Raw genomic sequence first — 82,909 nt, 5'->3', positions numbered from 1 at the left:
GCGCAAAATCGCCGAAAACGACTACGCAACCCTCGGCGACACCTCAACCCTCGCCGACCCATCCGTCGTCGACGACCTCATTCACAACAGAATGAACAAGGGCGAATAGGCTCCATTCCGCCGGCAGAACGCGAATCGTTCTGCCGGCGACCCACGCCATCCGCATTCAGAATGCACCGCGGCACCGGATTTTTTCACCAAGATTGGGAAAACAATCCTAAATCATCTCTCCGACCATTTCAGCCACGGAAACCCCGTTAGGACGCGTTAAGCAGAGATTCCCGATTTGCTTTCAAATTGAGGCATCGCACTGCGAAACTGGCGGAGATGTGATACAACGGACAGGTGGGGGCACGCTGGACGGAGCATGTTATGCAAATTGCAGGCCTCTCTTATTCGAGTGCGCCGCAAACCATGGCACAGACCATCGGTTTACCGGGCGCAGGTGACAACAAACACTCGGTAACCGAGATTCAGCCGATTCTGGATGCGCGCCGACCGGAGACCAAGCTGGGTTCTGCTGACTCACCGCTTGCTTTCTGGAACGCAGTACGGGGGGAACCCGACCCGGAGACACACACGCCGCCCCCGTCGATCATGCAGATCAAGATCAGTCAAATCCTGCAGGATCAAGCGCTTGGTCAAACCGATGAGGCCACCGAAGACGTGGCGACGCACGAAAACACGGGTCAATCTGATGCCATCGACAAAAATGAAGATGCCGCTCGGACGCGCCTATCGGAAGACACCGAGGATGCGCCTGAACCGACGAAGGGAACTCAGAAGGAATATAAAGCAGACGCGACGCCCGAACGTGTCCCGATGATTATGCCCCTGAAGCTTCCGCAGGCATCGCCTTCCGAACAAACCGGCAACGCGACCAATGTACCGGCTGCCTATGAGGAAGCCGCGAATATCTCGCGTAAAGACCTGCTAAGCATTGCTGAACACGCTCAGGGCAACAAAAGATAAACGCGCGCTCAGCCTAGTACCGCGACGAATCAGAGAAATCCAATTAGTGGACCGCACAATGGCGCGTAAAACGACAGATTCGCGCGGTTCTCCGTGTTATTCAAGTCACAGGGTCGCTTTTCACTGCGTCATTCCTCACATATAAGCCCCGCAGACGCGCGAAACAGCGCGAGCGTTTCAGGCTTAGGCACGAGGATGGTATGAGCAAAAACAACCACGACGCAGACGTGGCCTTTATCAAGGCGTTGGCGGAACTCCTGCAGGAGAACGACCTGACCGAGCTAGAGGTCAGCCGCGAATATGGCGAAGATGATGCGCTGAACGTACGCGTGTCCCGTGCCGCTCCACAGCAGGTCACTTACGCAGCGCCCGTCGCAGCACCTGCCCCGGCTGCGGCCGCAGCACCGGCGCCCGCAGCCGCAACAGCGGCCGCAGCACCAGATATGCCCGAAGACCCGGCTGCCCACCCCGGCGCTGTGACCTCGCCCATGGTCGGCACCGTGTATATGCAGGCAGAACCCGGCGCACCGGCGTTCATTTCGGTCGGCGCTCAAGTGTCCGAAGGGGATACACTGCTGATCGTGGAAGCCATGAAAACCATGAACCACATCCCGGCACCGCGCTCCGGCACGGTAAAGCGTATCCTTGTTGAGGATGGCGCCCCGGTCGAATACGGCGCGCCGCTGGTCATCCTCGAATAAGGGGGCGCGCATGTTTGATAAAATCCTGATCGCCAATCGTGGCGAGATCGCCCTGCGGGTCATCCGCGCATGTCGGGAAATGGGCATCCCCTCTGTCGCGGTACATTCCACTGCCGACAGCGACGCTATGCATGTGCGCATGGCCGATGAGACCATTTGCATCGGCCCCGCGCCTTCCCCGGACAGTTATCTATCCATCCCCGCCATCATTTCTGCGTGCGAAGTGACCGGGGCGACGGCTATTCACCCGGGCTATGGCTTTCTGTCGGAAAACGCCAAGTTCGTGCAAATTGTCGAAGATCACGACATCACGTTCATCGGCCCGTCGGCAGAACATATCTCGATGATGGGTGACAAGATCACCGCCAAAGACACGGCGAAGGCGCTTGGCATTCCTTGTGTTCCGGGTTCGGATGGCGGCGTTGCCACGCTGGAAGAGGCGCTGAAGATCGGCGAGGACTTCGGCTATCCCGTTATCATCAAGGCCACCGCCGGCGGCGGCGGGCGCGGGATGAAGGTCGCCACATCCGCACAGGATATGGAAAAGGCCTATCGCACCGCCCGAGCCGAGGGCAAAGCCGCCTTTGGCAACGACGAAGTCTATATCGAAAAGTATCTGCAAAAACCGCGTCACATCGAAATTCAGGTGTTTGGCGACGGCCAAGGCAATGGTGTCCATCTGGGCGAGCGCGACTGTTCGCTGCAGCGTCGCCACCAAAAGGTCTTCGAAGAAGCGCCCGGCCCCTCGATCACCGAGGAAGAACGCGCACGGATCGGCAAGATCTGCGCCGATGCCATCGGCAAGATGGGCTATCGCGGCGCCGGCACCATTGAATTCCTATATGAAGATGGCGAGTTCTACTTCATCGAGATGAACACACGTCTTCAGGTCGAACATCCGGTCACCGAGGCCATTTTCGGCGTCGATCTGGTGCGCGAGCAGATCCGCGTTGCGGCAGGCGAAAAGCTGTCCTTCACGCAGGACGACTTGCAGATCAACGGCCATGCCATCGAAGTGCGCATCAACGCCGAGAAACTGCCAGAATTCCGGCCCTCGCCCGGTACGATCAGCCATTTCCATGCGCCCGGCGGTCTGGGCGTCCGGATGGATTCCGCGCTGTATGACGGGTACCGGATCCCGCCCTACTACGACAGTTTGATTGCCAAGTTGATCGTGCATGGCCGCGATCGGCCCGAAGCACTGGCACGGCTGAACCGTGCACTGGGTGAGCTGATCGTCGACGGGATTGATACCACGGTTCCGCTGTTCCATGCGCTTTTGCAGGAAAAAGATGTCCATACCGGCGAGTACAACATCCACTGGCTGGAGAAATGGCTCGCCGCCGGCAATCTGAAATGACGCTCTGGGGCCGGTACGAAGCGCGTGACCGGCCCCGACACCCGATTCTCTGCCAACGTATGTTTATAACCAAAATCTACGGCGCGCCCTGAATTGCGGTTGCGCAGCCGCTGGCTGTTAGCTACATCTTTACGCTACGTCCGCGAAATGTGGCTTTAGCCCCCCAAGTCTTGCCGCAATGCAGCGGCTGACCCTTGACACATCTCGCAATCGGGCTGTTATAGAGGGGTAGGTAAACGCTCAACATAGGTACCCGCCATGAAACTCGCAAAAATTGCCGCCATCGCATTGCTGGCCTCCGCTCCGATCACTGCTTCCGCTCAGGAAGCTGATCCGTTCACATCCTCCACCGGCTCTGAACTGCTGCCGCTGTTCATCATCGGTGGTGCTGCTTCGATCATCGCAATCACTGCTGGATCGAGCGACAGCGATTCTTCGGACGGCACCGAAGACTAATTTCTGGTTACCACCAGACAGAATCATGAAAACGGCGGCGCGCGAGCCCGCCGTTTTTTCTTTCGGGCCGCCAAGGATCAGCTACAAGGGTTTACAGGCCGCTCTTAACCACAATGATCAATGCCCGTGACGCCCGAACTTCTTCTTCATGCCTACCGTTCCGGCATATTCCCCATGGCAGAACGGCGGGATGATCCGGAAATCTTTTGGGTTGATCCGCGACAGCGGGGCATTCTGCCGATTGACGGGTTTCATGTCTCTCGCAGTTTGGCAAAGCGACTGCGGCGCAGCGATTACACTGTCGCGCTGACGACTGCATTCGGTGATGTCATTGATGGATGCGCAGACCGGTCCGAGACGTGGATAAACGCCGAAATACGCGAGCTGTACCTCGAATTGTCACAGCGCGGCCATGCCCATTCTCTCGAAGTCTGGCAAGGCGACGCACTGGTAGGAGGCGTGTATGGCGTATCTATCGGACGCGCCTTTTGTGGGGAAAGCATGTTCTCCCGCATCACCGACGGCTCAAAAATCGCTCTGTCGTGGCTGATCGCGCATTTGCGACAGTGCGGGTACACTTTGTTTGATACGCAGTTCCTGACCCCGCATTTGGCCAGCCTAGGGGCCATTGAAATTCCGCGTGCGCAGTATCATGCGCGGCTGGCGGAAGCCCTGGAGGGGCACGCGGACGCAGCCAGCCGTCCCCTTCCCCGGGATGGCGTCGAAGTTGTGGACCGCCTGAAACAGGCTCAGTTCACCACGCAGCGCAATACCCAGACGTCATAACGCGCATGGTCCAAAGGGTTGAGCGCCGGTGAAGCGGCGACCATCCATCCCTCGAAAACAGGCGCAGCCACGCCCGCCTCGCGGATCGTGAGGAACGCATAGGCGTTGCCTGATGGATCGCCTGCGGGATAGCGGCATTCCCGCAGCGTGACATCCAACAAGCCCATGGCGTGTGTTTCGCCATTCGACAGCGTCACATCAGACACCTTGGCATTCAGCTTGTCCAAGCTCCGCAGAACCGCGCCCGGCGCGGCATTCACCGCCTCTTGGGCGGAACCCGCGACCGGCATCAGCATCAGCAGTGCGAAAGCGATAAACTTCATGGCACATTGCCTTTGATTCAAAAGGGCCAAAACGACCGGCCGTCAAACGCGCCTATCACCAGACGATCAGGTTTATTCGGGCGTCCAGGCTTCGTAATCCGAGCGAACCGCGGGCTTTGGCGCGCGGATCGATCCAGACGGCGCATAGGCCAAAGCTGTACCGGTCAGGTTTTCCTGATGCGGCTTTTCCCATGCCTTATGGGCCAACGGACGATCGCCGGGCTTTTCGTCAAATGTATGATGCAACCAGCCATGCCAGTCGGGAGACACCCGAGACGCCTCGGACTCGCCGTTGAAAATCACCCAGCGGCGGCCATTGTCGCCCTCGTAATAGGCGTTGCCCTGCTCGTCCTCGCCTACTTTTGTCCCCTTTCTACGGGTGTAAAGCAGCGTGTTCAGCGTAGCCCCATTCCACCAGGTGACCGCGCGCAGCAACGTGTTCAGAATGCCCATGGATGACTCCCTTAGGTTTGAAGACTGTATGGCGAATGTCTTGCCTCACGTCCAGTGGCACCGTTGTCGCAAAACCGGCGCAGTTGCGCCCATTTGAAAAAAACTCTGCGATGCATCGGCAGCATGTGCCACAGTGGTCAGGTCAAGCAAACAGACCGGATGCCGAGCCCTAAGATGAAAGACATAGATCACGCCACCGAATGCATGGGCGTGCGGGTGCCGCACTCTCCCTTTCTTAACGAAACACGCATCAAGCGGATCGAACAGGCCCGCTATGAAGGGGACGAAATCGCAGGCGCGCTGCGTGTTATCAAAGAAGGTGACCGCGTTTTGGAAATGGGGGCCGGTCTGGGGATCGTCGGCGCCGTCATCGCCAAAAATGCCAAACCCGAGGCTGTCCTTTCATTCGAGGCCAACCCGAACCTCATCCCACATATCCGCGCGCTGCACAGCCTCAATGAGCTTGAAGGCATCATGGAGGTGCGCAACGAGGTTGTCCTGACCGGATCTGACCAACCAAAGGCGATGACATTCAATGTCGACAACAGTTTCCTCGCCTCTTCCCTGATCAAGAACGAACGTCGCAAAACAACGCCCGTCTATGTGCCAACCGTGGATTTCGCCAAGCTTGTGGAAGATTTCCGGCCCGATGTCCTTGTGATTGATATCGAAGGGGGCGAACTGGATTTCCTGAACAGCGCAGACCTGACAGGTATTCGTGCCGTCATCATCGAATTCCACCCCGGGGTGTATGGAAAATCTGGCACCACGACCTGCAAAGAACGGTTGAGATCCTTCGGTTTCCGCCGCGTTGATGATGTGTCGACCCGTTTTGTCTGGACCTGCGAGCGTCAGGACACCACGCAAACCAGCCCGTCACCGGATGGCGGCTGGGCCACCGAGATTCAGACCTTTGCAAACCCGGTGATTTGCCCGCCCGCTAAACGATCCTTGGTTTTGGAAACTGGCGTGTTCGATGCGGATGGATCGCCCGTCAGCCAAGCGGTCCATTGGCAAAAGGAACGCTGCATGACGGTCGCGCCCAGCCTTCCGGACACAGCTCCGGACAAGCTGGACGGGACGTGGTTGTGGGGCGGCGTCCTGTGGCAGTATTTTCCGCATTTCATCACGGAAAGCATCACGCGGCTTTGGGCCTTGGGCGCGCCAGAGGCCAAAGACCTCAATGGCATCCTGTTTGTGCCCAAGAACCCCGAAAAAGCGAACGTACTGGATTTCCAGACAGATTTCCTGCGCTTGATGGGCGGCGACCTGCCGGTTCATGTGGCGACCAAGCCGGTGACCCCTGAAAAGCTGTTGATCCCCGGTCAGGGGTTCGGCCTGGGCCAGATCGTCCGTGGGACCGATAGCTTCAAGACTGCGATGCACCAGCGTTTTGGCAAAGATGTCAAATCCGACGGGCCCGAAAAGCTGTATATCAGCCGTTCCCGGCTGAGCCAGAATCGCGGGGCGCTCCTGGGGGAGGCTTTCGTGGAGCTGTACCTTGAGGATCAAGGATATGAGGTTTTCCACCCGCAGGATCACAGCTTGGAAACACAAATCGCGCGCTATCGGGCGGCAAAACAAGTCATCGCCTCGGAAGGGTCCGCCCTGCATTTTTACGCGCACGCCGCGAATGGTGATGCCAAGGTCGCGATGATCACACGTCGGAAATCTCGAGCGACCCGATTTATCGCGGAGCACATCCACAGCTTCACCGGCACGCCGCCCCTTGTGATTGATACAGTGCGGCGGAGCTGGCTACCCGAGGGTACAGATCGCAAGAGACTGGCCATGGGCGAACCCGATTTCCCCGCCATCCAACGCGCTTTGATCGACGGCGGATTTATTGCCGAAGGTGCCACATGGGAGCAGCCCAGCGAAGCTGATATCAAAGCGCAGCTTGGCGCAGGGTTTCGAGAAATCAGCGCCGACGTGGCGCAAACTGCGGGCTCCTGACACCGGAGCCCGCGACCCGATTAAGCTAGGCAGGTCAGTTCGATTTCGATCCGGTATTTGGGATCGATCAGGTTGCATTCCACCATAGTTGCAGCTGGCGGATTGTCCCCGAAAACCTCGGTCAGCACGGGCCAGCATGCCTCAAATTCAGAGGCGTCGGGCAAATAGTAATTGACGCGCACCGCCTTTTCAAAGCCGCTGCCGGCCTCGGCCAAGGCATTCTTGATTGTGTCGAGGGCGGACCGGCACTGTGCCGCCACATCATCCCCCTGCCCCACGGTCCCGGCCACATGCACGAAACCGCCCGCGACAACAGCGCGGCAGTAGCCGATTTTCGCCTCGAACGGGCTGCCTGTGTGAATTCGTTTGATGGTCATAGCGTCTTTCCTTGGCTGACTGCGCATATCTATGGCCAAGAAAAAAGGCGGGGAAAAGCCCCCGCCTTCTATAACGCAACGGTTCGGTTTTAGGCCGAAGCGCCTTCTTTCTTTTGGTCGGCGTAGATCATCAACGGTTTGGCATCGGCATTGACCGATTCCTCGTTTACGACGACCTCTGTCACCTCTTCCATGCCCGGCAGTTCGAACATCGTATCGAGAAGGATCCCTTCGAGGATGGAGCGCAAACCGCGCGCACCCGTCTTGCGTTCGATGGCCTTTTTGGCGATCGCGCTCAACGCATCGTCGGTGAACGTCAGCTCGGTTTCTTCCATCTCGAACAGGCGCTGATACTGTTTCACCAGCGCGTTCTTCGGCTGGGTGAGAATGATGACCAGCGCGTCCTCGTCCAGATCTTCCAGCGTGGCAACGACCGGCAGACGACCCACGAATTCGGGGATCAGACCGAACTTCAACAGATCCTCCGGTTCCAAAGATTGGAACGTCTCGCCAATGCCTGCTTCGCTGTCATCGCGCACATCCGCACCAAAGCCCATGGCAGAGCCTTTGCCGCGCTGCTTGATGATGCGGTCCAGACCCGCGAAGGCGCCGCCACAGATGAACAGGATGTTCGTGGTGTCCACCTGCAGGAATTCCTGCTGCGGGTGCTTGCGCCCGCCCTGCGGCGGAACCGAGGCCACAGTGCCTTCCATCAGCTTCAGAAGCGCCTGCTGCACCCCCTCACCCGACACGTCGCGCGTGATCGAGGGGTTCTCGGACTTGCGCGTGATCTTGTCGACTTCATCAATGTAGACGATGCCGCGCTGCGCGCGTTCGACGTTGTATTCCGACGCCTGCAACAGCTTGAGAATGATGTTTTCCACATCCTCACCCACGTAACCGGCTTCGGTCAGCGTGGTCGCATCGGCCATGGTAAAGGGCACGTCCAGAATACGCGCCAGTGTCTGCGCCAAAAGCGTTTTACCGCAGCCCGTAGGACCGATCAGCAAAATGTTGGATTTCGCCAATTCGATGTCAGAGGATTTCTGCGCGTGGTTCAGGCGCTTGTAGTGGTTGTGGACCGCCACCGACAACACGCGCTTCGCCTTGGCCTGACCGATCACATAATCGTCCAGAACGTCACAGATTTCGCGGGGTGTGGGCACGCCGTCAGCGGATTTCAGACCCGCGCCCTTTGTTTCCTCGCGGATGATGTCCATGCACAGTTCGACACACTCGTCGCAAATGAACACGGTCGGCCCTGCGATCAGCTTGCGCACCTCGTGCTGGCTCTTGCCGCAGAAACTGCAGTAGAGCGTGTTCTTGCTGTCACCACCTGAATTCGTCGCCATGCTCAGCACCTTTCCCGGGTTTCCCGGTGTTCCTTGCCACCTTGCCCGCCGGACTGCGGACGAGGCGGGCCTTGCGCCATGATCCGGACAGCTTAGGCCACCCACCGGAGCGCCACAATCCGAAAATTGGCCCCATCCCTAACGCGGACGGGGCCAGTCTGTTCACTTGTCTGTTTCTTCGCCTTCCGGCGCGCGGCTTGTGACGATCTCGTCGATCAGGCCCCATTCCTTGGCCTTTTCCGCATCCATGAAGTTATCGCGTTCCAGAGCGGATTCGACCGCCTCATAGGTCTGGCCGGTGTGCTTCACGTAGATTTCGTTCAGACGACGCTTCAGCTTCAGGGTTTCTTCGGCGTGGATCATGATATCCGTCGCCTGACCCTGATACCCGCCGGAGGGCTGGTGCACCATGATGCGCGAGTTGGGCAGCGAGAACCGCATGCCCGGCGCACCGGCAGTCAGCAGCAGCGAGCCCATGGACGCCGCTTGCCCGATCACCAGCGTCGACACCTTCGGTTTGATGTACTGCATGGTGTCATAGATCGACAGGCCGGAGGTCACGACACCGCCGGGGCTGTTGATATACATCGAAATTTCTTTCGACGGGTTTTCCGCCTCAAGGTGCAACAGCTGTGCGACGATCAGGGACGACATGCCGTCGTGGACCGGACCGTTGAGGAAAATGATGCGTTCCTTCAGCAGGCGCGAGAAGATGTCGTAGGCCCGCTCCCCGCGCGAGGTCTGTTCGACCACCATAGGGACAAGGTTCATGTAGGTTTCGATGGGGTCGTTCATTGGTATCCTGCCAAACTCTGCTTCAAGAAGCGTTCCTATCGTCTCTGTGTTACCTGAGTCTTAGTATCGGGGCAGAAGGGCTGCAAGGGGAACCGAGGTCACGAGATATCCACCGCCTTGTGCTTGAATGGCGGCCCGCGCCTTCTAGCTGATTGGTCATGACAGGCCCTGACGTGATCCCGACCCGCTCTGCTGCGCTTGAGGCGCTTGCAAAATTCGCCCCCCGTGCCGGCCATCTGTATGCGTTGCAACGTAATTACGATCTGGGCGCGGACCAGCACGACAACGTGTCACAGCTCTCGCCCTATATCCGGCATCGGCTGATCACCGAGCAAGAGGTTCTGGACGCCGTGCTCGCCCATCACAGCCCGCAGGATGCGCAAAAATTCATCGCCGAAGTGTTTTGGCGCACCTATTGGAAAGGCTGGCTGGAAATGCGGCCGGATGTATGGAAGCAGTACCAGAGCGATCTCACCCAGGCATGGAACAATGTGCAGACACAATCGGGGCTGCGCAGCCGGTGGCAGGACGCCTGCATGGGCCAAACCGGCATCGTCTGTTTCGATCATTGGGCGCGGGAACTGGCGCAAACCGGATACCTGCACAACCATGCCCGGATGTGGTTCGCCTCTATCTGGATATTTACCCTGAAACTCCCGTGGGTACTGGGCGCTGATTTCTTTCTCAGGCATCTGCTGGACGGGGATTGCGCGTCGAACACCCTGTCATGGCGCTGGGTGGCGGGGCTGCAAACGCGGGGCAAACACTATCTGGCCGAGCCCGAGAATATCGCGCGCTTCACCAAGGGGCGCTTTCGCCCGCAAGCGGGCGATCTGGACACGGATGCACAGCCGTTGGACGGCCCCATGCCGCCGGATCCCAGCGCCCCGCCGACCGCTCAGGACATCGACCTGACACGCCCCAGCGCGTTGCTGCTGCATATGGATGACCTTGCCCCGGATGATCTGTTGGATCAGGGGCTGCGCCCGATGGTGACCATTATGCTGCCCCCTTCTGAACGGATGACGCCTTTGCGGATGTCGGACAAAGTCCAGACCTTCCGCAGCGCCGCTTTGCTGGACGTGACCAACCGGCTGGCGGACCTTCTGGGCGATGTGGTGACCTGTGCGCCCGGCCAGACCCTTGCTGCCGCAAAGGCCGCCGGAGCCGAACAGATCGTGACCCATTACGCTCCAACGGGGCCTGTGGCCGACAATCTGGCTCAGATTGACGGCCTTCCCCTACATCAGGCGCTACGCCCCTTTGACGCGCGGGCGTGGCCATACGCCACCAAGGGTTTCTTCAAATTCAAGGATAAGATCCCCGCACTGCTGGCGGCGATGCGCGATAAGGCACCCGCCTGAATGCCCGCAGGCGTTAGTCGAAATCACGCAGCCGCGCCACATAGCGCGCTAGGGTGTCGATCTCGAGGTTGATGCGATCCCCGACCGCAGCATCGCCCCAAACCGTCACCTCTTTGGTATGCGGGATGAAGTTGACGCCGAACCGGCAGCCATCGACCTCGTTCACGGTCAAGGACGTACCATTCAGGGCAACCGAGCCTTTGGGCGCGATGTATTTCGCCAAAGCCTCCGGCGCCTCAAAGGTCACGCGGGTGCTTTCGCCCTCATCCACGAGCGACAGGATCGTCGCCACGCCATCCACATGGCCGGACACGATATGCCCGCCGAGTTCATCCCCGACCTTCAGCGCGCGTTCCAGATTGACACGCGTCCCATCGGCCCAGACGTCCAGATTGGTCTTAGAGATCGTCTCCGCGCTGATCACCACATCGAACCAGTCCGGCCCCAGATCGACAACCGTCAGGCAAACGCCGTTGCACGCAATCGACGCGCCAATATCGATCCCGGCCGTGTCGTAAGACGTCCCGATCCGGGCGTGAAGATCACCACGGTTCTCCAACGCCTTGATTTTACCGATGTCTGTCACGATACCCGTGAACATGCGCCCTCCTGACCGGCCCCGTCTACGGGCCTTAATTTCGCCGCCATCTGTTGTTAGAATAGCAACAAACCATTCACATACTGTGCAAGGATGGGCAAGACGGCAGCAGCGTCGCAGCCACAGGCCCACCCCGCGTCTTACGAGTTCGGATTACCAAATGCCCCACAAGACAGGAGAACAGCGGGTCTTTTTGTTCCTTCAGGGACCACATGGGCCGTTCTTTTCACGCTTGGGGCGTATGTTGCGGCGGACCGGCGCGCAGGTCTGGCGGGTCGGCTTCAATGCGGGCGACCGCGCATTCTGGTTCCACCCCCGCAGCTACCTGCCCTATCGCGGCACACAGGATGACTGGCGCGGCTGGTTCTGCGACCTTCTGACTGAAAAAGGTGTCACCGATATTGTGCTGTACGGCGATGTGCGGCGCATCCACGCCGAAGCCGTGACAGAGGCAAAGCTGCGCGGATTGACGGTGCATGTTTTCGAAGAAGGGTACATGCGGCCATACTGGGTGACCTATGAACGCGGCGGGTCCAACGGCAATTCGCGCCTGATGCAAATGTCCGTGTCAGATATGCAGCAAGCGCTCGCCCTGTCGGATATGGAGGCGCCCCTGCCCCCGGCCCATTGGGGCGATATGCGGCACCACGTCTTTTACGGCGCGCTGTACCACTGGTTTGTCATGTTCAGAAATGGCGACTATCGCAATTTCCGACCGCACCGCTCCCTAACGGTTGTGCAGGAATTCTCGCTTTATTTGAAACGGTTGCTTCTGATGCCGGTCAGCGCGATTGACCGGCTGATCGCGACCACCCGCATCCGCATGGGCGGCTTCCCTTATCACCTGTGCCTTATGCAGTTGGAACACGACAGCAGCTTTCAACAGCACAGCCCGTTCAAAACCATGCCGGATTTCGTCGATCTGGTGGTTTCCGGTTTCAAGGAGGGCGCCCCCGGCCACCACCATCTGGTGTTCAAGGCCCACCCGCTTGAAGATGATCGCGCAGGCATCCGCCGTGCAATTCGCCGCGCTGCGCAAAACCACGAGGTTGCTGAGCGTGTCCATTACGTCCGCGGAGGCAAACTGGCGCAATTGCTCAACGACGCGCGGACGGCTGTTACGGTGAATTCCACCGCCGCCCAACAGGTGCTATGGCGCGGGATCCCGCTCAAGGTCTTTGGCGATGCGGTCTATGCCAAGCCGGAATTTGTCTCGACCAAGCCCTTGGCAGAATTCTTTGCCGCCCCGGGTCGGCCGGACAACAAGGCCTACAAGGACTATCGGCGCTATCTTCTTGAAACCTCTCAGCTTTCCGGCGGCTTTTATTCCGCACGCGGGCGCCGCCAGCTGCTGCGTCAAGTGGTCGATATGATGCTGCTGCCAGAGGACCCTTACGACAGTTTCGCCTCCGGCACCGCGGCCCCGCGGCAACAGTTGCGCGCCGTAGAATAAGCATGTGTTTCACAACGCTGGCTTTTTGCGAATTCCAGCGCTAGCCTGACAAAAAAAGACTGAGGCAGAACATAGGTCGAGGAGACCGAGCAGTGAAACACTCCCCCACCCGTTGGGCGCGGAGCATCGCCTTATTGGCTGCGGTGTCAGTACTGGCATCTTGCGGCCTGCCGCGCGTTGGCCCGAACAAACGTGAAATCTTTGCCGGATCGGTACAGCGCGAAGGCGATGCTTTTATCGTCTCTGTCAATGACCGCGTGACCCGATCCACCGCCGTCGTGCCCGCTCTGGGCTTTTCCGACGCATTCCGTAACGCCTCCATCGTGGGGTCCGATACGATCCAGGCGGGCGATACGCTGGGCCTGACGATCTGGGAGAACGTTGATGACGGGCTGCTGGCGGGCGAAGCCGCGAATTCGACCATCCTCGAAGAGGTGCAGGTCGATGGCGCCGGGTTCATCTTTGTGCCCTATGCCGGCCGCATCCGCGCCGCAGGAAACACGCCCGAACGCATACGTCATATCATCACCCAACGGCTGGAAGACCAGACCCCCGATCCGCAGGTGCAGGTGCGCCGCGTGGCCGGGGACGGATCGACCGTCAGCCTTGTGGGCGCTGTAGGTTCGCAAGGCGTCTTTGCCATTGAACGCCCCACCCGCACCCTGTCCGCCATGATCGCACGCGCCGGTGGTGTCACGATCGAACCCGAGATCGCACAGATCAAGATCATCCGCGGCAACCAGACGGAAACCATCTGGTTTCAGGACCTGTTCAAACAGCCCGAATTTGACATTGCCCTGCGCGCCGGTGACCGGATCCTGATCGAGGAAGACACCCGCGCCTTCACCGCCCTTGGCGCAACCGGATCGCAAGCGCGCGTGCCCTTCGAAGCCCAGAGCCTGTCCGCCGTCGAAGCCATTGCGACCGTTGGCGGCCTGCTGTCGGCCACCGCAGATCCCACCGGCGTCTTTGTGTTCCGCAACGAACCTGCAGAGATCGCCAATACGGTTCTGGGGCGGACCGATCTGGTGGGCGCACAGCGCATGGTCTACGTGCTCGACCTGACGCAGCCCAACGGCATGTTCATGGCGCGTGATTTCGTCATCCGCGATCAGGACACGCTGTACGTCACCGAAGCACCCTATGTGCAGTGGGACAAAACAATTGCCTCGCTCACAGGATCTCTGAGCTCCGTGGCGACCGTGACGTCGATTGCGGACACGCTTAGCGGGTCGGAATAATACCGTTGAACAACAACGATGGACAGCATTACGCCGGGGGGGAAACCTCCCGGCGTCTCTATGTCTACTCCGCAGGATTTCTGCGGCAAAAGCGGCTGCGCCGCATTCTGTCCCTTGCCGGATATCAGATCCGCCTTGGCCGCCCCTCGCCGGATGATCACATCGCGGTCTGGGGGCAATCGCCTTATGCCTATCGCGGCGAGGCGATGGCCGCCAAGACCGGTGCGTCTCTGCTGCGCATCGAGGATGCATTCCTGCGGTCACTGTTCCCCGGTCGCGAAGGCGAACCACCGCTTGGCTTGCTGATCGACGGGACCGGCGTCCATTTCGACGGGCGCGCGCCATCTGATCTGGAAACCTTGCTGAAAACACATCCCTTGGACGACAGCGCGCTGTTGGACCGGGCGCGCGGCGTGATCGCCCGCATGCGGGAGGCGCATCTATCCAAATACAGCGCGACCCTTCCCGATGCCCCCTGCCCCGAGCCCGGCTATGTCCTTGTAATAGACCAGACGCGCGGTGACGCGTCGGTGCGTGCGTCGAATGGGGACCGCGCGCGGTTTCTCGAAATGCTGTTCGTCGCACGCGAAGAAAATCCCGGCGCGCGCATCATCCTGAAAACCCACCCGGAGACTACCGCAGGCCATCGGGCGGGCCATTTTACCGCTGAAGATGCCACCGGTCCCGTGTCGATCTACGACGGCAATGCCTCGCCCTGGACGCTGCTCGAAGGGGCGACGCGGGTCTATACGCTGTCTTCCCAGATGGGGTTCGAGGCCATTCTTGCAGGGCATAAACCACGGGTCTTTGGCCAGCCGTTCTACGCGGGATGGGGGCTGACCGATGACGAAGAGATCATCGCGCGCAGGCAACGCAGCCTGACACGGGCCCAACTGGTCGCAGCGGCGATGATCCTGTACCCCCTGTGGTACGACCCCCACCATGATCGCCTGTGCGATGTAGAAGCGGCTCTCGGCGCGCTCGAAGCGCAAAGCCGGGCGTGGCGCGAGGATCGCGCGGGCTGGGTCATCACCGGCGCGCGGCTGTGGAAAAGAAAACCGCTTACGGATTTCTTGGGCAAACACAGTGCGCTGCGGTTTGAGGCGGATGTGGATAAAGCCAAGCAACTGGCGCAGGACACCCGGCGCCCGCTGGTGTCTTGGGCCAGTTTAGGTCTCACGCATGGCGCACGGATGGAGGATGGCTTTCTGCGATCCCGTGGGCTTGGCGCGGAACTGGTTCCGCCACTGTCTTTGGCCATCGATCACAGCGGGATTTACTACGATCCCACGCGCGCTTCCGATCTGGAGACGCTCATCCAAAGCCGCGCCAAAGGCCTCAGACCCGATCAATTCGAACGTATCCACAGGGTTATCCAGAGAATGGGTAACGAAAACTTAACCAAATACAACCTATCGGGAGATTTGCCTGCGATCCCCGAAGGCCACCGGGTTCTGGTGCCCGGTCAGGTCGAGGACGACGCATCAATCCTGCGGGGCAGCCCCCATATTGCCGATAATGAAACCCTGTTGCGCCGCACGCGCGAGGCCAATCCCAACGCAGTGATTATTTGGAAACCACACCCCGACGTCGAAGCGGGGCTGCGCAAGGGTGTGGTCACCGCGCCAGAGCGGTTCGCGGATGTCACGCTCGACCAGGCTGATATGGGTCGTCTGCTGCGCGAGGTGCACGAGGTCTGGACCATGACCTCCGGCACCGGTTTCGAGGCGCTCCTGCGGGGTATTCCCGTGACGACTCTGGGCGCGCCATTCTACGCGGGGTGGGGCCTGACCACCGATATCGGGCCGGTGCCTGCGCGCCGCCTGTCCGGCCCCCGCCCCTCAATCGAGGCATTGGCCTATGCGGCACTGATCGACTATCCGCGCTATTACGATCCGATCAGCGGCCTGCCCTGCACAGTCGAGGTGATCGTTGACCGGTTGGCCCAAGGTACGCGTTTCCGTGCGGGGCTTGCCAATCGGCTGCTGTCAAAAACCCAAGGTTTGTTCGCAAGTTACAGCCATTTGTGGCGGTAGTGACTGCATCATTATCCGGCGAATTAAAATTTTATCAGCAGAGTTATCCACATGGGCGGCTTCCGTCTGACCCGCGCATACCCCTACGTAACCTTATGTTCCTAAATCGTTACGTAGCGGCAGCTTTGCGCCATACGTGCTGAAGGTCGCCGCCTTGCGTTCGAACATCCACAAGCTCAAAGCGCGGCGCCTCTGCCAGACGATCCACGCCCAATGCGCCGATGCCGGGGTGCCCTTCGGCCCCCAAAGCCATGCCCGCGGTGAAAACATGCAGCTCGTCCACCAGATCCTGCGCCAATAAAGACGCCGCAAGCTGGCCGCCGCCCTCACAGAACACCCGCGTCAAACCGCGTTGCCCCAGCGTGGCGAGTAAATCCTGCGCATCCAGTCGACCACCAGCCAAGCGTGTCGGCAACATGGTGGCCCCCAGTTGCTCCCATGTCTTAACCAGATCCGACTGCGCATCCGGCCCGTGCGACAGCCAAACCGGCACGTCTTTTGCTGTGCGGGCCAGATCGCTCAGCAGCGGCAGATCCAGATGGCGGCTGGCCACAATGCGCACCGGCTGGCGGGCGACATCGAAACCGCGCACTGTCAGGCGCGGATTATCCGCCCGTGCTGTTCCGCCGCCAACCAGAACCGCATCATGGGTGGCGCGTAAACCATGCACCGCTCGCCGCGCTTGCGGACCTGTGATCCACTGGCTTTCTCCGGTGGCGGTGGCGATCCGCCCGTCCATCGTCATGGCCAGTTTTAGCGTCAACCATGGCCGCGATTGTTCGACCTTTAGGAAAAAACCCGCATGATCGTGCATCGCCTCAGAGGCCATGATGCCGGTGATGACCTCGATCCCGGCGGCGCGCATCCTGTCAAACCCCTGCCCCGACACGCGCGGATCGCTGTCGGTCAATGGCGCGACAACGCGCGCAACGCCTGCCGCGATCAGCGCATCGCAACACGGTGGCGTGGCCCCGTGATGCGCGCAAGGTTCCAAGGTGACATAGGCCGTGGCGCCGCGCGCCAAGGGACCGGCGGCCTTTAGGGCCACCACCTCCGCATGGGGGCGACCACCCGGCTGGGTCCAACCCCGCCCGACAACACGACCGCCAGCCACCAAAATGCAGCCCACAGCCGGGTTGGGCCAAGTCTGCCCCATGCCACGACGACCCAGCGCAAGCGCCTGCGCCATCCACCTCTTGTGATCGGTCACTTGGGCAGCTGGACGTTTTCTGGCCGCAACTCCGAGACAAATTTGTCGAAATCGTCAGCGGCTTGGAAGTTCTTGTAAACGCTCGCAAAGCGTACGTAGGCCACGGTGTCGATCCGGGCCAGCGTTTCCATAACGATCTCGCCGATCTGCTTGGAGGGGATGTCGGTTTCGCCCATGCTTTCCAAGCGGCGCACAATGCCAGAGATCATCTGATCCACGCGATCAGGCTCGATCGGGCGTTTCTGCAATGCGATCCGGATGGACCGTTCAAGCTTGTCACGGTCGAAATCTTCACGGCGACCGTTCGTTTTGATCACCACGAGATCGCGCAACTGTACACGTTCGTATGTCGTGAACCGACCACCGCAAGACGGGCAAAACCGCCGCCGCCGGATGGACACATGATCCTCGGCTGGTCGTGAATCTTTAACCTGAGTATCGATATTTCCGCAAAACGGGCAGCGCATTGGCTTGTCCCCTCGTTTTATAAATCCCGCCTCGATTGGAGGTTGGCCCCCCTTATCCACAGGCACTATAGGCCATCATCTAAGTTTTGGGTAGGGAAATATTCCAGCCCCTAGATGGGGCACTGCCATCAATGCGGGCAACGATGCTTACAGTAAACTGGCCACAATCTGACGCCGGTGGGGCGCGGTGCGATGTTCCACGACATAGACACCCTGCCACGTTCCCAGACCAAGGCGCCCATCAATCATCGGGATGGTCAACGACACCGGTAAAAGCGCGGATTTGATATGGGCCGGCATGTCATCCGGCCCCTCATACGTATGCTTCAGATAGGACATGCTGGAATGATCGGCTGACGGCACAAGACGCTGAAAGTATTCAATCAAGTCACTGCGAACCTCTGGATCCGCGTTTTCCTGAATCAGCAGTGACGCGGACGTATGTCGTATAAACAAATGGAGCGCCCGCGCCTGTATGTCGGCCCCGACGCTCCAGTCCGTCAATTGATTTGTGATCTCGTAAAGACCGATCCCGTTTGTGCGGACTTCGAAAATTTTCTGCATTTGTGTCCCCTGTTGAGACACGCATACCGCGAAGCAACTCGCCAAACCAGAGGGTCGGTTCAGGCCTCTACAGCGACACAGGCCACACGGGGCAGATCATCGTCGGCCGAAACAGGCAGGGGCGTTCCGCGATCCGTGGTTACCGGCATGGACGCAACCTGCGCCAAGGTTTCCTGACAGCGCGCGAGCTCTTCGGGGGCCACTTCGATGGTAATGACATCGGCACTGCTGCCCATCTCCGGTCCGATCACCTGTGTGGTGGCGGCAACGGCGGTGGTTGCGAGGGTGGCTGCGAAAGCAAACATAAGCGGCTGTTTCATTGATCGTCTCCTTGCACGGACAACCAACTTGGCCGCAAAAGGTTCCCCGATTCTGAAACAACCGCCGGATATGATATCTATTCCGGGCAAAGACCCCGAAAATTCGTCACATATCGAACAGCTTCGCACCCATCTGGTCGATCATCGCCTGCGCTTTGGAAACAGAGGCCTTCGCCGCCTCGTCGCGGTCACGAATAACGTCCGCCCGGATCAGGCTATGCGTTTTCGTCTCGCCATCAATCTCGCCTTCGATCTTGGCGCTGATGCGGAAACCACCATCTTCGGAAATCGGCTGCGGGGTGATGCGGAATCCTTTGTGTTCCACCACGTCCGAGGGCTTCTCCGCCGCTCCGCCGCCGAACAGGCGCGCTAGAAATCCTTTTTTCTCGCTCATGTCTCAAACCTTTGCTGCTGACGCTTTGTGCCAAAGAAAACGCCCCCTCCCGGGGGAAGGGGCGCGAATGAATTACGGGCCAGCGCAGGCTTACTGGTCGAGGAACGACCGCAGCTTGCGGCTGCGCGACGGATGCTTGAGCTTGCGAAGCGCTTTCGCCTCAATCTGGCGGATACGTTCGCGGGTCACGCTGAACTGCTGGCCCACCTCTTCAAGCGTGTGATCAGTGTTCATGCCGATGCCAAAGCGCATCCGCAGGACACGTTCCTCGCGCGGCGTCAGCGACGACAGAACCCGCGTGGTGGTTTCCTTCAGGTTTTCCTGAATAGCGGAATCCAGCGGCAGAACCGCGTTCTTGTCCTCGATGAAATCGCCAAGCTGGCTGTCTTCCTCGTCGCCAATCGGCGTTTCGAGGGAGATCGGCTCCTTGGCGATCTTCATCACCTTGCGAACCTTTTCCAGCGGCATCTGCAGCTTTTCCGCCAGCTCTTCCGGCGTCGGCTCGCGGCCGATCTCGTGCAGCATCTGACGGCCGGTACGCACCAGCTTGTTGATCGTCTCGATCATGTGGACCGGGATACGGATCGTGCGCGCCTGATCGGCAATAGAGCGCGTGATCGCCTGACGGATCCACCACGTCGCATAGGTCGAGAACTTATAGCCGCGACGATATTCGAACTTATCCACCGCCTTCATCAGGCCGATGTTGCCTTCCTGAATGAGGTCAAGGAACTGCAGGCCACGGTTGGTGTATTTCTTGGCGATCGAGATCACGAGACGCAGGTTCGCCTCGACCATTTCCTTCTTGGCCTGACGGGCTTCTTTCTCGCCCTTCTGGACCTGCTGCACGATGCGGCGGAATTCGGAGATGTCCAAACCGACATACTGGCCGACCTGCGCCATATCAGAGCGCAGCTCTTCGACCTTGTCCGACGAGCGTTCGATGAACATCTGCCAGCCGCGACCGGACTTCTCGCCCATACGCTCCAGCCAGTTCGGGTCCAGCTCGTGGCCACGGTAGGCCTCGACAAATTCACGACGGTTGATGCGCGCCTGATCGGCGAGCTTCACCATCGCGCTGTCGATGGACATGATGCGCTTGTTGATGCCGTAGAGCTGGTCGATCAGCGCCTCGATACGGTTGTTGTGCAGGTGAAGCCCGTTCACCAGCTCAACAATTTCCGAACGCAGCTTCTGGTACATCGCTTCGTCGGTGGCATCGAAAGAGCCATCTTCGTTCAGCGTCGCGGAAATCCGGCTGTCCTGCATTTCTGCAAGCGCTTCGTAATCCTGCGCGATCCGGTCGAGCGTCTCCAGAACACGCGGTTTCAGCGCGGTTTCCATCGCGGCCAGCGACATGTTGGCCTGCTCGTCCTCGTCATCGTCGTCATCGTTGCGGATGGGATTGCCGTCCGCGTCATATTCCGGCTCGCTGGATTTCTGCGTGGGCTGATCGGTGGTTCCGGCCGCCGCCGATGGATCGACCACCGGCTCCTCAAGCTCGCCGTCCTCGCCCATCTGGTTGCCAAAAGTGGTCTCCAGATCGATCACATCACGCAGCAGGATGTCCTCGGACAGAAGTTCCTCGCGCCAGATGGTGATCGCCTGAAAGGTCAGCGGGCTTTCGCACAGCCCGAGGATCATCGTGTTGCGACCGGCCTCGATGCGCTTGGCGATGGCGATTTCGCCCTCACGCGACAGCAGCTCGACCGAGCCCATTTCGCGCAGATACATCCGCACCGGGTCGTCAGTGCGATCCAGCTTCTCAGTCGTGCCAGAGCCCAGCGCCACGTCACCGCCGCGCTTTTGCTCCACCAACTGGGTGTTTTTGTTCTCTTCTTCTTCGGCTTCTTCGTCGTCCTCGGTCACCTGAATGCCCATCTCGGAGAGCATCGACATGACGTCCTCGATCTGGTCAGAGGACACCTGATCCGGGGGCAAAACCTGGTTAAGCTGGTCATAGGTGATGTAGCCACGCTCGCGCGCTTCGGCGATCATCTTCTTGACCGCAGCCTGACTCATATCAAGGCTGATCTCTTCGTCCTGGTCCTGGGACTTGGTGTCTTCGTTGTCCTTGGCTGCCATGCGGCTCTCCTGATCGGGGGCGACGAGCTGAGTGATTCGTTAAACCGAGTACTTACCGTGATTCGGCGATTCGGACACCCGTCTAGCCTTATATGTTTACCTTTTTCTCACCATGGTGAGCATTATTTGCGCCCCTTGTCGAAGCGAATCGTCGATAGAAGCGAATCAAACGCGCTTCTTTCGTCTTTGTCGATCAGGGCACCGTTCTCGCCGATGGCGTAATCCATCTCGCTTTCGTCGGTCCGGCGCCCGATATCGGATTTGGCGCGGGCCGCCTGCCCCAACCGCCATGTCAAAGCCTCGTCGGCCTGATCCGCAAAATCCTCTTCGGCCTCTTTCAGTTCGGCCTGCCAGCCACGCAACGTGTCCAGTTTTGCCAGTTCTTCGGACACTGTGATACGCGCGATATCCAGAACACCGGGTGTGCGAATGCAGGGAACCACCACGATATGGCGTGCCCCCATCAGAGATTCAAGACGCCCCTGCCCAATTTCACTCGCCGCCTTGGCCGCCACTTCGTCGGGGCAATCGTGGCAGGCCAACATGATGTCGCGCAGGGCCTGCAGTTGCGGATCGGCAAAGACCAACGCCTCAAGCTGGCTGTCGAACTCCGCGATCAGTGCGGGATGACAATACAGCGTCGCAAGAATGACTTCCTCGCGCAGGCGCACTTCTGGTGCTTCGCCGGGCGAGGCCAGCAGCGATGCTTTCGCCGTCGGGCTGGGCGGTGGTGGTGCGTTCCACGGCCTGCGTTTGCCCCCGCCCTTGGCGCCGGAATAGCCGGTTTTGCGCGGCGTGAAGCTGCCACGATCCTCTGATCTCTGCGGCGCGGGGGCGTCGAAACCGGTGTCATACTCTGGCTGATACCCCGCATCGGGCGGCATATCGAAGCCGGGATCATACCCCATATCCGGCGGAGGCATGTCGGGCATCGGCGCAAAACCACGGTCCGGTCCGCTGTCGAACCCAATATCAAAGCCGCTGCCGCTGCGCCCATAAAGCGCGTCCAAACGGTCCCGCACCGCCAAAGCGTAGTGATGACGCAAGCTGCGGTCGCGGATCAGCTTCACCCGCTCTCGTAGGGATTTGTCCAAGGCTGCACGCCGCTCGGGGCTGTCAAAGCTCTTGTCTTCCGTCTCTTGCCGCCACAGCAGGTCCACCATGGGCATCGCCGCATCCAGCACCGCCTGAACAGCTTCCGGCCCTTCGGCCCGCAGCAGATCATCGGGGTCCTTGCCTTCGGGCATGATGGCAAACCGCAGCGATTTCCCCGCCTCCAGCAGCGGCAACGCCAGATCAATCACACGATAGGCCGCGCGCAGACCGGCCTTGTCCCCATCCAGCGCGATGATCGGCTCTTCGGACACGCGCCACATCATTTGCAGCTGGTTTTCGGTAACAGCCGTGCCCAGTGGCGCGACAGAGGCATGAAATCCCGCCTCGGACAGCGCGATCACATCCATGTAGCCCTCGGCAACGATCAGCGGCTTTCCCCGTCCGGATGCCTCGCGCGCGGGACGCAAGTTGTACAGGTTGCGCGATTTGTCGAACAGCTCCGTCTCGGGAGAGTTCAGATACTTGGCATTGTCATTGGGATCCATCGCACGCCCGCCAAAGGCGATGGCCCGCCCGCGCGCATCACGGATCGGAAACATGATCCGGTTGCGGAACACATCATAGGGGTCGCGCCCCTTGTCGGATTTGCGCGACAGACCGCAGGCCACCAGATCGTCGATGGCAATCCCCTTGCCCGTCAGACCCAGCCGCAGATTGTCCCAGCCAGCGGGCGCAAAGCCGATCTCGAACCGGTCCAGCGCGTCAGCCGTCAATCCGCGCTTTTGAAGATAGGCGCGCGCCTCGCCCGCGGCTTGGGTTTTCAACTGGAACCGGAAGAAGCGCACCGCCTCTTCCATGACTTTTGTCAGCTGTGTCCGTCGGTCGATCTTTTCCTGCGCGCGCGGGTCCTTGGCCGGCATTTCCATTCCCGCCTCGGTGGCGAGAATCTCGACCGCTTCCATGAACCCGACATTGTCGAGCTTCTGGACAAAACTCAGCGCATCGCCTTTTTCATGGCAGCCAAAGCAGTAGTAGAACCCTTTCCGGTCATCCACATGAAAAGACGCGGTTTTTTCGTGGTGAAAGGGGCATGGAGCCCACAGATCGCCCTTGCCCGGCTGGGACTTGCGCTTATCCCACATGACTTTTTTCCCCACCACATCGGAAAGGGTCAGGCGGTTGCGCAGTTCATCTAGGAAACCGGGGGGCAGGCTCATGGCGCGCAGTATCCTCCGAGCGTGGGGCGATTCTCAAGGGGGCGCACACGATAACGTGGCACCCCTCGGACGGACCAGCAATTTCGAACGTTTAGGTTACAGACCTTCGCACTGCGCCCGCGCCATCGCACCCACAGCGGGCGACAACTGTTCTGCTGGCAGGGCAAAGACAAAAGCCGCTAGTTGATCTGCGGCCTCCTCCCCCATGTCCGCGCGCAGGCTGCGGCGTACGGCGCGCTCGGATTTACCGGTTTGGCGGCTTTCCACCGCCTCGTTGAACCACGCTTCGGTCTGTGCGCAGCTGTCGTCTTGTGCCTGTGCAGCCGGTGCGACGGTCAGTAGGATCATGGCAAAGAGCGCGTGACGCATGAGAAGCTCCGATTACATTGGGTCGCTTGGGTTCTAGTGCAGCCCCGGGGTATGGGCAACGGCTGTGCCAGCATCGGCGAAATCATGCACATCCCCCAAGGGGAAACGACGGGGCCGAGGCCCCGTCGTTCATCATCTTGTCGTTCGGATTAGCTGTCCGACCACGAAATCTTGGGCGCGAAACGTGGTCGCGTAAATCCGTAGGTGTAGAAGAGATCCGCCTCATTCAGGACAGGAATAACGAACGGGGGTACGTATTCGGTTCGCGTTTCCACCAGAATGACCCGCTCATTGTTCAACAGATTGGGAAGCTTGTCCGTAAAGGTTTTCAGATCTGCAGTTGTCAGGTCGTCGAAATCACCGCGTGTTTGCGACCATTCCACCTGATATCCCTCTCCGACGGACGCGATAGATCCGTCCGGATTATAGGATGTCCCGTCATAGTTCACCAAAGTCACTCGCAAGGAATATGGTCCCTCGGAGATCGTGAGGAATTCGAGAACATCCTCCATACCGTCGATATAGGCGTTGTCGATAGGATCGGTTTCACGCGAAAGCGCGTCCGAGATCGTATAGGCGGCTTTGGCATTCAGGCTTTTGTAGCGAAAGGCATCAAAGAGCGAGAACATCGACGCGAGAACCGCGAGGATCATGGGAAACCAGATCAGCGCCTCGATGGAAATGCTGCCTTCGGTGTCTTTGGCAAAACGTTTCAGCACACGGTTGAAGCAAGATTTGAAGATCATGGCGATTACCTCGGCTCTTGTACAAATGCGGATGTCACCATCAATTGGGCGTAGCCATCGCTGTCTTTATACAGCTCTTTACCCAAACCGGTCGTTGGCATCATCGGCTTGTATTTCAGACATGCGCGGATCAGCATCAGTGCGTTGTCGGTACCGGGGGTGAAGTTACGCACCGGGCGCGGCTCTTCCTCGGCGTTGCGGCAATCTGGGTTTGGATCAATCGTCCAAAAATTGCGCGGATCAACTTCGACCATCTCCAGGCGAAGGTTGTTTTCACAATCCTCCAGAATGGCGGCCTCCTCGCAAATCTTGTTGCGCGCTTCTGCGAAGGACGGGACATCCCCGGTCGACAAGCGAATGTCACGCACCACCAGATCAACCGATCTTTCCAGCATCGAATGTCGCAAGTTCATATAAGCGATTTCCACACCCGCCGTCAGGATCAGGAAGAAGACGGTAAAGTAGAAGGCAAATTCGATGGTTGCGTTGCCGTCTTCGTCACGACGAAAGCGGGAGGCAAAGGTTTGGATGCTGGACATCATTGGATCAGCCTCAGGTTATTGATCTGACGGGCGATGGTATCGAATGTATCAGCGATTTCATCACCGGTGACATGGAAGGCGTGGCTTGCCGAAGACGCGCAATAGGCGAGAGCGTCCGCTTCAGCGTTCGTCGTCTCAAACGCTACGGTGAATACGGTCACACCGTTCGCGCGCGCCAAATCGCATTGAGCACGATATTCCGCTTGTGCCTGGGATCCTGCCGTCATCGTGTAATACGAACTCGACCCTTGCGTTCTAAGATCTGTGGTCGCGTTCGATGGATTTTCACCATCGTTTGGGCGATATTGCGGCGTGACGGCACCATCCGACATCATAACGATGTATTTTTCCGTCTCGGAATCGCCCCACTGAATTGGCCGACCTTCGAAACGCTCGTCTACCAAGCCTGCTTCGATCAGCGCGCTCAATGCCGACTGGTTCACAGGATCCAAAAGCGCCAAACCGTATTTCATGCCATATTGCAAACCTGTACCATCGTGCAGACGCATTTCATCAATGAAATCAATCAGGGCGCTGCGATCATCCGAATAGTACTGAATGGTCATTTCCTCAGATGGGCACCACCCCCAATCCATATGCGTCTCGTCGATTGGCCAGTACATAAAGTGGGGCACGTAATCTTCGGAAGTTGGCATTGCCGTCGTGTTGAATTCTTCGGGGTATATTTCCACACACGACGAAGGCATGTTCATATTTTGCTGCTTCTTTTCGATTCCGGGGGGCACTTCGCGCCCCTCTTCTTCGGCCAGAGCAGCTTCCGCTGCAGCAGCTGCTTCCGCATTCATCCGAGATTGGTTCGGAGAAACATAGAACTGCTCCCAATATCCCAGATCGATACCCGAATAGTCATGTGTATCGCCTCGGTGATTACCCTTGTTTAGGGTCGGACCAATATCATTGCGCTGGCCGTTTTCATCGCCCTTAACTTGATAGTAATAGATCTTTTTATTCGACGTTTGAACAGAGGCGCCCAAAAACTGCTCTGGCGTCGTCAAGCGGTCGTCGGCGGCAAAGAAGGCTGCGACAAAACCTTTAAAATGATCATCAGGATCACGCGATGCGTCGGACGTATAGTTTTCGACCTTGTGCGTCACATCATAGATACCGTCGTCATCGACATCAAAATAGTAGACCATATCCACGATGTTTTGGTTGCGCATCTTGAAGTATTCGGCATCGTCAATGGCAGCCGCAGTCGCCGTTTCTGAGCTGGAACCGTCGTCATATGCGCATTCTTCAGAGGCTGCGCCTTCATCCGCATTTTCAGCGTTATTGTTGCACAGCGAATTTCCCGGCGCGTCCTGATCACCATTCCCCCATCCGTTGTTTTGATTGATCTTCGGACGTTCGCCACGGAAATAATCAAACAAAATGTCGCCGGGGTTTACCTGCCCCGCAAAGGGCACAAGGTTGAGCGTGGTGACACCATTGGAGTCATCCGTCATGACCTTGTCCACGAACGAGGTCGCAGCTGGTTTCATTTTATTGATGCGGTCATTGTTGCGCATCGATCCGGAGATATCGAGAACCAGACTAATCTCGACGTTGGATATTTTTTCCTCAGCCACGGATTTCGCCGGAGCGATCAACTGATCAACGCCCGACATATGCAGAAAAATTGGGTCCATTGAGGACGTGCCCGTCGCGGAGACCGTTCTGCTGTTTGCCGCCTGAAAGACTTCAACGTTCGGAACGAGTGATCGCACAGGTGAATTCGCAAGATAGTCTTTGACCACCGTTTTGGGGTCTTGCGTCTGGTCCAAGTCTGCGGCCGCCAAAACAGCACGGTCCATTGTGTTCTGCATTACGGTCCGATTGGTTTCGAAACGCATGATATCAACAGAAGCACCCGTGATGGTCAGGATCAGAACCAACATGAATACTGAGTAAATTGTGATATTGCCCGTCTCATCCTGTATCAGATGTCGAAGCATTGCCCGAGGGCGAAGGTGTACGGTCATTTTCTTTCTCCCGCGGTGCAAGGTCTTTGCGGCATGAAGAATGATTGACCGGGCAATCGGGCATCACTGGGACGTATTCAGGATTTCTTTAGACTTTCTTAACCAAGTTTTTCACAACACCTATCTCTTTTGGGTAGGGTTTGCCTTCTTTTCGCCCCCCCGAGGAAACAAGGCGAAACCTATTTAGACCCACACAGCGCCAAACGAACACGGGCATCACGCACCGAACAACGGGCTGCCCGAATCTTAAAACTCCGTGGCAAACCCGGTGCGGCCAACGCCTCAGATCGGTCACTTTCGGCAAGAACACCCGCTCATTGACCCCGCTCCGGAAACGAAAAGGGGGAACGATCCCTATTGGACGCAAAACCCAGCAATTATTGACCAAAAACCATCCAAACACGCCCCAGTTTGGCCATTTTGAAACGACATAAACGAGGCATCCAATCACCGGAGTCGAGTCGCAGACCCGTTTCCAAAGTGTGTCACAAGGTGCCAGTATGATGAACGCAATGTTCAAACCGAAATTCCGCGCCACCGCTTCTGCCAGTGGTGGCTTTCTGGGACGTTTTTGGGCCCAGCAGGACGGTGCGATGTCCTATGTCGCCCTTATCGGATCGCTCATTATGGTGATCTTCGGCGGCATCGGCATTGATATGATGCACGCGGAACTAAAGCGAACCAAAGTCCAGAACACATTGGACCGTGCCGTTCTGGCCGCCGCAAACCTCGAAAACAGTCGCGACCCGAACCTCGTGGTCGAGGATTACTTTCGCGCCATGAACATGAGCGACCATCTCACCGGCGTCGACGTGGACAACGGCTTGGGCTCCAAACGCGTCTCCGCCGACGGCCACGGCCAGATCAGCTCCGACTTCCTCAGCCTGATCGGGGTGAGCGAGCTGGATGTCTATGGCGCGGCCACTGCCGAAAACGCTGTGGCGCCCACGGAAATCAGCCTGGTTCTCGATGTCTCCGGCTCCATGGCCGGGGCGAAGTTGCAGCAGCTCAAGGACGCAGCCAAGGAATTCGTTGATACCGTTCTTGGTGACGGTGGCGATGACAGCCGCATTACCGTGTCCATCGTACCTTATAATGCGACCGTAAACATTGGCCCGGAGTTGGCGGAACGTTTTGCGCTCGACCTTGATCACACGTTCTCGACCTGTGCGACCTTTGCAGACAGTGCCTTTGACACGACGGTTCTGTCGCCTGACACGCCGCTGGAACAGATCGCGCATTTCGACCCCATCAACACCGGTGCTGCTTTTGTTGATACGCCCTGGTGTTCCGAGGGGACGACGTCGAACGTGATCGCCCACAGCGCCGATCCCGACGAGCTAAAAGCCTTCATCGACAGCCTCGAAGCGCAGGGCAACACCGCGATCGACCTTGGTATGAAGTGGGGAACCGCTCTGCTGGATCCGTCCACCCAGGACGCCGTGGCCGACATGGCCGCTGAAGGTGTTGCCGCCGGATCTGCTGCAAACCGTCCCGCTAGCTATGAGGCCGCCGCGCAGAAATTTGTCGTTGTCATGACGGACGGCCAGAACACCACCCAGTTCGACCTGAAAGATTACATGAAGGATCCGCTGAACATGTCGAACGTCTGGGTCGACGACAACGGCACAGAAGATCGAAGCGATGATCGTTTCTCGATCAAGATCCGTGAAAATTCCGGCGATTCAAACGACTGGTACTATTGGCCCCACCGCGAGGGTCGCAGTGACGCCTATCAGCGCGGCCCCTACAGCCGTGCGCTTGGCGGCGCCGCAACGACAGTCAATGGCGTGGCTGTGGTCGGGGGCGTAAGCGAAAATGACGCGCTGCAGTGTTCCAGTTACAAGGGCAGCGGCAGCCATTCGGGTAACACCACGCTTGTGGCCGGGGTTTTGTCCAATGTGTTGGAGAACCTCCAAGACATTCCCGTCATCGCCCAAAGCACAGATGTGCTGAGCAACTTGCTGAACGTCCGCTTCGACGCCACCCCAAGCTGCACCACCGTCCCGCCCATGCGCCTGAACTGGTTGGAGCTGTTCGGCAACGTGAAGACCACCGAATATGGCGCGGATTGGTACTATGACATGTACCGTGACGGGGTTGTATCCTATTCGGATTACTACAACGCCTATTATTCTTTTGAAACGAAGGTCGATGGTGATGACGCCGACGCCCGCCTGCACCGCATTTGCGACGCCGCAAAAGAGGCAGGTGTCGTGGTCTACGCTATCGGGGTCGAGGCGCCGCAGGCAGGTCTGGACGCCATGGGCGACTGCGCGTCTTCGGCGGCACATTTCTACGACGTGACCGGCGACGAGCTGGTCGACACCTTCAGCTCGATCTCGGACATGTTGGTGGAACTCCGCCTGACCGAATGACCTGACGACCACGCCAGAACGGCGTGTCCCGAAAACCAAACCTCTCCCATGTGGGGCCTATGCGGCCACCACGCTGGGCCACTGCAACCCACTTCCTCATGATCGAGGCCGATATGATGACCCGTACTGTTAAGCCCCTGCTGCGCCGGTTTGCGGCTCGTGACGATGGCACTGTCGCGCCGGAAGTGGCGCTTTGGATGCCGCTGTTTCTTTTGCTGATCGTGTCTGCGATCGAGCTGGGGACGATCACCATCCGTCATACCGTATTGGAACGGGCGTTGGATCAAACGGTCCGCGACGTCAAACTGGGAACCGGGCCAACAACTCACGCTGGCATGAAAACCGCCATTTGCGATGCTGCCCGCGTCCTACCCGGCTGCGAAGAGACCCTGCATCTGGAAATGCTGCCGCTCGACATGTCGGAATGGTCCAACCCACCGGCATCCGCAGATTGTGTGGACGTATCCGAGGCGATCAACCCCCAGCGGCAGTTCCAGAACGGCGGCGGCGGGCAGATCATGTTCCTGCGCGCCTGCTACAAATTCCGCCCGGTCACCCCCATCGGTTCGTTGAACGCCAGCCTTGCAAAGGATGACAACGGCTATACCGCGCTTGTCTCGTCCTCGGCCTTTGTGAACGAACCCGGTTAAGCTTCTGCTCAGGAGACAGAATATGCTGCCTGCATTTATACAAAAACGTCTGCGCCGTTTCTCCTCTGCGGAAGAGGGGTATATCTCGGTCGAGGCGGTGATCGTCCTGCCCGTCATGCTTTGGCTGTTCGGCGTGGGCTGGGTCTACTTCGATGCCTTCCGCCAGCAAAGCGTGAACCAGAAAGCCAATTATGTGATCGGTGACATGATCTCGCGCGAGACCGACGGGGTCAGCGGTCAATATATCTCGAACACGTACAATCTTCTGACAATGCTGACCAAGTCGTCGGGAGATTACACAGATCTGCGAGTAGCTGTCGTACAATACGACGAAGACAGCGATACTTGGTCCGTTGTCTGGTCGCGTCAGCGTGGTGGCACCATGTCTGGTCGCGAAAACCGTCTGACCGACGCCGATCTGGCCGATTATGCGGATCGTCTGCCGCCCGCGATGGACAACCAACAGCTGGTCATCGTCGAAACGTGGGAGGACTGGGCCCCGACCTTCAACGTCGGCATCGGGGATTTCGAGATCCGGACCTACAGCTTTACCAGCCCGCGCTACGCACCGCAGATCCCCTTCTCGAACTCGTGAATATCAGGGCAGCCAGACCGGCTGCCCTTTTCCCTTATTCGGGCGCAGCGATCTTGACCGCGATAATGTCAGCCACGGGTTTCGTTGCCGAACCCGCCGTGACGCCACCAATCGCGATGCGCCGCCCCATGCGCCACCACAGGCCCGGACGCCACGCACGCGTCTGCGGCGACTTCAGGATCAACAAAAACCCGTTCGACGGCTTCATTGCAAAGACGGAGCGGTCGACTTTTTCGATCTCGTCCAACCGCGCCAGAACAGTGCCGTCCGTGTCCGTCAGTTCGGTCTCTGTCAGGATCAGCGCGTGCGAGGTGGCTTCCCACATACGGCTGGAAAACCACAGTGACAGCCCCCCGACAGCCAGCAGAAACACCTGCCACAACCGGTTCTGCGGCGGTTCGGCAAATGCGATGTACAGCAACAAAGCACCCAACAGCAGCATGGCCCCCGCGCCGATCACGCGCCGCCCCATCGATGTTTCGATCCGTGCCAATTCCTGTGCCATACCGCCCTCTTGTCTTGTTGGTCGCGCATGTCTAGCGACTTCGCCCCCCGCAGGAAAGCCTGTTGCCTGCAACCCGCAAACCCGCCACGCTAAGGCATGACCGACACGCTCCATTGCTTTGACAGCCCTTTGGGACCGATTTCTGTAACCGCTCGCAATGGGGCGATCACCGGGCTGCATTGGCGTGCACCCACCCCCGACACGGATCCGCCCTGCCCGCTGCTGCAACAGGCCGAGACGCAGATTGGCGAATATTTCTCAGGCCAACGCCGGTCGTTTGATCTGCCACTCGCGCCGCAAGGAAGCGCGTTCCAGATAGCGGTCTGTGACGCCATCGCTGCGATCCCTTTCGGAGAGACCCGCGAATACGGTGCGCTTGCGCGGGATCTCGGGGCCTCGGCTCAGGCCGTGGGACGGGGTTGCGGCGGGAACCCGATCCCCCTGCTCATCCCCTGTCACCGTGTCTTGGGGCGGCAGGGCCTGGGCGGGTTTTCCGGAGCGGGTGGTGTCGAGACGAAGGTCCAGCTTTTGCGGCACGAAGGCGCGGCCAGCTTGCTGATCTGATGTCAATCGCGGCCGGGGTCGCGAGGATACACGCCAAGAATATCAAGCGTATTGGTGAAGTAGCCCAATTCCTCCAGCGCGCGGGCCACGGCCGGATCCTCGGGGTGGCCCTCGATATCGGCGTAGAATTGCGTCGCGGTGAACGATCCGCCAACCATATAGCTTTCAAGCTTGGTCATGTTGACGCCATTGGTCGCAAAACCGCCCATCGCCTTGTACAGCGCGGCGGGGATGTTGCGCACCTGAAAGACAAATGTGGTCATCATGCCATGGCTGCCACGACGCGAATTGTCCGGCTCAGGCGACATCAGCAGGAACCGTGTTGTGTTATGGGCGTGATCTTCCAGATGGCGGGCAAGCACATGCAGCCCGTTGATCTCTGCCGCCAGATCCGACGCCAAAACCCCAAGGGTCCGCGATCCCGTCTGCGCCAGCTCTGCCGCAGCACCCGCGCTGTCGGCCCATGATTCGCCGCGAATGCCGTATTGGCGCAGGAAACTGGCCGCTTGGGGCAGTAGAACCGGGTGGGCCCGCACGGTTTCCAGTTCTTCAATCGCCACGCCGGGCTGTGCCATGAGCGAGATATGAACTCGGACAAAAGCCTCGTCCACGATGCGCAGACCGGAATCCGGCAACAGGCGATGGATGTCTGCCACGCGACCGTAGGTGGTGTTTTCCACTGGCAGCATGGCCAAGTCTGCACGCCCTTCGCGCACGGCGGCAATCACGTCCTCAAAGGTCTGACAGGGCAAAACCTCGGCGTCCGGGCGGGCGTCGACACAGGCCTCGTGCGAGTAAGCGCCAAGCGCCCCCTGAAAGGCAATTCGCTGGGTCATGGGGGTCGTCTCCGGTCAATTCGTGACACACTCGCACAAAATGGGCGATTGGTCGCGGCTTCTACCGCTTGCCACGCGCAATTGGAAGGCGTAGTTACGCGCCCGACGGATATCCAAGACGAACAGGGCTCCCTATGTTTGACACGATGACAATGACGAAGGTTGTGGGCGGCGTCTGCGGCTCCTTGCTGATCTATTTGCTGAGCAAATGGGGTGCCGAAGTTCTGTACCACACCGGCGCGGACTCCCACGGCGAGGAACACGCCGCAGCCTATGTCATCGAGACAAGCAGCGAGCCCGCCGAGGCAGAGCCCGAAATCGATTTTGCCACGCTGATGGCAGATGCGGACGCCGGTGCCGGCGCACGCGTGTTCAACAAGTGTAAGGCCTGCCACCAGCTGAACGGTGCCGACGGCGTTGGCCCGCACCTGAACGGTGTGGTGGAGCGTGAGATCGGCTCTGTTGCCGGCTTCGCCTACTCCGGCGCTCTGAACCAGGTTGGTGACGTCTGGAGCTACGACAACCTCAACGCCTTCCTTGCAAACCCCAAAGGCGCCGCACCCGGCACCTCCATGGGGTTCAACGGCCTGCCCAAGGCTGAGGACCGCGCAAACGTGATCGCCTACATCGAATCTGAAAGCTGATCGGTCCGGTTCTCTGCGAACGATCCGACGAACACGAGGCCGCCCAATGGGCGGCCTTTTGCGTAAAATGCCTCACGTTCCTGTCAACGCCTGCGTGAGGGGCAACAATCTTACCTTGAATGTGGTCCCGCAGAACACTTAGCTTATTTTTAACCAAAATTGCCGAGACATGGAGAGGGCGCACAGCCCCCCGTTCAGGGAGAGCACAGATGACCAAGTCCACGCCGTTCCGTATTGATCGCAGACAGGCGCTTGGCCTGATCGGGGCCAGTGCCGCCTCCAGCGTTCTGCCCCGCACCGGCTGGGGCGCCTCCCACGACGCCACCGAAATGGTGCGCGCGCACGGATATTCCTTCTACGGCGACCTTCAATATCCGGCAGACTATGCGCATTGGGGCTACGTCAATCCCGACGCCCCGCGCGGTGGCGAAATCGTTATCGGCGCGCGTGGCACGTTTGACGGGTTCAACCGCTGGGCATGGCGCGGCAACCCTGAAACGAATTCGGGCGTGGTGGCGGAATCGCTGTTTGGCGAGATGCCGTGGGGCGGTGGCCTGCCCGCCGACAGCATCACCGACAGCTACTGCCTTGTCGCGCGCGAGGTCGAATACCCCGAAGACCAGTCATGGGTCACGTTCCACCTGCGCGACGATGTGACATTCCGAAACGGCGCACAGGTCACGGCAAAAGACGTGGTCTTTACCCATAACCTGTTTCTTGAACAGGGCATCCGGTCCTACGCCCGCAGCGTTGGCGAACGTGTCATCGGGGCAGAGGTCATTGACGAGCTGACCTGCAAATTCACCTTTGCCGAGGGGATTTCGCGCCGGTCGCTGATCTCGCAGGTGGGCGGCTCGCCGATTTTCTCGGAAGATTGGTACAAGGAAACCGGCGAACGGCTGGACGAGCCGTCGGTGCTCTCGCCCATGGCCTCCGGCCCCTATCAGGTGGCTGACTACGAATTTAACCGCTACGTCGTCTACGAACGCAACCCGAACTACTGGGGCTGGGACCATCCCGCCAACAAGGGGCGTTTCAATTTTGACCGTGTCCGGTTTGAATATTTCGCCGATGACACCGCCGAATTCGAGGCGTTCAAGGCAGGCGTGACCAACTTCCGCACCGAAGGGTCAACCAAACGCTGGGCGACGGGATATGATTTCCCCGCGGTCGAACGTGGCGATGTGGTCCGCGAAACGATCCCGGATGAAACGGCGCCGAACAACTCCGGCATCATTTTCAACACCACGCGCGCGCCGCTGGACAACCGCAATATCCGACATGCGCTAAGCCTTGCCTTCAACTTTGAATGGGTTCGGGAATCGCTGCAGTTCAGCCTGACCACGCAGCGCAAATCCTATGTCGAAGGACAGGATTGGGAGGCCAAGGGCATCCCCGAAGGCGCGGAGCTTGAATTCCTGCAATCGCTGGGCGACGTCGTCCCGCCGGAGATGCTGACCGAAGAGGCGGTGCTGCCGCATACCTCGAACCCGCGCAATCCCATCGACCGCCGCAACAAACGCGCAGGCCTTGCCCTGCTGGAGGCAGAAGGCTGGACGCTCGACGCGTCTGGCAAGCTGGTCAACGCGGATGGCGAACAGATGTCGCTGAACTTCCTCGTGATCTCCACATGGGACGACGTGCGCAAGGCCTCGATCGAGACCTATGTGCGCACGCTGCAGGATTGGGGCATCGCGGTGGATGCGGCCACTGTTGACAGCGCGCAAGGGCAGCAGCGGTTCCTCGACAAGGACTACGACGTGATCCACACGCGCATCCTGACCTTCGCTTCGGCGGGCACGGGATTGCAGCAGCTGTTCGGGTCCGAGACGGCCGTGGTGTCGTCCTACAACCCCTCTGCCCTGCAAAGCCCGATGGTCGATGCCATCATCGAGGCAGCGCTGGCCACCACCACCCGCGAGGACGAGATCATAGCCCTGACCGCACTGGACCGCGCCCTGCGTTGGGAACGCATTCAGGTGCCAGAGGGCTTTGTCGCGGAATACTGGACCGCGCAATACGATATGTTTGAACATCCCGCCGATTTGCCGCCCTACGCGCTGGGGGTGCTGGACTTCTGGTGGATGAACGAAGACAAGCACAAGGCGCTGAAGGACCGTGGCGTTCTGAAATGACCGCCGCCGCGCGTCCCTCTGCCCCCACAAGAATCAGGTGAACTGACACGATATGGCCGCCTATATCCTACGCCGCTTTCTGCTCATCATCCCGACGCTGCTCGGGATCATGATCTTCAACTTCGTTCTGGTGCAATTTGTCCCCGGTGGGCCTGTGGAACAGGTTCTGGCTCAAATGCAGGGACAAGGCGATGTCACCGCAGGCTTTACCGGCGGGGGCAATGACGTCGGAGAAGAGACCTTTGGCTCTGACAGCGACTATGTCGGCGCGCGTGGCCTGCCCAAGGAATTCATCGAGGAGCTGGAACGCGAATTCGGCTTCGACAAGCCGCCGCTGGAACGGTTCCTGACAATGATGTGGAACTACGTGCGGCTGGATTTTGGCGAAAGCTATTTCCGGTCCATATCCGTTATTGATCTGGTGCTAGAAAAGATGCCGGTGTCGATCACACTGGGCCTGTGGTCCACACTGATTGCCTATATCGTCTCCATCCCCTTGGGCATCCGCAAGGCGGTCAAGGACGGGTCAAGCTTTGACACATGGACATCGGCCATCATCATCGTGGCCTATGCCATCCCCGCCTTCTTGTTTGCGATTCTGTTGCTGGTGTTGTTCGCCGGTGGCAGCTACTGGCAAATTTTCCCGCTGCGGGGGCTGACATCGGACAACTGGGAAAACCTCAGTCTGCTGGGCAAGATCGCGGATTATTTCTGGCACATCGCGCTGCCGGTCGCGGCCTCGACCATTTCCGCATTTGCCACGCTGACCTTGCTGACGAAAAACAGCTTTCTCGACGAGATCAAGAAGCAGTATGTGATGACCGCTCGCGCCAAAGGGCTGTCGGAAAGCCGCGTTTTGTACGGACATGTGTTCCGCAACGCGATGCTGATCGTGATCGCGGGTTTGCCGGGCGTCTTCATCGGCGTATTCTTTGGCGGCTCGATCATCATTGAAACGATCTTCAGCCTCGATGGTCTTGGTCGGCTGGGGTTCGAGGCTGCGGTGCAGCGCGACTATCCGGTGATCTTCGGGACGCTGTTTCTGTCGTCGTTGATCGGGATGGCCGTCGCGATCCTGTCCGATCTCATGTATGTCTTTGTCGATCCGCGCATCGACTTTGAAAAGCGCGAGGGCTGAGAGATGACCGACATCACCCAGATCCCCGAGGACAAGCGCGGCCTGTTCACCCTGTCCCCGCTGAACAAACGCCGCTGGACCAACTTTACCAAGAACCGCCGCGCCTTTTGGTCGCTGTGGATTTTCCTGATCGTCTTTGGCCTGTCTTTGGTGGCCGAATTTCTTGCCAACGACAAACCGATCCTTGTGACCTATCGCGGGGAACGCTTTGTGCCGGTGTTCAACTTCTATCCGGAAACGGCCTTTGGCGGTGATTTCCGAACAGAGGCCGATTACCGCGCGCCCGAAGTCGCCTGCCTGATCCGGTCGGGCGGGTTGGAAAGCTGCTTTGACGATCCCGAGGGCATCATCGACCAGATCGACGCAGGGACATTCGACGAAGAAGGCTTTGTCGAAGGGCGTCTGGTCTGGCCACTGATCCGCTACAGCTTTGACACGCCGGTGGACCGCATGGGCGCGGCCCCCTTGCCCCCGAATGTCATCGGGTTCTACGAAAACGACGCGGGCGAACGCCAATTCGGCCTGCTGCCCGCCGACATCCGCGGTGACAACCTGCTGGGCACCGATGACACCAAACGCGACGTGCTGGCGCGGATCATCTACGGTTTCCGCCTGTCCATCGTCTTCACCTTGGTGGTGACGTTCTTTGCCTCGATCATCGGCGTGGTCGCCGGTGCGGTGCAGGGCTATTTCGGCGGCTGGCTCGACCTGATCTTTCAACGGGTGATCGAAATCTGGGGCGCGATCCCTTCGTTGTACGTGATCATCATCATGTTCGCGATTTTCGGGCGCAGTTTCTCGTTATTGTTGATCCTGACCGTTCTGTTCAGTTGGACATCCCTGGTGGGCGTGGTGCGTGCGGAGTTCCTGCGCGCCCGCAATCTGGAATACGTCCGCGCGGCGAAGGCCTTGGGCGTGTCGAACCGAACGATCATGTTCCGTCACATGCTGCCCAACGCCATGGTGGCCACGCTGACCTTTTTGCCGTTCATCGTGACCGGCACCATTTCGACGCTGGCTGGGCTGGATTTTCTGGGCTTCGGCCTGCCGTCCTCGGCCCCCTCGCTGGGTGAGCTGACCTTGCAGGCGAAACAGAACCTGCAGGCGCCGTGGCTGGCATTCACTGCGTTCTTCGTCTTCGCAGTCATGCTGTCGCTTCTGGTGTTTATCTTCGAAGGCGTCCGCGACGCATTCGACCCGCGAAAGACCTTCTCATGAGCAAGATCCTTGATGTCAAAGACCTGAAGGTCGCATTCCGTCAGGACGGGAAAACCAATCTGGCCGTCAAAGGTGTCTCTTTCCACATCGACAGAGGCGAGACCGTCGCACTGGTGGGCGAAAGCGGATCGGGCAAATCGGTCACCGCCCTGTCGACCGTGTCGCTGCTGGGCGAAAATGCCGAGGTCACTGGCTCGGTCACCTATGATGGGCAAGAGATGATCGGCGCGCGCCCTGCGCGTCTGCAACAGGTGCGCGGCAACGATATCTCCTTCATCTTTCAGGAGCCGATGACCTCGCTGAACCCGCTGCACACGTTGGAAAAGCAGCTCGCGGAATCCATCGAACTGCATCAAGGGCAAACCGGCGCCGCCGCGCGCCAGCGTATCATTGACCTGTTGCACCGTGTGGGGATCCGTGATCCCGAAAGCCGCCTGAACGCCTATCCACACCAGTTGTCCGGTGGCCAGCGGCAGCGTGTGATGATCGCTATGGCGCTGGCCAACGGGCCGGAGCTTCTGATCGCGGATGAGCCGACCACAGCGCTGGATGTGACCATTCAGGCGCAGATCCTCGACCTGCTGGAAGACATCAAACAAAAGGAAGGCATGGGGATGTTGTTCATCACCCATGACCTGAACATCGTGCGCAAGATCGCCGACCGCGTCTGCGTGATGAAAGATGGCGAGATCGTCGAACAGGGGCCGACCCGCGCGATCTTTGACAATCCACAGCACCCCTATACCCAGAAACTGCTGTCCGCAGAAAGCGTTGGCACCCCCGATCCCGTGCCCACCGACGCCGAAGAGATCGCGCACACCGACCATCTGAAAATCTGGTTCCCGATCCAGAAGGGGTTGATGAAACGCACCGTCGGCCATGTGAAGGCGGTTAACGATGCCTCCCTTTCGGTCCGCGCGGGCGAAACCATCGGCATCGTCGGTGAAAGCGGATCGGGCAAGACCACACTGGCGCTGGCCGTGATGCGCCTGATCAAATCGGAAGGCGACATTCGCTACCGTGGTGAGGACGTGCGCAAATGGTCAACGCGTGATCTGCGCCGCCTGCGCTCCGAAATCCAGATTGTGTTTCAGGACCCGTTTGGCTCGCTCAGCCCGCGCATGACCTGCGAACAGATCATCGCAGAGGGTCTGCATGTACACGGGTCGGCGGACAAGCGGACGTTCCGTCAGCAGGTGGCCGAAGTCATGACAGAGGTCGGGCTGGACCCGATGGCCATGCACCGCTACCCGCACGAGTTCTCTGGCGGGCAGCGCCAGCGCATCGCCATCGCCCGTGCCATGGTTTTGCGCCCGCGTCTGGTCGTTCTGGACGAGCCGACAAGCGCGCTGGACATGACCGTGCAAGTGCAGATCGTCGATCTGCTGCGCGATCTGCAGCGGAAATATAACCTCGCCTATCTGTTCATCTCCCACGACCTCAAGGTCGTGCGGGCCATGTCGCACAAGGTCATGGTGATGAAACAGGGCGACGTGGTCGAGACCGGCACCGCTAGGGACGTCTTTGAAAACCCAAAGACCGAGTATACCCGTGCGTTGCTCAGCGCCGCGTTCGAGACCGTCTAACCCTAGATCGCCGAACTGTGGCCTGCCTTGCTGAGGTCATAGGCGTCGAATCCACGCGCGATCATCCGCGTCAACGGACGCACCGACGGCGGGATGAACAGCCCGTCTTCGGTGATTTCCAACAGATGCTCGAACCGCGCATTAACGTCGTTGAACATGCCGAAAAGCCGCGCCCGTGTGATCGCGAAATCGCGCAGGATCTCGGCCGCATCAATGCGGAAATCGCACATCACCGCCTCGATCAAACGAGCCCTGAGGAGATCGTCTCCGACAAACGCATGCCCGCGTTTCGTGGCAAACCGCCCCGCGCGGATCGCCGTGGTATAATCGGACGTTCCCGACGCATTCTGCGCAAACCCCTGCGGGAACCGTGAAATCGAGGACGCGCCAAGCCCGATCAGCACATCGGACCGATCATCGGTGTAGCCTTGGAAGTTGCGGCGCAGGCCGCCGGTCTTCTGGGCGATGGCCAAGCCGTCACCTGCTGTTGCAAAGTGATCGATGCCGATTTGAGTGTAGCCATCCCAGACAAACAGCCGCCGTGCCACATCAAACAGATCAAGCCGTTCCTGCGGCGTGGGCAAGGCATCGGCAGGGATCATCTGCTGACGCTTCGCCATCCATGGCACATGCGCATAACCATAGAGCGCCACGCGATCCGGCGCAAAAGACAGCAGTTTCTGCACGGTTTCGGTCATACGTGCCCGCGTCTGATGAGGCAGGCCAAACAGGATGTCTGCATTCAGGCTGGCGATCCCGCGGTCGCGGATCATGTCGACCGTTTGCCGCGTCAGATCAAACCCCTGCCTGCGGCCGATGACCTCTTGGATTTCGGGATCGAAATCCTGCACCCCGATGGAGGCACGGTTCATGCCCCCCGCAGCCAGAACATCCAGCCGTTCGGCGTCGATTTCTTTGGGGTCAATCTCGACCGAGAATTCACCACCCGGCGCCATAGGGGCCACATCGAACACCGCATCCATCAATCGGCGCATAAGGTCCGGCGACAAAAGGGTCGGCGTCCCCCCGCCCCAATGCAGACGCGACAGGCGCACCCCACGCGGCAGATGCCGCTTCAGCAGGGCGAGTTCCAACAGCAAGGTGTCGACATAGGCCTCCACCGGGCTGGCGGTGGCTGTGCCTTGGGTGCGACAGGCACAGAACCAGCACAACCTGCGACAAAAAGGTACATGCAGATAGAGGGATATGTCACCATGCTCGGGAATAGACGATATCCATTCCGCGAATCGCTGCGTGTCGACACCCCCGGCAAACTGCGGTGCGGTGGGATAAGAGGTATATCGCGGGACTTTCGCGTCAAACAGACCGAGCCGCGCAAACTGTGTTCGCTGTTCCATGGGCCCAGCGATAAGCGGAAAGACCGATCCGGGCTTTGACCCAGATCAAGACGAGAAAGACGGAGTCAAAATGCAGACACCTACGTTGTCGACCGTTCAACAGGAATGCGCGGAATGTCCGATCCGGCACCGCGCGGTCTGCGCCCGCTGCGAAGGTGAAGAGCTGACCCGTCTGGAAGAGATCAAATATTACCGCAAATTCGAGGCCGGTCAGATGGTTGTCTGGTCCGGCGACCGTATGGATTTTGTGGGGTCTGTGGTGTCGGGCATCGCGTCGCTGACCCAGACCATGGAAGACGGGCGTCGCCAGATGGTCGGCCTGCTGCTTCCTTCGGATTTTGTCGGCCGTCCGGGGCGCGATCACGCGGCCTATGACGTGGTGGCCACCACGGACATGGTCATGTGCTGCTTTCGCAAAGCGCCCTTTGAAACCATGATGGAGCAGACCCCCCATATTGCGCAGCGCCTGCTGGAAATGACGCTCGACGAACTCGACGCCGCACGCGAATGGATGCTTGTGCTGGGGCGCAAGACGGCGCGGGAAAAGATCGCCTCGCTGCTGTCGATCATCGCGCGCCGCGATGCGACGCTACACATGCGCGCCGGGCAATCGGGGCCGGTGGTGTTTGATCTGCCGCTCACGCGGGAGGCGATGGCCGATTATCTTGGCCTGACGCTGGAAACCGTCTCGCGTCAGATATCGGCATTGAAAAAGGACGGCGTGATCGTGCTCGAGGGCAAGCGCCACATCACCGTGCCCAATATGGAACGTCTGATGCATGAAGCGGGCGATGACGCGGACGGGGGCGTCTTTGCCTGAGACACCGCTGCCCTTTGCCACCTGCGATGTGTTCACCACGCAGGCCTATGCAGGCAATCCCTTGGCCATCGTCGAACGGGCGGATGCGCTAAGCGACCAACAGATGCAAACCATCGCGCGCGAATTCAACCTGTCCGAGACGATCTTTGTCCAGCGGCCCGATGATCCTGCGCATACCGCAAAGGTGCGGATCTTCTTTCCGACTGCAGAGATCCCCTTTGCCGGTCATCCCACCATCGGCTGCGCCATTCATCTTGCGTTAAAATCCGCGCCTTCAGGGGATTTCCAGACAGAGACCACCTTGGAGGAACAGGCAGGCCTTGTCCCCGTGCGGGTCTGGCGGACGGGTAACCAATTGCGCGCACGGTTCACGGCCCCCGTGGTGCCCCATGCGGTCCCTGACGTAACGGTGCCTGATGTCGCAGTGCAGGCAGCGGCGGTGGGATTGCACGTAAAGGACATCGGGTTTGGCGCCCACGAGGCCGGCATCTGGCAGGGCGGGCCGCGGTTTTTGTATCTGCCGGTCCGCGATCTCGACGCGCTTGGCCGCGCCACACCGCATGAACCCGCGTGGTCCCAACTGATGGACGCCGCACAGGTGGACAGCGCCTATCTGTACACCACAGGTGACGATTGCGATGTCCGCGCGCGGATGTTTTCGCCCACGGCAGGGATTCCAGAAGACCCCGCCACGGGAAGCGCCTCTGCCATTCTGGCGGCGCAATTGCTGTCGGTGGGCGTTTTGCCCGACGGGGACAGCGCCCTGTCCTTGCGCCAAGGCGTCGAGATGGGCCGCCCTTCGGATCTAGACCTCGGGATCACCGTGGCGCAAGGGAAATTGACCCAAGTGACGCTGGCCGGATCAGCGGTTCCGATCAGCACCGGCCATATCCGGCCACCCGCCCCTTAGGCGGTTTTTACAAAGACCGGGTCAAATCCGCCCCACATCATCCGCTTGCCGTCAAACGGCATATCCATGTCGCGCCAGCGCTCATCGGTCTCCATCGAGGCAAAGCAGGCGTCCGCAGCGGCCTTATCCGGCCAGATCAGCCATGACAGCACGACCTTCTCCCCCGCCTCGCGTTTGACGGCCATCGGGAAAGAGGTCACCTCGCCATCCGGCACGTCCTCTTCCCAGCACTCCCAATGCGCGGTTGCGCCGTATTCGGCAAACAGCGCCCAGGCGAACTCGGCGCTGTCGATATAGGCTTGTTTGTTGCCCTCAGGCACAGGGGACAAAAAGCCGGTGACATAGGTCATTCGCAACACTCCCGGATTGATCTGCAAACAGCATGCCCTTACGGCAATTTTCAATCAATACGGGAAATGCGTACCCCTCTCTCAATGGGCCATCACAACCGGAATCTCCGCATGTTCCAGCATGTGCCGTGTCGCCCCGCCCAGAACAGCCTCGCGGAAGCGCGAATGCCCGTAGGCTCCCATGACGATCAGATCGGCCCCCACATCTGTCGCGTGACGCTTCAGAACATCGGACACCCGTGGCAGGGTTTTGGCCAGCACGTTGATCTCGACCTTGACCCCGTGGCGCGCAAGGTATTGCGCCAGCAAACCGCCGGGGTCAGACCGCGTCTGGCCATGTTGCGGCGGGTCGATCACAACCACATGGACCCGCTTGGCTGCTGTCAGCATGGGCATGGCACGTCGGATCGCGCGCAGGGCTTCGGGCGCATCGTTCCACGCCAGCACCACACGTTCAGGGTGCGCTGTGGCCCCCTGCCCTGCGCCTGAGGGGATATAGACCGGGCTGTCCCCGTCGAACAAAGCACCTTCGACAGCCGGTTCCATCTCAACCCCCACGCCGGCGCCATAGGGCTTGGCCACGACACAAAGATCGGCGAACCGCGCGCGCTGTGCCACATGGCGGCTGACATCCATCATCTGCGCGACGCCGTGTTCCACCACATAGGCCAGACCTGTGCCTGCCAACATGTGCTCTACCCGCTGCGCTAGCTCTTGGGCCTCGGCCCGTGCGCGTGACAGGGTTTCCTGCAACACAACCGCTGTGGCCCCAGCAAAATAATATCCGCCCTGTGTGCGATCCACCCCGAGGCAGAGCACATCCAGATGGGCGTCACAGTCCCGCGCCAGATCGCTCGCCGCGCCAATGGTCTGCTGCAGAGCGTCCCGATCCGTCACAACTGCAAGAATTGTTTTATACGTCATCTCCGACCTCCTGTCCGGTTACACGGAGCAGGCTAGTCCCGTCGCGGCATGTCCCGCTTTGACCGGCATCAACAAATTGGCGCGTTTCTATTGATGCAGATCAAGGTTCTCTTTGGGTGAAACGCGGCATGACGGTCCCAGTCTAGAACACCCGCCCAAGCGGTCGCTCGAATCGTATGGGTCAGACGAAGGGACGCAACATGCAAAATTATATCAAGCTCATCGTGTATGGCCTGATCGCGCTTTTCGCAGCGATCGCGGCCAATTACGCACGCGATGTGGCTTATCTGGTAAACGCGCTGACCATCATGCTGGTCGCGGCGGTGGCATTTGTCATCGTTCTGCGCAACACCGATGAGCCGATCACGCCCATCGACGAAACCCGCTATATGGATGACGTGATCCGCTATGGCGTGATCGCCACGGCGCTTTGGGGGGTCGTGGGCTTTATCGCGGGGACCTTTATCGCGGCCCAGCTGGCCTTTCCGGGGCTGAACTTTGACTGGTCCGAAGGCTATCTGAACTTTGGCCGGCTGCGCCCGCTGCACACCTCGGCGGTGATCTTTGCCTTTGGGGGCAATGCGCTGATCGCAACGTCGTTCTACGTGGTCCAGCGCACCTCCGCCGCGCGTCTGTGGGGCGGCAACCTCGCATGGTATGTGTTCTGGGGCTACCAGTTGGTGATCGTTCTGGCGGCCACCGGTTATATTCTGGGTGCCACCCACGGCAAGGAATACGCCGAACCGGAATGGTACGTCGACTGGCTGCTGACCATTGTCTGGGTCGCCTATTTCGCGGTTTTCGTCGGCACAATCGTCAAACGCCGCGAACCCCACATCTATGTCGCGAACTGGTTCTACCTGTCCTTCATCATCACCGTGGCGATGCTGCACATCTTCAACAACCTCGCCATTCCCGTGTCGATCTGGGGGTCCAAATCGGTGCAGGTGTTCAGCGGCGTGCAGGATGCCATGACCCAGTGGTGGTACGGCCACAACGCCGTGGGCTTCTTTCTGACGGCGGGCTTTCTGGGAATGATGTATTATTTCATCCCCAAACAGGCAGAGCGTCCCGTCTACAGCTACAAACTGTCGATCATCCACTTCTGGGCGTTGATCTTCATCTACATCTGGGCCGGTCCGCACCACCTGCATTACACCGCGCTGCCGGACTGGGCGTCGACGCTTGGGATGGTGTTCTCTGTCGTGCTCTGGATGCCGTCCTGGGGTGGCATGATCAACGGTCTGATGACGCTGTCGGGCGCATGGGACAAGCTGCGCACCGATCCGGTGATCCGCATGATGGTGATCTCTGTGGGCTTCTACGGCATGTCCACCTTTGAGGGCCCGATGATGTCGATCCGTGCGGTCAACAGCCTGAGCCATTACACCGACTGGACCATCGGCCACGTGCATTCCGGCGCGCTTGGCTGGAACGGGATGATCACCTTTGGCGCTCTGTACTTCCTTGTGCCGAAACTGTGGAACCGTGAGCGGCTTTATTCGCTGGGTCTGGTCAGCTGGCACTTCTGGCTCGCCACCATCGGGATCGTGTTCTACGCGGCCTCCATGTGGGTGACCGGCATTATGGAAGGCCTGATGTGGCGCGAAGTGGACGCCAATGGCTTCCTCGTGAACAGCTTTGCCGACACCGTCGCCGCGAAACTGCCGATGTATATCGTCCGCGCATTGGGCGGGGTCATGTACGTCGCTGGTGCCATCATCATGTGTTACAATCTGTACATGACCGCACGCCGCGCCCCTGCCGTTCAGGCACAGGCGGCCAGCGCTCATGCGACACCGGCCGAATAAGGAGGACCGGGTATGAGCATTCTAAGCAAACACGCCATCCTTGAAAAGAACGTCACCCTACTGGCCACCTTTGCCTTTCTTGTGGTGACCATCGGGGGGCTGGTGCAAATCGTGCCGCTGTTCTACCTCGAAAACACCATCGAGGACGTCGAAGGCATGCGCCCCTATACGCCGCTGGAACTGGCCGGGCGCGAAATCTATCTGCGCGAGGGCTGCTACGTCTGCCACAGCCAGATGATCCGCCCCATGCGCGACGAGGTCGAACGCTACGGCCACTACTCGCTGGCGGTGGAATCGAAATTCGACCACCCGTTCCAATGGGGATCCAAGCGCACAGGCCCCGATCTGGCGCGCGTCGGCGGCCGCTACTCTGACGAATGGCATGTGGATCACCTCAGCGATCCGCAGTCCGTGGTGCCGGAATCCGTGATGCCCAAATACGACTACCTGTCGAACCGGCGTCTGGATGAGGGTGTCAGCCTTGCCTCCGGCATGATCGGTGCGGATGACATCGGCGATATCATGGCGGCAAATGCCATGGTCGGCGTCCCCTACACCGAAGAGATGATCGCCAATGCCTCGGCTGATTTTCTGGCGCAGGCCGATCCCGACAGCGCGGGCTATGACGATCTGCAGGCGCGCTACGCAAGCGGCTTTGGCGCGCCGGATATCAACATCCGTAACTTCGACGGCACCCCCGGTGTGTCCGAGATGGATGCGCTTGTCGCCTATCTGCAAATGCTTGGCACGCTTGTGGATTTCTCCACCTTCACCCCTGACGCCAGCCGCTGAGGAGACCGTGATGCAATCGACCTATGACTTCTTGCGCCACTTCGCCGACAGCTGGGGTTTGCTGGCCATGTTCGGATTTTTCGCCGGTGTCGTGATCTGGGCCTTCTTGCCCGGCGCACGCAAACGCCAAAACGATGCCGCGAACATTCCCTTCCGCCACGATGACCGTCCCGCAGCAGCGGGCGATCACACCGACACCAAAGGAGGCCAGTGATGAGCGATAAGAAAGACATCAAACCCGGCCACGACTATGAGACCACCGGCCACAGTTGGGACGGGATCGAGGAATACAACAAGCCGCTGCCAAAGTGGTGGCTGTATACCTTCTACCTCTGCATCGTCTGGGGGATTGGCTATTCGATCCTTTATCCCGCATGGCCCGGCATCAGCGGCGCGACCAAGGGCATCCTTGGGTTTTCGACCCGCGGCGAGGTCGCCCAGGACATCGCCAGTGTTGAGGAGGCCAATGCCTCCATCAACCACGAACTCGCCGCTGCCGATCTGGTGGCGCTGACCCAAGACAGCAGCGCGGATCTGCACCGTTACGCCGACAACGCAGGTGGCGCGATCTTCCGGTCGTTTTGTTCGCAATGTCATGGTGCGGGCGCGCAGGGCGCGGTGGGCTATCCCAACCTGCAGGATGACGCATGGCTTTGGGGCGGCTCGATCGAAGAGATCTACACCACCGTCAAAACCGGGATCCGGCAGGAAAGCGACGAGGACTGGGTCCGGCAGTCGCAGATGCCAGCCTTTGGCCGTGATGGCCTGCTGGAGCGCAGCGACATTCGCGCCGTGGTCAACCATGTGATGACCCTGTCGGACAACACGGCTTTGGACGCCACAGTGCTGGATCACGGGGCGGAGGTCTACGCAGACAACTGCGCCGCCTGCCACGGGGATGACGGCGCGGGCGACCGGACGCAGGGTGCACCCAACCTGACGGACCAGATTTGGCTATATGGCGGGGATTACGATGCCCTGTACGAGACGATCTATTCCGCACGCTACGGCCAGATGCCGGCCATGGGCGGGGCCCAGTTGACCGAGGCAGAACTGCGCGCCGTATCGATCTACGTCCACGGTTTGGGCGGCGGCGAATAATCTTCCCTGCCCCTGTGGGTCCGAAAACCTATGGGGGCAGGTCCACGACGGGCACTCAATTTTTCCGAGTACGTTAACCTTATCTTCAGCTTAAAGACAGATTTGTATCGGGCATACCCAGTGAGGATTGTATCATGCCCGGTAGTGCACAGGTTCATATCGCCCCGGTCGACCCAACCTGTGCCAGCGTTCGTGCGGTCTTTCGTGACCATCACGAGGCGGTCATTCTTACAGATACAGATCACATCACCATCTGGGCCAATGCAGTGGCCAGCGAGCTGACGGGCTTTGCACCGGACGAGCTGATCGGATTGGAAATCGAACACATCCTGCCGCGTATGACACCTGGGGACACAGTTCTGTTGCCGCAGCAGACCGGACAACAGCGGACCTTTGTCCATAAAACCGGACTGCGGATAGAGGCCGAGATCACCACTTGGCCCTTCCTACGGCGCGATAGATCCCTGTGCGGTCATCTCACGATGCTCAAGGATCGCTCTCGCGAACACAGGATTGCGCAGGCGCGTCGCGCCATGTTCGACCTCATCGTCGATCAGACGCCCACTGCCGCCGAAAAGATAAATGATCTTTTGCGCATCGCTTGTGAGCTGTTGTGCATGCCCGTGGGGATTGTGGCACAACAGGTGGGTGACACGCTGACTGTGCTGCATTCGCGATCCACCTTGACGCCCCCTTTGACCGGCTGCGTGTATCCCGCGCGTCTGAACGATTGCGCGGCCAAGCTGGACAGCCCGGCCCCGGTCTTGCACCAGGATGATAGCATTCTACGCGCGCATCCCCTTCTGCCGGATATCGACGTGCAGTGTTCACTGGGCGTCAGGCTGAGCGTGGGCGGCTCGGTTTTTGGTGTTCTGAATTTTCTCACCCCTCTGCCGCGCACAGCGTACATGCCGGTCGAGCAGGATTTTCTGGCCGATCTTGGTGCGATGGTGGCGCAGCTTCTGGCACAGGATCAACAGCGGTTGGCGCTGGAAACCGCGGCCTCTATGGACTGGCTGACGGGTGCGGCATCCATCCGGCAGTTTCGCAGTGATCTGGAACAGACACTTGCACTGGCGCGTCGCAATGACAGTGATGCCACCCTGATCCTGTTCGATATCGATCATTTCAAGGCGGTGAACGACAGCCACGGCCATGACGTCGGCGACCGTGTATTATCAGCAATGGCGGAACTGACGCGCGCGACCATCGGCTCTTACCTGCAACTGTATCGCATCGGAGGCGAGGAATTCGCCATCCTGCTGCCCGGATCGCGCGGTGATGCGGCGGCCATTCTGGCCGAACAGTTGCGCACGACTTTGGCCACCGAGTCGCAAAACTGGCGTGAGCTGCCGAACATCACCGCCAGTTTCGGCGTGGCCGAGCTCGACCAGGACCAGACCTCGGCGGAGGGTTGGCTCAAGACGGCGGACGTCATGCTGTATGCGTCCAAACACGCGGGCCGCAATCGCGTGACCAGCAACCGTTTGCTGTCCGGCATCGAGCTGCCCGACCACATGCCGCCGCTCAAGCTGCATCAAAGGGCACCGCGCAAACGGTCTCTCGCGCGTTAAACCGCATCGCGCCTTTTGCGAAAAACCTGAACCCCAGATGTGGAATTTGATACAGGTCAAAGCCGGCGGCGGCCTGCTTTGGCAAAACGGCTGCAGACAATGCCAGCACAAGGCCGCCTCTCCGTGTCCGACACTCCTTCGCCCGAGCCATCGCTTTACGCCAGCCGAGAGCCGATCTTTCCCCGCCGTGTGGCGGGGCGCTTCCGCAATCTGAAGTGGATCATCATGATCGTGACGCTGGGTATCTACTACGTCACCCCTTGGCTGCGCTGGGATCGCGGACCTGCCCTGCCCGATCAGGCGGTTCTTATTGATCTGGCACACCGGCGGTTCTTTTTCTTCTGGATCGAAATCTGGCCGCACGAATTCTATTTCGTTGCCGGTCTGCTGATCATGGCCGGGCTGGGCCTTTTCTTGTTCACCTCAGCCTTGGGACGGGTCTGGTGCGGCTATGCCTGCCCGCAAACCGTATGGACGGATCTGTTCATTCTGGTCGAACGATGGATCGAAGGCGACCGCAATGCCCGACTGCGGCTGCATCGCCAAAAGAAGCTCGATTTGCGCAAGGCGCGTTTGCGGGTGACCAAGTGGACCGCGTGGCTGCTGATCGGTCTGGCAACAGGCGGGGCATGGGTCTTTTATTTTGCGGATGCCCCCACGCTGGCCCGCGATCTGGTCACGCTGAACGCCCATCCCGTGGCCTATACCACCATGGCGATCCTGACGCTGACGACCTTCTTTTTCGGCGGCTTCGCGCGGGAACAAATCTGTATCTACGCCTGTCCATGGCCGCGCATTCAGGCCGCAATGATGGACGAGGATACGCTGACGGTCGGCTATCGCGACTGGCGGGGCGAACCCCGCGCCAAAGGGCGCGGGCGGGATGGCGCAGGCGATTGTATCGACTGCAACGCCTGCGTAAACGTCTGCCCTGTGGGCATCGACATCCGCGACGGGCAGCAGCTGGAATGTATCACCTGCGCGCTGTGCATCGACGCCTGCGACGATGTCATGGCCAAGATCGGCAAGCCTCGCGGTCTGATTGACTATCTGGCGCTGTCGGACGAGCCGCGCGAACGCCAAGGGGCCACGCCCCGCCCCGTTTGGCAGCATATCTTCCGCCCGCGCACCATGATGTATACCGCGCTTTGGGCGCTGGTGGGGGTTGGTCTGGTCTTTGCCCTGTTCATCCGCCCCGAGATCGAACTGACCGTCGCGCCTGTGCGCAACCCCACCTATGTCACGCTTGCAGATGGCAGCATTCGCAACACCTATGAGGTGCGCTTGCTGAACAAACATGGCGAGGACCGCCCCTTCCGCATCAGTGTCAGCGGCGCAGACGCCTTGCGACTGGACATGGCGGCAAACGGCGACGTGACCGTCCCCGCCAACGAGACCTACCTGCAACGGGTGTTTGTGGTCGCGCCGCGCGGCTCCGATCCGGCAGAGGCAGAACGCACCGGCTTCCGGCTTTGGGTCGAGGATCTGACAACCGGCGACCGCGCTTTCAAGGACACTGTTTTCAACGGACGGACCACACAATGACCACGCTCCCGCAAACCACCGAATTCCGCATCAAAGGCTGGCACGTTCTGACAGGCTTTGTTGCGGCCTTTGGCATCATCATCGCGGTCAATGTCACGCTTGCGGTGAACGCGGTGCGCAGCTTTCCCGGCGTAGAGACCGACAATTCCTATCTCGCCTCCCAGACCTTTGACAGCCGCCGTGACGCGCAGCTTGAACTGGGCTGGGATGTGGCGGCCCGCCATGACGGCCAGCGCCTGATCCTGAGCATCAACAACGCCAAGGGCTATCCCGTGCGGGTCCCCGATCTGCAGGCCACGCTCGGCCGTCCGACCAATGTGGCCGATGATCTGCTGCCGGTGTTCGACTGGGACGGCAGCGCCTATGTGGCCGAGCTCTCCCTGCCCGCAGGCAACTGGGACCTATGGATCAAGGCGCGTGCCGACGACGGCACTATGTTCCAGCAGCGGCTGACCGTTGCCATGACCCGCTAAAAGACTCTCATTGCGCATGGACATATCATGACTGCCACGCTTCGCCCTCCGGTTTCGGCCTGCCCTGCCTGTGCGGCAACCCCCGCCAGCGAAACCTTGGCCGCACGCGCTCCTGAACAGACCGAGGCGGCCCAGATCACCCTCTCGCTGCCCACGATCCACTGCGCCGCCTGCATGTCCAAGGTGGAACATGCGCTGATGCAGGACCCAAAGGTCCAATCCGCCCGCGTGAACCTGACGCTCAAACGCGTGACCGTGCAGGCAAGCCCCGGTGTCACCGCCGCAGATCTGGTTCCGCGCCTCGCCGCCGCAGGCTATGAGGCGCACGAACTGGACCAAACTGCGCTGGCGGCAACGGCCACGGACCGCGCAGGACGCGATCTGTTGATGCGGCTGGCCGTGGCAGGCTTTGCCGCGATGAACGTCATGCTTTTGTCGGTGGCGGTCTGGTCCGGAGCCGAGGGCCAGACCCGCGACATGTTCCACTGGATTTCCGGCGCCATCGTCCTGCCGGCGGTGGCCTTTTCGGCACAGCCGTTTTTCAACAATGCCTGGACCGCGCTGCGGGCCGGTCGGTTGAACATGGATGTCCCCATCAGTCTGGCCATCGTTCTGGCGATTGTGACCTCGGTCTGGGAAACCGCCTTGTCTGGCGAGCACGCCTATTTCGATGCCGCGATTGCGCTGACCTTCTTCTTGCTGACAGGGCGCTATCTGGATCACCGCACAAGGTCCATCGCCCGCTCCGCCGCCGAGGAACTGGCCGCGCTCGAGGTGCCGCGCGCCACCCGCCTGACGCCATCGGGGGTGGAAACCGTGCCTGCGGCAGAGCTGCGCATCGGTGACCTGATCCGCGTCATGCCCGGCGGTCGCATGCCGGTGGATGGCGAGATCGTCGAGGGCACCAGCGAGCTGGACCGCGCGCTTTTGACCGGAGAAACCCTTCCCGTTCTGGCCCAGCCCGGCGGGCAGGTCAGCGCGGGCGAGGTCAATCTGACCGGGCCACTGACCATCCGCGCCAGCGCCGTTGGCCGCGACACCTCGCTGCAGCGCATGGCTGATCTGGTCGCCGTCGCCGAATCCGGGCGGTCGCAATACACCTCGCTCGCGGATCGCGCGGCGAAGCTGTATGCCCCCGGCGTGCATATCCTGTCCGCGCTCAGCTTTGTGGGCTGGCTGCTGTATGCAGGCGATTTGCGCGTGGCGCTCAACATCGCCTCTGCCGTTTTGATCATCACTTGCCCTTGCGCGCTGGGGCTGGCGGTGCCTGCGGTGACCACGGCTGCGTCCGGCCGTCTGTTCCGCAAAGGGCTGCTGATCAAAGATGCCACCGCGCTGGAACGGCTGGCCGAGGTGGACACCGTCGTGTTTGACAAAACCGGCACGCTGACCTCTGGCACGCCGGAATTGGTAAATATGGATCAAGTGACCTCTGCCGATCTGGGCGTTGCCGCGGCATTGGCCCACGGGTCCAACCACCCGCTGTCCCGCGCCATCCAAAACGCCACACAGGCCGCAAATATCACCCCCGTAAATCTGACCGATCTGCGCGAAATCCCCGGATACGGCACCCAAGCCATCTGGAACGGGCGAGAGGTGCGGCTGGGTCGAGCCGCATGGGTCGGGGGGACCCCAACTGCGCAGACCAGCGCGTGGCTGCGGATCGGGGACGCCGCCCCCATGGCCCTGCTGTTCGAGGACAGCCTGCGCGAGGGTGCACAGGACATGGTCGCACGTCTACAGGCCGCCGGGCTGACGGTCATGGTCATGTCAGGAGATGCCACCGCGCCGGTCGAAGCTCTGGCGCAACGCCTTGGCATCCGCCATTGGCTGGCCGAGGCGCTGCCGCAGGACAAATCTCAGCGCATCCAATCCATGACCGCCCAAGGGGCCAAGGTGTTGATGGTCGGCGACGGGTTGAACGACACCGCGGCCCTGACGGCGGCGCATGTGTCCATCTCGCCGGCGCAGGCTTTGGACGCGGCGCGGGTGGCCTCTGATATTGTGCTGCTGGGACAATCGCTTGCCCCATTGCCCGACGCCTTAGGCACCGCGCGCAAAGCCGTCAAACGCATCCGCGAGAATTTCACCGTGGCCACATGGTACAATGTGATCGCTGTGCCTTTGGCGATTGCCGGGCTATGTTCCCCCTTGATTGCAGCGCTTGCCATGTCGGCCAGCTCAATCACCGTATCGCTCAACGCGCTGCGTCTGCGCTGAAAGGAGCCCCGCCATGAACGTGCTGACCTATCTGATCCCGATCTCGCTTGTTCTGGGGGGCGTGGGGCTGGCGTTTTTCGTCTTTACCCTGCGCAGCAACCAATACGACGACCCCGAAGGCGATGCGCAGCGGATCCTGTCGGGGGATTACGACGACCGGCCCAAACAGGACTGACACGAAAAAGCGCGGATCAAGTCCGCGCTTTTCCCGATATGCGCAAACGGCTCAGGCCAGAATGCTTTCCGGCGTAACGGCTTGCAGGCCCAGCGCCTCGCCCACTGGGGCGTTGGTCAGTTGACCGGCATGCACGTTAAGCCCCTGCGCCAGATGCGGGTCCGCCTGACAGGCCCCGCGCCACCCCTTGTTCGCCAGCGCGATCATGAACGGCATCGTTGCATTGCCCAGCGCCAGCGTCGAGGTCCGCGCCACAGCGCCCGGCATGTTGGCGACGCAGTAATGCACCACCCCGTCGACTTCGTAGATCGGGTCCTGATGGGTTGTCGCTTTGGATGTCTCGAAACAGCCGCCCTGATCGATCGCCACATCGACAATGACCGCACCGGGTTTCATGGTCGACAGCTGCGCGCGGCTGACCAGTTTGGGCGCCGCAGCACCGGGCACCAGAACCGCACCGATGACCATATCCGCCTGCGCCACCTGTGCGGCGGTGTTGTCGCCACTGGCGTAAAGCGTTGTGAACTGCCCGCCAAAGACATCATCGAGGTAACGCATCCGGGGCAGCGAGCGGTCCAGCACGGTGACATCCGCCCCCATTCCAGCGGCCACCCGCGCCGCATGGGTGCCGACAACACCACCTCCGATGACCACGACCTTGGCCGGTGACACGCCCGGCACGCCGCCCATCAACACGCCGCGCCCGCCATTGGCCTTTTGCAGCGACCACGCGCCCATCTGCGGCGCAAGCCTGCCTGCGACTTCGGACATTGGCGCCAACAAGGGCAATCCCCCACCGGGCGCGGTCACGGTTTCATAGGCAATACAGGTCGCGCCAGAGGCCAGCAGATCCTTGGTCTGTTCGGGATCGGGGGCGAGATGGAGATAGGTGAACAGCAACTGCCCCTCGCGCAGCATGGCACGCTCAACCGCCTGCGGCTCCTTGACCTTGACGATCATATCCGCGGTGGCAAACACCTCTTCAGCAGTATCAGCGATGCGGGCCCCTGCCGCGACATAGGCGTCATCCGCAAACCCTGCGCCCAGACCGGCCCCTGCCTGCATGACCACCTCATGCCCGTGCGATACGGCCTCGGCAGCGGCGGCGGGGGTCACGCCGACGCGAAATTCCTGCGGTTTGATCTCAGTTGGGCATCCGATAAGCATAGCGTCCTCCTGTAGCCGGCGCATCCCGCGCCAACCGTTGTGCTTTGTCCCAAAAGCTGCCACGGAACGCTTGCAAAGGGGTCCGAATATCGTTCACCATTCGGCAGCGGGACGCGGGATCCTTCGACTTTAAAACGCTTTGGCCGGAGAATTCTTCGCAAATGATACTAGACGAGACAGATCGGCGTATTCTTCGGGTGCTTCAGCGCAAGGGTCGCATTTCCAATGCCGACCTGTCCGAAGAGGTCAACCTGTCCGCATCTGCCTGTCACAGGCGGGTGCAACGGCTGGAGACAGAGGGCTACGTGCGCGATTATGTGGCGCTGCTGAATGCCCGCAAAATGGGCCTGCCCACCACTGTATTTGTCGAGATCACCCTGTCCACGCAGGCCGATGATGTGCTCGACGCCTTCGAGACTGCGGTGCAGCGGGTGCCTGCTGTTCTGGAATGTCACCTGATGGCGGGCACAGCGGATTACATCCTGAAGGTCGTGGCCGAGGACACAGAGGATTTTGCCCGCATCCACCGCCAATACCTGACGCGCCTGCCCGGTGTGGCGCAGATGCAGTCCTCCTTTGCGTTGCGCACCGTGTTCAAGACCACCGCCCTGCCCGTCTGATTGCGCAAACCGCTCTTGAGCCATGGGCGATCTGCGGCTTTACTCCCCCGACGTCAGGAGGAGGAGGCGCACCCGATGCAAGGCACTTGGGATCATATCGTCGTGGGCGCAGGCAGCGCGGGCTGTGTTGTGGCGCGCAGGTTGGCGGATGCGGGACGGCGGGTGCTGCTGCTGGAGGCCGGTGGCCGTGACAACTACCACTGGGTGCACATCCCGATGGGATATCTGTATTGCATCAACAACCCGCGCACCGACTGGTGCTTCAAAACCGAAGCCGAGGCCGGTCTGAACGGGCGCAGCCTGCTGTATCCACGCGGCAAGGTGCTGGGCGGCTGTTCGTCGATCAACGGCATGCTGTATCTGCGCGGTCAGGCGGCGGATTACGACGGCTGGCGCCAGATGGGGCTGACCGGCTGGGGCTGGGATGACGTTCTGCCCTATTTCAAAAAGTCCGAAGACTACGTCGATGGCCCGTCGGATTTCCACGGCGCAGGTGGCCCGTGGCGGGTGGAAAACCAACGGCTGCATTGGGATGTGCTGGACGACTGGATTGCGGCCGCCGAAGCCACGGGCATTCCCCGCACCGATGATTTCAACACTGGCGATAACGAGGGCGTCGCCTATTTCCGCGTCAACCAACGCAAAGGCTGGCGGATGAACGCCGCCAAGGCCTTTCTGCGAGGCGCCCCCGAGGGGCTGTTGCGGGTCGAGGCACACTGTCATGTCAAACGGCTGATGATCGAAGAAGGCCGTGCCGTGGGTGTCATCGTCGACCAAGGGGGCAAGACGCATGAGCTGCGCTGCGCCTCCGAGGTCTTGCTGTGCGCCGGTGCCATCGGATCGCCGCAGATCCTGCAACTCTCCGGCATCGGTCCGGCAGACCATCTGGCTGAGCACGGCATTGCGCCGCTTTATGATGTGCCCGATGTTGGTGGCAACCTGCAGGACCATTTGCAGCTGCGTTGCTCATGGCGTCTGACCGGCGCGAAAACGCTGAACACTCTGGCCGGGTCGCTTTGGGGCAAGGGGCTGATCGGCATGGACTATATGTTCCGGCGGCGTGGGCCGATGTCGATGGCACCATCGCAGCTTGGGGCCTTTGCCCACTCGCGCGAGGGGTTGGCCAGCGCGGATCTGGAATACCACGTGCAACCGCTGTCGCTGGAGGCGTTTGGCCAACCGCTGCATGACTATCCTGCGTTGACGGCCTCGGTCTGCAACCTGCGCCCCGAAAGCCGGGGCAGCGTGCGACTGCGATCGGGGGATTACCGCGACGCGCCGCGTATCGCGCCGAACTATCTGTCGACCGAGGGGGACCGCCGCGTTGCCGCCGATGCCATCCGTCTGACCCGCCGGATCATGGGGCAGGCGGCGCTGGCGAAATACGCCCCGCAAGAAATCAAACCCGGCCTCACCTACCAGACCGAGGCCGAGCTGGCCCAAGCTGCGGGCGACGTGGGCACCACGATCTTTCATCCCGTTGGGACAGTGCGCATGGGGGCTGACGATACCGCACCACTGGATGCACAGATGCGTATGCGCAGCGTCGGCAACCTGCGGGTCATCGACGCCAGCGTGATGCCGCGGATCGTGTCCGGCAACACGAACTCCCCCACGATCATGATTGCCGAAAAGGCCGCTGATATGATCCTGACCGAGTGATCGCCCCCTACCAGCGTTCCTCGCGGATGTGGTCATCCAAAGACGCCTGTCGCGCCCAGCCGCGCGCGGCAAGCTCTGGCCCGTCAAACAGATCGCGCACATGCCCGACGCAAAGATAGGCCACGATCTCCACATGGTCGGGCAGATGGAACAGCGGGCGCAGCTCGGCCTCGTCAAAGATGCTGACCCAACCGACGCCGATGCCTTCGGCGCGGGCGGCCAGCCATAGGTTCTGCACCGCGCAAACCGTGGAATACAGATCCATATCGCGCTGGTGCGTGCGGCCAAGCACAACCTCGCCCCCGCGCGCACGATCACAGGTGACGACGATATTCAGCGGGGCCTGCTCGATGCCCTCCAGCTTTAGCGCGGCATACTCCGACCGGCGTTCCGGCGGGAACATTCCCTGCGCTTCGGTATTGGCGCGGGCAAAGGCTGTGTGCACCCGGGCGCGGGTGTCCGCATCCCGCACTAGGATGAAATCCCACGGCTGCGACAAGCCCACAGACGGCGCGCGGTGCGCTGCCATCAGGATGCGGCGCAAGACCTGCGGGTCTATCGGGTCGGGCAGGAATTCATTCCGGACATCGCGGCGGTGCGCGATCACATCGTAGACAGCCTGTCGTTCGGCATCGTCAAATATACGCGCCGTCACAGGCGCGGGTCTGTCCAAAGACATCGCGGGGGTCCCTCCCAAAGGCCAGCGCCTTGCGTGGTCCAGACGCAAGGCCATGCCGTCAGGCCGGTCTTCTGGCTTCGGATCCTCCGTGACAGACGCCTTCCCGGTTGCCCAGTGGCCTGTGTCTGTCCGTCCCCGTTACAGCGGCGGGCCCGCGCCGGTTTCCCACCGGCTTCCCGATTCTCCCCCGCATGCGGGGGCACCTGACACCTCATGAGATGCCAAATAAAAGACCCCGAGGCAATCCATGCCACGGGGTCAACACTGACTACACTACACAGTCACTTGTTACGCAGACGCGGGTTTAGCGCGTCTTCAGGCTGTCACGGATTTCCAGCAGGACATCCAGTTCCGACGGGCCGCTGGGCACTTCGGGTGCCACATCGTCGGGCTTTTCGGCGGCGGCTTTGACGCGGTTGACCATCTTGACCAGCATAAAGACCACAAAAGCGATGATCAGGAAGTTAATGATCGCCATAACGAAACGGCCAATTGCAAAGATCGGGGCACCGGCTTCTTCGGCCGCCGTGATCGAGGCATAGGTTTCACCGTTCAGCGAGTAGAACCAGCCGCTGAAATCGATGCCGCCGGTGAACAGCGCGATGATCGGGTTGATGATATCGCCCACCAGCGATGTCACGATGGCGGTGAACGCCGCACCGATGATAATACCCACGGCCATGTCCATGACATTGCCTTTGGCGATAAAGTCTTTGAATTCGTTGAGCACGTTACTTTCCCCACGTTCCCGCCCGGCTTGGCACCGGATCGGACTTGTTATTTTCCACGTGAGGCAATGTATCGCAGCTTCGCGGGAAAAATCCCGTGGGAAAAGCAGGCGGAGTTTCCCTCCGCCCGCAACTGCGTCAATTTAGAGACTGTTGAATGATGCCTGCAGGTGGATGTCACAGGCAGGCACGGCCCGTGTTTACTGCGGCAGCGCGCCGGTCAGGACGTATTCAAGGATCTGAACCACCTGCTGGGGTGTGCGGGCGACGGCAAGGGCGGCGGCGTCCACTTCCTTGAGCGCGTGATCATGTTCCTCGGGCTGCAGGATGATCAGCGATTTGCCCAGCGCGGCCGCCATGCCCGCGTCAAAGGCGGCGTTCCATTGCTTGTACTTGTCACCAAAGCGCACAACGACCACATCCGCGTCTTCGATACCCTTGCGGGTGCGGATGGCGTTCACCTGCGCGCCCAGACGGTCGTGCCAGAATTTCTTGTCCTCGGCGCCAAGGATGGCTACGCCGCAGTCATCGCTGGCCGCGTGATCTGTCACCGGCGCGCCAAACGCGATGTCCAGCCCCTGTGCACCCGTGGTGATCTGCTCGCGCCAATCGGTGTGGATTTCTCCGGACAGGTATACGTTCAGCGTCATGTCTTTGCTCCTTGCGGCTTTGGCCTTGGTTGCGACAGGTGTAGCCCGCCATCCCCGCGATGCAACCGCAGTTACCGCTGCCAGAACCGTTTGCCCTTGGGTTTCTGCGCCTTCAGATGCGCGCGCAAATCGGTGTAGCCGCCGATTTTCACCCCGTCGATAAAGATCAACGGCGTGGTGGCCACGTGGTGTTTGTCCTTGAAGGCATCCGTCGCCGCGCGGGTCCGCAGAACGTGCTCCTCGATCTCAAAGCCCTCTTTGCGCAGCAGATCGCGGGCGGCGATGCCGTAGCTGCAGGTGTATTTGGGCAATTCCATCCGGTGCAAAACGGCTTTGGGCATGATCGTATCCTTTTATGTCCGCCTTATAGATCGAAAACGGGGCCTGCCTGCGCAAGCCCCGCCCCATCACGTTTGCGCCAATGGCGCGGCTTAGCCGTCCAAACGGATGGTCGCGTTTTTCGGATCATAGGGGCTGTCGCACGTGACGACTGCGTCCCACAATTCGTCGAGGATCTTGACCTTCAGCTTGGTGCCTTCGACCGCCAGTTCGGGTTTCACATACCCCATGCCGATGGATTTTTCGAAGGCCACCGAATAGCCGCCCGACGTCAGGCGACCCACCCGCTCGCCCTCGGGCGTATACAGCGCCTCGCGGCCCCAAGGGTCCGCATCCGATGGCCCGTCGATCAGCAGTGTGCAGCATTTCGACCGGATGCCTGTCGCCTCCATCGCCGCTTTGCCCGCGAAGTCCTTGGACAGATCGATAAAGCGCGGCAGGTCGGCCTCTGCCGGTGTCGCGTCACGGCCCAGTTCGTTGCCAAAGGCGCGGTAGGATTTTTCCTGTCGCAGCCAGTTCTGCGCCCGCGCGCCCACGGGTTTCATCCCAAATTCCGCACCCGCCGCCATCAAATGATCCCACAGGTGGTTTTGCATCTCGATCGGGTGGTGCAACTCCCAGCCCAGCTCGCCCGTATAGGCCACGCGGATCGCATTGACCGGCACCATACCCAGTTCGATCTGACGCGCCGACAGCCACGGGAAGCGTTTGTTCGACAGCGCGGTGTCCGGATCGGCATCGCGGATCAGCTTCTTCAGCACGTCGCGCGATTTCGGCCCTGCGATGGCAAAGACGCCCCACTGCGTGGTCACATCCTGCACGATGACCAGCTTGCCGGTGGCCTCCATGAAATCTTCGGCGGCCTTTTGCAGGAAGTCGCCGTCATAGGCCGCCCACGCCCCCGCCGACACCAGATAGTAGTTGTTCTCGCCATTGCGGACGATGGTGTATTCGGTGCGGGTCGTCCCCTTGGACGTCAGCGCATAGGTCAGGTTAATGCGGCCCACTTTGGGCAGCTTGTTGCAGGTGAACTGGTCGAGGAATTCGGTCGCACCCGGCCCTTTGACCGTGTGTTTGGCGAATGCGGTCGCGTCGATCAGGCCGACGCCTTCGCGCACGGCCTTCGCCTCGTCCACCGCGTATTGCCACCAGCCGCCGCGCCGGAAGGACCGCGCGTCGTGGTCAAAATTCTCTGGCGCATCCAGCGGGCCGTAGTAGTTGGGCCGCTCCCAGCCGCCGACCATGCCGAATTGCGCGCCCAGTTTCGCCTGCCGGTCATAGGCAGGCGAGGTGCGCAAGGGGCGGGCCGCCGGGCGTTCCTCATCCGGATGGTGCAGGATGTAGACGTGCTCATACGCCTCTTCGTTCTTGGCCACGGCCCAATCGACGGTCTGCCAATCGCCGTAGCGCTTGGGGTCAAGGCTCGCCATATCGATCTCGGCCTCGCCTTCGACCATCATCTGCGCAAGGTAGTAGCCCGCGCCGCCCGCGGCGGTGATGCCGAACGAGAACCCTTCGGCCAGCCACATATTGCGCAGACCGGGCGCGGGGCCGATCAGCGGGTTGCCGTCGGGAGTGTAGCAGATCGGGCCGTTGAAATCGTCCTTCAGTCCCACGGTCTCCGAGGACGGCAGACGATGGATCATCGACATGTATTCTTCTTCGATGCGTTCCAGATCCAGCGGGAAAAGATCCGCGCGGAAGCTGTCGGGCACACCGTATTGGAAGCGCGCGGGCGCATTGCGTTCATAAGGCCCAAGGATCCAGCCGCCGCGCTCCTCGCGCACGTACCACTTGGCGTCCGCGTCGCGGATCACCGGATGCTGTTCATTGGTTTCACGGTATTTCACCAGCTCGGGGTCGGGTTCGGTGACAATGAACTGGTGCTCAACAGGGATGGCGGGGATCTTAATCCCCAAAAGCTGGGCGGTGCGCTGCGCGTGGTTGCCGGTGGCGGTCACCACATGCTCCGCTGTGATCACCTGCTGCTCGTCCGAGGGGACAAGGTTGCCCCCCTTCTCAACCATCTTGGTGACGGTCACGCGCCATTCAGAGCCGGTCCATTCGTAGCCGTCGACCTGCCATTTGCGCTCAATGGTCACGCCGCGCTGGCGGGCGCCCTTGGCCATGGCCATCGTCACATCCGCCGGATTGATGTAGCCATCCGTGGGGTGATAGATCGCCCCCTTCAGATCGTCGGTGCGGATCAGCGGCCAGCGTTCGGAAATCTGCGCCGGGGTCATCCATTCATACGGCACACCGCAGGTTTCCGCCGTGGTCGCATAGACGCGGTATTCGTCCATCCGTTCGTCGGTCTGGGCCATGCGCAGGTTGCCCACCACGAAAAAGCCCGCATCCAGTCCGGTCTCTTCTTCCAGCGTTTTGTAAAACTTGATGGAGTAGTCGTGGATGTGGGTCGTCGCATAGGACATGTTGAAATAGGGCAGCAGGCCCGCCGCATGCCATGTGGACCCCGATGTCAGCTCGTCGCGTTCGAGCAGCATCACATCCTGCCAGCCCGCGCGGGCCAGATGATAGGCAATGGATGTGCCGACGGCGCCACCACCGACGACAAGGGCTTTGACATGGGTTTTCATCGGACGACGCTCCGGCTTTGGATCTTGTTCCCATCCTTCATAGCGGACCTGCAATCCGGCGCGGGGCGCGCCCGACCTTCGATTGCACAAAACCGACAGCCGCGCGCATCATTTCACAGCCGTTGCATTGAAATCACCCTGCGTCGCGCCATCTTGCGGCAATTCCCCGCTGATTTGACGGGCTGTGCCTCTTTCGCCTGCCGCATCCCGCGCCTATAAGAAGCGCGGTCGCACCCCTGACGGAGTCGCGGCCCCTTCAGGCAATAGGCGCGCAGGCATTGGGTCTTTGGGCGCGGTCGGCGCAATGAGGCAGTAAAGAATGTTTGGCATGGATGGACTCTTGGGCATGTTCTCTTCGGACATGGCCATCGACCTTGGGACCGCGAACACGCTGGTCTACGTTAAGGGAAAGGGCGTCGTGCTTTCCGAACCTTCGGTGGTCGCATACCACATCAAGGACGGTCAGAAAAAAGTGCTCGCCGTGGGTGAGGACGCCAAACTGATGCTGGGCCGGACCCCCGGTTCGATCGAAGCGATCCGCCCCATGCGCGAAGGCGTGATTGCCGACTTCGACACCGCCGAAGCCATGATCAAGGAATTCATTCGTAAGGTGCACCGCCGGTCCACCTTCTCGAAACCCAAAATCATCGTCTGCGTCCCCCATGGTGCGACACCTGTGGAAAAGCGGGCGATCCGCCAGTCGGTGTTGTCTGCAGGCGCGCGCAAGGCCGGGCTGATCGCGGAACCTATCGCGGCTGCGATTGGCGCAGGCATGCCGATCACCGACCCCACCGGCAACATGGTCGTCGACATCGGCGGCGGCACAACCGAGGTCGCGGTGCTGAGCCTTGGTGATATCGTTTACGCCCGCTCGGTCCGCGTCGGCGGTGACCGCATGGACGAGGCGATCATCAACTATCTGCGTCGCCAGCAGAACCTGTTGGTGGGGGAATCCACCGCCGAGCGGATCAAAACCTCTATCGGTACGGCGCGGATGCCCGACGACGGGCGCGGCTCCTCGATGCAGATCCGTGGCCGCGACCTGCTGAACGGTGTCCCGAAGGAGACCGAAATCAGTCAGGCACAGGTGGCCGAGGCGCTGTCGGAACCCGTGCAGGCGATCTGCGAGGCGGTGATGACCGCGCTGGAGGCAACCCCTCCGGATCTGGCGGCGGATATTGTCGACCGTGGCGTGATGCTGACCGGCGGTGGCGCGCTGCTGGGTGATCTTGATCTGGCGCTGCGCGAGCAGACCGGACTGGCGGTGTCCATCGCCGATGAATCGCTGAACTGCGTGGCTTTGGGAACCGGCAAGGCGCTGGAATACGAAAAGCAACTGCGCCACGCGATTGACTACGACAGCTGACAGGCATGGGCGTGCCCCGCTGGGCGCGCCCTGACCCCGCTGTCTTGCTCCTGTCCCTTATGTTCCGGTAACCTGCCCCATGGCCAGCGACCGCAACTCCTCTGACGATTTCGCCACACCGCTCAAGCGTTTGCTTCTGGCGGTTCTGGTGATTGTGCTCGTGGGTATCTTTTTGGTCTGGCGGATCGATTCCCCGCGGATGGAGCGGATCCGCGCGCAGGTCATCGACCGCGTTGTGCCGAACATGGACTGGGCCATGGCCCCCGTGACCGGCACGATCAACCTGTTCCGCGATCTGCAAAGCTATCAGCGTCTCGCACAGCAAAACGACGAGCTTCGCCGCGAATTGCGGCAGATGACCGCGTGGAAAGAGGCAGCTTTGCAGCTGGAACAGGAAAATGCCCGACTGCGGGATCTCAATAACGTGCGGCTGGATCCGCAGCTGACCTATATCACCGCCGTGGTTCTCGCCGATTCGGGGTCGCCGTTCCGCCAGTCTGCGCTGATCAATGTGGGCTCCCGCGATGGGATCGTCGACGGCTGGGCCACGATGGATGGGATCGGTCTGGTTGGACGGGTGTCCGGTGTGGGCAACAACACCAGCCGCGTGATCTTGCTGACCGATGCCACCAGCCGCATCCCTGCGGAAATCCAGCCATCGGGCCAACGCGCCCTGATCACCGGCGACAACACCGGCGCGCCACCCATCGATTTTCTGGAAAACCCGGATATGGTGCGCCCCGGCGACCGGATCGTGACCTCTGGCGACGGCGAGGTCTTTCCGCCCGGTCTGCTGATCGGCGAAGTGGCCCAAGACCCCGGTGGGCGGTTGCGCGTCCGGCTTGCCGCCGATTACGAGCGTTTGGAATTTCTGCGTGTGTTGCGCGACCATGGCGCGCGCCGCGTGTCCACGCCATCGGGCCTGATCCTGCCGGAAAACCTGCCCGACACCGCCCCTGAACCTGCGCCCGTGGACCCGCCGGAGACCGCCTCAGATGGCTGAGAACAGCCCCTCGCGTCTTTGGTTCATGCGCGCGCTGTATCCCCTGCTGGCGCTCGGGATCATGTTCGCGCAGCTCATGCCGATCCGCATCATGCCAGAGGGTCTGGCCGGTCCCGATCTGCTGACCGCGCTCACGCTCGCCTGGGCCATTCGCCGCCCCGACTATGTGCCCGCGCTGTCGATTGCGGCGGTGATGCTGCTGGCGGACATGCTGTTCCAGCGCCCGCCGGGCTTGTGGGCGCTGCTGGTGCTGATCGCATCGGAGTTCTGCAAATCCCGTGGCCGTTACGTGCGCGAGAACACTTTTGTCGCTGAATGGATCAGCTTTAGTGCGATTTTGCTGGCAACGACGCTGGCCTATCGGCTGGTTCTCGCAGTTTTGATTATTTCGCCGGGAATGCTGTCCCTCGTGCTGATACAATATGGTATGACCGTCGCGGCCTACCCGCTGGTGGCTGCGGTGTCCTACCTTGCTTTCGGGGTGCGACGCTCGGCGCCGGGGGAATACGATCATACCGGCCGCAGCCTGTGACACCCAAAACCGGACAATCACACCATGAGACGCAGCCCCAAAGACACCATCGACAGCGCCCGCCGTATCACCCGCCGTGGCTTGATCCTTGGCGGGCTGCAGGTGGGTTTTGCCTCGACCTTGGCGTTTCGCATGCACCAGTTGCAGGTGGATCAGGCCGATGAATTCCGGCTTCTGGCGGAAGAAAACCGCATCAACATCCGCCTGCTGCCACCGGCGCGGGGCCGGATCTTTGACCGCAATGGCGTGGTGATCGCGGACAACGAACAGACCTACCGGATCACGCTGACGCGCGAGGACGCCGACGATGTGGACCGTGTCATCGCCCATCTTGGGCAGTTGATCGAATTGAACGAAAACGACCTCAACCGCGCCTTCACCGAGATGGAGCGCACACCGCCCTTTATCCCCGTCACCATCGCCGAGCGTGTGTCGTGGGAGGACATCAGCCGTGTTGCGGTTAACGCCCCCGCTCTGCCCGGCATCACGACCGAAGTCGGCCTGTCCCGCCTGTACCCGCAGCGCGATCTTTACGCGCATGTGGCGGGCTACGTAGGGCCTGTGTCGGAACGCGACCTCAACCGGTATGAGGACCCGCCCCCCCTGCTGCGCATTCCACGCTTTCAGATCGGCAAGGTCGGCGTCGAAGCCAAGCACGAGGAAATTCTGCGCGGCGAAGCAGGCACCAAACGTGTCGAGGTCAACGCCGTGGGCCGCGTCATGCGCGAACTCGACCGGCGCGAGGGCACCTCTGGCGCGGATGTGCAGCTGACCGTCGACACCGATTTGCAGGACTACGTGCAGGCGCGTCTGGGCGAGGAAAGCGCCTCCGTCGTGGTGATGGACCTTGAAAAGGGGGATATCCTCGCCATCGCCTCGGCCCCGTCTTACGATCCGAACCTTTTTGTGCGCGGAATTTCCCACACCGATTTCAACGCGCTGAACCTGAACGACCACCGCCCGCTTGCGTCGAAAACCGTGCAGGACGCCTATCCGCCCGGCTCGACCTTCAAGATGGTGACCGCGCTTGCTGCTTTGGACGCAGGTCTGATCGGACCGGATGACACGGCCTATTGTTCCGGGTCATTCGAGGTCGGCAGCCGCGCCTTCCGCTGCTGGAAGCGCTCCGGTCACGGGCATATGAACCTTGAAAACTCGCTGAAACATTCCTGCGATGTCTACTACTACGAGCTCGCCCTGAAAGTCGGCATCGAACGCATCGCCGCCATGGCGCGCCGGTTGGGACTGGGCGAACCCCACGATCTGCCCATGTCTGCCGTGACCTCCGGGCTGGTCCCGGACAAGGAATGGAAACGCCGCGAACGCGGGGCGGAATGGGTCATCGGCGACAGCGTCAACGCCTCCATCGGACAGGGCTTTGTCCTGACCTCGCCGGTGCAGCTTGCGGTGATGACAGCGCGGATTGCCACAGGGCGATCCATCAGCCCACGCCTTGTACGCTCCATCGACGGGGTGGAAACACCCCATATGGGCGGCGAGGATCTGGGCCTGAACCCCGTCCACCTGCGTCAGGTCCAACGCGGCATGTATTCGGTGTCCAACGACCGACGTGGCACGGCCTACAGCTCACGGATCATCGCCGACAACATGCGGCTTGCGGGCAAAACAGGCACCGCGCAGGTGGTCAGCCGCATCACCTCCGAAGCCGACCCGTGGGAGGATCGCGACCACGCGCTGTTCGTGAACTTTGCCCCATATGACGCCCCCCAAATCGCCGTTTCCGTGGTGGTGGAACACGGTGTTGGCGGGTCAAAAACAGCGGCGCCCATCGGACGTGACGTGACCTTGCAGGCGCTCTACAAAGGCGACCCGCCGCTCGACGCCTACCCAAGCAAGGACCGCGCCCGCATCAAGGAACAACAAGAACGTCTGGCCCGCGCCCGGCTTGCCCGAAATCGCACCACAGCCAGCCGCGCCTGATCGTGACACAAGGCAGCTTCATCGCATGACCTATCTTGAGTATAACATCAAAACCGTCCCCTCCGGCTGGCGCAAGATCCTGCACCTGAACTGGGCGCTGGTGTTGCTGCTGTCCGCTGTCGCGGGGATCGGCTTTTTGATGTTGTTCTCGGTTGCGGGTGGCTCGTGGACCCCATGGGCAGAACCGCAGATGAAACGCTACGCTCTGGGGCTGACCGTCATGATATTGGTCGGTCTGGTGCCGATCTGGTTCTGGCGCAACATGTCGCTGGTCTTCTACGCGCTTGCCTTTGTGCTGCTGATCCTTGTGGAGCTGGTCGGCACCGTCGGCATGGGGGCGCAACGCTGGATCGACCTCGGGTTTATGCGCCTGCAACCCTCCGAGCTGATGAAAATCGCATTGGTCGTGCTACTGGCCGCCTATTACGACTGGCTGCCCATGTCCAAAACCTCCCGCCCAATCTGGGTGGCTGTACCCGTTATCATCATCCTTGCCCCAACCGCACTGGTCCTGTCCCAACCCGATCTGGGCACCGCCCTTCTGCTCATGATCGCAGGCGGGCTGATGATGTTTCTCGCAGGCGTGCATTGGGCCTATTTCGCCACCGTCATCGGCGCAGGCGTCGGCGCCATCTGGGCTGTGTTCGAATCCCGCGGCACGGACTGGCAGCTGCTCAAGGACTACCAGTTCCGCCGGATCGACACTTTCCTCGATCCCTCCTCCGACCCCTTGGGCGCAGGCTACCACATCACCCAGGCCAAGATCGCAATGGGCTCGGGGGGCTGGACCGGCCGTGGCTTCATGCAAGGGACACAAAGCCGTCTGAATTTCCTGCCAGAGAAACACACCGACTTCATCTTCAACACGCTGGCCGAAGAATTCGGCTTCGTCGGTGGCGTCTCCCTGCTGATCCTCTACGTCCTTGTTCTCGTCTTCTGTATCGCCGCTGCCCTGCAAAACCGCGATCGCTTTTCCTCGCTTCTTATCCTCGGCATCGGGCTGACGTTCTTTTTGTTCTACGCGGTAAACATGTCCATGGTCATGGGGCTGGCGCCGGTGGTTGGCGTGCCGCTTCCGCTTGTCTCTTACGGGGGCTCCGCAATGCTGGTGCTGATGCTCGCCTTCGGCCTAGTCCAAAGCGCCCATGTCCACCGCCCGCGCTAACCGCTTGCCATTCACGCGCGCCACTGCTTTTCCTTGGGTCAAATACCTAGACCACAGCTGCCCCACCTCCTGACCCAAGCGGAGCCCACATGCCCAACATCCTGTTCGCAGCCCCCGCCGAGACATGGCAGGAATACGAACCACTCCTGACCACCGCGTTGTCAGAACAAGGCATCCAAGCGACCTTGGCCACTGATCTTCCCCCGGAGCAGGTGGATTACATCATATACACCCCCAATGCGGAGTTGCAGGATTTCTCGCCTTTCACGCGGCTCAAGGCTGTCATGAACCTATGGGCCGGGGTGGAACGCATCATCAACAACCCGACCCTGAACGTCCCGCTGACCCGCATGGTGGACGAGGCTGGCCTGTCCCAGGGAATGGTGGAATGGGTCACCGGCCATGTGCTGCGCCACCACCTCGGGATGGACGCGCATATCGTCAATCCGGACCGCATCTGGGACGACACCCCTCCGCCCCTTTCCAAGGACCGGCCCATTGCGATGCTGGGCACCGGCGCCTTGGGACAGGCCTGCGCAAAGGCTCTGACCCAGTTGGGCTTTCCCGTCACAGGCTGGGGGCGCTCGCCCAAATCCCTCCCCTATCCAACCACCCACGGCCCCGACGGTCTGACCCAAGCGCTCACGAACGCCCAGATCGTCGTTTTGCTGTTGCCCGACACACCCGCCACGGAAAACACGCTGAATGCGCAGACCCTTTCCTTGCTTGCGCCCGGGGCTGTGATCGTGAACCCGGGACGCGGTCCACTCATCGATGACGCAGCACTGCTGGATGCGCTCGACACAGGCCGGGTCGGTCACGCCACGCTTGATGTTTTCCGCATCGAACCGCTGCCCGACGGCCATCCCTTCTGGAGCCATCCGAAAATCACCGTCACCCCGCATATTGCTTCTGCCACACGGGCGGACAGCGCCGCAGCGGTGGTGGCCGCAAATATCGCGCGGGCCGAACGCGGCGAGACACTCCACCACCTTGTAGACCGCAGCGCAGGCTACTAAACCGCCCGCAAACCAGACAGGAGCGCAGCCAGATGGCCTTTTCCCGCAACGTCAAAATCGCCCCATCCATTCTCTCGGCCGATTTTGCCGACTTCGGTCGTGAAATTCAGGCCGTCGAACGCGAAGGCGCCGACTGGATCCACGTGGATGTGATGGACGGACATTTTGTGCCGAACCTGACTTTTGGCCCCCCGGCGGTCAAAGCGTTCCGCAAGCATGTCAAAACCTTCATGGACGTGCATTTGATGATCTCCCCGGTCGACAGCTATATCGATGCCTATGCCGATGCCGGGGCCGATATGCTGACCGCCCATGTCGAGGCAGGCCCACACCCCCACCGCACGCTTCAGGCGATCAAGGCCGCAGGCATGCAGGCCGGGATCGCGCTGAACCCCGGCACCCCGGCCGAAGCTGTCCGGGATCTGTTGCCTTTGGCGGACATGGTGCTTGTGATGACGGTAAACCCCGGTTTCGGCGGACAGAAGTTCATCGATATGACGCAAAAGGTGCGCACGATCCGCGACTGGATCGGCGACCGTGAGATCCACATCCAGATCGACGGTGGCGTCACCCCCGAGACAGCTCCACTGGTGGTCGAGGCCGGCGCAGACGTACTGGTCGCAGGTTCCGCAGTCTTCAAAGGCGGCTCTGTCGACGCCCCACAAGCCTACGGTGACAACATGCGCGCAATCCGCGCCTCCGTGGCGTGACCACCCTCGCCTTTGATCTCGATGGCACGCTGATCGACAGCATGCCACACATTCACCACTGCGTCAGCGCAGGTCTGGCTGATCTGGGACTTCCGGGCATCACCCGCGCAGACACCCCACAGTTCGTAGGTCGCGGCCTGCCCACATTGTGCACACGTGTTCTGGCACATCTCGACGCCGACTCCACTTTGGCGCAGGACCTCTATGACCGCACCATGATCCACTACGTGGCGACGCCAAACAGCCCGGACAGCGTCTACCCCGGTGTGACAGCCGCGCTTCACAGGCTGACGCAGGCCGGCCACAGGCTGACGCTGTGCACCAACAAACCCCGCGCGGCGACCTTGACCGCGCTGCGCGACACCGGCCTGCACACATGGTTTGACCACATCCTCGCCGGTGACAGCCTGCCCACGCGCAAACCGGATCCCGCCATGCTGCGCGGCGCGCTCGATGGCTGCCCGGCAGATCAGGCGCTTTATATCGGTGACAGTGAAACCGATTGCGAAACCGCCCGCGCCGCCGGTGTGCGGTTCATCCTATTTACCGAAGGCTACCGCCAATCTCCGCCCGAGGCCCTGCCCCATGTCGCCAAATTCGCCGACTGGGCCGCCCTCCCCGCGATCATACAAGACCTAGCGTAGCCGCGATTGTCTGCTTTTTCTTGGTTAAAATACCTAAATACCGCCCTCACCTCCGGGCGGCCCCGGTCATGGGTCACGCCCCCCCGCCGCTGCGGTATTTGAACACACCCGTTCCCTTGGCCACAAGCTCGCCGGTCTCGTCCATGATGTGCCCCTCGGCAAAAAACGTGGACCGACCACCCCCGGTGCGCTGCCCCTGGCCAATCAGCAACACCCCCTTGGGGCGCGACAGGAACTGCACATTCAGGGACAGGGTCAGGCACAGCTGCACCTGCGCAGGATCGCCGGTCCAGCAGCCCGCATACCCCATGCAGGTATCGAGAGCCGAGGCATAGACCCCACCATGCACATTGGCATGCCGGTTCATCAGGTGATCTGCGACCGGCAGTTCGATCCGGCACATATCCTGCGACCATTCCACAACCCGCAGGCCCAGATGCGCCTGAAACGGATAGGGGTCTTCGCGCATTCGTTCATCCATAGCTGTCCCGTGCTCCCCAACCAAGATCTGCAAACAAGGGCACATAGGCCCCCAGCTTCAACCCTTTTTCGGGGTTGGCCGCATTGCCGTCCAGCGCCCGTTTCTTCACGCCTTGCAAAATCGCCGCCATGCGGAAGAACGCAAAGGCCACGTAAAAGCCAAAGTTCTCGGGCCGCGCGATCCCACGGGCCTGACAATAGGCGTCGATAAAATCGTCATCCGATGGCAGGCCCAGCGCCGCGCGATCCACACCGGCCAGACCGCGCCCCTCTGCGCCCGGCGGCAATTGCCATTGCATGATGACCCCGGCCAGATCGGCAAAGGGATGGCCCAGCGTCGACAGCTCCCAATCCAGAACGGCAACACAGTCGGCCGCATTCTCTGCGAACAGCATGTTGTCGATGCGGTAGTCGCCATGCACCAGCGTCTGCGGCGTATCATCGGCGGGCAGATGCGTCTCGAGCCAGCCGATCAGCCGGTCCATGCCTGGCTGTTCCTCCGTCGCAGAGGCACGATACTGCTTGGTCCAGCGCGCCAATTGACGGGCATAGTAATTACCGGACGCGCCATAGTCCCCCAGCCCCACCGCGCCGATATCGACAGAGTGGATCGCCGCCAGAACGCGGGCCATTTCGTGGATGATCTCGGTCCGCGCCTGTGGCGTCTCGTCCGGCAGGCTCGGGTCGACCAGATTGCGCCCGCCCACATGATCCATCACGTAAAACGACACGCCCAGCACGCTGTGATCCTCGCACAGGGCCAGCATGCGCGGCACCGGAACCGCCGTCCCTTCCAGCGCTTTTTGCACACGGTATTCACGATCAACCGCATGGGCCGAGGGCAACAGATCCCCCGAAGGCTGGCGGCGCAGCACATACAGCCCCGATTGCGCCCGCAAAAGATACGTCGGGTTTGACTGACCAACCGCAAATTTCTCGGCCACAAAGGGGCCTTTGATCTCCGGCAGGGTTTCGGCCAGCCATGCAGTCAAGCGGTGCAACTCGTCTTCAGTCATCTTTGTATTTCCTCAACTCTGCACGGGCCACCTGCCTGCGGTGTACCGCGTCCGGCCCATCGGCAAAGCGCAGCGTGCGCACGTGGGTCCACATATGCGCCAGATCGAAATCCTGACTGATCCCCGCTGCACCGTGCATCTGCATCGCCTCGTCGATGACTTTTCCCGCCATCAGCGGGGCCACCACCTTGATCTTGGAAATCCACGGCTGGGCTGCGCGCACACCGGCGGTGTCCATCATCCACGCGGCCTTCAGGCACAGCAGGCGCGCCATCTCGATCTCCATCCGCGCGTTGGCGATAACGTCGTAATTCGCGCCCAGCTCGGTGATTTTTTTGCCAAAGGCCTCACGGGATTGGCCGCGTTTGCACATCATCTGGAGGGCTTTTTCCGCCTGACCGATGGCACGCATGCAGTGATGGATACGACCCGGCCCCAGACGACCCTGCGCCACTTCAAAGCCGCGCCCCTCGCCCAAAACAACATTGTCCGCAGGGATGCGCACATTGGTAAACCGCAGATGCATATGCCCGTGGGGCGCATCGTCGGCACCGAACACTTTCATCGGGCGCAGCACCTCTATGCCGGGGGTGTCCGCGTCCATGACAAACATCGTATGGCGCGCGTGTTTTGCGGCCTGTGGGTCGGTGCAGGCCATCAGGATATAGAGCGCACAGCGCGGGTCCCCTGCCCCGCTGATCCACCATTTCTCACCATTAAGAACGTAGTGTTCCCCGTCACGGCGCGCCTCAAAGGCCAGTTGCGCCGCATCCGATGACGCGACATCGGGCTCTGTCATCACGTAGGCGGAGCGGATCTCCCCCTCCAGCAGACGTCCCAGCCAGCGCTCTTTCATCCAGTCCGCGCCGTAGCGTTCCAGCACCTCCATGTTGCCGGTATCGGGCGCGTTGCAGTTAAAGACCTCTGCCGCGATGGACACCTTGCCCATTTCCTCGGCCAAATAGGCGTATTCCACCGTGCTCAGCCCGTAGCCGCGGTCCGAATCCGTCAGCCAGAAGTTCCACAACCCCTTTGCGCGGGCGCTGCGTTTGAGACCATCAAGGATCTCAAGCTGGCGGTCCGTGTGGTGAAACCGCCCTTGCGGATGCTTGCCCACTTCGGCGTGGAATTCCGCATCCAGCGGCGCGATTTCCTGTTCGATCATGCGGCGCACGGCCTCGACCAGCGGTTTCACCCGCTCTGTCATTCCCAGATCCATGTCTTCCTCCCCAAGACAGGTCTGCCCCTATGGCGCGGATGGCCTAGGGCGCAGCCAGATAGAAACGTGTGATCCAATTGGCGGCCAGCGCAGGCCGGTCCGCCCCTTCGATCTCGATTTCGACATCCCAATGCACGTCAAGCCACGGCGCGCCGTCCTCTGCCTCGTCTACGCCAGCGATGGAAAACCGTCCTCGGACCCGCTGCCCCACCCTGACGGGCGAGACAAAGCGGATGCGGTCGAAACCGTAGTTTACCGAAGAGGCGATGCCCGACAGCCCATAAATCACCTGATAGGACATGGCCGACAGCATCGACAGGGTCAGAAACCCATGCGCGATTGTCCCGCCAAACGGCGTCTGCGCGGCCATCTCATCATCGAGATGAATGGGCTGCCAGTCCTCGGTGGCGTCGGCAAACGCGCGGACCCGCGCGGCGTCCAGCGTGAACCAGTCGCTTTCGCGCGGGGGCATGACGCGCAGATCATCAGCCAGCATCAGGCAGCTCGTATCCATCGAACCTTTGGCGCAGGGTCAGCTTTGACACCTTGCCGGTTGCTGTCAGGGGCAGTTCATCGACGAACTCCATCGCATCGGGAAGCTGCCATTTGGCGACATGCTCCAGCATCATGGCATGGATTTCGTCCAAGGTCGGGCCGCCGTCCCTTGGCACCACCACCAACAAAGGCCGTTCGTCCCATTTGGGATGTGGCACGGCGATCACGGCGCAGCTTGTGACCTTTGGATGGCCCATGGCGATGTTTTCCAGATCAATCGAAGAGATCCATTCGCCGCCCGATTTGATCAGATCCTTGGACCGGTCCTGAATGGACAAAAACCCGTCGCTGCTGATGCTGGCCACATCGCCGGTGCCAAACCAGCCATCGACATCAAAGGCTTTCTGAGACGCTGCGGGATTGTTGAAATAGCCCGAGATCACCGCATTGCCGCGTACGAACAGCTCGCCCACGGCTTTGCCGTCATGGGGCAAGGCATTGCCTGCCTCATCGTTGAGCTTCATTTCCACGCCAAAGACGCGGCGCCCTTGGGTCGATTTAAGCGTGATCCTGTCCGCAGGATCCAGATCGACGCCTGCGGGCACCTGTGCGTGCGTGCCGACCGGAGACATCTCTGTCATGCCCCAAGCGTGGCAGACATCCACGCCTTGCCCGTCGAAAAATTCGATCATTGACCGGGGTGCGGCAGAGCCACCGATCACAAGCTGGGACAGTTTGGCGGGCGGTTTGCCTTGGGCCTCCACCTCGGCACGCAGCCCCATCCAGACGGTGGGCACACCCCAAGAGGCGGTGACCTCCTCCGCCTCCATCAAGCTGAACAGCGACGGGCCGTCCAGCTTTGGCCCCGGCATCACCAGCGACGCCCCGACCAGCGGCGCGGCATAGGGCAGACCCCACGAGTTGACGTGGAACATCGGAACGACGGGCAGGATGCGGGCGCCCTCGTTGAGCGACTTTGGCAAGGTAACGGAAATAAACAACGCATGCAGAACCGTCGAGCGATGGGTATACAGCGCGCCCTTGGGGTGGCCCGTGGTGCCAGAGGTATAACACAGCGCAGCGGCGGCGTTTTCATCGACCAACGGCCAGTCGTATTGCTCAGGCTGGCCGTCCAGCAGGTCCTCGTAACAGATCAACGGCAGCGCACTGTCCGGCATATGCGCCGCGTCCGTCATCACCACGATCTGCAAGTCTTTGGGCAAGTGGTCGGCCAGCGCCTCGACCAACGGCACAAAGGTCAGATCGACGCAGAGCACCTTATCCTCGGCATGGCCGATGATATACAGCATCTGTTCCGCCGACAGACGCGGGTTGATGGTGTGGCACACGGCCCCCATCCCGCTGATGGCGTAATACAGCTCGAAATGGCGATAGCCGTTCCATGCAAGCGTCGCGACCCGCTTGGCCTCGCCCACACCAAGGCGCGCCAAACCATGCGCCAGTTGCGCGGTGCGGCGGAATGTCTGCGCATAGCTTTGGCGGTGAATGTCACCTTCGACCCTTTGGGATACGATTTCTGCCTTGGGGTGCGCGGTCGCGGCATAGTCGAGAATCTCTATGATCCTCAACGGCATCTGCATCATCATGCCTTGCATCTGGCCCTCCCTTTGCCGTCTGCTGTGGCCCCTACCCTGCGCAAGATGCGCGGTCGCGTGCAACTAGTTTTCACAACCTGCGCGCGCGACCCAACGGAAAGGAACCCCTGCATCACCAGCTAGGGCGATGGGGCAAGCTGCCTAGTCCGGCGCGTCTTCGCCCTGCATTTCCAAGGCCAAAGGCGCAGGCGTTCCGCCCAGATCATCAATCCGCAGCCCGTTGGTGGGTTTCGACAAACGATTGCGCACAACCCAATGCAGGCGCGATTGCGCGCGGGTGATCGCCACATAGGCCAGACGTTTCCAAAGCGGCTGCCCTGCCTCGATCCGGCCCATGCGCGCGGCCGTGTACAGATCCGGCGCAAAGACCTGAACGTCATCCCACTGCGACCCTTGCGCCTTGTGGATCGTCACCGCAGCGCCGTGCAGAAAGGTCGCCCCCATGCGCGCGGCATAGGGGATAAAGGGTTCTTCCTCGTCAGGTTTTTCGATTTTGACGATAGATGCGGCAGAGACCTGTGGCTCGATCGCGCCTACGACGTGCAGCTTGGAAAACCCCGGTTTGCGCCCCGGCCCGAGATAGATGACCTGCGCGCCTTTGATCAGTCCGCGCGCCTCCAGATCCAGCCGCTTCTTGCGGTGCTTGAGCGGCAATTCCAGACCATCGCAGATCAGCGGCTCGCCCGGCAGCAGACTGTCGAGTGGCGCGCCATGCACCTGCCGGAAAGCATTGAGCAAGCGGATGCGCGTCGCATTGCGCCAGACCAGAACGGGCGAGCGGGCCATCAGGTCCACCTCCACCCGTTGGGCGTAGACCACGCGGTCATCGCGGCGCGCCGCATCCTCGACCATGCGTTCGAAGTCCTCGAACCCCAACTGCGGGTCGGCCAAGGCATGCGCCAGATCAAGAATGGGGTTGTCCGCCTCCTGACGGTGGACCCGTTTCAGTTCCAGCTTGTGTTTGTCCGGAATGCCGTCAAACACCATCTTGCCCGACTGTCCGACCGGCGCAAGCTGGGCGGGGTCGCCAAACAGGATCAGGTTGGGAAAGATCTCTTGCAGGTCGTCGAATTGCTTTTCATCCAGCATCGAGGATTCATCGACAAACCCGATGTCCAGCGGTTCGTCCCGCCGTTTCCAGCCGGTGATGAAATCCGACCCGCGCAAGCCAGCCGCAGCCAAGGCCGCAGGGATCGATTTGTGTAACTCATAGGACGCCTGCGCCCGGGCCAGCGCCTCCTCGGACAGGTCGTCCAATTCCGGTGCATCGCCTTCGCCGGTCAACCAATCGGCCACCTTTTCGTATTCGGGGTCATACACAGGTTTGTAAATGATGCGGTGAATCGTGGTTGCAGGCACCCCGCGCATCCGCAGCACTGACGCGGCCTTGTTTGTCGGGGCCAGTACGGCCAAAGTCCGGCTGTCGGACGCCTTGCGGCTTTCGTAATCGCCCGACACGATCTCGACGCCATTGGCTTCCAACGCCTTGACCAGCTCTGACAACAGCATGGTTTTGCCCGATCCCGCCTTGCCCATCAGGGCCATGACGCGGGCGTCGCTTTCCTTGGCAGGCAGGCAGTAGCCCGCGTCCAGATCAACCCCCGCCGCCCGCAGCATTTCGCTGACGCGGTCGTGGGCTTCGGCTTGGTCTTCGGAGAAGGTGATCGCAGTGCTCGACATGGCGCGCACCCTACCTGCGTCGCAGGCCACGGGCCAGATGCGAAACGCGCCTTTGCGCGCGTTTCGCCATCCTGTCAGGCTGCGATGACAGCGGCCTCGTCGACAATCTCGCCAAAGGAGGTGTCGAACCAGAGCTTTGATTGTTCCGGCGACACGTTGGCCGTGCGGGCCACCATGGATTGCGCTTCGGGTGTGAACTCCCACAGGCCGACCGCGATCATGCTGCGCCCCTCGCCCTCTTGCCCCAGAATATCGGGCGACGACCCGATGCGCTTGTAGATACGCACCATCCGTGCGTCGAAAACGCCAACATAGTGGGCAATGCCGAATTCCTGCATCACCTCACCACCGGCAAGCATCAAGGCCGCCGCCACTCCGGGAGATGCCTTTCGTGACAGGCAAAAACGTGTGCATTCCCAGATCAGCGGGCTTTCGATCCGCACACCGTCGGTCAGGTGCACAAAGTGATCGTTTACCATCGTCCGGCCCACTGTCGGAAGCAGACGCATCGAGCCGCCATGCGTGCCGTCGCTGTTTTCCCAGATAACATACAGCGGATTCTCGTCGTCGTATTCGTCCCGCTCAAAGCCGCGTGCATCGACGGTAACGTCCCAATTCAGGCGGGTTTTGAACTGGTCGGCGCGGTCCAGAAACATGGTGCGCGCCAGCTTGGGAAATTTATGCAGGTCGTTGCCGTAGATATAGCGGATCATTTCAGTGTCCCTCACACGTTGGATCTTGTGCAAGAACCCTGCGATTTACGCGGTTAAACGTTTTCTGCGCGAGCGCGCGCCCCTGTAAGGTTTCGTTAACAAACCTTGTCCGACTTATACGACAATTACGCCCCGGCTGAGCGCGCGGGCCACGGCATGGGTTGTGTTCATAGCGCCCAGTTTGTGACGTGCGCTTTCCACATACACCCGCAACGTATGTTCCGAGATCGACAATGTGTCCGCCGCCTGCGCCCGGTTGTAGCCGATGGCAAGCAGGGTCATCGCCTCGATCTCGCGCGGGGACAGCGGCTGCGCGGGATCAGGGGTGCGGCCCGGCTCAAACTCCAGCGCCTTGGAGTTAAAGTAATGCGCCATCAGGATCAGGTCGCGGCGATTGTCCGAGGTAAAGCGCTCCCACTCATTATCGGAACAGTTGTGTGAAAGGCTGAACAGGGCAAACTGCCCGTTGGGGCCACGGATCGGAATGGAATAGCCCTGATTGCCGATGCCATGGGCAATGGCATCTTCAAGAAAAGCGCGCGCAGATTTGCTGGACCAATCCAGACGCTTCCAGTTCACGGGATGAAACCGCTGGTAACAGCCCTGAATCACCGGATCGATCCGCAGATACCCTTTCTCGACGTAGTGATTGACCCATTCAAGATCGTAGGTGCCGCATCCATATTGCTCGCCCGAGCTGTTCACCCAATGGTAGACAATATGGTCAACGCCGTATTCGTCCCGCAGCTCTTCAATAAGCTGTTGAAGATCCTCCAGCCCCTTGGCGGATTCCAGTCGCTCGATCAGCCCGTCCAGCTGCGGCGCGTTTCGTAAAAAGCCCAATCCCGTTGTCCTCGGCGAGGGACGTGATCTCGGCCTGAGCCACGAATGACGCATCGTCAAGCTGCGCGGCAAGGCCGGACATCCCGTTTGCACGCGCGAAGGTTTTCAGGTCGGTCAACACGTCCAAAATCCAGTCATGTCCCATGGCCAGCCTCATCTCCAAGTGGTTAACGATCCATTAACAACACTCTAGCAGGCGACGAAGCCTCCGAACATTCACGGAAATTTCCTCCCCAAAAATAGCGAGGGGGTGGAGCCGTAAGCTATTGGTCCACCGTGATCCGTGCGCCAGACACGCAAACGCCCGCGAACCGGGCTACGATTCGCGGGCGCAGATTTGGCTGTTCCGGCCGTCAGATCACTTGCGCGCCTCAAGGCAATCCTCAAGCGTGCGCAGACCGGTCTTGGGTGCCTGCACCAGCACAGACATGTTGCCCGGCTTATGTTCGTTGCGCATCATCTTCATGTGCGCGTCGGGGATTTGCTCCCACGGGAACACCTCGGACATGCAGGGATCAAGACGACGTTCGATCATCAGCCGGTTTGCACTGGCCGCTTGTTTCAGGTTCGCAAAGTGAGAGCCCTGCAGGCGCTTTTGGTGCATCCACATATAGCGCACGTCAAAAGTGGTGTTGAAACCGGAGGTTCCCGCACAAATCACCACCATGCCGCCCTTTTTCACCACAAGGGTAGAGACGGGGAATGTCGCCTCGCCGGGGTGTTCAAACACCATATCGACGTTCACGCCCTTGCCGGTGATGTCCCAGATTGCCTTGCCGAACTTGCGCGCTTCTTTCAGCCACTCGTTATATTCGGGCGAGTTCACCGTCGGCAACTGGCCCCAACAGTTGAAATCCTTGCGGTTGATGACGCCCTTCGCCCCTTGGTCCAGAACAAACTGACGCTTGGATTCATCAGAGATCACCCCGATGGCATTGGCGCCTGCCGTGTTGGCCAACTGGATCGCGTAAGAGCCCAGACCACCAGACGCCCCCCAGACCAGAACGTTCTGACCGGGACGCAACTCATGCGGGTGGTGGCCGAACAGCATCCGATAGGCGGTCGCAAGGGTCAACGTATAGCAGGCGCTTTCCTCCCACGTCTGATGCTTGGGCCGCGGCATCAACTGCTGCGCCTGCACCTTGGTGAATTGGGCGAAAGAGCCGTCGCCAGTCTCGTAGCCCCAGATGCGCTGCGTCGGAGAAAACATCGGATCGCCGCCGTTGCACTCTTCGTCGTTGCCGTCATCTTGGTTGCAATGGATCACGACCTCGTCGCCGACCTTCCAGTTCTTAACCTTGTCGCCCACCTTCCAAACGATGCCAGAGGCGTCAGACCCCGCGATATGGTATGGGTCACCGTGCACGTCGAAGGGCGAAATCGGCTGGCCCAGACCAGCCCAAACACCGTTGTAGTTCACGCCAGCGGCCATAACGAGAACCAGCACCTCGTGGCTGTCGATCTCCCAGGTATCGACCACCTCGACCTCAAAGGATGTGTCGGGCGCACCATGACGGTCACGACGGATCGCCCATGCGTACATCTTTTTCGGCACGTAGCCCATCGGGGGCATCTCGCCGATTTCATACAGGTCTTTTTCGGGTGCGTCGTACTGGGCGATGCCCGTTTGCTGATCCAATGCCATAGCGGCCTCCCCTCGGGTTCTGGCGAAGATTTTCGCTGCATTTCGCATCCGCAGAATCGCAGCTCTGGGATAGAGGTACGACTGGGCACGAAATATTGCAACTACTGTTAGACCTTTTTTGTAATTTTATGTCTTCTTGAAAAGTCTCACCTTTCAGGAGCCATGAGCCCCCTTAGGATAAGAAAATCTTAAAATTATATATATCACAGCACCTTACGCACCCAGAAATCTAGTTTCTCGCGCTTTATCGATGGGAGTTGCTGCCTCCGTCTGGCAAACTTCCGTTGCGTTCCGGCATGCTGCACCTGCATCGCCGCGATGCCGCGAATTGACAGGGTCATAAAATTACGCATATTCGACCCAAAAGGTAATATGATTGCAAAGCGGCGCGACGCCGGAGGAGCCCCGATGACCGAACCCCGCAAGGATCGCCCTTGGCTGATCCGCACCTACGCCGGACATTCCACGGCCGAGAAGTCCAACGCACTCTACCGCAGCAACCTTGCGAAAGGTCAGACCGGCCTAAGCGTGGCCTTCGATCTGCCCACGCAAACCGGCTACGACAGCGATCATATTCTGGCGCGCGGCGAAGTTGGTAAAGTCGGCGTTCCCGTCTGCCATCTTGGCGATATGCGCACTCTGTTCCGTGACATTCCGCTCGAACAGATGAACACATCGATGACCATTAATGCGACCGCGCCATGGCTGTTGGCCCTGTATATCGCGGTGGCAGAGGAACAAGGCGCGGATATATCCAAGCTGCAGGGCACGGTGCAAAACGACCTGATCAAGGAATATCTCAGCCGAGGGACGTATATTTGCCCGCCCAAACCCTCGCTTAAAATGATCGGGGACGTTGCCGAATTCTGTTACAAGAATGTGCCGAAATGGAACCCGATGAACGTGTGTTCCTACCACTTGCAAGAGGCGGGCGCGACGCCGGAACAGGAACTGGCCTTTGCCTTGGCCACCGCGATTGCGGTGCTGGATGAATTGAAGCCGCGCATCCCTGCCGAGGATTTTGCAACCGTTTGCGGACGCATTTCCTTCTTCGTGAATGCTGGCATCCGGTTTGTCACCGAAATGTGCAAGATGCGGGCGTTTGTGGATCTGTGGGACGAAATCGTCGAAGACCGATATGGCGTCACCGATCCCAAAATGCGTCGTTTCCGATATGGTGTGCAGGTGAACTCCCTCGGACTGACCGAACAACAGCCTGAAAACAATGTCTATCGCATTCTGATTGAAATGCTGGCTGTGACCCTGTCGAAAAAGGCGCGGGCAAGAGCCGTTCAATTGCCGGCATGGAATGAGGCGCTCGGTTTGCCGCGCCCGTGGGACCAGCAATGGTCGATGCGTATGCAGCAGATTTTGGCATACGAAACGGACCTGCTGGAATATGGCGATCTGTTTGATGGCAACCCCGTTATTGATGCCAAGGTCGAAGACCTCAAGGCAGGTGCGCGCGCCGAACTCGCGAATATCGCCTCCATGGGCGGAGCGATCGGCGCGATTGAATATATGAAAGCGCGCCTCGTCGATTCAAATGCGGATCGTCTCAATCGGATCGAACGTGAAGAAACTATCGTGGTCGGCGTCAATAAATGGCAAACAGGCGAGCCGTCACCGTTGATGGGCGAGGACGGTGGGATAATGGTCGTCGACCCCGCTGTCGAAAAAGAGCAAACCGCGCGCTTGGTCCAATGGCGAGACAGTCGGGATGAAAATGCTGTCGAGGTTACGTTGGAACGTCTGCGTGCTGCTGCGAACGCGGGGGAGAATATTATGCCGGCCTCGATCGAATGCGCGAAAGCGGGGGTCACGACAGGGGAATGGGCCGGCGAAATGCGCCAGGTTCATGGCGAATTCCGTGGGCCGACCGGCGTTTCCCGCGCCATGTCCAACAAAACCGAAGGACTGGATGAATTGCGCGAGATGGTAAACAGCGTCTCGGACAAATTGGGCCAAAGGTTGCGTTTTCTGGTCGGCAAACCCGGTCTGGATGGGCATTCAAACGGCGCAGAGCAGATCGCTTTTCGCGCGCGGGATTGTGGCATGGACATCGATTACGAAGGCATTCGCCTGACACCCGAGCAGATTGTCGAATCAGCGCGCAACGGGGCGCATGTTATTGGTCTGTCTATCTTGTCCGGCTCGCACATCCCGCTGGTCGAGGACATGATGCTGCGCTTGAAGGCTGCAAATCTGGATGACATTCCAGTCATCGTCGGTGGCATTATTCCGGATGAAGACGCAGCGCGTTTGAAATCTATGGGAGTCTCCAAGGTATACACGCCAAAGGATTTCGAGCTTAACGCAATTATGAAAGACATCGTCCACTTGGTAGAGCCGGTTGAGGTGAATGCTGGTTAACTATCGATAACTGCGTGGAATTATTTTCAAGGGCGAGGGCATTCCTCGTCCTTTTGTTTTTGGCGACCTCAAAAATCACCAGACTAGAAAACACGCAACACAAGAAAAGCAATTGGAAAGCTATACTGACGCGAATTAGCATAAGCCATTATCCGCGCCTTCCTTTCCCACCGAAAACGTAAATCTTTCGTTAACCTGTCCGTTATTATACCTTCCCTTAAAGCTGAACCTTGCGTAAAGCGGCTGAAACCACAACGAAAGGAACATCCCTTGGAAAACCTCGAAAACATGTCGCGCGAAGAGCTGCAGAAACTGATTTCCGATGCGCAAAAGGCGCTGAAGACCGTTGATGCCCGTCGTATGGCCGAGGCAAAGCGCGCGGCTGAGCTTGCTGCAAAAGAATATGGCTTTTCTCTCGAAGACGTTGTCCAAGCCGGTGGCAAAAGCACCAAGGGCAGCCCGAAATACGCCAACCCGATGGATCCCTCGCAAACCTGGACCGGTCGCGGCCGCAAGCCCAACTGGCTGAT

79 protein-coding genes and 1 riboswitch (1 of these 80 only partly in view) are annotated in these 82,909 nt (G+C 60.3%); of the genes, 42 read left to right on the top strand and 37 right to left on the bottom strand.

Annotation, left to right across the window (positions count from 1 at the left end; translation table 11 throughout):
- Positions 1-414 precede the first annotated feature (414 nt).
- The 5 genes from ACN5AZ_RS12155 (at position 415) to aat (ending at position 4,275) form a co-directional block, all read left to right on the top strand.
- The gene (locus ACN5AZ_RS12155) at positions 415-972 is read left to right on the top strand and encodes a hypothetical protein (RefSeq protein WP_419429153.1); all 558 of its coding nucleotides are present in this window, start codon (positions 415-417) and stop codon (positions 970-972) included.
- A 200-nt stretch (positions 973-1,172) separates the two neighbouring features.
- Positions 1,173-1,673: an acetyl-CoA carboxylase biotin carboxyl carrier protein gene (gene accB, locus ACN5AZ_RS12150; protein WP_419429152.1), complete on the top strand. Its 501-nt coding sequence runs from the start codon at positions 1,173-1,175 to the stop codon at positions 1,671-1,673.
- 10 nt (positions 1,674-1,683) lie between these two features.
- Complete coding sequence (accC, locus tag ACN5AZ_RS12145; protein WP_419429151.1) at positions 1,684-3,033, top strand: acetyl-CoA carboxylase biotin carboxylase subunit; 1,350 nt, start codon at positions 1,684-1,686, stop codon at positions 3,031-3,033.
- A gap of 258 nt (positions 3,034-3,291) precedes the next feature.
- On the top strand, positions 3,292-3,489 hold the full coding sequence (locus ACN5AZ_RS12140) for a hypothetical protein (protein ID WP_419429150.1): 198 nt from the start codon (positions 3,292-3,294) through the stop codon (positions 3,487-3,489).
- Between the two features lie 120 nt (positions 3,490-3,609).
- On the top strand, positions 3,610-4,275 hold the full coding sequence (gene aat, locus ACN5AZ_RS12135) for a leucyl/phenylalanyl-tRNA--protein transferase (protein WP_419429149.1): 666 nt from the start codon (positions 3,610-3,612) through the stop codon (positions 4,273-4,275).
- Here the strand turns inward: aat and ACN5AZ_RS12130 are convergent.
- Both ACN5AZ_RS12130 and ACN5AZ_RS12125 read right to left on the bottom strand, forming a co-directional pair.
- Positions 4,239-4,598, bottom strand: a complete 360-nt coding sequence (locus tag ACN5AZ_RS12130; RefSeq protein ID WP_419429148.1) for a DUF2155 domain-containing protein — start codon at positions 4,596-4,598, stop codon at positions 4,239-4,241. The genes aat and ACN5AZ_RS12130 overlap by 37 nt on opposite strands.
- Positions 4,599-4,670: 72 nt before the next feature.
- Positions 4,671-5,051: an NADH:ubiquinone oxidoreductase subunit NDUFA12 gene (locus ACN5AZ_RS12125; RefSeq protein ID WP_419429147.1), complete on the bottom strand. Its 381-nt coding sequence runs from the start codon at positions 5,049-5,051 to the stop codon at positions 4,671-4,673.
- A gap of 174 nt (positions 5,052-5,225) precedes the next feature.
- On the opposite strand from ACN5AZ_RS12125, the gene ACN5AZ_RS12120 reads away from it, so the two are divergent.
- Positions 5,226-7,007 (top strand): FkbM family methyltransferase, encoded by a 1,782-nt coding sequence (locus ACN5AZ_RS12120; RefSeq protein WP_419429146.1) that lies wholly within the window; start codon positions 5,226-5,228, stop codon positions 7,005-7,007.
- Positions 7,008-7,027: 20 nt separating this feature from the next.
- Here the strand turns inward: ACN5AZ_RS12120 and ACN5AZ_RS12115 are convergent, their stop codons facing one another.
- The 3 genes from ACN5AZ_RS12115 to ACN5AZ_RS12105 all read right to left on the bottom strand — a co-directional run bounded on the left by ACN5AZ_RS12115 (position 7,028) and on the right by ACN5AZ_RS12105 (position 9,531).
- Positions 7,028-7,384, bottom strand: coding sequence for a RidA family protein (locus ACN5AZ_RS12115; protein WP_419429145.1), 357 nt, complete (start codon positions 7,382-7,384; stop codon positions 7,028-7,030).
- Positions 7,385-7,473: 89 nt separating this feature from the next.
- Entirely contained in the window at positions 7,474-8,736 is a 1,263-nt protein-coding gene (gene clpX, locus ACN5AZ_RS12110) for an ATP-dependent Clp protease ATP-binding subunit ClpX (RefSeq protein ID WP_419429144.1), read from the bottom strand.
- Positions 8,737-8,898: 162 nt separating this feature from the next.
- Complete coding sequence (locus tag ACN5AZ_RS12105) at positions 8,899-9,531, bottom strand: ATP-dependent Clp protease proteolytic subunit (protein ID WP_419429143.1); 633 nt, start codon at positions 9,529-9,531, stop codon at positions 8,899-8,901.
- A gap of 158 nt (positions 9,532-9,689) precedes the next feature.
- On the opposite strand from ACN5AZ_RS12105, the gene ACN5AZ_RS12100 reads away from it, so the two are divergent.
- On the top strand, positions 9,690-10,895 hold the full coding sequence (locus ACN5AZ_RS12100) for an FAD-binding domain-containing protein (protein ID WP_419429142.1): 1,206 nt from the start codon (positions 9,690-9,692) through the stop codon (positions 10,893-10,895).
- 13 nt (positions 10,896-10,908) lie between these two features.
- Here ACN5AZ_RS12100 and ACN5AZ_RS12095 read toward each other — a convergent pair whose 3' ends face one another.
- Complete coding sequence (locus tag ACN5AZ_RS12095) at positions 10,909-11,496, bottom strand: riboflavin synthase (protein ID WP_419429141.1); 588 nt, start codon at positions 11,494-11,496, stop codon at positions 10,909-10,911.
- A 157-nt stretch (positions 11,497-11,653) separates the two neighbouring features.
- On the opposite strand from ACN5AZ_RS12095, the gene ACN5AZ_RS12090 reads away from it, so the two are divergent.
- From ACN5AZ_RS12090 to ACN5AZ_RS12080, 3 genes are all read left to right on the top strand, one after another.
- On the top strand, positions 11,654-12,946 hold the full coding sequence (locus ACN5AZ_RS12090; RefSeq protein ID WP_419429140.1) for a capsule biosynthesis protein: 1,293 nt from the start codon (positions 11,654-11,656) through the stop codon (positions 12,944-12,946).
- Positions 12,947-13,038: 92 nt separating this feature from the next.
- The gene (locus tag ACN5AZ_RS12085; protein WP_419429139.1) at positions 13,039-14,187 is read left to right on the top strand and encodes a polysaccharide biosynthesis/export family protein; all 1,149 of its coding nucleotides are present in this window, start codon (positions 13,039-13,041) and stop codon (positions 14,185-14,187) included.
- 5 nt (positions 14,188-14,192) lie between these two features.
- Entirely contained in the window at positions 14,193-16,223 is a 2,031-nt protein-coding gene (locus tag ACN5AZ_RS12080) for a capsular polysaccharide biosynthesis protein (protein ID WP_419429138.1), read from the top strand.
- Between the two features lie 109 nt (positions 16,224-16,332).
- Here ACN5AZ_RS12080 and ribD read toward each other — a convergent pair whose 3' ends face one another.
- The 11 genes from ribD to ACN5AZ_RS12025 form a co-directional block, all read right to left on the bottom strand.
- Entirely contained in the window at positions 16,333-17,412 is a 1,080-nt protein-coding gene (gene ribD, locus ACN5AZ_RS12075) for a bifunctional diaminohydroxyphosphoribosylaminopyrimidine deaminase/5-amino-6-(5-phosphoribosylamino)uracil reductase RibD (protein ID WP_419429162.1), read from the bottom strand.
- Between the two features lie 17 nt (positions 17,413-17,429).
- Positions 17,430-17,900 (bottom strand): transcriptional regulator NrdR, encoded by a 471-nt coding sequence (gene nrdR / locus ACN5AZ_RS12070; protein ID WP_419429137.1) that lies wholly within the window; start codon positions 17,898-17,900, stop codon positions 17,430-17,432.
- Positions 17,901-18,047: 147 nt separating this feature from the next.
- Entirely contained in the window at positions 18,048-18,464 is a 417-nt protein-coding gene (locus ACN5AZ_RS12065; protein WP_419429136.1) for a secondary thiamine-phosphate synthase enzyme YjbQ, read from the bottom strand.
- 59 nt (positions 18,465-18,523) lie between these two features.
- Positions 18,524-18,784: a hypothetical protein gene (locus tag ACN5AZ_RS12060; protein WP_419429135.1), complete on the bottom strand. Its 261-nt coding sequence runs from the start codon at positions 18,782-18,784 to the stop codon at positions 18,524-18,526.
- A gap of 106 nt (positions 18,785-18,890) precedes the next feature.
- A complete protein-coding gene (locus ACN5AZ_RS12055) occupies positions 18,891-19,178 on the bottom strand; it encodes an HlyU family transcriptional regulator (protein WP_419429134.1) in 288 nt (95 codons plus the stop codon).
- Positions 19,179-19,268: 90 nt separating this feature from the next.
- Complete coding sequence (rpoD, locus tag ACN5AZ_RS12050) at positions 19,269-21,263, bottom strand: RNA polymerase sigma factor RpoD (protein WP_419429133.1); 1,995 nt, start codon at positions 21,261-21,263, stop codon at positions 19,269-19,271.
- Between the two features lie 122 nt (positions 21,264-21,385).
- Positions 21,386-23,536, bottom strand: a complete 2,151-nt coding sequence (gene dnaG / locus ACN5AZ_RS12045; protein WP_419429132.1) for a DNA primase — start codon at positions 23,534-23,536, stop codon at positions 21,386-21,388.
- Between the two features lie 96 nt (positions 23,537-23,632).
- A complete protein-coding gene (locus ACN5AZ_RS12040) occupies positions 23,633-23,905 on the bottom strand; it encodes a hypothetical protein (RefSeq protein ID WP_419429131.1) in 273 nt (90 codons plus the stop codon).
- Positions 23,906-24,054: 149 nt separating this feature from the next.
- Positions 24,055-24,651: a TadE/TadG family type IV pilus assembly protein gene (locus ACN5AZ_RS12035; RefSeq protein WP_419429130.1), complete on the bottom strand. Its 597-nt coding sequence runs from the start codon at positions 24,649-24,651 to the stop codon at positions 24,055-24,057.
- A gap of 5 nt (positions 24,652-24,656) precedes the next feature.
- Entirely contained in the window at positions 24,657-25,193 is a 537-nt protein-coding gene (locus tag ACN5AZ_RS12030) for a TadE/TadG family type IV pilus assembly protein (protein WP_419429129.1), read from the bottom strand.
- The gene (locus ACN5AZ_RS12025; RefSeq protein ID WP_419429161.1) at positions 25,190-27,148 is read right to left on the bottom strand and encodes a pilus assembly protein TadG-related protein; all 1,959 of its coding nucleotides are present in this window, start codon (positions 27,146-27,148) and stop codon (positions 25,190-25,192) included. Before ACN5AZ_RS12025 ends, ACN5AZ_RS12030 begins: the two co-directional genes overlap by 4 nt.
- A 527-nt stretch (positions 27,149-27,675) precedes the next feature.
- On the opposite strand from ACN5AZ_RS12025, the gene ACN5AZ_RS12020 reads away from it, so the two are divergent.
- The 3 genes from ACN5AZ_RS12020 to ACN5AZ_RS12010 all read left to right on the top strand — a co-directional run bounded on the left by ACN5AZ_RS12020 (position 27,676) and on the right by ACN5AZ_RS12010 (position 30,798).
- Positions 27,676-29,553: a pilus assembly protein TadG-related protein gene (locus ACN5AZ_RS12020; RefSeq protein WP_419429128.1), complete on the top strand. Its 1,878-nt coding sequence runs from the start codon at positions 27,676-27,678 to the stop codon at positions 29,551-29,553.
- 98 nt (positions 29,554-29,651) lie between these two features.
- Entirely contained in the window at positions 29,652-30,203 is a 552-nt protein-coding gene (locus ACN5AZ_RS12015; RefSeq protein ID WP_419429127.1) for a TadE/TadG family type IV pilus assembly protein, read from the top strand.
- Positions 30,204-30,225: 22 nt separating this feature from the next.
- Positions 30,226-30,798, top strand: a complete 573-nt coding sequence (locus ACN5AZ_RS12010) for a TadE/TadG family type IV pilus assembly protein (protein ID WP_419429126.1) — start codon at positions 30,226-30,228, stop codon at positions 30,796-30,798.
- Positions 30,799-30,832: 34 nt separating this feature from the next.
- Here the strand turns inward: ACN5AZ_RS12010 and ACN5AZ_RS12005 are convergent, their stop codons facing one another.
- A complete protein-coding gene (locus tag ACN5AZ_RS12005; protein WP_419429125.1) occupies positions 30,833-31,303 on the bottom strand; it encodes a hypothetical protein in 471 nt (156 codons plus the stop codon).
- A gap of 96 nt (positions 31,304-31,399) precedes the next feature.
- Between ACN5AZ_RS12005 and ACN5AZ_RS12000 the strand changes: the two genes are divergently transcribed.
- Positions 31,400-31,867: a methylated-DNA--[protein]-cysteine S-methyltransferase gene (locus ACN5AZ_RS12000; RefSeq protein ID WP_419429124.1), complete on the top strand. Its 468-nt coding sequence runs from the start codon at positions 31,400-31,402 to the stop codon at positions 31,865-31,867.
- 2 nt (positions 31,868-31,869) lie between these two features.
- Here ACN5AZ_RS12000 and ACN5AZ_RS11995 read toward each other — a convergent pair whose 3' ends face one another.
- A complete protein-coding gene (locus ACN5AZ_RS11995) occupies positions 31,870-32,703 on the bottom strand; it encodes a prephenate dehydratase (protein WP_419429123.1) in 834 nt (277 codons plus the stop codon).
- A 134-nt stretch (positions 32,704-32,837) separates the two neighbouring features.
- On the opposite strand from ACN5AZ_RS11995, the gene ACN5AZ_RS11990 reads away from it, so the two are divergent.
- The 5 genes from ACN5AZ_RS11990 (at position 32,838) to ACN5AZ_RS11970 (ending at position 39,424) form a co-directional block, all read left to right on the top strand.
- Positions 32,838-33,347: a c-type cytochrome gene (locus ACN5AZ_RS11990; RefSeq protein WP_419429122.1), complete on the top strand. Its 510-nt coding sequence runs from the start codon at positions 32,838-32,840 to the stop codon at positions 33,345-33,347.
- Between the two features lie 209 nt (positions 33,348-33,556).
- Entirely contained in the window at positions 33,557-35,482 is a 1,926-nt protein-coding gene (locus ACN5AZ_RS11985) for an extracellular solute-binding protein (RefSeq protein ID WP_419429121.1), read from the top strand.
- 52 nt (positions 35,483-35,534) lie between these two features.
- Positions 35,535-36,620 carry a microcin C ABC transporter permease YejB gene (locus ACN5AZ_RS11980; RefSeq protein WP_419429120.1) on the top strand — a complete coding sequence of 362 codons (1,086 nt, stop codon included), beginning with the start codon at positions 35,535-35,537 and terminating at the stop codon, positions 36,618-36,620.
- Positions 36,621-36,623: 3 nt separating this feature from the next.
- Positions 36,624-37,838: an ABC transporter permease gene (locus ACN5AZ_RS11975; RefSeq protein WP_419429119.1), complete on the top strand. Its 1,215-nt coding sequence runs from the start codon at positions 36,624-36,626 to the stop codon at positions 37,836-37,838.
- Positions 37,835-39,424 (top strand): ABC transporter ATP-binding protein, encoded by a 1,590-nt coding sequence (locus tag ACN5AZ_RS11970; RefSeq protein ID WP_419429118.1) that lies wholly within the window; start codon positions 37,835-37,837, stop codon positions 39,422-39,424. Before ACN5AZ_RS11975 ends, ACN5AZ_RS11970 begins: the two co-directional genes overlap by 4 nt.
- A gap of 2 nt (positions 39,425-39,426) precedes the next feature.
- Here the strand turns inward: ACN5AZ_RS11970 and hemN are convergent, their stop codons facing one another.
- Complete coding sequence (gene hemN, locus ACN5AZ_RS11965) at positions 39,427-40,782, bottom strand: oxygen-independent coproporphyrinogen III oxidase (protein ID WP_419429117.1); 1,356 nt, start codon at positions 40,780-40,782, stop codon at positions 39,427-39,429.
- Positions 40,783-40,852: 70 nt separating this feature from the next.
- Between hemN and fnrL the strand changes: the two genes are divergently transcribed.
- Both fnrL and ACN5AZ_RS11955 read left to right on the top strand, forming a co-directional pair.
- Positions 40,853-41,602, top strand: coding sequence for a transcriptional regulator FnrL (gene fnrL, locus ACN5AZ_RS11960; RefSeq protein ID WP_419429116.1), 750 nt, complete (start codon positions 40,853-40,855; stop codon positions 41,600-41,602).
- The gene (locus ACN5AZ_RS11955; protein WP_419429115.1) at positions 41,562-42,512 is read left to right on the top strand and encodes a PhzF family phenazine biosynthesis protein; all 951 of its coding nucleotides are present in this window, start codon (positions 41,562-41,564) and stop codon (positions 42,510-42,512) included. Before fnrL ends, ACN5AZ_RS11955 begins: the two co-directional genes overlap by 41 nt.
- Here the strand turns inward: ACN5AZ_RS11955 and ACN5AZ_RS11950 are convergent.
- Positions 42,509-42,862, bottom strand: coding sequence for a DUF1428 domain-containing protein (locus ACN5AZ_RS11950; RefSeq protein ID WP_419429114.1), 354 nt, complete (start codon positions 42,860-42,862; stop codon positions 42,509-42,511). The two genes, ACN5AZ_RS11955 and ACN5AZ_RS11950, sit on opposite strands and share 4 nt — an antisense overlap.
- Positions 42,863-42,943: 81 nt before the next feature.
- A complete protein-coding gene (locus ACN5AZ_RS11945; protein WP_419429113.1) occupies positions 42,944-43,786 on the bottom strand; it encodes a universal stress protein in 843 nt (280 codons plus the stop codon).
- Between the two features lie 200 nt (positions 43,787-43,986).
- Here ACN5AZ_RS11945 and ccoN point away from each other — a divergent pair, with 200 nt between their 5' ends.
- The 9 genes from ccoN (at position 43,987) to ccoS (ending at position 53,477) form a co-directional block, all read left to right on the top strand.
- Positions 43,987-45,597: a cytochrome-c oxidase, cbb3-type subunit I gene (gene ccoN, locus ACN5AZ_RS11940; RefSeq protein WP_419429112.1), complete on the top strand. Its 1,611-nt coding sequence runs from the start codon at positions 43,987-43,989 to the stop codon at positions 45,595-45,597.
- A 12-nt stretch (positions 45,598-45,609) separates the two neighbouring features.
- On the top strand, positions 45,610-46,389 hold the full coding sequence (gene ccoO, locus ACN5AZ_RS11935; RefSeq protein WP_419429111.1) for a cytochrome-c oxidase, cbb3-type subunit II: 780 nt from the start codon (positions 45,610-45,612) through the stop codon (positions 46,387-46,389).
- A gap of 10 nt (positions 46,390-46,399) precedes the next feature.
- Positions 46,400-46,603: a cbb3-type cytochrome c oxidase subunit 3 gene (locus tag ACN5AZ_RS11930; protein ID WP_419429110.1), complete on the top strand. Its 204-nt coding sequence runs from the start codon at positions 46,400-46,402 to the stop codon at positions 46,601-46,603.
- The gene (gene ccoP / locus ACN5AZ_RS11925; RefSeq protein ID WP_419429109.1) at positions 46,603-47,490 is read left to right on the top strand and encodes a cytochrome-c oxidase, cbb3-type subunit III; all 888 of its coding nucleotides are present in this window, start codon (positions 46,603-46,605) and stop codon (positions 47,488-47,490) included. The genes ACN5AZ_RS11930 and ccoP overlap by 1 nt, the downstream gene beginning before the upstream one ends.
- Before the next feature lie 134 nt (positions 47,491-47,624).
- Positions 47,625-49,064, top strand: coding sequence for a diguanylate cyclase (locus tag ACN5AZ_RS11920; protein ID WP_419429108.1), 1,440 nt, complete (start codon positions 47,625-47,627; stop codon positions 49,062-49,064).
- A 99-nt stretch (positions 49,065-49,163) separates the two neighbouring features.
- Positions 49,164-50,609 (top strand): cytochrome c oxidase accessory protein CcoG, encoded by a 1,446-nt coding sequence (ccoG, locus tag ACN5AZ_RS11915; RefSeq protein ID WP_419429107.1) that lies wholly within the window; start codon positions 49,164-49,166, stop codon positions 50,607-50,609.
- Positions 50,606-51,082, top strand: a complete 477-nt coding sequence (locus ACN5AZ_RS11910) for a FixH family protein (RefSeq protein ID WP_419429106.1) — start codon at positions 50,606-50,608, stop codon at positions 51,080-51,082. Before ccoG ends, ACN5AZ_RS11910 begins: the two co-directional genes overlap by 4 nt.
- A 27-nt stretch (positions 51,083-51,109) precedes the next feature.
- Positions 51,110-53,302 carry a heavy metal translocating P-type ATPase gene (locus ACN5AZ_RS11905; RefSeq protein WP_419429105.1) on the top strand — a complete coding sequence of 731 codons (2,193 nt, stop codon included), beginning with the start codon at positions 51,110-51,112 and terminating at the stop codon, positions 53,300-53,302.
- Between the two features lie 13 nt (positions 53,303-53,315).
- Positions 53,316-53,477: a cbb3-type cytochrome oxidase assembly protein CcoS gene (gene ccoS / locus ACN5AZ_RS11900; RefSeq protein WP_419429104.1), complete on the top strand. Its 162-nt coding sequence runs from the start codon at positions 53,316-53,318 to the stop codon at positions 53,475-53,477.
- A gap of 51 nt (positions 53,478-53,528) precedes the next feature.
- Here ccoS and ald read toward each other — a convergent pair whose 3' ends face one another.
- On the bottom strand, positions 53,529-54,644 hold the full coding sequence (gene ald / locus ACN5AZ_RS11895) for an alanine dehydrogenase (protein WP_419429103.1): 1,116 nt from the start codon (positions 54,642-54,644) through the stop codon (positions 53,529-53,531).
- A gap of 161 nt (positions 54,645-54,805) precedes the next feature.
- Between ald and ACN5AZ_RS11890 the strand changes: the two genes are divergently transcribed.
- Positions 54,806-55,264 (top strand): Lrp/AsnC family transcriptional regulator, encoded by a 459-nt coding sequence (locus ACN5AZ_RS11890; protein WP_419429102.1) that lies wholly within the window; start codon positions 54,806-54,808, stop codon positions 55,262-55,264.
- A 75-nt stretch (positions 55,265-55,339) separates the two neighbouring features.
- Positions 55,340-56,926: a GMC family oxidoreductase gene (locus ACN5AZ_RS11885; RefSeq protein WP_419429101.1), complete on the top strand. Its 1,587-nt coding sequence runs from the start codon at positions 55,340-55,342 to the stop codon at positions 56,924-56,926.
- Between the two features lie 7 nt (positions 56,927-56,933).
- Here the strand turns inward: ACN5AZ_RS11885 and bluB are convergent, their stop codons facing one another.
- The 5 genes from bluB to ACN5AZ_RS11860 all read right to left on the bottom strand — a co-directional run bounded on the left by bluB (position 56,934) and on the right by ACN5AZ_RS11860 (position 61,919).
- A complete protein-coding gene (gene bluB, locus ACN5AZ_RS11880) occupies positions 56,934-57,605 on the bottom strand; it encodes a 5,6-dimethylbenzimidazole synthase (protein WP_419429100.1) in 672 nt (223 codons plus the stop codon).
- Between the two features lie 43 nt (positions 57,606-57,648).
- Positions 57,649-57,827, bottom strand: a riboswitch (cobalamin riboswitch).
- A gap of 82 nt (positions 57,828-57,909) precedes the next feature.
- Positions 57,910-58,335 (bottom strand): large conductance mechanosensitive channel protein MscL, encoded by a 426-nt coding sequence (gene mscL, locus ACN5AZ_RS11875; protein ID WP_419429099.1) that lies wholly within the window; start codon positions 58,333-58,335, stop codon positions 57,910-57,912.
- 198 nt (positions 58,336-58,533) lie between these two features.
- Complete coding sequence (locus ACN5AZ_RS11870; protein ID WP_419429098.1) at positions 58,534-58,983, bottom strand: YtoQ family protein; 450 nt, start codon at positions 58,981-58,983, stop codon at positions 58,534-58,536.
- Between the two features lie 71 nt (positions 58,984-59,054).
- A complete protein-coding gene (locus tag ACN5AZ_RS11865; RefSeq protein ID WP_419429097.1) occupies positions 59,055-59,324 on the bottom strand; it encodes a glutaredoxin family protein in 270 nt (89 codons plus the stop codon).
- 90 nt (positions 59,325-59,414) lie between these two features.
- Positions 59,415-61,919, bottom strand: a complete 2,505-nt coding sequence (locus ACN5AZ_RS11860) for a GcvT family protein (protein ID WP_419429096.1) — start codon at positions 61,917-61,919, stop codon at positions 59,415-59,417.
- A 319-nt stretch (positions 61,920-62,238) separates the two neighbouring features.
- On the opposite strand from ACN5AZ_RS11860, the gene ACN5AZ_RS11855 reads away from it, so the two are divergent.
- From ACN5AZ_RS11855 to ACN5AZ_RS11820, 8 genes are all read left to right on the top strand, one after another.
- Positions 62,239-63,285 carry a rod shape-determining protein gene (locus tag ACN5AZ_RS11855; RefSeq protein WP_419429095.1) on the top strand — a complete coding sequence of 349 codons (1,047 nt, stop codon included), beginning with the start codon at positions 62,239-62,241 and terminating at the stop codon, positions 63,283-63,285.
- Positions 63,286-63,364: 79 nt separating this feature from the next.
- The gene (gene mreC / locus ACN5AZ_RS11850) at positions 63,365-64,288 is read left to right on the top strand and encodes a rod shape-determining protein MreC (protein ID WP_419429094.1); all 924 of its coding nucleotides are present in this window, start codon (positions 63,365-63,367) and stop codon (positions 64,286-64,288) included.
- Positions 64,281-64,820 (top strand): rod shape-determining protein MreD, encoded by a 540-nt coding sequence (locus tag ACN5AZ_RS11845; protein ID WP_419429093.1) that lies wholly within the window; start codon positions 64,281-64,283, stop codon positions 64,818-64,820. The genes mreC and ACN5AZ_RS11845 overlap by 8 nt, the downstream gene beginning before the upstream one ends.
- A 24-nt stretch (positions 64,821-64,844) precedes the next feature.
- A complete protein-coding gene (mrdA, locus tag ACN5AZ_RS11840) occupies positions 64,845-66,761 on the top strand; it encodes a penicillin-binding protein 2 (RefSeq protein WP_419429092.1) in 1,917 nt (638 codons plus the stop codon).
- A 25-nt stretch (positions 66,762-66,786) separates the two neighbouring features.
- Complete coding sequence (gene rodA / locus ACN5AZ_RS11835) at positions 66,787-67,926, top strand: rod shape-determining protein RodA (protein ID WP_419429091.1); 1,140 nt, start codon at positions 66,787-66,789, stop codon at positions 67,924-67,926.
- Between the two features lie 89 nt (positions 67,927-68,015).
- The gene (locus ACN5AZ_RS11830) at positions 68,016-68,945 is read left to right on the top strand and encodes an NAD(P)-dependent oxidoreductase (protein ID WP_419429090.1); all 930 of its coding nucleotides are present in this window, start codon (positions 68,016-68,018) and stop codon (positions 68,943-68,945) included.
- 32 nt (positions 68,946-68,977) lie between these two features.
- Positions 68,978-69,655, top strand: coding sequence for a ribulose-phosphate 3-epimerase (gene rpe / locus ACN5AZ_RS11825; protein ID WP_419429089.1), 678 nt, complete (start codon positions 68,978-68,980; stop codon positions 69,653-69,655).
- Positions 69,652-70,299, top strand: a complete 648-nt coding sequence (locus ACN5AZ_RS11820; RefSeq protein ID WP_419429088.1) for an HAD-IA family hydrolase — start codon at positions 69,652-69,654, stop codon at positions 70,297-70,299. The genes rpe and ACN5AZ_RS11820 overlap by 4 nt, the downstream gene beginning before the upstream one ends.
- 73 nt (positions 70,300-70,372) lie before the next feature.
- Here the strand turns inward: ACN5AZ_RS11820 and ACN5AZ_RS11815 are convergent, their stop codons facing one another.
- From ACN5AZ_RS11815 to ccrA, 9 genes are all read right to left on the bottom strand, one after another.
- A complete protein-coding gene (locus tag ACN5AZ_RS11815) occupies positions 70,373-70,780 on the bottom strand; it encodes a PaaI family thioesterase (protein ID WP_419429087.1) in 408 nt (135 codons plus the stop codon).
- Positions 70,773-71,795, bottom strand: coding sequence for a phosphotransferase family protein (locus ACN5AZ_RS11810; RefSeq protein ID WP_419429086.1), 1,023 nt, complete (start codon positions 71,793-71,795; stop codon positions 70,773-70,775). The genes ACN5AZ_RS11815 and ACN5AZ_RS11810 overlap by 8 nt, the downstream gene beginning before the upstream one ends.
- Complete coding sequence (locus tag ACN5AZ_RS11805; protein WP_419429085.1) at positions 71,788-73,014, bottom strand: acyl-CoA dehydrogenase family protein; 1,227 nt, start codon at positions 73,012-73,014, stop codon at positions 71,788-71,790. The genes ACN5AZ_RS11810 and ACN5AZ_RS11805 overlap by 8 nt, the downstream gene beginning before the upstream one ends.
- Positions 73,015-73,057: 43 nt before the next feature.
- A complete protein-coding gene (locus ACN5AZ_RS11800) occupies positions 73,058-73,528 on the bottom strand; it encodes a MaoC family dehydratase (protein WP_419429084.1) in 471 nt (156 codons plus the stop codon).
- The gene (locus ACN5AZ_RS11795; protein ID WP_419429083.1) at positions 73,500-75,125 is read right to left on the bottom strand and encodes a long-chain-fatty-acid--CoA ligase; all 1,626 of its coding nucleotides are present in this window, start codon (positions 75,123-75,125) and stop codon (positions 73,500-73,502) included. Before ACN5AZ_RS11795 ends, ACN5AZ_RS11800 begins: the two co-directional genes overlap by 29 nt.
- A gap of 141 nt (positions 75,126-75,266) precedes the next feature.
- Complete coding sequence (locus tag ACN5AZ_RS11790) at positions 75,267-76,805, bottom strand: ATP-dependent DNA helicase (RefSeq protein WP_419429082.1); 1,539 nt, start codon at positions 76,803-76,805, stop codon at positions 75,267-75,269.
- Positions 76,806-76,879: 74 nt separating this feature from the next.
- Complete coding sequence (locus tag ACN5AZ_RS11785) at positions 76,880-77,518, bottom strand: acyl-homoserine-lactone synthase (protein ID WP_419429081.1); 639 nt, start codon at positions 77,516-77,518, stop codon at positions 76,880-76,882.
- Positions 77,519-77,632: 114 nt separating this feature from the next.
- On the bottom strand, positions 77,633-78,361 hold the full coding sequence (locus tag ACN5AZ_RS11780) for a helix-turn-helix transcriptional regulator (protein WP_419429080.1): 729 nt from the start codon (positions 78,359-78,361) through the stop codon (positions 77,633-77,635).
- A 358-nt stretch (positions 78,362-78,719) separates the two neighbouring features.
- Entirely contained in the window at positions 78,720-80,006 is a 1,287-nt protein-coding gene (gene ccrA, locus ACN5AZ_RS11775) for a crotonyl-CoA carboxylase/reductase (RefSeq protein ID WP_419429079.1), read from the bottom strand.
- Positions 80,007-80,414: 408 nt separating this feature from the next.
- On the opposite strand from ccrA, the gene ACN5AZ_RS11770 reads away from it, so the two are divergent.
- A complete protein-coding gene (locus tag ACN5AZ_RS11770) occupies positions 80,415-82,379 on the top strand; it encodes a methylmalonyl-CoA mutase family protein (protein WP_419429078.1) in 1,965 nt (654 codons plus the stop codon).
- A 270-nt stretch (positions 82,380-82,649) separates the two neighbouring features.
- A protein-coding gene (locus ACN5AZ_RS11765) for an H-NS family nucleoid-associated regulatory protein (protein ID WP_419429077.1) crosses the window boundary here: on the top strand, positions 82,650-82,909 show its 5' portion. 46 nt of this gene lie beyond the right edge of the window; only the first 260 of its 306 coding nucleotides appear in the window; the start codon lies at positions 82,650-82,652; the stop codon falls past the right edge of the window.

Source organism: Sagittula sp. SSi028, assembly GCF_048553715.1.
Lineage (GTDB): Bacteria > Pseudomonadota > Alphaproteobacteria > Rhodobacterales > Rhodobacteraceae > Sagittula.
This window is presented reverse-complemented; position numbering and strand designations above follow the sequence as displayed.

Coding starts and splice junctions, on each gene's coding strand:
- ACN5AZ_RS12155 (WP_419429153.1), top strand. CDS start 415: ATGGCACAGACCATCGGTTTACCGGGCGCAGGTGACAACAAACACTCG.
- accB (WP_419429152.1), top strand. CDS start 1,173: ATGAGCAAAAACAACCACGACGCAGACGTGGCCTTTATCAAGGCGTTG.
- accC (WP_419429151.1), top strand. CDS start 1,684: ATGTTTGATAAAATCCTGATCGCCAATCGTGGCGAGATCGCCCTGCGG.
- ACN5AZ_RS12140 (WP_419429150.1), top strand. CDS start 3,292: ATGAAACTCGCAAAAATTGCCGCCATCGCATTGCTGGCCTCCGCTCCG.
- aat (WP_419429149.1), top strand. CDS start 3,610: ATGCCCGTGACGCCCGAACTTCTTCTTCATGCCTACCGTTCCGGCATA.
- ACN5AZ_RS12130 (WP_419429148.1), bottom strand. CDS start 4,598: ATGAAGTTTATCGCTTTCGCACTGCTGATGCTGATGCCGGTCGCGGGT.
- ACN5AZ_RS12125 (WP_419429147.1), bottom strand. CDS start 5,051: ATGGGCATTCTGAACACGTTGCTGCGCGCGGTCACCTGGTGGAATGGG.
- ACN5AZ_RS12120 (WP_419429146.1), top strand. CDS start 5,226: ATGAAAGACATAGATCACGCCACCGAATGCATGGGCGTGCGGGTGCCG.
- ACN5AZ_RS12115 (WP_419429145.1), bottom strand. CDS start 7,384: ATGACCATCAAACGAATTCACACAGGCAGCCCGTTCGAGGCGAAAATC.
- clpX (WP_419429144.1), bottom strand. CDS start 8,736: ATGGCGACGAATTCAGGTGGTGACAGCAAGAACACGCTCTACTGCAGT.
- ACN5AZ_RS12105 (WP_419429143.1), bottom strand. CDS start 9,531: ATGAACGACCCCATCGAAACCTACATGAACCTTGTCCCTATGGTGGTC.
- ACN5AZ_RS12100 (WP_419429142.1), top strand. CDS start 9,690: ATGACAGGCCCTGACGTGATCCCGACCCGCTCTGCTGCGCTTGAGGCG.
- ACN5AZ_RS12095 (WP_419429141.1), bottom strand. CDS start 11,496: ATGTTCACGGGTATCGTGACAGACATCGGTAAAATCAAGGCGTTGGAG.
- ACN5AZ_RS12090 (WP_419429140.1), top strand. CDS start 11,654: ATGCCCCACAAGACAGGAGAACAGCGGGTCTTTTTGTTCCTTCAGGGA.
- ribD (WP_419429162.1), bottom strand. CDS start 17,412: ATGGCGCAGGCGCTTGCGCTGGGTCGTCGTGGCATGGGGCAGACTTGG.
- nrdR (WP_419429137.1), bottom strand. CDS start 17,900: ATGCGCTGCCCGTTTTGCGGAAATATCGATACTCAGGTTAAAGATTCA.
- ACN5AZ_RS12065 (WP_419429136.1), bottom strand. CDS start 18,464: ATGCAGAAAATTTTCGAAGTCCGCACAAACGGGATCGGTCTTTACGAG.
- ACN5AZ_RS12060 (WP_419429135.1), bottom strand. CDS start 18,784: ATGAAACAGCCGCTTATGTTTGCTTTCGCAGCCACCCTCGCAACCACC.
- ACN5AZ_RS12055 (WP_419429134.1), bottom strand. CDS start 19,178: ATGAGCGAGAAAAAAGGATTTCTAGCGCGCCTGTTCGGCGGCGGAGCG.
- rpoD (WP_419429133.1), bottom strand. CDS start 21,263: ATGGCAGCCAAGGACAACGAAGACACCAAGTCCCAGGACCAGGACGAA.
- dnaG (WP_419429132.1), bottom strand. CDS start 23,536: ATGAGCCTGCCCCCCGGTTTCCTAGATGAACTGCGCAACCGCCTGACC.
- ACN5AZ_RS12040 (WP_419429131.1), bottom strand. CDS start 23,905: ATGCGTCACGCGCTCTTTGCCATGATCCTACTGACCGTCGCACCGGCT.
- ACN5AZ_RS12035 (WP_419429130.1), bottom strand. CDS start 24,651: ATGATCTTCAAATCTTGCTTCAACCGTGTGCTGAAACGTTTTGCCAAA.
- ACN5AZ_RS12030 (WP_419429129.1), bottom strand. CDS start 25,193: ATGATGTCCAGCATCCAAACCTTTGCCTCCCGCTTTCGTCGTGACGAA.
- ACN5AZ_RS12025 (WP_419429161.1), bottom strand. CDS start 27,148: ATGCTTCGACATCTGATACAGGATGAGACGGGCAATATCACAATTTAC.
- ACN5AZ_RS12020 (WP_419429128.1), top strand. CDS start 27,676: ATGATGAACGCAATGTTCAAACCGAAATTCCGCGCCACCGCTTCTGCC.
- ACN5AZ_RS12015 (WP_419429127.1), top strand. CDS start 29,652: ATGATCGAGGCCGATATGATGACCCGTACTGTTAAGCCCCTGCTGCGC.
- ACN5AZ_RS12010 (WP_419429126.1), top strand. CDS start 30,226: ATGCTGCCTGCATTTATACAAAAACGTCTGCGCCGTTTCTCCTCTGCG.
- ACN5AZ_RS12005 (WP_419429125.1), bottom strand. CDS start 31,303: ATGGCACAGGAATTGGCACGGATCGAAACATCGATGGGGCGGCGCGTG.
- ACN5AZ_RS12000 (WP_419429124.1), top strand. CDS start 31,400: ATGACCGACACGCTCCATTGCTTTGACAGCCCTTTGGGACCGATTTCT.
- ACN5AZ_RS11995 (WP_419429123.1), bottom strand. CDS start 32,703: ATGACCCAGCGAATTGCCTTTCAGGGGGCGCTTGGCGCTTACTCGCAC.
- ACN5AZ_RS11990 (WP_419429122.1), top strand. CDS start 32,838: ATGTTTGACACGATGACAATGACGAAGGTTGTGGGCGGCGTCTGCGGC.
- ACN5AZ_RS11985 (WP_419429121.1), top strand. CDS start 33,557: ATGACCAAGTCCACGCCGTTCCGTATTGATCGCAGACAGGCGCTTGGC.
- ACN5AZ_RS11980 (WP_419429120.1), top strand. CDS start 35,535: ATGGCCGCCTATATCCTACGCCGCTTTCTGCTCATCATCCCGACGCTG.
- ACN5AZ_RS11975 (WP_419429119.1), top strand. CDS start 36,624: ATGACCGACATCACCCAGATCCCCGAGGACAAGCGCGGCCTGTTCACC.
- ACN5AZ_RS11970 (WP_419429118.1), top strand. CDS start 37,835: ATGAGCAAGATCCTTGATGTCAAAGACCTGAAGGTCGCATTCCGTCAG.
- hemN (WP_419429117.1), bottom strand. CDS start 40,782: ATGGAACAGCGAACACAGTTTGCGCGGCTCGGTCTGTTTGACGCGAAA.
- fnrL (WP_419429116.1), top strand. CDS start 40,853: ATGCAGACACCTACGTTGTCGACCGTTCAACAGGAATGCGCGGAATGT.
- ACN5AZ_RS11955 (WP_419429115.1), top strand. CDS start 41,562: ATGAAGCGGGCGATGACGCGGACGGGGGCGTCTTTGCCTGAGACACCG.
- ACN5AZ_RS11950 (WP_419429114.1), bottom strand. CDS start 42,862: ATGACCTATGTCACCGGCTTTTTGTCCCCTGTGCCTGAGGGCAACAAA.
- ACN5AZ_RS11945 (WP_419429113.1), bottom strand. CDS start 43,786: ATGACGTATAAAACAATTCTTGCAGTTGTGACGGATCGGGACGCTCTG.
- ccoN (WP_419429112.1), top strand. CDS start 43,987: ATGCAAAATTATATCAAGCTCATCGTGTATGGCCTGATCGCGCTTTTC.
- ccoO (WP_419429111.1), top strand. CDS start 45,610: ATGAGCATTCTAAGCAAACACGCCATCCTTGAAAAGAACGTCACCCTA.
- ACN5AZ_RS11930 (WP_419429110.1), top strand. CDS start 46,400: ATGCAATCGACCTATGACTTCTTGCGCCACTTCGCCGACAGCTGGGGT.
- ccoP (WP_419429109.1), top strand. CDS start 46,603: ATGAGCGATAAGAAAGACATCAAACCCGGCCACGACTATGAGACCACC.
- ACN5AZ_RS11920 (WP_419429108.1), top strand. CDS start 47,625: ATGCCCGGTAGTGCACAGGTTCATATCGCCCCGGTCGACCCAACCTGT.
- ccoG (WP_419429107.1), top strand. CDS start 49,164: ATGCCAGCACAAGGCCGCCTCTCCGTGTCCGACACTCCTTCGCCCGAG.
- ACN5AZ_RS11910 (WP_419429106.1), top strand. CDS start 50,606: ATGACCACGCTCCCGCAAACCACCGAATTCCGCATCAAAGGCTGGCAC.
- ACN5AZ_RS11905 (WP_419429105.1), top strand. CDS start 51,110: ATGACTGCCACGCTTCGCCCTCCGGTTTCGGCCTGCCCTGCCTGTGCG.
- ccoS (WP_419429104.1), top strand. CDS start 53,316: ATGAACGTGCTGACCTATCTGATCCCGATCTCGCTTGTTCTGGGGGGC.
- ald (WP_419429103.1), bottom strand. CDS start 54,644: ATGCTTATCGGATGCCCAACTGAGATCAAACCGCAGGAATTTCGCGTC.
- ACN5AZ_RS11890 (WP_419429102.1), top strand. CDS start 54,806: ATGATACTAGACGAGACAGATCGGCGTATTCTTCGGGTGCTTCAGCGC.
- ACN5AZ_RS11885 (WP_419429101.1), top strand. CDS start 55,340: ATGCAAGGCACTTGGGATCATATCGTCGTGGGCGCAGGCAGCGCGGGC.
- bluB (WP_419429100.1), bottom strand. CDS start 57,605: ATGTCTTTGGACAGACCCGCGCCTGTGACGGCGCGTATATTTGACGAT.
- ACN5AZ_RS11870 (WP_419429098.1), bottom strand. CDS start 58,983: ATGACGCTGAACGTATACCTGTCCGGAGAAATCCACACCGATTGGCGC.
- ACN5AZ_RS11865 (WP_419429097.1), bottom strand. CDS start 59,324: ATGCCCAAAGCCGTTTTGCACCGGATGGAATTGCCCAAATACACCTGC.
- ACN5AZ_RS11860 (WP_419429096.1), bottom strand. CDS start 61,919: ATGAAAACCCATGTCAAAGCCCTTGTCGTCGGTGGTGGCGCCGTCGGC.
- ACN5AZ_RS11855 (WP_419429095.1), top strand. CDS start 62,239: ATGTTTGGCATGGATGGACTCTTGGGCATGTTCTCTTCGGACATGGCC.
- mreC (WP_419429094.1), top strand. CDS start 63,365: ATGGCCAGCGACCGCAACTCCTCTGACGATTTCGCCACACCGCTCAAG.
- ACN5AZ_RS11845 (WP_419429093.1), top strand. CDS start 64,281: ATGGCTGAGAACAGCCCCTCGCGTCTTTGGTTCATGCGCGCGCTGTAT.
- mrdA (WP_419429092.1), top strand. CDS start 64,845: ATGAGACGCAGCCCCAAAGACACCATCGACAGCGCCCGCCGTATCACC.
- rodA (WP_419429091.1), top strand. CDS start 66,787: ATGACCTATCTTGAGTATAACATCAAAACCGTCCCCTCCGGCTGGCGC.
- ACN5AZ_RS11830 (WP_419429090.1), top strand. CDS start 68,016: ATGCCCAACATCCTGTTCGCAGCCCCCGCCGAGACATGGCAGGAATAC.
- rpe (WP_419429089.1), top strand. CDS start 68,978: ATGGCCTTTTCCCGCAACGTCAAAATCGCCCCATCCATTCTCTCGGCC.
- ACN5AZ_RS11815 (WP_419429087.1), bottom strand. CDS start 70,780: ATGGATGAACGAATGCGCGAAGACCCCTATCCGTTTCAGGCGCATCTG.
- ACN5AZ_RS11810 (WP_419429086.1), bottom strand. CDS start 71,795: ATGACTGAAGACGAGTTGCACCGCTTGACTGCATGGCTGGCCGAAACC.
- ACN5AZ_RS11805 (WP_419429085.1), bottom strand. CDS start 73,014: ATGGATCTGGGAATGACAGAGCGGGTGAAACCGCTGGTCGAGGCCGTG.
- ACN5AZ_RS11800 (WP_419429084.1), bottom strand. CDS start 73,528: ATGGATACGAGCTGCCTGATGCTGGCTGATGATCTGCGCGTCATGCCC.
- ACN5AZ_RS11795 (WP_419429083.1), bottom strand. CDS start 75,125: ATGCAAGGCATGATGATGCAGATGCCGTTGAGGATCATAGAGATTCTC.
- ACN5AZ_RS11790 (WP_419429082.1), bottom strand. CDS start 76,805: ATGTCGAGCACTGCGATCACCTTCTCCGAAGACCAAGCCGAAGCCCAC.
- ACN5AZ_RS11785 (WP_419429081.1), bottom strand. CDS start 77,518: ATGATCCGCTATATCTACGGCAACGACCTGCATAAATTTCCCAAGCTG.
- ccrA (WP_419429079.1), bottom strand. CDS start 80,006: ATGGCATTGGATCAGCAAACGGGCATCGCCCAGTACGACGCACCCGAA.
- ACN5AZ_RS11770 (WP_419429078.1), top strand. CDS start 80,415: ATGACCGAACCCCGCAAGGATCGCCCTTGGCTGATCCGCACCTACGCC.